This window comes from Sphingobium sp. WR1 (assembly GCF_059693745.1).
Genome location: NZ_JCATID010000024.1, coordinates 1 through 82,653, shown reverse-complemented (window position 1 = coordinate 82,653; position 82,653 = coordinate 1). Strand labels below are relative to the sequence as shown.

Sequence of the window (82,653 nt, the reverse complement as noted above, 5' to 3'; positions counted from 1 at the left end):
GATCACGGGCACTCGCGCCACCGACATGAGCCCGGTTCTCGTGTCGCACGCGCAGATGCTCAGGCTCGGCGTCGATTCCTATCTCTATGTCATGGAGGGCGGCCAGCATGGCGCCTATAATATCGGCGAGAATATGACACCTGAGGGGCGTGAAACCGTCGCCTATATCGCGCGCTGGTTCCAGCAGCATCTGGCCCAGTAGCCCGGAACCAAACGATCGAAGAATAGAATGTCCTGCACATCGCATCGGCGGGCGCCGGCTTGGTTTAGCAGCCAAGGCGCCCGCCGGTGAACGGCGCCTTCCTGATCGAGCGCATAGCCAATATATGACAGCAATCGCCAACTCGTCGGAACCGGCGAAGAGGGCATTCATCCCGGGCGGCGGATTGATCGCTCTACGGCATTGGTGTCGAGCTTGATCATACCTCAACATCTCGCGCTATGTCAGCACTGCGGAGGCTGAGAAGGAAATCGACCTGATCGAAATGAACGCCTCTCTCGTCGACAGCGAGTGAAGGCGGCAACCGCTTAGCATAATGAATTTTTGAGGGCGCTTGATATGCCGCTCTTGCCGTGAAGGCGGAGCGGCTGGCGGAAGAGGTGGGATTCGAACCCACGGACGGGTTGCCCCGTCGCTGGTTTTCAAGACCAGTTCCTTAAACCACTCGGACACTCTTCCATACCGTTTCGGGATTGGCAACTTACGACAGGCTTATGGGTGAAACTACCCGGCGAATCGGATTGGAACTAACCCCTTGTAACCACACTCCATTTCTCGCAGACAGGTCGCTATCGCTGCAATCGACCACTCTGCCACCCTTCCGTCGCCTGCGTTCAGAACCATTGTCCCGAAACCGCTCCGCCGTCGCTGCCTGCTTCCTAGCGTGCGCCGCTGGCTTGCCAAGCGTAAAATCGCGCCAGACACGGTTCGTCGCCTAATCGAGCGCCGTTTTTCAATAAGGGGTTCCCCGCCTTGCGCGGCCTGTGCAACAAAAGGGCCATGGGAGATTCTTTGCGCTCATCCTTTATGTCATTGCTGCTGGGTCTGGCTGCCGTTTCGGCTGGAAGTCTGGCGGTAGGCCCAGCGCAGGCGCAGGATGACGCCGGTTTCCAGGCCTATCTGGAGGGGCTGCGCCCCAGGGCGCGGGCCATGGGCATCCGCGACGCCACGCTGAACGCGGTGTTTCCGACGCTCACGCCGAACCCGCGCGTCATTCAGCTCGACCAGAGCCAGCCGGGCGGCGGCGCCTATTCGCCCATTCCCAATTTCGAACCCTATCGTCGCCAGCATGTCGACGCGGCACGGATCAGCCGCGGCCGCGCCGCTTATGTGGCGAACCGCGGGCGCCTCGCGCGGATCGAGGCGGAAACCGGCGTGCCCGAAGAAATCATGGTGGCCATCTACGGCCATGAAACCAATTATGGCTCCTATACCGGCGATTTCGACCTGATCCGATCGCTTGCGACCCTGTCCTGGGAAGGGCGGCGGCGCAGCCTGTTCGAACCGGAATTGCTGGCGACGCTCAAGATGCTCGACAATGGCGTCCCGCGCGGCCGGCTGGTCGGAAGCTGGGCCGGCGCGACCGGCTATCCGCAATTCCTGCCCAGCGTCTATCTGCGCCTGGCCAAGGATGGGGATGGCGATGGCAGGGCGGACATCTGGACCAGCGAGGCGGACGCGCTGGCGTCCATCGCCAACTATTTCGTCCATTCGGGCTGGCGACGCGGCCAGCCATGGGGCGTCGCCGTTTCCGTGCCGGTCGGCCTGAACCGCGCCGCCATCGCCGCGCGCACGACACCGGCCCGCTGCCCGCGTGTGTTCAACCGGCATAGCCGCTGGCTCAGCATGGCCGAATGGCGCAAGCTGGGACTGATCCCGGCCGGTGGCAGATGGCCGGCCGACACCATGTTGGCGACCCTGCTGGAACCGGACGGGCCGGGGAAGACGGCCTATCTGCTGACCAGCAATTATCGGGCGATCCTCGATTATAATTGCTCCAACTTTTATGCCTTGTCGGTGGGATTGCTGGCGGATGCGGTCAAACAATAAGGGACTGGCCGTTGCCGTCCTGATCCTGTCGATGGCCGGCGGAGCGGCGCTCTACGCCCAGCCGGAAAAGACCGTCGCTGCCAGGACCGGCAATATGGTCGCCGATACGCCGATCCTGCTCGGGGCGCCCTATGCGATCGGGGGCGTCACCTACACGCCGACCGATCCGGCCTATTATGACGAGTTGGGCTATGCCGGCCGGTCGGAGACGGGCAGCCGCGACGGCGCGACCGCCAATGGTGAGGCCTTCGTCGCGTCAGCGATCACCGCCGCCCACAAGACGCTGCCGCTGCCCAGCTATGTCGAGGTGACGGCCCTCGACAGCGGCAGGACCATCCTGGTGCGCGTCAACGATCGCGGCCCGATGCGCAACGACCTGATCATTGGATTGTCGCCGGGCGCGCTCGCGCAACTGGGCGTCAGTGGCGAGGCTGTGCTTCCGGTACGGGTGCGGCGGGTCAATCCGCCCGAGCAGGAACGCGCGGCGCTGCGAGCGCAGGGCCGGGCGGCGGAGCGGCTGGAAACGCCCGCGCCCCTGCTCAAGGTGCTGAGAACGAAGCTGCCCCAGGCCGGAATGGCGGCCGCAGCGCCAAAGATGAACGCCGTCGCGCCGACCCGGCCCGCCGCATCAAGCCGGCCGGGCGCCGATTTCGACAAGTCCGCCACGCCGGCAAAGCCCGTCGCATCCGCTCCAGCGGCCAAACCCGTCGCCGCCAAACCGGCACCGCCGCCCACAAGGACGACCACGACCAAAGGCGGCTATATCGTGCAGGTCGGCGCTTTTTCGACCCAGGTTCGTGCGGAGGCGCTGGCCAAGCGCATCGGTGCGCATGTCGAGCCGGGCGGGACCATGTGGCGCGTGCGCTTCGGCCCCTATGCAACGCAGCAGGCCGCCCAGGCCGGCGTGCGCGCGGCAGCCGCCAAGGGCTTTGAGAATGCGCGCATCATGGCTAATGACGCGCGATAAAGATCGTGGTTCGAGAGCGATTCCATCCTAGTCGAAGGCAGTTTCCGATGAAGAAAAGCGTTGCAGTCCTCCTCGCCGCCGGGCTGCTGGCCCAGCCGTTGATCGCGGCCGCGCCGCCCTATACCAGCGAAGCGCCGATCGCCTATATGAAGGATCTGTCGTCGGGAGCGGTGCTTTACGACAAGGGTGGCGAAACCCGGATGCCGCCGGCGTCCATGGCCAAGATGATGACGGCGCATGTCGCCTTCCGCATGATCCAGAAGGGCGATCTGAAGCTCGACACCAAGTTCACCGTGCGCCCGGAAACCTGGAAGCAGTGGCACGGTCCGCAGGCGGGATCGACCATGTTCCTGTCCGCCGGCGAGCAGGTGTCGGTCGAAAATCTGCTGCACGGCATCGTCACTCTGTCGGGCAATGACGCCTGTGTCGTGCTGGCCGAGGGCATCGCCGGCACCGAGCAGGCCTTCGTCGCGCTGATGAACGAGGAAGGCAAGCGCCTCGGCCTTAAGAACAGCCATTTCGGCACCAGCAACGGCTGGCCGGACGAAGGCGTAACCTATGTGACCGCCGAGGATCTCGCCAGGCTGGCCCAGGCGACGGTCGAGGAGACGCCCGACCTCTACAAGCGCTTCTACGCCACCCGGTCCTTTACCTGGGGCAAGACCATGGGCGGGTCGGACATCAACCAGGCGAACCGCAACCCGATCCTGGGCAAGATCGCCGGCGCCGATGGCCTGAAGACCGGACATACGGAAGAGGCAGGATTCGGCTTCACCGGATCGGCCGAACAGGATGGTCGCCGGCTGGTGATGGTCGTCGCCGGCCTGACCAGCTTCAACGGCCGGATCGCCGAATCCGTGCGCTTCATGGACTGGGGCTTCAAGGCGTGGAAGGCGCAGCCGCTGTTCAAGAAGGGCCAGACGGTCGAAACCGCCGAGGTGCAATTGGGCAGCGCCACGAGCATCCCGTTGGTCGCGCCGCAGAATTTGGCCGTCACCCTGCCACGCACGGCGTCGGCTAAGGTCCAGGTCAAGGTCGTCTATACCGGCCCGATCAAGGCGCCGATCGCCAAGGGGCAGCAGATCGCCCAGCTCATCATCCAGACCCCCGATACGCCGCCGCAGGTCATGCCGCTGGTGGCGGGTGAGGATGTCGCCGAGGCAGGCATTTTCGGCCGTCTGTGGAACGGCATGAAATCGCTGTTCGGGTGACTATAGGTCGTTTCATCACGCTGGAGGGCGGCGAGGGCGTCGGCAAGTCGACCCAGCTTCGGGCGCTCGCCGCCGCCTTGCGCGCGCGCGCCATCGACGTGATCGAAACGCGCGAGCCGGGCGGCAGCGAAGGAGCGGAGGCGATCCGCGCCCTGTTGCTGACGGGCGGCGCGGATCGCTGGAGTCCACGCGCCGAAGCGCTGCTGTTCGCGGCGGCGCGCGCGGATCATATCGAAAAGACGATCCGCCCGGCGCTGGACCGGGGGGCCTGGATATTGTCCGACCGCTTCCTCGATTCCAGCCGCGCCTATCAGGGGCAGGGCGAACTGACCGACGCCGATATATTGACGCTGCACCGGATCGGCAGCGCAGGCTTCCTGCCCGACCGGACCTTGCTGCTGACCCTTCCCGAAGACGAAGCCTCCGGCCGGGCGAAAGCGCGCGATGGCGACGCGGCCGACCGCATCGGCGGGCGAGCGAGCGATTTCCACCGGGCCGTGGCCGACGCCTTCACCCGCTTCGCCCGTGAGGAAGCCGGTCGCGTGCGCGCCGTCGACGCCTCCGGCCCGGCCGAGGTCGTGACGGTGAGGCTGCTAGAAGCGATCGAAGACCTGCTGCCATGACGTCGCTCCTGGGCCATGACGCGCAGGCCCGCACCTTGATGGCGGCCGCGCACAGCGGCCGGATGCATCATGGCTGGATTCTCGCCGGGCCGAAGGGCATCGGCAAGGGCAGTTTTGCGCGCTCGCTCGCGATGCGGTTGCTGGCCGACGCGGCCGGGCCGCCGATCGAGGCCGGGGGGCTGTCCGTCCCCGAAAGCCATCCGATCCGTCGCCTGATCGAGGCCGCCGCCCATCCCGACTACGCCGAACTGGCGCCGCTGGAAAAGGACGGCGTCACCGCGCGCAACATCAGCGTCGATCAGGTGCGCGGGCTGCAACGGCTGATCCAGTCCGCGCCCTCGCTTTCGTTCCGCCGCATGGTGGTGATCGACAGCGCCGATGACCTGGAGCGCGGTGCGGCCAATGCGCTGCTCAAGACGCTGGAGGAGCCGCCCGCCGACATGCTGTTCCTGCTGGTCAGCCATGCGCCCGGCCGGTTGCTGCCCACCATCCGCTCGCGCTGTCGCACGCTGCGCTTCGATCCGCTGGATGATGCGGCAATGCGCGCGGCCCTGCGCGCGGCCGACGACACATTGGCGCCGCAGGAAATGGACGCGCTGGTGCGGGCGGGGGATGGCTCGCCGGGGCAGGCGCTGCGCTATGCCGGTCTGAACCTGTCGGATATCGAGCAGACGCTGACCGCCCTTGCGACGCAGGGCGACCCCGGCAACCGCCAGCGCCTTACCCTTGCAAAGGCGCTGGCGCTCAAATCCGCCAAACCACGCTACGAGGCGTTTCTGGAGCGCGCGCCCGCCTTCATCGCCCAGACGGCGCGGACGCGGCAGGGCGCGGCGCTGGGGCAGGCGCTGGATCATTGGGAAAAGGCACGGCATCTGGCGGGCGGCGCGATCATCCTGTCGCTCGATCCGGCGGCGGTGGTGTTCGAACTAGCCGGGCATGTGGCGGCGCTTGCGACGCCACATCATCGATAGGCGCGCGGCGCTTGCGCCGCCACATCATCGATAAGCGCGGGGCGCTGGCCCCGTTCGCCTGAAAAGCGGCTTTGCGGCAGGAACGACTCCCGCTAGGGAAGGCCCATGTCCAAGCCCTTCACCATTACCACCGCCATTTCCTATCCCAATGGCCGCCCGCATATCGGCCATGCCTATGAAGTGATCGCCACCGACGCGATCGCGCGGTTCCAGCGGATGATGGGTCGCGATGTCTTTTTCCAGACCGGCACCGACGAACATGGGCTGAAAATGGCCCAGACGGCACGCGGACGAGGCATCGAACCGCGGGCTTTGGCTGATGAGATGTCGTCCTATTTCAAGGATATGAACGACAATCTGAATATCAGCTATGATCGCTTCATCCGCACGAGCGAGCCGGATCATCACTATGCCAGCCAGGCTATCTGGCAAGCAATGGAGGCCAGTGGCGACCTTTATCTCGGTCGCTACGAAGGCTGGTATTCGGTCCGCGACGAAGCCTTTTACGACGAAAAGGAAATCACCGATGGGGAAGGGGGCGTCAAGCTGTCTCCCCAGGGAACGCCCGTCGAATGGACCGTAGAGGAAAGCTGGTTCTTCCGCCTGTCCGCCTATCAGGACCGGCTGCTGGAGCTTTACAACAGCCAGCCCGACTTCATCCGGCCCGACAGCCGCCGCAACGAGATACTGCGCTTCGTCGAGGGCGGCCTGTCCGACCTCAGCGTCTCGCGCACCAGCTTCGACTGGGGCGTGAAGGTGCCGGGCACGGAAGGCCATGTCATGTATGTGTGGGTCGACGCGCTCACCAATTATCTGACCGGCTGCGGCTATCCCGACGATGCCGAGCGGATGGCGCGCTATTGGGCCGATGGCGGCGACATCACGCACATCATCGGCAAGGATATCGTGCGTTTTCATGCCGTTTACTGGCCAGCTTTCCTGATGAGCGCGAAGCTGCCGCTGCCCAAACAGGTGTTCGGTCACGGCTTCCTGCTCAATCGCGGCGAGAAAATGTCCAAGTCGCTGGGCAATGTCGCCGATCCGATGGAACTGGCGGAGAAGTTTGGCGTCGACCAGCTCCGCTATTTCCTGCTGTCCGAAGTCACCTTCGGGAATGACGGCAGCTACAGCGCGGAGGCGATCGTCGCCCGGTCCAACAGTGATCTGGCCAACAGCTTCGGCAATCTGGCGCAGCGCACCCTGAGCTTCATCGCCAAGAATCTGGACGGCCGCCTGCCCGAGCCGGCGCCGCAGGATGTGGACAGCGAATTACTGAGGATGGTCGCGGACGCGGCGCGGACCTTCCAGACCGCCATGGCCGACCTCGCCCCATCGGTCGCGATCGAGGCGTGGATGCGCGCCGTCTTCGCCTGCAACGCCTATATCGACGCGCAAGCGCCCTGGGCGTTGCGCAAGAGCGATCCGGCGCGGATGGAGGCGGTTCTCGCCAGCCTTTATGAAGCGATCGCAAGCCTAGCCATCATAATCCAGCCGGTCATTCCGGGCAGCGCCGCCGCCTTGCTTGATCAGATGGGCATTGACGCGGGGATGCGGGACTATGGCGTCATCGGCGGCGATTTCTACGCCGACCTGCGCGCCTCGGGCTTCACGCTCGGCCCGCCCAAGCCGCTCTTCCCACGCCTGGAACTGCCGGAAGCCGAGTCCTGACGCCATGCTGATCGACAGCCATTGCCACCTCAATTACAAGGGGCTGATCGAGGATCAGGCCAATGTGCTGGAACGTGCGCGCGTCGCCGGCGTCGGCCTGATGCTCAACATCGCCACTCGCGAAAGCGAGTGGGATGTGGTGCTGGATACGGCCGTCCGCGAAGCCGATGTGTGGGCGACGGTCGGCATCCATCCGCACGAAGCCGACGAGCATCCCCATGTCGACACCGCCAAGCTGGTCGAGCGCGCCGCGCATCCGCGCGTCGTCGGCATCGGCGAGACGGGCCTCGATTATTATTACGACCATAGCGACCGCGAGCGGCAGCAGAAAAGCTTCCGCGCCCACATCGCCGCCTGTCGCCAGACCGGCCTGCCGCTGATCGTCCATACCCGCGACGCGGAGGAGGATACGCTGGCGATCATGCGCGACGAGATGGGGAAGGGGGCCTATAGCGGCGTCATCCATTGCTTCACCGCCAGCGGCGCCTTTGCCGACGCAGCAATGGAGCTTGGCTTCTATATCAGCATTTCGGGCATCGTGACCTTCAAGAGCGCCAGGGATTTGCAGGAGACGGCGGCGCGCCTGCCGCTCGACCGGCTGCTGGTGGAGACGGACTCGCCCTTCCTCGCGCCAGTGCCGCATCGGGGCAAGCCGTGCGAGCCGGCCTATGTCGCCGACACCGCCAGATTCCTCGCCAAATTGCGCGGGGAAAGCGTCGAGCAACTGGCCGCTGCGACCTCGACCAACTTTCGCACCCTTTTCTCGAAAGTCGCATGAGCCTGAAGCTTACGATCCTGGGCAGCGGCACCTCGTCGGGGGTGCCGCGGATCGGCAATGACTGGGGCGACTGCGACCCGACCGAAGCGAAGAACCGGCGCACCCGCGTTTCCATCCTGGTCGAGACGCCGACCACCCGCATCCTGGTCGACACGTCGCCCGATCTGCGCGCCCAGTTGCTGGCGGCCGATGTCGTCCAGATCGACGCGATTTTGTGGACGCACGACCATGCCGATCACAGCCACGGCCTGGACGATGTGCGACAGCTCTATCATCACCGCCGCAGCCCCGTGCCCGGCTATGCCCGCGCGCAGACACTCAAGCTGCTCCAGCGCCGTTTCTCCTACGCCTTCGAGGGCGCCAGCGGCTATCATCCGACCATCGACGCCCATGTGCTGCCCGATGGGCTGCGGATCGGCGACATCGACATCGCCTGCGTCGACCAGCCCCATGGCGACATCTGGTCCACCGGGTTCCGCTTCAGCCATGACGGCCATAGCATTGGCTATGCCACTGATTTCCATGCTATGACGCCCGATATGCTGGCGCTTTACGATGGTCTGGACATCTGGGTGGTCGACGCCTTGCGGAAAAAGCCGCACCCAACCCATCCACATCTCGCGCTGACGCTGGACGGCATCGCCGCCACCCGTCCGACGCGCGCCATCCTGACCCATATGGACCAGAGCATGGATTATGCGACATTGCGCCGCACGCTCCCGCCGGGCGTGGAGCCGGGCTATGACGGGATGGTGATCGAATTGGATGAACATGGTCAGGGGCAGGGGGTTTGATGGACGGCACGGATCAGACGGCATCCACCATCTGGTATGTGCTGGCGATCATGCTGGTCGCCTCCTCGCTGATCGGCCGGCGTCTTGCCTGGGGCAGCGTGCTGCGCATGGCGTTGCTGTGGGTGGCGATCTTCGCCGCATTGCTGGGCATTTTCAAATTCGCCCAGAACCAGGGCTATCTGACCGGCCGCTGGGCGGAGCAGGGGGGCGTCGCCGCGCCGGATGAAGCCCCATCCTCGCTGCCCGCGGCACGGACCGAGGGGCAGGCCCTGCGCATTCCCATCGCGCCCGACGGCCATTATTGGGTCGAAGGCACGATCAACGGCACGCCGGCTCGCTTCCTGATCGACAGCGGCGCGACCTTCACCGCCCTGTCCGAAACCACGGCGCGCGCCGCCGGACTCAACTATGATGTCGGCGCGCCGGGCGTCATCATGTCCACCGCCAATGGCAAGGTGGAGGCGCGGCGCGCCAGTATCGGCACGTTGGCGATCGGGCCGGTCCGGGCCAGCGACCTGCCGGTCGTCGTGTCCCCCGCCTTCGGCGAGGTCAATGTGATCGGCATGAACATGCTCTCCCGCCTCAAAAGCTGGGGCGTACAGAATGCGGAGATGGTGCTGACCCCATGACGTCACTGGCAGAACAGGGCGCCCCGACACAGGGTCAGCGGCTCAAGGCGATCATCGGCGGCTCCACCGGCAATCTGGTGGAATGGTATGACTGGTATGCCTATGCCGCCTTCACCCTCTATTTCGCGCCGCATTTCTTCCCGAGCGAGGACCGCACCGCGCAACTGCTGAGCGCGGCCGGCATCTTCGCCGTCGGCTTCCTGATGCGGCCGATCGGCGCCTGGCTGATGGGTGTCTATGCCGATCGTCATGGGCGCAAGAGCGGGCTGACCCTGTCCGTGGCGTTGATGTGCGCGGGGTCTTTGCTGATCGGCATCACGCCGGGATATGAGACGATCGGCGTCGCCGCGCCAATATTGCTAGTGCTGGCGCGCCTGATGCAGGGTCTGTCGATCGGCGGCGAATATGGCGCCAGCGCGACCTACCTCTCCGAAATGGCGGGGAAAAGTCGGCGCGGCTTCTTTTCGAGCTTCCAATATGTGACGCTGATCGCCGGGCAGCTTGTCGCCATCTGCGTCCTGCTGCTGCTTCAGGCGACGCTCAGCGAGGCGCAACTCGACGCCTGGGGCTGGCGCATTCCCTTCTTCATCGGCGGGGCGCTGGCGATCATCGTCTTCTGGCTGCGGCGTGGCCTGGCCGAAACGCAGAGCTTCGCCGTGGCGCGGGCCGAGAATGCGCCCAAGTCCGGTTTCATCGAACTCCTCACCAATCATCCGCGCGAGACGCTGACGGTGATGCTGCTGACGGCGGGCGGCACAATCGCCTTTTACGCCTACAGCATCTACATGCAGAAATTCCTGGTCAATACGAGCGGCCTCAGCCGGGAAACCGCATCGCAGATCAACGCGGCGACCCTGTTCCTGTTCATGCTGTTGCAGCCCGTTGCGGGCGCGCTGTCGGACCGGATCGGGCGCAAGCCGTTGATGATCGGCTTTGGTGTTCTTGGAATGTTCTGCACCTATCCGATTTTCGCGACATTGGCGACCACGAAAGATCCGCTGGTTGCGGGGCTGCTGGTGATGGTCGGGCTGGTGATCGTGACCGGCTATACGTCGATCAACGCCGTGGTGAAGGCCGAGCTGTTTCCGGCGCATATCCGAGCGCTGGGCGTGGCGCTGCCTTATGCGCTGGCGAATACCTTGTTCGGCGGGACCGCCGAGTTCGTCGCGCTGTGGTTCAAGCAAGCCGGGATCGAGCAGGCTTTCTATATCTATGTGACGGTGATGATCGGCATATCGCTGATCGTCTATGTGAAGATGCGCGACACGGCGAAACACAGTCTGATCCGCGAGGATTGAAGGTGGTGGCGGCTCGAAGCCGACAACGACATGGACAATCTCAAAGGGAGTGACAAAGAACGTGCCCGGATGAGATTAAATTTAACATAATATATATTATCGAATAATTTCCTGTTGCTATTCAGACTGGTCATGCCCCCGCCCAGGGCCTATCGGCTTTCTGTCCATCGTCGATCCGAAAGCTCCCATGTCCAAAGCCAGCCCAGCCGACATCATGCCGCTTGCCAATGTGATGGCGCGGTTGCGCGATCCCGACACGGGCTGCCCATGGGATATCGAACAGGATTTCGCCTCCATCGCGCCCTATACGATCGAGGAAGCCTATGAGGTCGCCGATGCGATCGAGCGGGCTGATATGGCGGCGCTGCGCGACGAACTGGGCGACCTGCTGCTCCAGGTCGCGTTTCACAGCCGCATGGCCGAGCAAGCCGGTCATTTCGCGTTGCAGGACGTGATCGATGGCATCACCGAAAAGATGATCCGTCGCCACCCCCATGTCTTCGGCGAAAGCGCCCGGCGGGAGGACGGCCATGCTCAGTGGGAAGTCATCAAGGCGGCCGAGCGGGCCGAAAAAGAGCCGGACCCGAGCGCGCTGGCGGGCGTGGCCAATGCCCTGCCCGCGCTGCTTCGCGCCGAAAAATTGCAGAAGCGCGCGGCGCGCACCGGCTTCGACTGGCCCGATACGGTCGGCGTCATCGACAAGATCGCGGAGGAACTGGACGAAGTGCGCGAAGCCGAAAGCCATGAGGCGCGCGAGGAGGAAGTGGGCGACCTGCTCTTTGCCGTGGTCAACCTGTCACGTCATCTGAAGATCGATCCGGAAACGGCTCTCAGAAAAGCCAATGGAAAATTTGATCGACGCTTTCGGGCGATGGAGGAGATTGCGGGCGCGGACTTCCCGTCCCTGCCGCTCGACCAGAAGGAAGCCCTGTGGCAGCAGGCGAAGCGTCTCGAAAAAGCCGGATGATCCGGCCCCGCGCCCGATGGTGCGAACCTTATGATCCCTGCCCTGGCACCGACACCGGATAGAGCGGCGCGCCGGTCGCTTCGAAGGCCGAGATATTGTCGATCGTCGTTTCGGCGATCGCCGTCAGTGCCTCACGCGTGAAAAAGGCCTGATGCCCGGTGATGAGCACATTGGGAAAGGTCAGCAGCCGGGCGAAGACATCATCCTGGATCGGCTGGTCCGACAGGTCGGCGAAAAACAGCCCCTCCTCCTCTTCATAAACATCCAGCCCGACATAGCCGATCCGGCCGCTTTTCAGCCCCTCGATCAGTGCGCGCGTGTCGACCACGGCGCCGCGGCTGGTGTTGATGAGCATCACATCAGGCTTCATCCGCGCGATGGCGGCCGCATCGATCAGATGGCGGGTGTCGGGCGTCAGTGGGCAATGGAGCGAAATGATGTCGGACTGGTCCAGCAGTTCGGGCCAGGACATATAGCGGCCTCCGACCGCGGCCAACCCGTCCACATCGGGAAAGGGATCATGCGCGATCACGGTGCAGTCGAAGCCCCGCATGATGCGCGCGACGTTGAGGCCGATCTTGCCGGTCCCCACGATTCCCACCGTTCGCCCGCGCAGGTCAAAGCCAAGCAGCCCGTCCAGCGCGAAATTGCCTTCGCGCACACGGGCATAGGCCTTGTGAATCTTGCGGTTGAGCGTGAGGATCATCGCCACCGTATGTTCGGCGATGGCGTCGGGCGAATAGGCCGGCACGCGCCCGACGCTGATGCCCAGATCGGCGGCGGCGGCCAGATCGACATGATTGAACCCGGCGCTGCGCAGCGCCGCCAGGCGAACGCCCTGCCCGGCCAGCAATTCCAGCGTCGCGCGATCCAGACGGTCGTTGACGAAGGCGCAGATTACCTGATGCCCCGCCGCCAGCGGCGCGGACCGGGCGTCGAGATGCGTTTCCAGATNCTGCGCAGCCCCGCCAGGCGAACGCCCTGCCCGGCCAGCAATTCCAGCGTCGCGCGATCCAGACGGTCGTTGACGAAGGCGCAGATTACCTGATGCCCCGCCGCCAGCGGCGCGGACCGGGCGTCGAGATGCGTTTCCAGATAGGTCAGTTCATGCCCCCTGCCCGCTGCTTCATTGGCGGCATCAAAGAAGCGGCGGTCGAAGGGATGCGTACTGAAAACAGCAACTTTCATGACAAGGCTCCCACGGATCGACGGCAAAGCTAGCCTTTGCGCCGACCGATTTGAAGCCGGTCCTTCGCGATCAGGCCCGACCTCGCTTGGCGAAGCGCGCAAAGGCGGCGTCGGAAAGGCGCACTTCTACGCGTGTCTCCTCATCCTCCACTGTCGTCGCCAGAACCTCGCCATGCTCATGCAGCCAGGCGATCGCCGCGCCATCCGCCACCGGCACCCGCAGGCCATAGACTTTGGCGCCACGGGTCATCCGATCGCTGATCGCGCGCTGGAGCGTCTCCACCCCCTCACCCGTCAAGGCCGACAGGATCACCACATCGTCCCGGCGCGCAGCCTGCTCCCGGATGAGGGCGGCATCTTCTTCACCCAGCAGGTCGAGCTTGTTCCACGCCTCGATGATCGGCGGAGGTTCGCTATCGCCCGCCCCGCGATCGAGCGCAGCCTCACCGGCGACGCCGAGTTCACCCAGCACGTCGAGCACGTCGTCGCGCTGCGCCTCCGTATCGGGATGGGCGATGTCGCGGACATGGACGATGAGGTCGGCCGACAGCACCTCTTCCAGCGTCGCGCGGAAGGCAGCGATCAACTGGGTCGGCAGATCGGACACGAAACCGACCGTGTCGGACAGGATCGCCTTGTCCAGTCCCGGCAGCGCAATCTGGCGCATGGTCGGGTCGAGCGTCGCGAAAAGCAGGTCCTCCGCCATGACGTCGGCGCCGGTCAGGCGGTTGAACAGCGTCGATTTGCCGGCATTGGTATAGCCGACCAGCGCGATCACCGGCCAGGGCGCGCGCTGGCGCCGGGCGCGGTGCAGGCCGCGGGTGCGCGTCACCTGATCCAGTTCGCGCCTTATCTTCGCCATGCGATCGCGGATCATGCGGCGGTCCGCCTCGATCTGGGTTTCACCGGGACCGCCGAGGAAGCCGAAGCCGCCGCGCTGCCGCTCAAGGTGGGTCCAGCTGCGCACCAGTCGCCCGGCCTGATAGTCGAGATGGGCCAATTCGACCTGAAGACGCCCTTCATTGGTCGCCGCCCGTTCGCCGAAGATTTCGAGGATCAGGCCGGTCCGGTCGATGACCTTCGCCTCGCACGCCTTTTCCAGATTGCTCTGCTGGACCGGCGACAGGCTGTTGTCGACGATGACCAGTTCGGCCTCTTCCTGTTTGACGAGGGTGGCGATCTGGTCAACCTGCCCGCTGCCGAACAAGGTGGCGGGCTTGCGGTCGCGCACGCGAAAGGCCTGCGCCGCGCGCACATCGATGCCGATGGCGAGCGCCAGCCCGCGCGCCTCCTCCAGCCGCGCGTCGCTGTCGCGCCTGTCACCAGCATTGGCCGCACCATGGGTTTCGGCATGGACGACGACGGCGCGCGCGCCGCGCGCCACCTCGTCATCGGAATCGCGGTTGAATATGGCCATGTCGGCTTAAAGCATCTCGCCGCGCGCCGGTCCACTGGATCAGCGGACCGGCCGGGCGGACGATCAATCGTCCTGTTCGTTTTCGCCGGTCAGATCGAGCGCATGAAGCGGCTGGACCGTCGAAATGGCGTGTTTGTAGACGAGCTGAACCATGCCGTCGCGTTCGAGCAACATGCAGAACAGGTCGAAGGCGGCGATTTCGCCCTGCAACATGACGCCGTTCACCAGGAACATCGTCACCGGGCTGCCCGACTTGCGGACCGCCGACAGGAAGATTTCCTGGAGCAGCTTGGGCTTGCCGTTGCCGTCGCTCGACTTGCGCAGGTCGGTGAGGTCCATCGACTGGGCCGGCATCACCGTCGAAATGGCGTGCTTATAGACCAGCTGCGACTGGCCATCGCGGCGCAGCAGCACGGAGAAATTGTCGAACCAGGTGATGATGCCCTGCAACTTGACGCCCTTGACCAGGAACATCGTCACCGGGGTCTTGCTCTTGCGCAGGCTGTTCAGGAAAATGTCCTGAAGATTGTTCACTTTGTCGGCCATGGTCGTCGCCAGTCCTTTTCTTGGCGGGACGTTACCCGCTCTCGCACCCTAAGCAGAGTGTCTTGCCCGCCCCCGCGGACCGGGAGCAGGGGCAGTTCTACCGCAATTGCGAAGAGGCGTCCATGGGCGAGATGCGCCTTGGCGTGATTTCGAAGCGGATGAAATCATCCGCTGGCTCGGAAATCACGGAAAACGAATAATAATCTGGAGTCATCCCGGTTCAGCTTGAACCGGGATGACTCGAGCCAAATTCTGCAACGGAACGGCAAAAGGCGCCCTATTCCTTGCCCTCGGTAATACCCAGCAGCTTCAATTTGCGGTGCAGCGCCGACCGCTCCATGCCGATGAAGGTGGCGGTGCGCGAGATATTGCCCGAGAAGCGCCGGATCTGGATGCGCAGATATTCGCGCTCGAAACTCTCCCGCGCCTCGCGGAGCGGCGCGCCCATGATGGCGGACTGGCCGATCCCCTCCCCGCCGCCGCCGCTGGTCAGTTCGGACGGCAGCATGTCCAGCTCGATCCGGCCGATCCGGTCGCCGGGTGCGAGGATCATCGTCCGCTCGATGACGTTGCGCAGCTGGCGGACATTGCCCGGCCATTCATTGGCCTGAAGCGCTGCCATGGCATCGCTGGCGATTTCCGGCGGCGGGACGCGACGATCGGCGGCGAAGCGGGCGAGATAATGTTCGACCAGTGGCGGAATATCATCGCGTCGCTCCGACAGCGGCGGGATGGCGAGCGGCACGACATTGAGGCGATAGAAGAGATCCTCGCGGAAGCGGCGGTCCTCGATCTCGTTCGCCAGCTCGCGCGCAGTCGAGGAGATGACGCGCACGTCCACCTTCACCTGCCGCTGGCCGCCGACGCGGGTGAAGCTCTGGTCGGTCAGGACGCGCAGGATTTTCCCCTGCGTCGTCAGCGGCATGTCGGCGATCTCGTCCAGATAGAGCGTTCCGCCATGCGCCTGTTCCAGGAATCCGGGTCGGACGAGGCCGCTCGCATCCTCTATGCCGAACAATTCCTCCTCGACGCGATCGGGGTCCATCCGCGCGGCCGCGACGATGATGAAAGGCGAGTCGGCCCGTCCGCTCCAGCTATGGAGCATCCGCGCGGCGACTTCCTTGCCGACGCCGGCAGGGCCAGAAATCAGCACGCGACTCCCCGTGCCCGCGACTTTCTTGATCGTGGCGCGCACGCTGTTGATCGCGGCCGACGTGCCGGTCAGTTCGTCATCCTGACCGAAGCGGGCGCGCAACACCTGATTTTCGCGCCGCAGCCGCTCCGTCTCCGTCGCGCGGGAGACGAGATGGAGCAGGCGATCCGCCTCGAACGGCTTTTCGATGAAATCCGCGGCGCCCTTGCGGATCGCGGCGACGGCGGTGTCGATATTGCCATGGCCGGAAATCATCAGCACGGGAATGCTGGGATCGCGGCGCTTGATCTCATCGAGCAGTTCGAGGCCATCCATGCGCGATCCCTGCAACCAGACGTCGAGCAGCACCAGCGAGGGACGGCGCGAATCGAGCGCGTCGATCGCGCTGTCGCTGTGGGCGGCGGTGCGGGTGGTGAAGCCTTCATCTTCCAGGACGCCCGCGACCAGATCGCGAATATCCTCTTCATCGTCCACAATCAGAATATCAAGCGCCATTGGCCGTCACTTTTCCTTTGGGCAGGGCTATGATCTGCCCTTCTTCCAGTTTCTCCAGCGCGCCCGCGGCGAACCGCAGGGTCACACATGCGCCGCCCCCCTCGGCATCGTCGAAGCGAATCTCCCCCAAATGCTCCTCGACAATCTTCTTGACGATGGCGAGGCCAAGACCCGTCCCCTTGGACCGCGTCGTCATATAGGGCTCCAATATCCGGTCGCGTTCCGGCGGAAGGCCGATGCCGTCGTCGCGCACGCGGATCAGTAGATCGTCATCCTCCCGCGCCAGCCGCATATGGATATGGCCGCGCGGACCTCCTTCGTCTGGAATGGGTTTAGGTTCAATGGCTTCGACAGCATTTTTAACAATATTCGTCAAAGCCTGGCCCAATTGCCGCCGGTCGCAGACCAATTCCATATCGTCGGTGTCGGCGACATATTTGAACCGGATGTCGGGATGCGCCACCTCATGCAGGAACAGTGCATGACGCGCAATGTCGCCGATCGCCTCGCGCCGGAAGACGGGCTTGGGCATACGCGCGAAGGAGGAGAATTCATCGACGATGCGGCGCAGGTCGCCCACCTGCCGCACGATGGTGCCGGTCAGACGGGTGAAGGTCGCCTTGTCGCTGGTGACTTCGTCGGCATAGCGGCGCTGGAGCCGTTCGGCAGCAAGCTGGATCGGCGTCAGCGGGTTCTTGATCTCATGCGCGATCCGTCGCGCCACGTCGGACCAGGCGGCGCGGCGCTGGTCGGACAGTTGCTGGGTGATATCGTCGAAGGTCAGGATATGGCGCGACGCATCCTGCGTCACCTTCACCGCCAGCGTGCGCAGATCGCCATGGGCGCGCACCTGCACGATCCCGGCATCCTCGTCCGATTCGACGAGTTCGGCGAGTTCGGGAGACACCTCCTCCAGCGGACGGCCGACCGGATCATCGCCTTCCTCGACCAGGATCGCGGCGGCCGAACTGTTGAGCAGCAATATCTCGCCCTCCAGGTCGACCGACAGCACGCCCGCGCTGACGCCCGACAGGATCGCTTCGATAAAGGCGCGCCGTTCGTCCAACTGGCTGTTCGCCGCCACCAGCGCGCCGGTCTGCGCCTCCAGCCGCTGCGTCATACGGTTGAAGGCGGCGGCGAGCGTGCCGATCTCGTCCCGGCTCTGCGGACTGGTGACGCGCGCCGACAGGTCGCCCGCGGTGATCCTTCGCGCCGCCGTCACCAGTTCGTTGACGGGCCGCACCATCCAGTCGGCCACGGCCAGCGCGATATAGACGGCGATGCCGACCAGCAGCAGCGACCCCACGAACAGCGCGATGTTGAACCGCAACTGGAGCGCGCGCGATTGGGCGGAGAAGAGATCATAATCCGCCAGCACTTTCTGCGCCTGCGTCACATTGCTGAACGAGGAGGTGCCGGCATTGCGCGTGGCGTAGAGATAGACCTTGGAATTGGGGTAGAGCAACGTCACCGCCTCGACCTGGTTGGGCCGGGCCTGCACCACGATATCCTCGCCGGCGGCCAGCCGCTTGACCGCCTGGGCCGACAGCATCGAGGAAGCCGGACGGTTTTCGGGATCGACGGTCGCGGCGGTGCGGGCGATCCCGTCCTTGCCCACCTCGATGATCGCCGACCGGTTCAGCTTCCGGGTGACGACCTGGTAGATATAGCCTTCGGCGAAGCGCGGGCTGGAGACTTCCGACTGGCTCAGATAGTCGCGCAGGTCGCCCGCCATGGTCAGCGTCTCGTCCCGCACCTCGCGCAGATTCTGCTCATAATAGCCGCGCGCCAGGTCGCTGGCGTTCTGGAGCATACCGCGCGCGCTGTCCGAGAACCAGAATTGCACGCCATATTGGAACAGCAGCGAGGCGAAGATCACGACCAGCAGCATCGGCACGCTCGCGACGATCGAGAAGATCGCCACCAGCCGGACGTGCAACTGGCCGTCGCTGCCGATCGCCGACTTGGCGGCGCGGCGCTTCGCCACCCGCCGCCCGAGCAACATCAACAGGGCGATGGCCGGAACCAGATTCGCCACCAGCAGCAGCGCCACGATCGGCGGTGTCAGCAGCGTGTAGGAATCGCGGCTGCCCGACAGAAGCTGATAGGTCAGGCCCGCCATGCCCAGGAAAAGGGCGAGCGTGACGCCTTCCACCAGCGGGGCGAGACGTCCTTTCCGCAGGAAGGGCGGCAGGTACCTCCGCCATGCAGAGGCTCGCCTGCGAAAGGGGATCGCACCGTTCATAGTGGCTTTGTTACAACAAGCCCGTGCCCGTTCAAACACAGTATTTGGGACAATATATGGTGCTGGTCGACACAGACCGTCGTTTCGTCCTGATATGCCACTGAAATTCCGTCAATCACTCAGCCGCAACTGGAGCGGGTCCAGACCATAATCGGTCAGCTTCTTGCGCAGCGTGTTCCGGTTGATGCCGAGCAGCGCCGCGGCGCGAATCTGGTTGCCGTCGACGCTGGACAGAACCTCCTCCAGCAGCACCGGTTCGATCGCCGCCAGCAGATCCTCATGCAGGCTGCGCTGCGGCTGGCCGATGCCCACGCCCAGCTGCCGCTTGGCCCAGTCGCGCACGGCGTGGACCAGCTGGTCGGCCGGCGCGGCATAGTCCGGCGGCACGGCGTCGATCGGCAGCATGTTCCGCAGCATGTCGGCCGTGATGACATTCTCGCGGCTGAGGACGGACAGGCGCTGCATCATATTCTGCAATTCGCGCACATTGCCCGGCCAGTGCCACGCCATCAGCAATTGTGCGGCGTCATCGGACAGGGTCTTGCGCGGCAAGCCCTCCAGCGCCGCGCGTTCCAGAAAATGGCGGGCGAGCAGAATCACGTCCTCGCGCCGTTCGCGCAGCGCCGGCAGGGCGATCGGCACGACATTGAGGCGGTAATAGAGGTCCTGGCGGAAGCGCCCTTCCTCGATCAGCTGGGGTAGATCCTTGTTGGTCGCCGCGATGATGCGGACATTGACCCGCACCGGCTTGGACCCGCCGACGGTCGTGACCTCGCCCGACTGGAGAACCCGCAGCAGCCGCGTCTGCGCCTCCATCGGCATGTCGCCGATCTCGTCGAGGAACAGCGTGCCGCCCTGCGCCTGCTCGAACTTGCCGGCGGTCCGCGCATGGGCGCCGGTGAAGGCGCCTTTTTCATAACCGAATAGTTCTGCCTCGATCAATTCGCGCGGAATGGCGGCCATGTTGATCGGGACGAAAGGCCTGGTGCGGCGCTGGCCCAGGCTGTGGATCGCTTCGGCCACCAGTTCCTTGCCCGTGCCCGATTCCCCCAGCACCAGGATGGAGAGGTCGTTGGAAAGGACGCGGGCGATGGTGCGATAGACTTCCTGCATCGCCGGCGACCGGCCGACCAGGGGCAGTCCGTCATGGGGCAGCCCGGCCTCCCCCTCGGGTTCCTCCCCGCTTTGCCGGGTGCCGAGCGCATCGGCGACCGCGCGGGTCAGTTCGTTGAGATCGAAGGGCTTGGGCAGATATTCGAACGCGCCCTTTTCGGTCGCACGGATCGCGGTGTTGAGCGTGTTCTGCGCCGACAGGATGATGATGTTCAGGCCCGGCCGGGTGGCCAATATGTCCGCCACGCCGTCAAGGCCGTCGCCGTCGGGCAGCATGACGTCGGTGATCAGGACATCGGGCGCGAAACTTTCCATCAGCGCCGCGCGCTCGCGGATCGAGGCGGCGGTCTTGACCTTATGCCCCTGCCGCCGCAGCGCCTCGCCCACCACCACGCAGATGGCGGGATCGTCGTCGACCACCAGCACGGTTCCGGTCGCCGCCATCACCCCATCCCCATCGGCAGCAGGATGCGGAAGGTGGATTCACCCGCCTCCGCATCGCGGGCATATTGGACGAAACCGCTCATGTCGCGGACCAGCTTGTCCACCAGCGCCAGCCCCAGCCCCTGCCCGTCGCGCTTGCCGGTGATGAAGGGGTTGAAGAGATGGTCGAGAATATGTTCGGGCACGCCGGGTCCATTATCGATGACAAGGATTTCGATCGGCAGCACGGCGCTGCCCTTGCCGTCGCCGACCATGACCGAAACACCATGACGGAAAGCCGTTTCGACCCGGATGCGGGGATTGGGGACATGCTCCAGCGCCTCCGCCGCATTCTTGAGCAGGTTGATCATGACCTGCACCAGCGCATCGTCATTGATGTTGGCGAATGGCAAGGATGGATCATAATGTTTTATGATCTTTATATTTTTTGCAAAACCTGCTGCCGCAATCCCGGCCGCCCGGTCGATCAGCGGATAGATGTTGCCGGGATGGCATTCCAGCGTCCGGTCGGTCGTGAAATCCTGCATCCGGTCGATCAGCGCCGCGATCCGGTCCACCTCGTTGCAGATGAGCTGGGTCAGGGCCGCGTCCCGCCCGCCATGGCTGGATTCCAGCAGTTGCGCCGCGCCCCGGATGCCGGACAGCGGATTCTTGATCTCATGCGCCAGGATCGCGGCCGCGCCCATGGCGGAGCGCGCGCCGCCCGCAGAGCCGCGATGACCGATCTTGCGCGCCTGGCTCTGGGCGTGGAGCGACACGACGCGCCAGCCGTCATGATCGACGATCGGCGCGATCATCAGATCGACCTCCATTTCGGCGGTGCGACCGGCATGAACCTTGATATCATAGGCGGCGATCGGCTTGTTACTGTGCCAGATATCGAAGCGCGCGCCGGCTTCGGCGATGCGGATGGTGCGCGCTATATCGCTGCCGATGATCGCCGATCGCGCCATATTGAGCAGCGTTTCGGCGCGGACATTGGCCTCGGCAATGCTGTTGTCCGGCTTCACGACCAGGGTCGCGACCGGCAGCGCGGTCATCTGTTCGCCCAGCGATGGTCCGTCCTGGGCCAAGCGAAGCGGCGGCATCGACGTCAGCGCCCCGTTCATGCAGCCTTTCGCAATTCCGCCGGATCGACGCCGCTGGCGATCAGCGGCTCGTAGAAGCGGGCGAGCATGTCGAGCACCACCTCCGCATCCGGCTGCTGGTTCACGGCGTTGCGGAACTCGGCCGATCCGGTCAGCCCCTTGGTATACCAGCCGATATGCTTGCGCGCCATGTTGACGCCGGTATGCCTGTCATAATGATCGAGCATCGCGTGATAATGCTCTATGATCACGCGATATTGCTCTTCCAGCGAAGGATCGGCAATGCGCGTGCCATCGGTCAGCCAGGCCATCACCTGGCCGATCAGCCAGGGCCGGCCATAGGCGCCGCGGCCGATCATCACGCCGTCCGCGCCGCTTTGCTCCAGCGCCGTGTCGGCATCCTCGATCGAGCAGATATCGCCATTAACGATGACCGGCAGCTTCACCGCCTCCTTGACCGAGCGGACGAACGCCCAGTCGGCGCTGCCCTTATACATCTGGCAACGGGTGCGGCCGTGCACGGTGATGAGCTTTGCGCCCAGATCCTCGGCAATATGCGCCAATTCCGGCGCATTGAGGCTGGCATGATCCCAGCCCATGCGCATCTTCACGGTGACGGGCACGTCCACCGCCTCGACCGTCGCCTTGATGAGCGAGGCGGCCAGAGGCAGGTCGCGCATCAGCGCGCTGCCCGCGTCGCCATTGACGACCTTCTTCACCGGGCAGCCCATATTGATGTCGATGATCGCCGCGCCGCGATCGGCATTGAGCTTGGCCGCTTCGGCCATTTCGGTCGGCGAGCAGCCGGCAAGCTGCATCGACACCGGTTCTTCAAGCGGATGCCATGCGGCCTTCTGCAAGGACTGGCGAGTCTCGCGGATCATCGCCGCCGACGCGATCATCTCCGTCACGTTGAGGCCCGATCCGTAACGGCGGACCAAAGTGCGGAAGGGCATGTCGGTGACGCCCGTCATCGGCGCCAGCACGACCGGCATGTCGATGGTCACGGGACCGATGGAGATAGGAGAAAGCCTGCGCATGATCTTGTTTCGAAATACTGCCTAAAAAACAGGCAGCCCTTAAAGGAAAATGGCGGAAACGGCAAGCGGAGCGCTGCACCCTTCCAGTCCGGGCCTTCAACCGCTATGCGCCGGCCCATGACATCGAACAGCAAGATCGTCGCCCTGCTCGTCGCCGCGGGCCAAGGGAGCCGGGCGGGCGGGGACAGTCCCAAACAGTTCAGATTGCTGGCGGGCAAGGCCGTGCTGGCCCATGCCTGTGACGCGCTTGTCGCCCATGGCGCGATCGATGCGATCCATATCGTGCTGGGCGAAGGGCAGGAAGAAACGGCCCGTGCCCTGCTCGGCGATCGCGCCGTGGCGTCCTTCATCACCGGCGCGGGCAGCCGGCGCGGCTCGGTCCGTGCGGGGCTGGAGGCGATCGCCGCCAATGGTGGCGCAGATGTCGTGCTGATCCATGACGCCGCCCGCCCCTTCCTGCCCGGCGCGGTGATCGATCGGCTGCTGGCAGCGCTTGAACAGTCGGAGGGTGCCATTCCCACCCTGCCCGTCGCCGATACGCTGGTGCGCGGCGCGGACGGCAGGATGGCGGACGGCGTGGAACGGGCGAGCCTGCACCGCGTCCAGACCCCGCAGGCTTTTCGTTTCGACTCCATCCTTGCGGCGCATCGCGCCTGGGATGAGGCACGCGACGCCACGGACGATGCGCAGATCCTCCAGGCTCGAGGCCATGACGTCATATTGGTCGAGGGCGATGAAAGGCTTGAGAAATTGACCTATCCGCAGGATTTCGCCCGCGCCGAAGCGCTATTGGCCACGCCGCGTAGCACGCGCGTCGGCATGGGCTATGACGTTCATCGCCTCGCGCCCGACGAAGAACTTTGGCTGGGCGGCGTGCTGGTTCCGCATGATCGCGGGCTTGCGGGGCACAGCGACGCCGACGTGGCGCTCCATGCGATCGTCGATGCGCTGCTGGGGGCGCTTGCGGAAGGCGACATAGGCAGCCATTTCCCGCCATCCGACCCGCAATGGCGCGGCGCCTCTTCGGATCGCTTCGTCGCCTATGCGCGCGATCGGGTGGCGGCGCGCGACGGCAGGATCGAGCATGTCGACCTGACCATCATCTGCGAAGCGCCCAAAATCGGCCCGCATCGCGACGCCATGCGCGCGCGGATCGCCGACATTCTCGCCGTCCCGATCGATCGGATCAGCGTCAAGGCGACCACGACCGAGAAGCTGGGTTTCGCCGGGCGTCGTGAAGGCATCGCCGCACAGGCGGTTGCAACCCTCTCCCTCCCCGCGCTATCCTGATCCCATGCCCGATACCGTCCTCCCGGCCCAGTTGGTCGAACTCGCCGAAAAGGTCATCGTCGCCAATCGTCGCGCCGGGCGCACGGTCGCGGTCGCGGAAAGCTGCACCGGCGGCCTCGTGTCCGCCGCGCTCACCGAAATCGCCGGCTCATCCGAGGTGTTCGAGGCAGGATTCATTACTTATTCCAATGACATGAAGACGGAACTTCTGAAAGTTTCGCATGACGTGCTGGACACATTTGGCGCCGTCTCCATCGCCACCGCATGGGCGATGGCGCAGGGGGCGCTCAACAAGAGCCATGCCCATGTCGCGGTCGCCATCACCGGCATCGCCGGGCCGGGCGGCGGCAGCGAACAGAAGCCCGTCGGCACCGTCGTCTTCGCGCGCGCCGAACGCGGCGCCAGCCCCGACAAGGTCGTGGCCGACATGCACCATTTTGCGGATAATGGCCGGGGCGGCGTCCGCCTTCAGGCGGCGCTGTGCGCGCTCGAACTGCTGTTGCCCGAAGGCGCGTAAAGCGCCGCCGCGCGCGTTTCGAACGCGCCGATCATCTTGCGCAGCGCCTTGTCGAAAAACTGGCCGGCGAGCATTTCGAACAGCCGGTTCCTGAACTCGAACTCGACCTCGAAATCGACCAGCACCCCGCCCCGCCCGTCGTCGCGAAAATTCCATTCATTGTGGAGATGCTTGAGCGGCCCGTCGAGATAGTCGACGCGGACATGGTCGGGCCGATGCTTGTGCACGCGCGAGGTAAAGCTTTCCTTGATCCCCTTGAAGCCGACAATCATGTCCGCGACCATTTCCGCATCGCTGTCGGATCGGACGCGGATCGCGCTCACCCAGGGCAGGAATTCGGGATAGGCCGCGACATTCGACACCAGGTCGAACATCTGGGTCGGGGTGTAGGGAAGCTGGCGCGTCTCATTATGCTTGGGCATCGGAAATTCAGGCCTTCGCGAGCGCCGCCTTGGCCAGCTTCGCTTCGCGCGCGGCCTTCATCTCGGCGAAATCCTTGCCGGCATGATAGCTGGAGCGCGTCAGCGGGCTGGACGCCACCTGAAGGAAGCCCTTGGCCCGTGCGATCGCGGCATAGGCGTTGAACGCCGCTGGCGTGACGAATTCCATCACCTTGGCGTGCTTGGGCGTCGGTTGGAGATATTGGCCCATGGTCAGGAAGTCGATGTCGGCCGACCGCATGTCGTCCATCACCTGATGGACCTCCAGACGCTCCTCGCCCAGACCCAGCATGATGCCGGACTTGGTGAAGATCGACGGATCGAGCTTCTTCACCGACTCGAGCAGGCGCAGCGACGCATAATAGCGCGCGCCGGGGCGGATGGTCGGATAGAGACGCGGGACGGTTTCCAGATTATGGTTGTAGACGTCCGGCCGGGCGGCGACGATCATCTCGACCGCGCGTTCATGCTTGTTGCGGAAATCGGGCGTCAGGATTTCGATTGTCGTGTTCGGTGTCGTGCGGCGCAGCGCCTCGATCACCTTCACGAACTGCGAAGCGCCGCCATCGGGCAGGTCGTCGCGGTCGACCGAGGTGATGACGATATGCTCCAGCCCCATTTCGGCGCAGGCGTCGGCCAGATTCTGCGGCTCTTTGGGATCGACCTTGCGCGGCATCCCGGTCTTGACATTGCAGAAGGCGCAGGCGCGGGTGCAGACATCGCCCAGGATCATCACCGTGGCGTGCTTCTTGGTCCAGCATTCGCCGATATTCGGACAGGCCGCTTCCTCGCACACGGTCGCCAGCCCCTTGGCGCGCATCAACTGGCGCGTCTCGTTATAGCCCTTGCTGGTCGGGGCCTTGACACGGATCCAGTCGGGCTTGCGGGCGCGTTCCGGGCTATTGGCAGGCTTTTCGGGCGCGGGGATCGGGCTGATGTCGTTCATGCGCCCCCAGATAGCGATGCTTGGGAAGACTTGCCAGTCCCCTCTTTGTGCGGCACACCCCCTGCCCATGACCGACTTTGCCGACATGCTCCAGGGCTATCGCCGCTTCCGCACCACCGGATGGAGCCAGCAGCGCGAGCGATGGGACGAGCTGAACGAAGGCCAAAGCCCCAAGGTGATGGTGATCGCCTGCTCGGACAGCCGGGTCGATCCGGCCCAGATTTTCGACACCGGTCCCGGCGAGGTTTTCGTGGTGCGCAACGTCGCCGCGCTCGTCCCCCCGTTCGAGACGAATCCCGGTCATCACGGTGTGTCGGCCGCGCTGGAATTCGCCGTGCAGGTGCTCAAGGTCGGCGAGATCGTCGTCATGGGCCACGGCAAATGCGGCGGTTGCAAGGCGGCGCTCAGTCATGATCTGAAGGATGCGCCTCCGGGCGAGGGCGGCTTCGTCCACAATTGGATCAGCCTGCTCGATGGCGCGCGCCAAGTGGTGATCGATCGCTATGGCGACCAACGCGACCGCGATGTCGAGCGCGCCATGGAGCAGGAAGGCGTCAAGGTCAGCCTCGCCAACCTGCGCAGCTTCTCCTGCGTCCGGTCCAAGGAAAGGCGCGGCGAATTGAAACTGATCGGCAGCTTCTTCGCCATCGCGGACGGACAGCTCCATCTTCTGGACGAGGAAACGGGCGTCTTCTCGCCCGCCTGATAGGGAGAAGGGCGGATGACGACATCGCAGGACGGGCACGGCAATATCGCACTGCTGATCGATGCGGACAATGCGTCGGCGGCGCATTTCGATTCGGTCATGACCGTGCTGGCGGAGCTGGGCACGGTCAATATCCGCCGCGCCTATGGCAATTGGAGCAAGGCGACGCTCAAGGCGTGGGCGGCCCTTTCCATCACCCAGGCGATCGAGCCGCAGCAGCAGTTCGACCTGACCAAGGGCAAGAACGCCACCGACATGAAGATGACCATCGACGCGATGGACCTGCTGGCGAGCGGGCGCGTCGACGGTTTTGGCCTCATGTCGAGCGACAGCGACTTCACCCCGCTGGTCACGCGCATCCGGCAGGACGGCATCCCGGTCTATGGTTTCGGCACCGCGAACACGCCCGAAGGCTTCCGCCACGCCTGCACCCGCTTCATCGACGTCGCCGCGCTGGAACGGACGGAAGTGCCGGTGGCCAAGCCCGCCGCGAAGAAAACCGCGAAATCCGCACCCGCCAAGGCATCTCCAGAGGATGGTGAGGACGGCAAGGCGAAGCCGGTCGAACCCGAAGTCGTGAAGCTGCTGATCGACGCCTATGACGCGGTGAAGCGTGACGAAAAAGGCTTTGCCGCGCTGGGCAGCGTGGGGCAGCTGGCTGGCAACCGATCCAGCTTCGACACGCGCAATTACGGCTATAAGCGGCTGTCGGATCTGGTCCGCGCCATCCCCAACTTCGTCACCGAGGTGCGCGAAGGTGGGCAGACCTGGATCAAGCGGGTCAAATAATGTCCGCGGTCGCCCGCCACCTCATGATCCACGGCCGAGTCCAGGGCGTCTGGTACCGCGCCTGGACGGTCGAGACGGCGCGCGAACTGGGATTGGTCGGCTGGGTACGCAACCGGATGGATGGCAGCGTCGAGGCACTGGTGCAGGGCGAAGCGGCGCTGGTGGAGCGCTTCGTCACGCTGGCGCATGAAGGGCCGCCCGCTGCGCAGGTCATGCGGATCGAGGCGACGGAAGCCACTGTGGAGTCGCTAGGCGGGTTTGAGAAGCGTGCGACGGCTTGACGTGAAGCTCGGCGAGCGCGCGGGCCGTCTTTTCTCGAATGTTGAGGCAGGAAGCGACCACTTGTTGCCGTAGGACAGATAAATCAGCTTCCTCGAAACCGGACGTTGCGATTTAGCCAATTTCGTCGCTAAATGTGGTCGCCAGCGTGACGGAATTGGTAGACGTATCGCTACAGCATCCTCGCCGTTAGGCGAAGGTGCGGGTTCGATCCCCTGCCGCTGGCATCAAACGACCATTCACCGACATTCCATCGTTCCTCGGCGCGATCTGTCACCAGACATTCAGCCTACTTGCCGTGGTTTCTTTCGGATGCGCCCAAGGCTATCTAAAACCTTAAGACGCTTCAACGGAACACCCCTATATTCGGTTGTTGAGCTACGGCCGCTTTGGTCTGTCACTGAAAGGAGCACCTGCCTTCCAAGTGCGGTTGTGTTGAAGGTTGCCGACAGTGCCGTGAAGTCCGTAACCTTGGCGTCGTTACTTTCACAAAATTCGGGCAAAACTTCCGCAAAAAGGGCGACGGCAGCTTCAAGTTCATCCGACGGGGTTCCACGCACGACGCGACCGTTAAGAAAATCGACCTCAATCAATGCTTCGGGCGATGATGCTGCCTCGCCAAATACATCCATGGGATAGTAGCCAATCACGAATCCCAAGCCGCTGGCCATCGAGTCTGCGAGGTTGTGCCCTATGGCGCAAAGGCGATCATGATTCATCCACAAACTTTGCCAGAATTTGAGTCCGCTTTCTACATCGGCTCTCCCCGAAGCCGCCATTCCGCAACCCACCCTTTTTCGTCATTGCGAGCGCAGCGAAGCAATCCAATGTCACCCCCTATGGATTGCTTCGCTGCGCTCGCAATGACGATGGGTGATTTGAGCAAGGGCCGCCTGTCCGCTTCCCACCCCTTCCCGCCATTGCCGCACCCCCAAATCGCCGCGACACGCTAAGCCGCGCATGGCTCATCACCGCCCTCCCCACTTCCCCCCGCGTCGATCCCGCGCTAAAGCCCTGATCCCATGATCCTCGTCATCGACAATTATGACAGCTTCACCTGGAACCTGGTCCATTATCTCATGGAATTGGGCGCGCAGGTGGAGGTCGTCCGCAACGACGCCATCTCCGCCGGGCAGGCGCTGTCCAGCGGGGCGAACGCCTTCCTGCTCTCGCCCGGCCCCTGCACGCCCAACGAGGCGGGGGTCAGCCTGGACCTGGTCGCCGCCTGCGCCGATGCGGGCGCGCCGATGCTGGGCGTGTGCCTGGGCCATCAGGCGATCGGCCAGCATTTCGGCGGCAAGGTGGTGCGTGGCGGCCTGATGCATGGCAAGACCTCGCCGGTCCGCCATGACGGCACCGGCCTGTTCGCGGGTCTGCCCTCCCCCTTTACGGCGACTCGCTATCACTCGCTGATCGTCGAGGATATTCCCGACAGCCTGATCGTGAACGCCACCAGCGAGGACGGATCGGTCATGGGCTTCCGCCACGCGACCCTGCCGATCCATTCGGTCCAGTTCCACCCGGAAAGCATCGCCACCGAATATGGGCATGAGATGCTGGCGAACTTCCTGCGCATCGCCGGCCTGCCGGTGCGGGAACGGGAAGCGGCCTGACGCTGTCCTATCGGGAAGGATCGAGCCGGACGGCCCGTTTTCTTTCCGAATATGGCGGCAACGGGAAGCATAATTTCAAAATCTGCGGAAAAAGGGCGAAGTTGGGCGCGATCGCCCCCTCGACTCTGCCGCCCCCGGCCGACTAAGGCAGGCCCGATGACCAGCCTGCCCGATCCTTCCGCGCCGCTATCGGCCGATGCCGCCGCCCAGGCGTTCGACCTGCTGTTCGACGGCGACCTTGGCGATGAAGAGATCGCCGCCTTCCTCGTCACCATGGCCCGGCGCGGCGAAAGCGCGACCGAGATCGCCGCCGCAGCTCGTGCCATGAGGGCGCGCATGATATCGGTGAGCGCCCCCGCCGGCGCGATCGACGTGTGCGGCACCGGGGGCGACGGCCATCACACGCTCAACGTCTCGACCGCCGTGTCGCTGGTGGTCGCCGCGACCGGCGTGCCCGTCGCCAAGCATGGCAACCGCGCTGCCTCCTCCAAGGCCGGCGCCGCCGACACGCTCGAAGCGCTGGGCCTCGACCTCGACAGGGCCGCCCGCACCGCCGAAGCGACCCTGGCCGACCTCGGCATCTGCTTCCTCTTCGCGCAAAACTATCATCCCGCGCTCAAGCGGCTCGGCCCGATCCGCAAGGCGATCGGCGAGCGCACCATCTTCAATCTGATGGGACCGCTCGCCAATCCGGCGAACGTCCGCCGCCAGCTCGTCGGCATCGCCCGCCCGGCCTATGTCCCCATCTATGCCGAAGCGCTCGCCGAACTGGGCGCGGACCGGGCGATGATCGTCTCCGGCGACGAAGGCCTCGACGAACTTTCGCTCGCGGGCGGCAACGACATGGCGGAAGTGAAGGGCCATGAACTGGTCGCCATGCATCGCCTGACCGCCGCCGAACTCGGCTTGTCCACCCATCCGGTCGAGGCGATCCGTGGGGGCGACGCGGCGCATAATGCCGCGGCTCTCCGCGCCCTGCTTCAGGGCGAGCCGGGGCCGTATCGCGACGCGGTGCTGCTCAACGCGGCCGCCGCCCTTGTCGTCGCCGATGCCGTTCCCGATCTGCGCGAAGGCGTGGATGAAGCCGCCGAAACCATCGATCGCGGCCTTGCCAACGCGCTCCTCAATTGCTGGATTGCCCATTCATGACCAACAAGCTGATCGAAATCTGCGATTTCAAGCGCGAGGATGTCGCCCGCCGCAAGGCCGCGACCAGCGTCGCATCGCTGCACGCCCGCGCCAGCGAGCAGACGCCGCCGCGCGGTTTCCGCAAGGCGCTGGACGATGCCGCCCGTTCTGGCTTCGGCCTGATCGCGGAGGTGAAGAAGGCCAGCCCCTCCAAAGGCCTGATCCGCGCCGACTTCGATCCGCCCGCCCACGCCGTCGCCTATGCCGCCGGCGGCGCGGCCTGCCTGTCGGTGCTGACCGACGAACCCTATTTCCAGGGCCATGACGATTATCTGATGGCCGCTCGATCGGCCTGCGCCCTGCCGGTGCTGCGCAAGGATTTCCTGGTCGATCCCTGGCAGGTGCTGGAAAGCCGTTCGCTGGGGGCCGACGCCATCCTCATCATCGTCGCCGCGCTGGACGATGGGCAGATGCGGGAAATCGAGGACGCCGCCCTTGGCCTTGGCATGGACGCCCTGATCGAGGTGCATGACGAAAGCGAGCTTGAGCGCGCCCTTGCCCTCCGATCGCGCCTGATCGGCGTCAATAATCGCGACCTGCGCGATTTCTCGGTCGATTTCGCCCGCACCTACGAACTGGTGGGCAAGGCGCCCGAGGGCTGCACGTTCGTCGCCGAAAGCGGCCTTGGCAGCCATGCCGACCTTGTCGCCATGTCGGACCATGGCGTGCGCTGTTTCCTGGTCGGCGAAACCCTGATGCGGCAGGCGGATGTCGAGGCGGCGACCCGCAACCTGCTGACCGGCGCATGAGCGGCCTCACCCATCTGAACGAGGATGGCGCGGCGCGCATGGTCGACGTCTCCGCCAAGGCGGTGACGGCGCGCGAAGCTGTCGCCTCCGGCCGGATCGGGATGCGCGCGGAGGCTGCAAAGGCGATAGCCGACGGGCTGGTGAAGAAGGGCGACGTGCTCGCCGTGGCGCGGGTTGCCGGCATCATGGCCGCCAAGCGCACCGCCGACCTCATTCCCCTCTGCCATCCGATCGCGCTCAGCGCCGTGACGGTCGATTTCGATCTGGACGAGGATGGCGTGACCGTCACCGCCACCGCCCGCACCGCCGGCCAGACGGGGGTGGAGATGGAGGCCCTGACCGCCGCCTCGGTCGCCTTGCTCACCATCTATGACATGGCCAAGGCGCTCGATAAGGGGATGATCGTCAGCGATATCCGCCTAGAAGCCAAGACCGGCGGCAAGTCGGGCGACTGGCGGCGGGGCCCATGAGCCTGCTGCCGGTTGCCGAAGCGCAGGCGCGGCTTTTTGCCCTCGCCCGGCGCCTTCCGGTTGAAACCGTGCCGGTCGGCCAGGCCGTCGGCCGCTGGCTGGCGCAGGATATCGTCGCGCTGCGCGACCAGCCCTGGGCCGATCTTTCCGCCATGGACGGCTATGCCGTGCGTGCGGCCGAATATCCCGGCCCATGGCGCGTGACGGGAGAAAGCGCAGCGGGCGCGTCGACCCTCACGCCGCTCGCGCCCGGCGAAGCCGTCCGCATCTTCACCGGCGCGCCCTTGCCGCCCGGCGCCGACGCCATATTGATCCAGGAAAATGCGACCCGCGACGGCGACATGCTGACCGCCAACGCCGATCCGCTGCCCGCCGGCCGCCACATCCGCGCCGCCGCGTCGGATTTCGCGCGCGACGCACGGTTGCTGAAGGCCGGGGCGCGGCTCGGCCCGGCGCAAATCGCCCTTGCCGTGCTGGCGGGTCATGGCGAGATGCCGGTCCGCACGAAACCGAAGGTTGCGCTCCTTTCCACCGGGAACGAACTTGTCGCGCCCGGCTTGCCGACGCCGCCGGGTTTCCTTCCGTCTTCCAACGCGCCGATGCTGGCGGCGATGCTGGCCCCCTTCCCTTGCGACGTCATTGATCTCGGCATCGTCCCCGACGATCTGGACGTCATGGTCGCTGCGCTGGAACGCGCCGCACAGGCGGACATCATCGTTTCGACCGGCGGGGCGTCGGTCGGCGATCATGACCTTGTCCGCCCCGCCTTCGCCAAAGCCGGCGGATCGCTCGATTTCTGGAAGATCAGGATGCGCCCCGGCAAGCCGCTGATGGCCGGACGCCTGCGCGACTCGCTTTTCCTGGGCCTACCGGGCAATCCGGTGTCGGCCTTCGTCACCGGCACGCTCTTCCTGCTACCCCTGATACGGCATCTGGGCGGCGCGGCCGATCCGTTGCCGCCAACGGATGAGGCGTCGCTCGCCTCCGCCCTGCCCGCCACCGCCGAACGCGACGATTATCTACGCGCCTGGCGCAGTCCCGACGGCGTGGTGTCCGTCACGTCGCAGGACAGCGCCGCCACCGCCGCCATGGCGCAGGCGGATTGTCTGATCTTGCGCCCGGCCGGATCGCCCGCGGCCGCACCAGGCGACCCCGTCACCGTCATCCCGTTTCCCTGACCGCCATGCCCATGAAAAAGGGGCCGTCGCGCGGCCCCATTTTCATGTCGATCCAGTTCGGACGGTCAGCGTTGCTGCTTGTTGCCCGGCGCCTTGTCCTGGCGACGTTCATCACCCATCTGGCCCTGCTTGTTTTCCTGCTGCTGCTGACGATCGCGCTGGCCCGCGCCGCCTTGCTGATCGCGGCGCCGGTTCTTGTCCTGATCATTCTGGTTGGGCATTGTCTCTCTCCTGTCGCCCTTTCGATGGGCGACAGCAACAGAACCCGCTCCGGCCCTGTCCGTTCCATTGATTGCGGCAAGCCGTTCAGCGCTTGACTAATCCCGATGTGTTTCCTATGCGTTCCTCATACGTTCCATGGAGGACCGCAGCGATGTTGACGCCCAAGCAGCAGGAATTGCTGAGCTTCATTCAGACCCGGTTGGAGGAGGGCGGCGTGTCGCCTTCGTTCGAGGAGATGAAGGATGCGCTCGACCTGCGTTCGAAGTCCGGCATCCATCGGCTGATCAATGCGCTGGAAGAACGCGGCTTCATCCGCCGCCTGCCCAATCGCGCGCGCGCGCTGGAGGTGCTCAAGCTCCCCGACGCCATGCATCGCGCCCCCGCGCCGGTCGTCGCGCCCCCGACGAAGGTCGCGCCGCCCGATTTGCCGATCGCGGCCAATGACGTGATCGAAATCCCGCTCCACGGCCGCATTGCCGCCGGTGTTCCGATCGAGGCGATGGAGGGGCATAATATGCTTTCCGTCCCCGCCGCCCTGCTGGGCGCAGGCGATCATTATGCGCTGGAAGTCTCCGGCGACTCGATGATGGAAGCGGGCATATTGGACGGCGACTTCGCCCTGATCCAGCGCACCGACGTTGCGCGCGAGGGGCAGATCGTCGTCGCCCTGATCGACGAGGCTGAGGCCACGCTCAAATATTTCCGTCGCGAAGGCAGCAAGGTCCGGCTCGACCCGGCCAACGCCGCTTATGAGCCGCAGGTCTACGACCCGCGCCAGGTCCGCATCCAGGGCAAGCTGGCTGGCTTGTTGCGCCGTTATAACTGAGTTTTTCTCGGCCGGGGACGCGCGATCCAGGGGTGCGCGTCACCGGGCCTAAGGACAGTGTGAACTTCGCCCTTTTCCAGGGTGATCGACAGGCCGCCGGTGCGCGCCAGCAAGCGGCGGTCGATCTTCATCCAGCGCGGACGGCACCAGCGCGGCAGCCCGCGATCGCTGACGACGATATCCGCGGCGGCGCAATCGCGCATGAAGTCGCGCCGCGCAATCAGCACGTCGCTGCGGGTGAAAAGCAGCCGCCAGTTGCGGCCATTTCTGTCCCTCAGCCGGACGGCGCACAGGTCGGGCGAGCATCGCGCCTCCGGCAGAGCGGCCATCGCTTCCAGTTCGCCGTCATAGCCCGCACTTTCGGACAGAACATCGCGCACATAGTCGCCGGCCCGGTCCCGCAAGATCGCCATGCCCTTTCCAGTCCGCACCGCCACATGCCGCCCGTCGCCGGTCACGAGGATATCGGGCGGCGACGCGGTAAAAGTGACAAGCACGCCGATCAACGCCGGCGCCAGTCCCAGCCACCGCGCAGGCGTCCGCCACAGGAGGCACCAGAGCAGGCCCATGATGGTGACGCCGAACAGTCCGGCGCCCATGGTCGGTGCGAGCAGCGTCGCCATCGGACTGGCCGCGACGCCATGGGCGATCAGCAACAGCAGATTGAGCGCCTGCTCGGTCAGCCACCAGGCGGGCCAGCCCAGTCCGACGAGATCGAGCAACAAGGCCAGCGCCTCCAGCGGCATGACGACGAAGGTGGTGAGCGGAATCGCGATCAGATTGGCGAAGGCCCCCAGCAGACCCGCCTTGTGGAAATGGAACAGCGCGATCGGCATGAGCGCCAGTTCGACGGCAATGCCGGTCGCCAGCATCACCGCCAGCGCCCGGCCGAACCGGCGCATCGCCCCTTCGTCCCGCGCCGCGGCAAAGGCCCGAAAACGCGGATGCTCGGCCAGCGCCACCAGCGCCGTCACCGCCGCAAAGCTCATCTGGAAGCTCGGCCCCGTCAGCGCCTCGGGCCACAGCAGCAGCACCACCAGCGCGCCGGCGGCGACCAGCCGCAGCGTGATCGCCTCCCGCCCCATCGCCAGCCCGCCCAGCACCAGCAGGGCGGCGACGCAGGACCGCACCGTCGGCACTTCCGCGCCGGTCAGCAGCGTATAGCCGATCCCCGCCAGCGCCCCGCCCGTCGCCGCGATCAGCATCAGCGGCAAGCCGAGCGCCGCCCGCCGGCTCAGCGCCATGACACGCATCAACAGGAAGATGACCGCCCCGATCAGCGCCGTCACATGCAGTCCGCTGATCGACAGAAGATGCGCCAGCCCGCTCCGCCGCATCGCCTCCGCATCCGCTTCAGGAATGGCGCCCTGGTCCCCCGTCGCGAGCGCGGCGGCGATCCCCTCCGCCGATCCATCCACGCTTGCCAATATATGGCCGAACAGCCGCGCCCGAAGCGGCGGCGGCACGACGGACGGCTTCAGCACCTCGACCGGCTTCAGCGCTTTTCCGGTGGCACCGATCCCCTGGAAATAGGCCCGCGCGGCGAAATCATAGCCGCCCGGCACGCTCGGCGGCGCCGGAGGCATCAGCCGAACGCGGAAACGGATACGCGCGCCCTCGCCCAGCCCCGCCGGAACATCCGCATCAGCAATATTCACCCGCACCATCGCAGGCAGGCCGGGCGCATCGATCGGCCGAAGCATGACCCGCACCATCGCCTGCGCCGGAACCGGCCGCTGCGACATCACATCTGCGGTGAGTTGGACGAAGATCGCCCGCGACAGCGGCTTTTGTCCTACCATCTCGGCCTTGCCCCAGATCAGCAGGCAACCGGCGCACGCCAATATTGCGCCCGCGATAATCATCCGTCGCAATCGCCCACCGGCCGGCAGCATCGCGCCGACACAGGCGAGGGCCAGCGCCCCGCAGCAGAAAGCCAGCCATGCCATCGCATTGGGCAAGATGAACCAGGCCGCGATGCCCGCGCCCAGCCCCGCCGGCGCCCAAAGTCCAAGCTGTTCACGCTCGCGTTCCAGCCAGCTTTCAACGGCTTCCAGCCCCGCCCGCGCCAACAGCAGCGGCCTCGCACCAAGGGAGGTTTGTCGTGGCTCAAAAGCCATGCTAGGGGGCGTCGGATTCATGGGTCAGCTAGGGCGAATGTCAAAGAATATGACGGCGAGTGCAACGGGAATGAACAAACAGGTGGTGACCCGTTTCGCGCCGTCGCCCACGGGCTTTCTGCATATTGGCGGCGCCCGCACCGCGCTCTTCAACTGGCTGTTCGCGCGTCATCATGGCGGCAAGTTTCTGCTCCGGGTCGAGGACACCGACCGCGCCCGCTCCACCGAGGAAGCCGTGGCCGCGATTTTCGACGGCCTGGAATGGCTGGGCCTGGGCGGCGACGAGCCGGCCGTCTTCCAGTTCGAACGCACCCCGCGCCATGCCGAGGTCGCCAACCGGCTGCTCGAAGCGGGCCATGCCTATCGCTGCTATGCGACGCCCGATGAACTGGCGACCTTGCGCGAACAGCAGCGCGCCGCCAAGCAGCCGATGCGCTATGACGGCCGCTGGCGCGATCGTTCGCCCGAGGAAGCGCCCGAAGGCGCGCCTTTCGTGATCCGCATCAAGGCGCCGCAGACAGGCGAAACGGTGATCGAGGATGCCGTGCAGGGCCGCGTCGTTGTGCAGAATGCGGAGCTGGACGATATGATCCTGCTGCGTTCGGACGGCACGCCCACCTATATGCTGGCCGTGGTGGTCGACGATCATGACATGGGCGTGACCCATGTCATTCGCGGCGACGACCATCTCAATAACGCCTTCCGCCAGTTGGCGATCATCAAGGCCATGGCCCAGATCGAGGGGGGCTGGGAAGAACCAATCTACGCTCATATCCCGCTGATCCACGGATCGGATGGCGCGAAACTGTCCAAGCGCCACGGCGCGCTGGGGGTCGACGCCTATCGCGACGAGATGGGGATGCTGCCCGAAGCGGTGCTCAACTATCTGCTGCGTCTGGGCTGGGGGCATGGAGACGAGGAAATCATCTCGATCGCCCGCGCCATCGAACTGTTCGACATTGGCGGCGTTGGCCGCTCGCCCTCGCGCTTCGACATCAAGAAGCTGGAGAATCTGAACGGCCATTATCTGCGCGAAGCGGACGACTCGCGGCTCGCGCAACTGGTCGCACCGCGCGTCGCCGATCGGCTGGGAAAGCTTTTGCCTGAAAACGGGTTGGACATTTTGACCCAGGCCATGGCTTCGCTGAAGCCCAGGGCCAAGACGCTTAACGAAATTGCGGAGGGGGCCGAATTTCTGTTCAAGAATTGCCCGCTCGATTTTGACGAAAAGGCCTCCGCTCTGCTAGACGACTCCGCGCGCGCTCTGCTGACAAAGACAGCCGACGCTCTCCAGCCCGTCCAGTCCTGGACGGTCGAAGCGATCGAAGACGTGATACGCCGCGTGGCAGAGGATGCCGGCCTGGGATTGGGCAAGGTAGCGCAACCGCTACGTGCGGCGCTCACCGGTCGCACGACCTCGCCAGGCATTTTTGATGTCCTCTTCCTGATCGGGAAAGAGGAGAGCTTGGAACGGCTGGCCGCTGCTGGGCACGCAACGGCCGGTTGATGACAGTCAAGGAGAACAATATGTCGGATAATAAAGCCAATTTGACCATCGGGGGAGCGAGGAACGACTATGCCATCATGGACGGCACGGTCGGTCCCCAGGTCATCGACGTTCGCAAGCTCTACGCCCAGACCGGCATGTTCACCTACGATCCGGGTTTCACCTCCACCGCCAGCTGCGATTCCGGCCTGACCTATATCGACGGCGATGCGGGCGTGCTGCTGCACCGCGGCTATCCGATCGGCCAGCTGGCCGAACAGTCCAGCTTCATGGAAGTCTGCTACCTGCTGCTGAACGGCGAACTGCCTTCGAAAAGCGAACTGGCCGACTTCACCACCACGATCACGCGCCATACGATGGTGCATGAGCAGTTGACCGCCTTCTTCCGCGGTTTCCGCCGCGATGCCCATCCGATGGCGATCATGTGCGGCGTGGTCGGCGCCCTTTCGGCCTTCTACCATGACTCGACAGACATCAATGACCCGGAACAGCGCCGCATCGCCAGCCACCGCCTGATCGCCAAGATGCCGACGATCGCCGCGATGGCGTATAAATATTCGGTCGGCCAGCCCTTCGTCTATCCGCGCAACGACCTCAGCTACACGGCCAATTTCCTGCGCATGACCTTCTCCGTCCCGGCCGAGGACTATATCCCCGATCCGGTGGTCGTGGACGCGATGGACAAGATCTTCATCCTCCATGCCGACCATGAGCAGAACGCTTCGACCTCGACCGTGCGTCTGGCCGGTTCTTCGGGCGCCAACCCCTTCGCCTGCATCGCAGCCGGCATCGCCTGCCTCTGGGGTCCGGCGCATGGCGGCGCCAACGAAGCCGCGCTCAACATGCTGCGCGAGATCGGCACCGTCGACAAGATCCCGGAATATATCGCCCGCGCCAAGAACAAGGACGATCCGTTCCGCCTGATGGGCTTCGGCCACCGCGTCTACAAGAATTACGATCCGCGCGCGACGGTCATGCAGAAGACCGCGAAGGACGTGCTGGAGAAGCTGGGCGTCAACGACCCGATCTTCGACGTGGCGAAGGAACTGGAGCAGATCGCGCTCAACGATCCTTATTTCATCGAGAAGAAGCTCTACCCGAATGTCGACTTCTATTCGGGCGTGATCCTTTCGGCCATCGGTTTCCCGACCGAGATGTTCACCGTGCTGTTCGCCCTTGCCCGCACCGTCGGCTGGGTCGCGCAGTGGAACGAAATGATCTCCGATCCAGCGCAGAAGATCGGCCGTCCGCGTCAGCTCTACACCGGCCCTACCGAGCGAGACTATATCCCGGTCGACAAGCGCTGATCGGCGCTGACTTTGCCGGAACGAAAAACGGCGCCTCTTGCCAGGGGCGCCGTTTTTGTTGGTGCTCCAGGGGCCTGAAATTATCCCGGGACCGGCAATGACAGGATGAAGCGCGCGCCCTCGCCCGCTTCCCCGCCGATCCGAATGTCGCCCCCCATCGCTCGCGCGAGGCGACGGGAAATATACAGGCCAAGGCCGCTGCCACCGGCATCGTCACGACCCAGCCGCTCGAACTTGTCGAAGATGCGCTCCCGGTCGGCCGGCTCTATGCCCGGCCCCTGATCGATGACCATGATCCGCGCCTCGCCATGGCCCTGCTCCGTCACGATGCGCACCATGCTGCCCTCCGGCGCATAGCGCACGGCATTGCCGACCAGATTGACCAAAATCTGAAGCACGCGGCGAAATTCGCCGATGGCGTTTACGGCGCAATCGGTTTCCGGCGCGACGATGCCGATCTGGCGGTCGAGCGCCCTCACGCCCAGCAATCCGGCAGCACGGCGACCCAGGTCCGCCAGGTCGACCTCCTCGGCCACGACCGAAAAATCCGGCCGATCAATCGCCTGCAAATCCGCCAGATCATCGACCAGCGCCATCAGGTGACGGCCGGCAGATGCGATATCCTGCGCATAATCCGCATAGTCCGGGCGTAACGGCCCATCCAATTGGGCGCTGATAGTATCGGCATTGGCGATGATTCGTCCCAGCGGCTGCCGCAGCGACCGGTCGAGCCGTCGACTGAAATCGGCAGGGTAAAGCGTAACCCCGCTATCCGACCGGAACGGCGCGACCACGGCCTGTTCCATCGGCAGCGCGGCGCCCCGATAGCCGATAAGTTGACCGGCCATGTCGAACAGTGGGAAGGCGGACAGGCGGAACAGGCGCGTTTCGTCTCCAACCAGCGCCGCGGCCTGATCGCGAAAGGCATGACGCTGGGCAAGGCCGCGCAGCATCGCCATATCCCCTTCCTCGTCCGGCTTCAGGTCGAAAAAGGCGGAAAAGCGGGTGCCGGGCACCGGCGCGTCGGCCGGCAACGCCCCCTGGGCATCGTCCCCCGCCAGCACCATCTGAAAGCGAAGCTGGGTATCGATCTGCCAGATCCACCCTTCCGCCAGGGCAGCGATGTCGGATTCGCGCGCGGTGGGATCCGTGGGCACCGTCGCCCTGGACCGCTCGCGCCAGTCGATGACCGATAGCGCCAAGCCGCCCCCTTCCGGCCGCGCGCGGACCCACATGTCGATGTCGCCACGCTCGGCCGCGGCCACCACGGGGCGCGATACGGTGACGCCCAATCGCTGGGACAGCCGAACGATCGCCGCGATCTGAGGAACGGCGATCGGCGTGCCGATGTCGCCCCCCGCTTCCCGCTGCAACGCCAGAAGCAGGGCATCCGCGCTCGCCAGACTGCCGTCGGGGAAGAGCGAAGCCCGCAAGACGGCAGGATGAGCCGGACTGTTCATGCGGCCATGACGCACATAAGATGGTCGAGCTTCGCGCGGAACGCGGCGGGCGTGCGCAGCCCGCTGATGATGCCGTCCGCCTCATCCTCGCTCACGCCCTGATAGCGTTCGGCCTCCGCAATCACGAAACTGTCGGTCAACCAGGGACGGACGGGCCGCAAGGCCAACAGCAGTTGGCGATAATCCGTATCGGTCCCGCCCAAGGCCCGGCACAGCCCCGCGAGTTGGGTCAGCGGCGCCATGACCAATATGTCGATGACCTGCACGATCCCAAGCCGTTGCCGGCGGGCGGCCAGGGCAGCGAACAACAGGAACCGCCGCCCGCTCAGCGCCGCGCCAAGCGAAGCGGACGCATCTGCCTGCGCGCCCATCTGCCGGACCAGTTCCTCGGCCGCGACCAATGGACTGACGCCCTCATCATGATCGGCCAGCAAGGCTTGACCTGTTCGTTCGAATGCGGCCAGCATCCTGTCTGCGCGATCCGGCGCGGACCGCCGCGCCGCCGCTGCCAGGCAGGCCGATGTCGTCCAGACCATTTCGGCGAAAAATTCGGCAGGGACATCGGGCCGCATCGCCTGATCCTCCCCGCCACGCGCCATCCAGCGTCCTTCCGCCAGGGCAAGAATGGCGAAGGCTTCTGCAAAGACGGCATCTTGGGAATGCGGTCCATCCTCGGCCGCCTCCCCCAATTCGGTATCCGTCCGCCCGAACTGGCGCAGCATCAGGCTGACACCCGCGCGCAATTGCATATGGGCCAACAAGGCAGGGCTGAGCAGCGTCGGCTGGGCACAGATTATCGGCCAGCAGAGCGGACCGGACGTCGACGCCAGGGCATCGGCGATGTCCGGCGCCTGATCGAGTGCGACGCGCAGAGCGGTTTCGATCGCCGTGAAGCATCCGCCCAGATGCCGGCGCGTTTCAGCCGTCAGCGAATCATGGCGCGCGCCTGCGGTCGGAAAAAGGAACGCCAGATCGATGGCATGGCCGACAGGCATGGCGGACATGCCCGCCATGACCCGCGCCATCGGCCAGCTGCCCGCCACGGTCGATCCGGCAAGGGACGAAAAGGCGCTCATGCGATGCAGCATAGCCGCACGTCGTTAAAATGCACTAAACCTTGGGCGCGGATTCTGGCTCGCGCTGCATCGAAATCGGACAATCGTCGCGCGCATTATCTTTTGTTTTCGCATCGCTTTACCTCATCGAACGGTCAGTTGCGCTGACGCAGGATGATCGCGCCGACGGACCCGATGACGGCGAGCATGGCGACGCGGAACGCCTCGTTCAGCAACCCGATCGGCCCCGCGAGGAGAAGCAGCAGCAATATGGTGCCCGGCGTGACGATCATCCAGGGCCTGGCATGACCCGTCAGCCGCCACCGGTCGGCCACCATGATGACCGCCAGCAGCAGCGCAAGGTCCATCGCCTGGGTGGTCCCGCCAGCGATTGCCAACGCAGCCAGGGTCGTCGATGGCGTGACGAAGGCCAGCCATCCCAGCGGCGGCGCACGCAGCGCCAGCTCGTCGAGCCGGTCGGCCGTTTCCGCCAGCAACAGGGCCAGGAGAAGCAGCGCGAAGCCTGTCAGCGTCCACAGCAGTTCGATCGGCACCAGCGCAATCGCACCCAGCGCCATGCCGGCGATCCGCACCTGCATGGCCGGCACCTGCATACGCATGAGCGCCGGACCGATGATCCGCGCCACCGGCGCGAGAAGAAGATGTTCGATGCCGCCCCGCGACCGGCCCTTGGCCGCGCCCGCCGCCGTCACCGCCTGCGCAACCAGATCCGCCTGTTCCTGGCTCTCGACCATGGCGACCCGGCCTTCGAGCAGATCATCCTGTGGAACCGTGATCCGCCGCGCGCCTTTCTGCACCGCGGCGCGCACCAGCGTCAGCGCCAGATCCCAGTCGCCGATCATGTCGAGCGTGCCGAACAGCAGAGCCGGGCTAAGCCGGGCGATCCCAGCCCAGCGCTGCCCGGCGTCGATTCGTTCGAAAGGGGCGCTGGCCCGGCTGTCGTCCGTGACCAGCAGCGCGTCCCCCTCCGCCTGGCCCAGGCCGTCGATATGCCCCTGCGCGATGATGGCGCCGTCCGCCACGAGCAGCACGTCCGCGTCCCTCGGTGCGTCGCGCACCATCGTCACCATGTCGCGAATCAGCGCCACGGCGATACCGTCCGCGCTTAATCTGTCCACCGCCTGCGACAGGGCCGGCGTGATCACGCTGACCATGATCAGAATACGGTCGGCACCGGCGCGAACCGCCTGCCGCGCTTGATATTCGACAAGCGTCTGGCCGGCAAAATGCAGGCTCGCGCGCAGACCGGCCGACGAATCGACCGTCGTCCTGCTGGCGCTCAGAATAGCGGCAAAGCTCATATTGTTACGCGATCGACCCGTTCATAGTGCGGGCGACCTTTTCGCAAGGCCGACAGCCCGACGCAAGCAGCCCGTACGCGGATAAGTCAGTCCTGCTCCAGCGCCGCGAGCGCTGCGTGAAGACGCCGCAATATCCGCGGATCGCCCGGTGCGCCCTCCACCGCCTCATCCGCCAGCGCGATAAGCGATATCAGACCGAAGCTGGCGGCCAATCCTTTGAGTCGCCAGGCGGCGAGATGCCAGTTCGCGTCGCAGCGTGCTCGGCCAAGCAGGTCGATCTGACGCGCAGCGCTTTCCAGAAAAGCCACGCGCAGATCGGCGATCAACGCATGATCGTCGCCGACGGCGGCGGCAAGGGCAGCATCAAGGGCGCCAGGATCATAGGACATGGCGACCAACGCTATCGGGTTTGCGTTAAGTTTTGGTAACAGGGCATTTGCCTCTGCGGAAAAGCTGCTAGGATGGCGCCATGACAGGGGGCAGCACAATCGTCGAGTTCTGGCGCGACGACCACACCGCGAAGAGCGATCATGCGCAGGCGGACGATATATTGCTTTTGAAACAAGCCGTTCTCGACATCGAGGAGGATGATTCGAGCGAAGGCGCCGGCGACGCCTGGGTGAAGCGGCTGCGCATCACCCTGGGGTTGGTGGCGCTTGGATGGCTTGGGTTCGCGCTCTGGGCGATGATCGGTTCGGGGATCGGTTCAGGCGAGCTGCGCGCCGGACCTTCGGCTTGGGCCGGCGCCGTTGCGACCGTCGCAGTTCCGCTCATTTTGCTGGGCCTTGTCTACCTTCTGCTGGTGCGTAACAGCCGCACTGAATCGCGGCGCTATCTCGACACGGCCAGGGCGTTGCGGACGGAGGCGGACCTGCTCGAAATCCGGCTGGGGCGCATCACCGCCCAGCTCGAAGCCGCGCGCCAGACCATGCAGGATCAAGCCGAACTGCTCGACAGCTATGGAGCGGCCGCCAGCAGCAATATGGAGGCGTCGGCCGAATTGATCGCGGCGCGCGCGCAAACGACGGCGGAGCGCGCCGAGGCTGCCGAACAGGCGGGGACCGCGCTGGTCGCGCGCATGGACGCCCTGATCCGGGTAATCCCTGAGCTGGAGGATCGCGCCGGGCGGATGGCGGCGCAGATCATGGACAATGGCCATGCGCTGGCCGAGCGGATCGACACACTGGAAGCGCGGTTGCACGCCCTGACCGAAATGTCGGACGAGGCCCGCGCCCGCACCCTGGCCGCGACCAAGAGCCTGACCAGCCAGCTTGGGCAGTTGCAGGACGCGACCCGGACGGCATCCGAGGAAGTGACCGGCCTCGCCGAGATCGCCTCCGGGCGGATCGAGACCACTTCGCTTGGCGCGCGGCAGATGATGGAGCGCAGCCGTCAGGATCTGGAGGCGCACGCCTCCGCCCTCACCGCCTTGATCGAAGCGGCGCAGACCGGCCTGTCGAGCACCAGCGACAGCGTCCGCATCGCCTTGTCCCGCGACCTGGACGGCGCGCAGGCGGAAATGGATAGCCGTCTGGAACGGCTGCTCGCGACCGTGCGCGAAACCATGGCCAGCACCGACGAAGGCCTGTCGCGCCGGGCCGACACGCTTCAGGCGCTGGTCGCGGCCGCGCAGGCCGGCATTGGCCGCACCAGCGACGAAGCGACCGCGCGCCTCGCGCAGGACATGGACGCGATCGAGGCCGATCTGCGCCAGCGGCTCGACGCCGCGCTGGATCGAGCGGAGGAAGCGCTGGCCCTGACCGATGGCGGCCTCACCAGCCAATCCGAGGCGCTGGAGGCATTGATCGCCCGATCGCGCGCCCATCTGCACGCGATCGGGACCGACACCGTCTCCGGCCTGTCGGAGATCATCGGCGATGTCGAAGGCCGGCTCCACCAGATCAACGATCTGATCGAAGGCCAGCGCACGCTGATGTCGGGCCTGCACAGCGGCCTGCATGAAACCGTCGCCTCGACCGAGAACCGTTTCGCCGCTTTGGAAGACAATGCGCTGGCGCGCAGCGAGCGGTTGACCACGGCGCTCGCTCATCTGACGGCGGAAACGCAACGGATCGACAATGCGCTGGCGGCTGGCGGCATGACCGCCGAAAAGCTGATTGGCAGCGCCGAAACGCTCCTCGTCGCGCTCGATTCCAGCGTGCGCGAACTGGACGAAACCTACCCCGCCGCACTCCAGCGGTTCGATGGCCGGCTGGAACAGAGCCGCGCCCTGCTCGGCAGCGCCACGCCGGAAATGGAGCATCTGGAGGCGATTTCGCAGGCGCTTGTCGGCCGGGCGGAAGAAGCCGAATCGATGCTTCGCGGCCAGGGCAGCCGCCTGACCGAATGGCTTGAAAGCACGCAGGGCGGGCTGGAGGCCAATCGCGAACTGGTCGACCGGCTGCGCGCCGCGCTCGACGCCGCGCATCAGGATGCCGCGCGCATTACCGAAGGGGCCGGGCCGCTTCTGGTCACTGCGCTGCTTCGCGTCAAGGATACGGCCGATCAGGCTGCAGAGCGGGCGCGTCAGGCGCTGGGTCGCGCAATTCCCGACGCCGCCAAGCAGTTGGCAGATGCCAGCGAACAGGCGTTGCAGGCCGCGATAGGCGACAAGGTCGAGGCGCAGATCGCGCATATCGCGCAGGTTGCGGAGGAAGCGGTCAAGGCGGCGCATCAGGCGTCCGAGCGGTTGACCCGCCAGCTGCTGACAATTGCCGACACCAGCGCCAGCGTCGAACAGCGGATCGAGGCAGGGCAGCGCGCCGCGGAGGATCGCGACCGCGACCATTTCGCGCGGCGGTCGGCCCTGCTGATCGAATCGCTCAACAGCACCGCGATCGACGTCGCCAAAATCCTGTCCAACGATGTGACCGATTCGGCCTGGTCCGCCTATCTCAAGGGCGACCGGGGTGTGTTCACCCGTCGCGCGGTCAAGCTGCTCGATGCCGGCGAGTCCCGCGAAATCGCGCTCCATTATGACAATGACGCCGAGTTTCGCGATCATGTGAACCGCTACATCCATGATTTCGAAGCGATGCTGCGGATCATCCTGTCGGCGCGCGATGGCAACGCGCTGGGCGTCGCCATCCTCTCGTCCGACATGGGCAAACTCTATGTCGCGCTCGCCCAGGCGATCGAGCGGTTGCGGCAATAGGCCACAGGGCGTTTCAGCCTATAGGCTTGCGGAAATAGACGACCCGCTCGGTTTCGGCGAAACCGAGCGCCGCATGGAAAGCGTGGCTTTCGCCATTGGCGATATCCGCGTCGGACGCCATTTCGGTGCAGCCATGCGCCCGGCCCCAGTCCCTGACCGCATCGGCCAGGGCGCGCGCCGTGCCGCCACGCCGCGCCGCCGGCTCCACGAAAATGCCCTCCAGAAACACGACCGGGCTGGTGTCGCATCCATTGACATAATCATGCCGCAACGCCGCTTCGGCGAAACCGATCGCTTCGTCCGCGTCGTCTAAAGCGAGAAAGGCGATTACTTCGCCATTTTCCTTCAATTGCACGAGAATATCGTCGCGATGTTCGGCCAGCGACGCTTCGGGCCAGAGTTCCGCGCGCATATAGGCCCAGCGCTCGACATGGGACGCCCCCGCCGGGATGATGCGGGGCGCCCTGGCCATCATGACCCGGCCCGATAACCCGGCAGCATGTCGATCGTTACCCAGCCCTGGACATAATTGGCATAATAAAGCCCGAAGATCAGCAGCGACAGGAGGGTCGCGCGGAGGGCGACCCGGCCCGGCCGGAAATTGCTGGGCGCGCTGTCCGCCTGCCCCTTCAGCAGCACTTCGCCCGTTTCATCGGGCGTGCGGATACCGAAGGGCAGCATGATGAAGGCGCTGACCACCCACATCAGGAAATAAATGGCGAAGATCGCGTACCAGTTCATGGCACGAACCTAGGCGCGGATCAGCAACACGTCCACTACGGGTTTCTTGCCGGTCCAACGGGTCGCGGTGCGACGCACCGCCAGACGCACGCGCTCGCGCAGCGCCTCCTCCTCCGGCGATCCCTTGGGGACCACAGCCGCCGCTTCCTCGGCCGCCTCGACCAGAAACGCCGCCTTGTCCTCCTCAACGGGAACGCCCTGCGTCCGTAGCGCAGGCTCGCCGATCAGCTTGCCCTTGCGGTCGAGCGCCACGGCGACGCTGATCTGGCCGTGAAGACCCAGCTTGCGCCGTTCGTTCATCGTCGATCCGTCGGCGGGAAGGATGACATCGCCGTCCAGCACCAGTCGGCCAGTGTCCTCCCGCCCGATGATCTCGGGCGCGCCGGGCGCCAGCCGCAGCAGATCGCCATTGGACTGAACGGGGGCATGGCGGATACCGGTCGCCAGACCGAGCCGCGCCTGCTCCGCCATGTGACGGCGTTCTCCATGGACCGGAAGCAATATGTCCGGCCGAATCCAGCGATACATCGCCTCCAGTTCAGGGCGGCCGGGATGACCCGACACATGCACTTCCGCCTGGCGATCCGTCACCATCAGCACGCCGGCGGCCGCCAGCGCATTCTGGATGCGGCCGATCGCGATTTCGTTACCGGGGATCTGCTTGGAGGAAAAGACGACCAGATCGCCCTCCGCCAGCTTGATCGGATGGCTGTCGAACGCGATGCGCGACAATGCCGCCCGCGCTTCGCCCTGGCCGCCGGTGGCGATGATCATGACATCGCTGCGGGGCAGCGCCATGGCGTCGTCCCAGTCGATCGTCGGCGGGAAATCCTTGAGATAGCCCGCGGCCTTGGCCGTGGCGATGATGCGGTCGAGCGACCGTCCCGCCACGCACAGCTTGCGCCCGGTGGCGATCGCCACCTCGCCCAGCGTCTGCACGCGCGCGGCATTTGACGCGAAGGTCGTGACGAGAACGCGACCCTTGGCGCCCGCGATGGTCTGCATCAACCCTTCGCGCACATCGCCTTCCGAACCACTCGCCTGCGGGTTGAAGACATTGGTGCTGTCGCACACCAGCGCCAGCACGCCCTCGTCGCCGATCTCGGTCAGTTCCTCGGGCGTCGAGGGCTGGCCGAGCAGCGGCCGCTCGTCCAGCTTCCAGTCGCCGGTATGGAAGATGCGGCCATGGGGCGTGTCGATCAGGACGGCATTGCCCTCCGGGATCGAATGGGCCAGCGGCACATAGCGGAAGCCGAACGGGCCAAGGTTGAAGCTGCCCTCATTCTCGATGACGTTCAGTTCGACATCCTTGGTCAGCCCCTCCTCTTCCAGCTTCAGCCGGATCAGCCCGGCCGTGAAGGGCGTCGCATAAAGCGGCACGCCAAGGTCGGCCGCCAGATAGGGGATGGCGCCGATATGGTCTTCATGCCCATGGGTCAGCACGATACCGAGCAGGTCGTCGCGCCTGTCCTCGATAAAGCTCAGGTCCGGCAGGATCAGCTCTACGCCGGGATAGGCCGGGTCAGCGAAGGTCAGGCCGAGGTCGACCATCACCCACTTGCCCTGGCATCCGTAGAGATTCACGTTCATGCCGATCTCGCCCGACCCGCCGAGGGCCAGGAAGAGCAGCTCGTCCTTGGGTGTCATTCTGTTTTCAAACTCCGTTCGTACAACAGCGCCAGCCCCTGGATTGTCAGGTCCGGCGCGATCGCATCGAAAATATCACTATTGTCATTGAAGAGGACCGCGAGGCCCCCCGTCGAAATTACCTTGGCGGGGCGGCCGATCTCCGCGCGGATGCGCGCGACCAGCCCTTCCATCATCGCCACATAGCCCCAGAAGACGCCGATCTGCATCGCGTCGACCGTTGTTCGCCCGATCACCGACCGATTTTCCGGCGGCTCGATCGCGATCTTGGGCAGCTTCGCCGCCGCCGCGACCAGCGCGTCCAGCGACAGGTTGATCCCCGGCGCGATGATCCCGCCCTTATAGGCGCCGCTATAATCGACCACGTCGAAAGTCGTCGCCGTCCCGAAATCGATGACGATCAGGTCGTCCTGATAGAGATGGTGGGCGGCGATGGCGTTTACAACCCGGTCAGCGCCGACCGATGCCGGTTCGGCCACATCCAGCTCGATGCCCCAGCCCACCGGCGCATGGCCTGCAATCAACGCCTCTGTCTTGAAATATTTATCCGACAACACCTGCAAATTATGCAGCGCCCGTGGCACGACGGTCGCAATGATGACAGCGTCGACGTCGCTCATCGCATAGCCTTCCAGTTGCAGCAACTGGTGGAGCCACACCGCATATTCGTCGGCGGTGCGGCGCGGATCGGTCGCGATGCGCCAGCGCGTGCGGATTTCCCGCCCGTCGAGCAGGGCGAAGACGACATTGGTGTTGCCCGCGTCGATCGCGAGAAGCATGGGCTCCTCCCCTCAGGTCAAAATGATGTCGCCGGCGTGAATGGCACGGCTGTCACCATTCGCCAAGCGCAGGATCAGCATTCCCTGTCGATCGAGCGTGTCAAATGCCCCTTCCACCACCTCGCCATCGGGCTGGACAACGCGCATCGGCGTCCCGGCGGCATGAGCGTTGAGCAGCCAGTGCGCGCGCACGGGGTCCAGCCCCTGCGCGCGCCAAATGGCCAGCCAATGGGCGAAAAGCTGCGCCAGTCGTTCGAGCAGCGCGCCAGCCTCCGCGTCGGTGGCGCCTTGCGCCATCAGGCTCGTGACAGGGCGATCCAGGTCGGTCGGATAATGGGTGACGTTGATGCCGATGCCGATGACGATCGCATCGCCGACCCGCTCAAGCAGGATGCCGGCTATCTTGGCACCGTCGACCAGCACGTCATTAGGCCATTTGATCCGCGCCTGCCCGGCGCAAAGCGGCGCGACCAAAGCGTGAACGGCATTGGCCGCGACCAGCGCCAGCGTGTGTGGAAGCGGATCGTCCGGCGCGATCCGCACCAGCGTGGAGCAGTAGAGATTGCCGGCCGGGCTGTCCCAGGCGCGGCCCATGCGCCCCCTGCCCCCGGTCTGGCGGCCGGCGCGGAGCCAGCTACCCTCGGGCGTGCCCTGCTCCGCCAACGCCAGCATGTCGACGTTGGTGGAGCCGGTTTCCTCGACGAAGCGAAGGAGAGTCAGAAGAGCGACGCCGCAGCGGCGGCGCTCGCCTGATCCAGCACGGGGTTGAGCAGATAACCCAGCACGATCACCGCGGCGCAGGCCGTCAGGATGATATTTTCGACCGGGCCGCCCTTCACCTCATAGGCAACGGTTGGCTCGTCGAAATACATCGTCTTGATGATCTTCAAATAATAGAAGGCGCCGATCACCGACATGGCGATACCGAAGGCCGCCAACAGCGTCAGATTCGCGGCGACCGCGGCGTCGAACACCAGGAACTTCGCCCAGAAGCCGAAGAGCGGCGGAATGCCGGCCATCGAGAACATGAAGATGGCGAGCGCTGCGGCCAGCCCCTTGCGCGATTGCGACAGGCCCGAAAGGCTGGCGATCGTCTCGATAGGATTGCCATCCGCATCGCGCATCTGGAGGATGCAGGCGAAGGTGCCGACCGTCATCAGGACATAGATCGCCATATAGCTCATCGTACCCGCGACACCGGCAGGCGTGCCGGCGGCGAGGCCGATCAGCGCGAAGCCGACATTGTTGATCGACGAATAGGCCATCAGCCGCTTGATGTTGCTCTGGCCGATGGCGGCGACGGCGCCGAACAGGATCGAGGCGAGCGCCACGAAGATCACGATCTGCTGCCAGTCCAGACCCGCCGGACCCAGCGCTTCGATCGCGACGCGCACCGTGAGCGCGATGGCGGCGACCTTGGGTGCGCTGCCGAAGAAGGCCGTCACCGGCGTCGGCGCGCCTTCATACACGTCGGGCGTCCACATATGGAACGGCACCGCGCTGATCTTGAACGCCAGGCCGCAAAGCAGGAAGACCATGCCGAACAATTCGCCGTTCGACACGCCATCGCCCATGGCGACAGCGATACCGTCGAACGCCGTGGTGCCGGTGAAGCCGTAGAGCAGCGCCGAACCATAGAGCAGGATGCCGCTCGCCAGCGAACCCAGCACGAAATATTTGAGGCCGGCTTCCGACGACCGTTCGTCCTGGCGCATGAAGCTCGCCAGCACATAGGAGGCAAGGCTGTTCATCTCCAGGCCGACATAGAGCGTCAACAGGTCTCCTGCCGACACCATCATGCCCATGCCGACGGCGGCGAACAGGATCAGCACCGCATATTCGGGGCGCGGCTTGCCGCCTACCGAGAAGAAGCGCGGGGCAAGCAGGATCGCCGCTGCCGCCGCGCCATAGATGAGCGCCTTGGCGAAGGCGGAAAAGGCGTCGGCGCGGTACAGGCCATCGAACGCGTCGGGGCCATGGGCGAGCGAGCAGGACAGCGCCACGCCGGCGATAGCCAGCGTCACCACCGACAGCCAGTTGACGACGCGGGCCGAGCCGTCGCCAGCATAGGCCGCGACGAGCATCAGGATCAGCCCGCCCACCGTCAGGATGAGTTCCGGCAGGACTGCCAAAAGGGAAGCGGTTTCAATCATCAGTGCGCCTCCCCGTGCGCCGGTGCTTCTTCATGATGGCCCTCGCTTGGCTTGGGCGCACCCATCTTGATCTTGGAGTCTCCCGCCGGAGCGGCAGGGGCGATGCGCGCTTCAAGCGCGCGGATGTCGGCCCGCATCGGGGCGAGGAAGCTCTCCGGATAGACGCCCATCCAGAGCACCGCCGCCGCGATCGGCGCCAGCAGCGCCACTTCGCGCGCAGACAGGTCAGGCATGGCGGCCGCGTCTGCATTCACCTGATCACCGTAGCAGATGCGACGATAGAGGTAGAGCATATAGGCCGCGCCCAGGATGATGCCCGTGGTGCAAACCAGCGCCACCCAGCTCGACGCCTGGTAGATGCCCATCAGCGACAGGAATTCGCCGACGAAGTTGCTGGTGCCCGGAAGGCCGACCGACGCCATGGTGAACAGCATGAACAAAGTCGCATATTTGGGCATGTTGATGCTGAGGCCGCCATAGCGGCTGATCTCGCGGGTGTGCAGCCGGTCGTAGATGACGCCGACGCACAGGAAAAGCGCGCCCGAGACGAGGCCGTGACCGAGCATGACCATCATCGCGCCTTCGATGCCCACCTGGTTGAAGGCGAACAGGCCGACGGTCACGATCGCCATATGCGCGACCGACGAATAGGCGATCAGCTTCTTCATGTCCGACTGAACGAGGGCGACGAGGCTGGTATAGACCACCGCGACCATCGACAGGCCCCAGACCAGCGGCGCAAGCTGCGCCGAGGCTTCGGGGAACATCGGCAGCGAGAAGCGGATGAAGCCGTAGCCGCCCATCTTCAGCAATACGCCGGCCAGGATGACCGAGCCAGCCGTCGGCGCCTGAACGTGCGCGTCGGGAAGCCAGGTATGGACCGGCCACATCGGCATCTTGACGGCGAAGCTGGCGAAGAAGGCCAGCCACAGCCAGGTCTGGACATGCGGATCGAAATTATAGGCCATCAGCGCCGGAATTTCGGTCGTTCCCGCCTCATGCACCATCCACATCATCGCGATCAGCATCAGGACCGAGCCGAGCAGCGTGTAGAGGAAGAATTTGTAGCTGGCGTAGATACGGTCCGCGCCACCCCAGATACCGATGATCAGATACATCGGGATCAGGCCGGCTTCGAACATGATGTAGAACAGATAGAGATCCTGTGCCGTGAAGACGCCGATCATCAGCACCTCCATGAACAGGAACGCCGCCATATATTCGCCGACGCGCTTCTGGATCGCCTGCCAGCTAGCGCCGATGCAGATCGGCATCAGGAAGACGGTGAGCGCGATCAGCATCAGGGCGATGCCGTCGATGCCCAGCGCCCAGGCGAAACGCCCGAAGATCGGGTGATATTCCTGGAACTGCCACTGTAGCCCGCCCTGGTCGAAATTCGCCCAGAGCGCGATGCCCAGCACCAGATCCGCCAAGGTTGCGATCAGTGCGATCCAGCGCGCGCTGTTGGCGCCCGCGAAGAGACAGGCGATGGCCCCCGCCATCGGCACTGCCATCATCAGGGAAAGGATGGGGAAGCCGTCCATTATCGTGTCATCGCCCAGGTTGCAGCCGCGGCGAGCCCGATGAGCATCACCAGCGCGTAGGTGTAGAGGTAGCCGGACTGAAGCCGACGGGTGATCTTGTTGCCCTGCACGACCAGAGCAGCCAGGCCGTTCGGCCCGAAGCGGTCGATGAAGCCCACGTCACCGAACTTCCAGAAGAAGCGGCCGATGGCGAAGGCGGGCTTGACGAACAGGACGTGATACAGCTCGTCGAAATACCATTTGTTCAGCAGGAACTGGTAGAGCGCGCCGAAGGTGGCGACGAAGCGCTTCGGCCAGTCGGTGAACTTGATATAGCTCAGCCAGGCAATGACTAGGCCAGTCAACATCACCGTGAAGGGACCGAACTTGACCCAGGTCGGCACTTCATGCGCGGCGTGCATCAGGTGGCTGTCGAACGCTATCGCGCTCTTCCAGAATTCGATGCCGCCTTCCGAACCGATGAACTGGTCGTGGAAGAGGAAGCCGGCGAAGACCGCGCCCAGGCTCAGCACTACCAGCGGAACGAGCATGGCCCACGGGCTTTCATGCGGATGATAGCCCGCCGTGCCCGTCAGTTCCTGGCCGTGATCGTCATGCGCGTGGGCATGGGAGTCATGACCATGGCCGTCTTCTTCGCCCACGCTTTCATGATGGCCATGAACCGCATGTTGGATATGCTCCGAAGCGGCCCAGCGCGGCTTGCCGAAGAAGGTCAGGAAGACCAGGCGCCAGCTGTAGAAGCTGGTCAGCAGCGCCGCAAACACGCCAACGAAATAAGCGCCGATACCCGTGCCGCCCGAAGCAAAGGCCGCTTCGAGAATGCCGTCCTTCGAATAGAAGCCCGCGAAGCCGACGCCGACGAGCGGCAGGCCGACGCCGGTGATCGCCAGCGTCCCCAGGGTCATCGTCCAGAAGGTGATCGGGATCTCCTTCCGCAACGCCCCATAGTAACGCATGTCCTGCTCATGGTGCATCGCATGGATGACCGAGCCGGCGCCCAGGAACAGCAGCGCCTTGAAGAAGGCGTGCGTGAAGAGGTGGAACATCGCCGCGCCATAGGCGCCGACGCCCGCCGCGAAGAACATATAGCCCAGCTGCGAACAGGTAGAGTAAGCGATGACGCGCTTGATGTCATTCTGCACCGTGCCGACGGTCGCGGCGAACAGACAGGTCGCGGCGCCGACATAGGTGACGACGGTCAAAGCCGTTTCCGACGTCTCGAACATCGGCGACAGGCGGCACACCATGAACACGCCCGCCGTCACCATGGTCGCCGCGTGGATCAGCGCCGACACCGGGGTCGGGCCTTCCATCGCGTCGGGCAGCCAGGTGTGGAGGCCGAGCTGCGCCGACTTGCCCATCGCGCCGATGAACAGCAGCAGGCAGAGGACGGTCATGGTGTCGAAACGGTGGCCGAGGAAACCGATGGTCGAACCGGCCATGGAGGGCGCGGCGGCCAGGATTTCCGGGATCGAGATGGTGTTGAACACCAGATAGGTGCCAAAAATGCCCATCATGAAGCCAAGATCGCCGACGCGGTTGACAACGAACGCCTTGATCGCGGCCGCATTTGCGCTCGGTTTACGGAACCAGAAGCCGATGAGCAGATACGACGCCAGACCGACGCCTTCCCAGCCGAAGAACATCTGGAGCAGGTTGTTCGCCGTCACGAGCATCAGCATCGCGAAGGTGAAGAGCGACAGATAGGCGAAGAAGCGCGGCTGATCCGGGTCTTCCTCCATATAGCCCCAGCTATAGAGGTGGACCAGGCTCGACACGCTGGTGACGACCACCAGCATGACCGCGGTCATGGTGTCGACGCGCAGCGCCCATTGGGCATCGAAGCTGCCCGACTGGATCCAGGTGAACATGGGCGCGACATAGGGTTCGGCGTGCCCGGTCAGGAAGGAGATGAAGATCGGCCAGCTCATTGCGCAGGAGGCAAAGAGCGCGCCGGTGGTGACGATCTTCGCGGGCAGCTTGCCGATGGCCTTGTTTCCAAGACCGGCGATGGCAGCAGCCAGCAGCGGGAGAAGGACGATAAGCTGGATCATGGGGTCGGTCTCAGCCCTTCATCCGGTTGACATCGTCGACGGCGATGGTGCCGCGACCACGGAAGTAAATGACGAGGATGGCAAGGCCGATGGCCGCCTCACCCGCCGCGACGGTCAGCACGAACATCGAGAAGACCTGGCCCACCAGATCGCCCAGGAAGGCACTGAAGGCGACGAGGTTGATGTTCACGCTGAGCAGGATCAGTTCGATCGCCATCAGGATGATGATGACATTCTTGCGGTTGATGAAGATGCCCAGCACCCCCATCACGAAGAGGATGGCGCTGACCACCATATAATGCTGAAGGCCGATCACAGCTCCACCCCCTGCCCCACGGGCTGATTGACGTTGCGCACGGCGTCCTGCGGACGACGACGGTTCTGCCTGGCGACATTCTGGCCGCGCACCCCGCCACGGGCGCGATGGGTCAGCACGATTGCGCCGATCATCGCGACCAGCAGGACGATGCCCGCCGCCTCGAAGAGGAAGATATAGCGCGTATAGAGCAAGCCGCCGACCGCCTGGATGTTCGTGAGTTCCGGGTTCACCGGGCCGGCGCGCTGCGCCAGTTCGATGGGGCCGGCGCTCCACAGGCCGATGCCCAGGATGATTTCCGCCAGCAGCACCGCCGCGATCAGCAGGCCGAAGGGCAGATAGCTGACGAAGCCCGCCCGCAGTTCGGCGAAGTCGATGTCGAGCATCATGACGACGAACAGGAACAACACCGCGACCGCGCCGACATAGACGATGACGAGCAGCATCGCGATGAACTCAGCACCGAGCAAGACCATCAGGCCCGCCGCGTTGAAGAAGGCCAGGATCAGCCAGAGGACCGAATGGACCGGGTTGCGCGACAGGATCGTCAGCGCGCCGCTGCTCACCACCAATATGGCGAACAGATAGAAGGCTAAGACGTGGATCATCTCAGAAAACCAACCTCTGTGCGTGTCTCACGAACCTGTCCCGTTCGTTTCGAGCGCAGTCGAGAAACGCTGCGCCTAGTTCCTGTTTCTCGACTACGCTCGAAACGAACGGAGCCGGGCTTGATGTCGATTGCGCGCCCATTAACGGTACGGTGCGTCGGCGGCAAGGTTCGCGGCGATAGCCCGCTCCCACTTGTCACCATTTTCCAGGAGCTTGGCCTTGTCGTAGATCAGCTCCTCGCGGGTTTCGGTCGCGAATTCGAAATTCGGTCCCTCGACGATCGCATCGACCGGGCAGGCTTCCTGACAGAAGCCGCAATAGATGCACTTGGTCATGTCGATGTCGTAGCGCGTGGTGCGGCGGCTGCCATCGTCGCGCGGCTGCGCCTCGATGGTGATCGCCTGCGCCGGACAGATGGCCTCGCACAGCTTGCACGCGATGCAGCGTTCTTCCCCGTTGGGATAGCGGCGCAGCGCATGTTCGCCCCGGAACCGCGGCGAAATCGGGTTCTTCTCATAGGGATAGTTGATGGTCGCCTTGGGCTTGAAAAAATATTTCAAGGTCAGCCAGTGCGCCTTCACGAACTCCCAGAGGGTGAAGCTTTTGACGTAGTAACCGAGGCTCATTGTGCGCCTCCATAGCGCGTCAGCATGAGGAAGCCCGACACCAGGAAGACGAAGAAGAGCGAGGTCGGCAGGAAGATTTTCCAGCCCAGCCGCATCAGTTGGTCGTAACGGTAACGGGGCACCGTCGCCTTCACCCAGGAGAAGACGAAGAAGAAGAACAGGATCTTGGCGAACAGCCAGAGGATGCCCGGCACATAATAGAGCGGCGCCCAATCCAGCGGCGGCAGATAGCCGCCCCAGAAGAGGATCGCGTTCAATGCGCACATCAGGATGACGTTCGCATATTCGCCGAGCCAGAAGAGCGCGAAGGCCATGGACGAATATTCGGTCTGGTAGCCCGCGACCAGTTCCGATTCCGCTTCGGTCAGGTCGAACGGCGCGCGCGCCGTTTCCGCCATGGCGGAGATCAGGAACATGATCGCCATCGGGAAGAGCAGCGGGTTGAAGCCGTTGCCGTTCAGCAGGCCATAATAGCCCTTCTGGCTTTCGATGATCTGGGTCAGGTTGAAGCTGCCCGCCCACAGGACGACGCAGATCAGGATGAAGCCGATCGAGACTTCATAGCTGATCATCTGCGCCGAAGCGCGGATCGCCGAGTAGAAAGGATATTTGGAGTTGGACGCCCAACCCGACAGCACCACGCCATAGACGCCCAGCGAACTGATGGCGAGGATATAGAGCAGGCCGACATTGATGTTGGCCAACACCACGCCCACCTGGAACGGCACCACCGCCCAGGCCATCAGCGCCACCGTGAAGGTGATGATCGGCGCGATCAAGAACAGCGTGCGGTTGGCCGCCGACGGAACGATGGTTTCCTGCAGGAAGACCTTCAGGCCGTCCGCAAAGGACTGAAGCAGGCCGAAGGGGCCGACGACGTTGGGACCACGGCGTAGCGCCATCGCGGCCCAAATCTTGCGGTCGGCATAGATGATCATCGCCACCGCCAGCATGACGGGCAGACAGATCACCAATATGCCGATGACGGTGGAAAGCAGCCAGGCGCCTTCGAACGGCAGGCCGAGGTCTTGGAAAAAGGCGGTCATATCAGAACGATCCCCCCTTCCCGTTCGCTTCGAGCAGCTTCGAGCGAAGTCGAGAAGCGTCTGTCGAAAAGTTGGCGCGCAGTTCTCGACAAGCTCGAACCGAACGGTTGTGGGTGTGTGCGGCGGGCTGCATCACTCTGCGGCCTCCGCGAAGCTTTCACCATGGATCAGCTCGGCCGAGCATATCTGCATCGTCGGGCTGGCGCGGCAGATCGCGTTGGTGAGGTAGAAATCCTTGATCGGCGAACCGAACTCGCCGGTCGCACCGGTCGGCAGCTTGGGAATGGACCAGCCATAGTCGGCCAGACCCTCGACGCCCAGCGCCGGAACCGCCTTGACCATTTCGGCGCGCAGCGCGTCGAAGCTGTCGAACGACAGCTTGGCGCCCAGCGCTTCCGACAGGGCGCGCAGGATCGACCAGTCCTCGCGGGCATCGCCCGGCGCGAACACGGCCTTTTCGCCGCGCTGCACCCGGCCTTCCAGATTGACATAGGTGCCAGCCTTTTCGGCATAGCTTGCGCCCGGCAGGATCACGTCCGCCGCATGAGCGCCCTTGTCGCCATGATGGCCGATATAGAGTTTGAAGCTGTTACCGAAGGCCGAATAGTCGACCTCGTCCGCACCCAGCGAGATGAGCAGCTTGGGCTTGGCGTCCGCCACCGCCTTGATACCGCCCTTGGTCGCATAGCCCAGCATCAGGCCGCCCATGCGGGCCGCCGCGAAATGCAGGACGTTATAGCCGTTCCAGCCCTCTTTCACGAGGCCCAGCGTTTCTACCAGCGCCAGCGTGTCGCCATGCGCGCCATCCTTGGCCAACACGCCGCCACCGACGATCATCGCCGGACGGGCAGCGCCCTTGAAGGCTTCGACCACGGCTTCGGGCAATTTGGCCAGCAGCGACGCATCATTGCCCAGCCACTCAACCTTGTAGGTCAGATCGACTTCCGCGCCGATACCGAAAACCTTCGCGCCCTTCTTGATCGCCTTGCGGATACGGGTGTTCACCAGCGGCGCTTCCCAGCGCAGGTTGGTGCCGACCAGCAGGATGATGTCCGCGGTTTCCAGATCGGCGAGCGGCGTGTTGAACACCACCGACGACAGGCTCGACACGTCGTAGGACAGGCCGGTCTGACGCCCTTCCAGCATCGTGCCGCCCAGCTTTTCGACCAGTGCCTTGCCAGCGAACATGGTTTCGCAGTCGAGCAGGTCGCCGGCGATCGCGGCGACGCTGCCGCCATGCTGGACCGCGGCGACGGCGGCGAAGGCTTCCGCCCAGGTCGCCGGAACCAGCTTGCCATCCTTGCGAATGAACGGCTTGTCCAGGCGCTTGCGCACCAGACCGTCGACATTGTGCCGGGTCTTGTCCGACGCCCATTCCTCGTTCACATCGTCATTGATGCGCGGCACGGCGCGCAGCACCTGACGGCCACGGCTGTCGAGGCGGATGTTGGTGCCGACCGCATCCATCACGTCGATCGCATGGGTCTTCTTGAGTTCCCACGGACGCGCTTCGAAAGCGTAAGGCTTGGCGGTCAGCGCGCCGACCGGGCAGAGATCGACCACATTGCCCGACAGCTCGCTCTTGGCGGCATGTTCGAGATAGGTGGTGATCTGCATATTCTCGCCGCGATAGATGGCGCCGATTTCCGGCACGCCCGCGACTTCCTCCGCAAAGCGCACGCACCGGGTGCACTGGATGCAGCGGGTCATGACCGTCTTGACGATCGGACCCATATATTTTTCGGTGACGGCGCGCTTATTCTCCTCGAAGCGGCTGCCGCCACGGCCATAGGCCATGGACTGGTCCTGCAGGTCGCACTCGCCGCCCTGGTCGCAGATCGGGCAATCGAGCGGATGGTTGATGAGGAGGAACTCCATCACCCCTTCGCGGGCCTTCTTGACCATTTCGCTGTCGGTGCGGATTTCCTGGCCTTCCGTCGCCGGAAGCGCGCAGGAAGCCTGCGGCTTGGGCGGTCCGGGCTTCACCTCGACCAGGCACATGCGGCAATTGCCGGCGATGGAAAGGCGCTCATGATAGCAGAAACGGGGGATTTCCTTCCCCGCCTGCTCGCAAGCCTGGAGGACAGTCGCGCCCGCCGGGACTTCGAGTTCTACGCCGTCTACTTTGACCTTGGGCATGGTTACTCCGCTGCCTCCATGACGGGGGCGCTACCCTTGTTCTCATTGATCCGGCGCTCGATTTCCGGCCGGAAGTGGCGGATCAGCCCCTGGATCGGCCAGGCCGCCGCGTCGCCGAGCGCGCAGATGGTGTGGCCTTCGACCTGCTTGGTCACCTGGAACAGCATGTCGATTTCGCTCTGGTCGGCGTCGCCGGTGCGCAGCCGTTCCATCACGCGCCACATCCAGCCGGTGCCTTCACGGCAAGGCGTGCACTGGCCGCAGCTCTCATGCTTGTAGAAGTAGGAGAGACGCGAAATGGCGCGGACGATGTCGGTCGACTTGTCCATGACGATGACGGCGGCGGTGCCAAGGCCCGAACCCAGCGCGCGCAGGCCATCGAAATCCATCGGCGCGTCCATGATCTCCTTCGCGGGGACCAGCGGCACAGAGGAACCGCCGGGGATAACCGCGAGCAGATTGTCCCAGCCGCCCCGAATGCCGCCGCAATGGCGGTCGATCAGTTCGCGGAACGGGATCGACATCGATTCCTCGACGACGCAGGGCTTGTTCACATGGCCGCTGATCTGGAACAGCTTGGTGCCGCGGTTATTCTCACGCCCGAAGCCGTTGAACCAGGCCGCACCGCGCCGCAGGATCGTCGGCGAAACCGCGATCGATTCCACATTGTTGACCGTGGTCGGGCAGCCATAGAGGCCCGCGCCCGCCGGGAAAGGCGGCTTCAGGCGAGGCTGGCCCTTTTTGCCTTCCAGGCTTTCGATCTGCGCGGTTTCCTCGCCGCAGATATAGGCGCCCGCGCCGCGATGGACGAAGACGTCGAAATCATAGCCAGACCCGCAAGCGTTCTTGCCGATGAAGCCCTTTTCATAAGCCTGCTCGACAGCGGCGAAGAGAACCTTCGCCTCATAGATGAACTCGCCGCGAATATAGATATAGGCAGCGCGCGCGCGCATTGCGAAACCGGCGATCAGCGCGCCTTCGATCAGCTTGTGCGGATCGTGGCGGATGATTTCGCGGTCCTTGCACGAACCCGGCTCGGATTCGTCGGCGTTGATGACCAGGAAGCTGGGACGGCCGTCCTTGCTTTCCTTGGGCATGAAGCTCCACTTCATGCCGGTCGGAAAGCCGGCGCCGCCACGGCCGCGCAGGTTCGACGCCTTGATGATGTCGATGATCGCGTCCTGGCCGATTTCCATCAGCTTCTTGGTATTGTCCCAATCGCCGCGCTTCATGGCGGCGTCGACGCCCCAATCCTGATAGCCGTGGACGTTGGTGAAGATGCGGTCCTTGTCGGCCAGCGGGCCGACGAAGGGCGGCGGAGCCGCCAGTGCGGGTGCGTCGGTCATGCCGCAGCTCCAATAGCAAATCCGTTCACTTCGAGCAGCGTCGAGCGAAGTCGAGACGCGACAGTCGAGAAGTCAGTGCGAGCCGTTCTCGACAAGCTCGAACCGAACGGAGATTGATGGAAAGTCGAGCGCGTCATGCCCATTCTCCCCGATAGTCGTGATTTTCCGTGACCATCTCCTTCAGAGTGGTCGGGCCGCCTTCCGGCGCGCTGGTCTGACGGTCGATCTGCGGGCCGATCTTCGGCTGACCACCGGCGGCCAGCGTCTCAAGCACGGCGCTCATGCTGTCATAGGTCAGATCTTCGAAATTATCGTCGTTGATCTGGACCATCGGCGCGTTGGCGCAGGCGCCAAGGCATTCGACCTCGGTCAGCGTGAACAGGCCGTCAGGCGTCGTGCCGCCCTTGACCAGACCCTTGTTCTTGCACGCCGCGAACACATCGTCCGACCCGCGCAACATGCACGGCGTCGTGCCGCACACCTGCACATGGTAACGGCCCACCGGCGCGAGATTATACATGGTGTAGAAGGTCGCGACCTCATAGACGCGCATGTAGGGCATATCGAGCTGACGCCCGATATATTCCATGACCGGCACGGGCAGCCAGCCCTGGGTCTGCGTTTCGGCACCGACCTGACGCTGGGCGAGGTCGAGCAGCGGCATCACCGCCGACTGCTGGCGGCCGGCGGGGTAGCGCGCGATGACCTTCTTCGCCTGTTCGGCATTTTCGGCGGTCCACTCGAACGCGCCCCAGCGCGCACGGGTTTCGGCCTCATCGGGGATATGAACTGCGTCAGCCATTATCGGTCACATTCTCCGAACACGATGTCCATCGCGCCCAATACAGCGGTGGTGTCGGCGAGCATGTGGCCCTTCATCATGAAGTCCATAGCTTGCAGGTGCGAGAAGGCGGTCGGGCGGATCTTGCAGCGATAGGGCTTGTTGCTGCCGTCGCTAACCAGATAGACGCCGAATTCGCCCTTGGGGCTTTCGGTCGCCACATAGACTTCGCCTGCCGGGACATGGAAGCCCTCGGTATAAAGCTTGAAGTGGTGGATCAGCGCTTCCATCGAACGCTTCATTTCGCCGCGCTTGGGCGGGGAAACTTTGCGGTCGAAGCTGGCGATCGGCCCTTCGGGCATCTCATTCAGGCACTGCTTCATGATGCGCGCGGACTGGCGCACTTCCTCGACGCGGACCATGAACCGGTCGTAGCAGTCATATTGCGTGCCGACCGGAACGTCGAACTCCATACGGTCATAGACGTCATAGGGCTGCGCCTTGCGGATGTCCCAGGCGATGCCGGAGCCGCGCAGCATCGGGCCGGAGAAGCCCCATTTCAGCGCGTCTTCCTTGCTCACCACCGAGATATCGACGTTGCGCTGCTTGAAGATGCGATTGTCGACCACCAGGCTCATCGCGTCCTCGAACAGGCGCGGCAGACGGGTGTCGAGCCATTCGGCGATGTCGGTCAGCAGCTTGAGCGGCACGTCCTGATGCACGCCGCCCGGCCGGAAATAGGCCGAGTGCATACGGGCACCCGACGCGCGCTCGAAGAAGTTGAGGCAATCCTCGCGGATTTCGAACAGCCACAGGTTCGGCGTCATCGCGCCGACGTCCATCACGTGCGAACCCAGGTTCAACATGTGATTGCAGATGCGGGTCAGTTCCGCGAAGAAAACGCGCAGATATTGCGCGCGCAGCGGCACTTCCAGGTTCAGCAGCTTTTCGACCGCGAGGACATAGCTATGCTCCATGCCGAGCGGCGAACAATAGTCCAGCCGGTCGAAATAGGGCAGCGCCTGCATATAGGTCTTATATTCGATCAGCTTCTCGGTGCCGCGATGCAACAGGCCGACATGCGGGTCGCAGCGCTCGACGATTTCGCCGTCCAGTTCCATGACCAGACGCAGAACCCCGTGCGCAGCGGGGTGCTGCGGACCGAAGTTGATCGTGTAATTCTGGATTTCCGTGTCACCATATGTCGGGTCCGCCGCATCGGTCACATGGTCCAGCTTTTCGAGATAGTCGGACATCAGGCCTTACCTTCGGGCTTGGCAGCCCCCTTGCCTTCATCGGTGTGCGCGGCGGGCTTGACCGGCGCGTCCGCCGACTTTTCCTTCGCCTTGCTGTCGGTCGGCTCGCCCGCGCCGCTCTCGCCCTTCTTCTCCGTCACCTTGGGCGTGGCAACGGCAGGCGCCGCCGGGGCCTCAGCCGCCTTTTCGTCGCCGGGCAGCACATATTGCGCGCCTTCCCACGGGCTCATGAAGTCGAAGCTGCGGAAGTCCTGGGCCAGCTTCACCGGCTCATAGACGACGCGCTTATCCTCTTCGGAATAGCGCAGCTCGACATAGCCGGTCAGCGGGAAGTCCTTGCGCTGCGGATGGCCCTTGAACCCATAGTCGGTCAGGATACGGCGCAGGTCGGTATTGCCGTCGAAGACGACGCCATACATGTCGAACACCTCGCGTTCCAGCCAGCCGGCGACCGGCCAGATATGCGTGACGGTGGGAACGGGCGTATCCTCGTCGGTCGACACCTTCACGCGGACGCGATGGTTCCGCGTGACGCTCAGCAGATGATAGCAGACCTCGAACCGCTCCGGGCGATCCGGATAGTCGACGCCGGCGATTTCCATCAGCTGCTGATACTGCCCCATGTCGCGCAGAGCGACCATGGCGTTGGCCAGATCCTCGCGCACGACGGTAAAGCTCAGTTCGTCGGCATGGTCGACGGTTTCGACCAGCATGGACCCCAGCAGCGCGCCGATTTCCTCGGCGATCCCTTCGGGGTTCACGACCTTGGGTGCAGAATGGCCCATATTAACGCTCAATCGTCCCGATCCGGCGGATCTTCCGCTGCAACTGCATGACGCCGTAAAGCAAAGCCTCGGCGGTCGGCGGGCAGCCCGGCACATAGATGTCGACCGGCACGATACGGTCGCAGCCACGGACGACCGAATAGCTATAGTGATAATAGCCGCCGCCATTCGCGCAGCTGCCCATCGAAATCACATATTTCGGGTTGGACATCTGGTCGTAGACCTTGCGGAGCGCCGGGGCCATCTTGTTGCACAGCGTGCCGGCGACGATCATCACGTCCGACTGGCGCGGGGACGCGCGCGGCGCGGCGCCGAAGCGCTCCATGTCATAACGGGGCATGTTGACGTGGATCATTTCCACGGCGCAGCAGGCGAGGCCAAAGGTCATCCACCACAGCGAGCCGGTGCGCGCCCACTGGAACAGTTCCTCGGTCGAGGTGACGAGGAAACCCTTGTCGCTGACTTCACCGTTCAGCGCGTTGAAGAAATCCTGGTCGGGCTGGGTTCCGACGGGCGGCAGGGTGCCGGGCGCCGGATTATAGAGTTCTACTCCCAATCGAGTGCTCCCTTCTTCCACGCATAGACGAGGCCGAGCACCAGCTCCGCTATGAAGATCATCATCGTCGCCCAGCCGGCCCAGCCGATCTGGTCGAGGCTCACAGCCCAGGGGAACAGGAACGCCGCTTCCAGATCGAAAATGATGAACAGGATGGCGACGAGGTAGAAACGCACGTCGAACTGGCTGCGCGGCTCTTCAAACGCGGGGAAGCCGCATTCATATTCGGAGAGCTTGGCAGGATCGGGCTGGTGCGCGCCGGTAAGGCGGCCGACCAGCATCGGCAGAAAGACGAAGGTGCCGGAAAGCAGCAAGGCGATCCCGAGAAAAATCAGGATCGGCAGATATTGGGCGAGATCGACCAATGGAATCCCCTGGGCGAAAATTGTATCTTGGGGCGCGCTTTAGGCCTGCTGCATATGCGAAGCAAGGGGCCAGGGCGATGAGAATGAATCGCAAAAAGGCCAAGCCCTTGAAGAGCTTGGCCTCATTGAACTTTAGCGCAATGCGCCAGCAACAAGCTTGTGCAATTTGCTGTGAATTGCGTCGTTTCCGGCAATGACTTCCTTGCGTTCGATCGCCTGGTCGCCGCCGCGGAAATCGCTAGCGAAACCGCCCGCTTCACGAACCAGCAGCAAGCCAGCAGCGACGTCCCAGGGCTGGAGGCCGCTCTCCCAGAAGCCGTCATAGCGGCCCGACGCGACATGGGCGAGGTCGAGCGAGGCGGCGCCGAAACGGCGGATGCCGGCGACCGAGGGGGCCACCGCGCCGAAGATGCGGGTCCATTCCGCCATATTGCCATGCCCCATGAACGGGATGCCGGTCGCGATGACGCAATCGGCAAGGTCGCGGCGCGCGGAGACTCGCAGCCGCTGGTCATGGCGCCAGGCGCCCCGGCTCTTCTCCGCCCAATAGCTTTCGTCGGTGACGGGCTGGTAGATGAGGCCGGTCGTCACTTCGCGCTTCGTTCCACCGAACAGTGGCTCCTCGACCGCAATAGAGATGGCGAAGTGCGGAATGCCGTGCAGGAAATTGGTGGTGCCGTCGAGCGGATCGATGATCCAGCGCGGCTTGGTGGGATCGCCGGCGATCTCGCCGCCTTCCTCCAGCAGAAAGCCCCAGTCGGGACGCGCCTTCTGCAATTCCTCCACAAGCGTCCTTTCCGCCTGCTGATCGGCCTTGGACACGAAGTCCGCCGGCCCCTTGCGGCTGACCTGGAGATGCTCGACCTCGCCGAAGTCGCGGCGCAGCTTCGAGCCGGCCTTGCGCGCGGCGCGTTCCATGACGGTGAGAAGGCCGGAGTGCGATACCATAGATTTTCTCCGCCGCTCCTCATGGAGCGGTCTGCTTGATTATTTCTTCGGGGCTGGCTTTGCCGCGGGCTTGGCGGCGGGACGATAGCCGCACACGCCGGCGATCACGGCCAGCATCTGCGACGGGTCCTTGCGATCGACCTTGCCGGCATTGGCGGCGATCACCTTGTCCGTCGCCTCGCTGACCTTGGCCACCGAATTGGCGTAGAGGCATTCGAACAGCGCATTCTTGACGGGCTGTTCGACCTGTTCCGACTGGAGCGCGCTCGTGATGATGCCCAGAACGACCGCAGCATTGTCGATCTGCGCCTTGGTCGGCGCGCCTTTCGGGGCCGCCTGCGCATGGAGCGCAGCCGGCTGGGCGCCGATCGCGAGGCCAGTCGCGAAAAGAGCGGCCAGTGTCGCGCTGCGCCCGATCCGCATCAGTCGGCCCGCTTCACATATTCGCGCTCATACACGTCGACGACGATGCGCGTGCCGGTGACGATGTGCGGCGGCACCATGACGCGCACGCCATTGTCGAGGATCGCGGGCTTGTAGCTGGCCGAGGCGGTCTGCCCCTTCACCACGGCGTCGGCCTCCACGACCGTCGCTTCGATGGTTTCGGGGAGCTGCACGCTGATAGGGCGCTCTTCATACATTTCGAGAACGACCATCATGCCGTCCTGCAGGAAGGCGGCAGCGTCACCGATCAGGTCCTGCGGCAGGTTGATCTGCTCATAGGTTTCGGTGTCCATGAACACCAGCATGTCGCCTTCGGCGTAGAGATACTGGAAATCCTTGGTGTCGAGGCGGATGCGCTCGACGGTTTCGGCTGACCGGAAACGGACATTGTTCTTGCGGCCGTCGATCAGGTTCTTCAGTTCCACCTGCATATAGGCGCCGCCCTTGCCGGGCTGAGTGTGCTGGATCTTCACGGCGCGCCACAGGCTGCCGTCATATTCGATGTTGTTGCCGGGACGAATCTCGACGCCGCTGATCTTCATGGGAAGAGCCTGCCTATATGTCTGAATGTGGAAAAGAGCCGGCCTCTTGGAGGCTGGGCGCGCCTTTACAGCGGGACGGCGCGAAGGGCAAGGGGGGAGCAGATCAGCGCTTCGCCAGCAACGGATAGGGATTGATCGCCCGTCCGCCATACCATGGCTCGCCGGGCCGCGCGACATGCACCGCGAAATGGAGGTGGGGCGCCGAGGGATCGGCATTGCCGGTGCTGCCGACGGACGCGATGCGCTGGCCCCGGCGCACTCTCTGCCCCTCGCGCAGACCCGGCACATAGCCATCGAGATGCGCGTAGTAATAGAGGAAACGGCCATCGGTCGAACGCTGGTAGAGAGTGCGTCCGCCCTCCGCGCTCCAGAGCAGCTTTTCCACCCGGCCGTCAGCGGCGGCCAGCACCGCCCTGCCCCGCGCCGCCATGATGTCGATCGCGTCATGCGGGCGCGCTCCACCCGCGCGGGCTTGCGTGAAGCTATCGGTCAGGGCCGACGCCGGCACTCCCTCTACCGGGATCAGCAATGCGCCATTGTCGACCGGCACGGGCGTTGGTGACGGCGCATCGGGGGGCACGATCCGCACGCAAAAATGGACGAAGGCGATGCAGAGCAGCAGAGCTATCGCGATACCGCCCCACCACCGCATCCTCATGCCTGGAACGTCGCCCGGATCCCGCTCTTCACCATCTGCGCCAGGCGCGCGGCGTCCCAATTGGTCAGCCGGATGCAGCCATGGCTTTCGGTGCGCCCGATCGTCTGCGGCTCGGGCGTGCCGTGGATGCCGTAATGATCCTTCGACAGGTCGATCCACACGACACCGACCGGGCCATTGGGGCCGGGTTTCAGCACCGCCTTTTCATCCTTGGAGGAGGCGTCCCAGAAGAGATTGGGATTATAGTGGAAATCGGGATTGCGACTGACGCCCCTGATCGTCCAATCGCCGATCGGCAGCGGATCATGCTGAGACCCTGTCGTCACCGGAAACTGGGCGATCAGGCGGTTCTCGCCATCATAAACCTTGAGCAGCCCTTCGGACTTGTCGACCACGATATGATCGGCCTGCGGCTGATCCTTGGCAACGCCCAGACCGGCGAGCGTCTCGCCCCAGCCGCGCGCGTCGCCTTCGATCGTCGCGACCGGCTGATTGTCGATCGCGGGCACGCGAACGGTCATGCCGGCGCCGATCTTCGTGTTCGGCGGATTGAGCGCCATCAGTGCTTCGGGCGTAGTGTGGAAGCGTTCGGCCAGCTTTTCGAGCAGGTTGCGATAGGTCAGTGCGGGCAGGCTGGCCTGCTCGTTCAGTCCTTTGGGTATATTGAAGAAGGGGCCGCGCGCAAAACCCTCGGGAATCTTCAACAGCCAGGTGGTTGGCCGAGCCTCCCCCTCCAGCAGCATTGCGCCGGTCTTCTCGTCATATTCGCCCGTCACCGGCAGCTTGTGCGCTTCCTGGAAGCCGCGTAGCGCCGCCTTGTAACTCATCCCGTCCTTGCCGTCGATCACACCGGGCGAAAAGCCCCAGCGGTCGAGCGCCACCTGCGCCTGCAATATGCGGCTGGCCTGCCAGCCATTCTGCTCCTGCACGATCTCGAACCTATAGTCGGCATTGCGGTCCGGCCGTGCGGCGGTACTGTTATGCGACGGGGTGGCGCGATCGGCCGGCTGGCTCTCATTGGCGTCGGTTACGGTCCCATTGCAGGCGCTGCACAAAAGCAGGGCGAGAAGCAGATGATTTCGCAAGGCAATCCTCTCCATATTGATGGGAGGACAACGCGCGGGCGAGGAGAAAGCTTCCAGAGGATCAGCGCAATTCCGCCAACCCGGAACGGAGCGCACCCGCATCGGCCAGCCCTGCGCCGATCTCGCCATGCACGGCGATCCAGATCGGCATCGCGCCCGCCAGCCGTTCCCGCCCTTCTCCGGTGAGGACAAGCCGACGCACCCGCCGATCTTCCGTATCGGCCGCGGTTTGCACCAGCCCTTCCCGCTCCAGCGGCTTGAGATTGGCGGTCAGCGTGGTGCGATCCATCGCCAGCAACTGCGCGACCGACCCGACCGAAGGCGGCTGCGGCCGATTAAGCGCATTTAGCAGCGAAAACTGGCCGCTGGTCAGCCCCAACGGCCGAAATGCTTCGTCAAAGCGGCGCGACAGGGCGCGCGCGGCGCGCTGCGCCGCCAGGCACAGGCAATGATCGCGGACAAAGAGCGTCTGGTCGTTCGATACGGTCGCATGTTTTGACATGCTCTATTTATGTTGATATCAACCTATCAAGTCAAGAGTCGTGAGAAGAGCCTGACCATGCCCATCGATCCCCAATCCGATATCGAGATTACCGGCTTTGCCTGGGTGCCCGATTTTGCACGCGGCTTCGTGCGTGACCTGCGGCCGCGCTGGGCCTGCGAGGAAGCGGGCCTGACTTATCGCGAACGGCTGATCGATTTCGACACGGCCAAGGGCGCGGCGTACCGCCGCGAACAGCCCTTCGGCCAGGTGCCGGCCTATCGCGATACGGAAGTCCAGATGTTCGAAAGTGGCGCGATGGTGCTGCGCATCGCCGAGCGATCGGAGGCGCTGATGCCGCGCGACCCGGCGGGCCGTTGCCGCGTGCTGACCTGGGTGACGGCGGCGCTCAACAGCGTCGAGCCGTTCGTGTTTGATCTGGTCGATATCGACACGTTCAACAAGGACGCCGAATGGGGGCGCCTGCGCCGCCCACAGGTGATCGAGACGCTGCGCGGTCGTCTGAGCAACCTGTCCGGCTGGCTGGACGAGAAACCCTATCTGGAAGGCGAGTTCTCCGCCGCCGACATCATCATGGCGACAGTGCTGCGCGAAGTGTCGGATGATGAACTCATGGCGGAGTTTCCCAACCTGCTCGCCTATCGCACCCGTTGTATCGAGCGGCCCGCCTTCCAGCGGGCGCTGGACGCGCAACTGGCGTCCTTCGCGCCAGACCCCATCCCGGCCTAAACGCCCAGAAGTGTCGCGAAGGCGGCGACGCCCGCCTTCGGTCCCTCCGGGTGGTTCCACACGGCGCCGCTCACCGCCAGGAAATCGGCGCCCGCCGCCACCAGCGGCGCGGCGTTGTCGGCGGTGATGCCGCCGATCGCGACGCAAGGCAATTCGAACAGGGTCGTCCACCAGCCCAGGATCGACGGATCGGGCCGGTGCGTCGTCTCCTTCGTCGTCGTCGGGTAGAAGGCGCCGAAAGCGACATAGTCGGCCCCCGCCTCCCCCGCCTCCATCGCCAGATGACGGCTGTCATGGCAGGTGACGCCGATCTGCACCTTCGGTCCCAGCCGCTTGCGCGCCGCCTTGGGATCGCCATCGCCCTGCCCCAGATGCACACCGTCCGCGCCCAGCCGATGGGCGAGTTCCACGCTGTCGTTGATGATGAAGGCGACCTCGCGATCGGCGCACAGCGTCTGGAGCGGCGCGGCGGCGCGGGCGATAGCATCCTCATTCAGACCCTTTAGCCGCAATTGAAAGGCTGCGACCTTGCCCCCGTCGAAGGCGGCGGCAAGCTGGTCGACGAACCCGTCGTCGATCGTCGGCGGGGAAATCAGGTAAAGCTGGCAGGCCGGGCGAAAGCCCTGCTCGAACTGGTCGGCGAAATGCGGGTCGAGCGCCAGCTCTTCTTCGGTGAAATCGGTCATGCGCGCCTTATAACCGCTCCGTCGCCCACGCCAAGGCCGGCCATGGCAGGATGCGCGCGCTGGCGGCGGCGGGCAGGCCCGACGGTCGACATCCCAGCGTAAAAGCCAGGCCAGCGTAAAAGCCAGGCGGATCGCTCCGCCCGGCCTTTTGCAGATCAGGCCGCGACCGGCTGCTTGGCGACCGAGGCGCCGTGGATCTCGTCGATAGCCTGGCCGAGCGACGCATTGAATTCCGCGTCGCTCATCTGGTGGCGCAGGTCGTTCAGCAACGCACGGCTGAAGCTGGCAATGATGCCGCGGTTCTTCGCCAGTTCGGCGCAGGCTTCGGTGCGGCTGAATCCACCCGAAAGGGCGACGACGCGCAGCACCTTGGGATGATCGACCAGCGGATCGAACAGGCCGGCCCTGGCGGGCAGCGAGAGTTTCAGCATCACCTGCTCGCCGTCGGGCAGCGCGTCCAGATTCTTGAGGATTTCCTCCAGCAGGATCGCGTCGGCTTCGGCGCGCTCGGGCGACTTAATGTTCACTTCCGGCTCGATGATCGGCATCAGGCCGGCGGCCAGAACCTGCCTGCCCACCTCGAATTGCTGCGCGACGACGGCAGCGATGCCCTCACGGTTGGCGAGGTTGATGAGCGAACGCTCCTTGGTGCCGAATACGCCCAGCCCCTTGGCGCGGGCGAGCAGCGCGTCGAGGCCCGGATTGGGCTTCATCAGTTGGACGCCATTGACTTCGTCCTCAAGTCCCTTGTCGATCTTGATGAAGGGCACGATGCCGCGTTCGATCAGGGCCGTCGGGGTCGGCTTGCCGTCGACGGCGCCGTCCATGGTGCGCTCAAACAGGATCGCGCCCAACACCTTGTCGCCGGTGAAGACGGGCGCGGTGATGATGCGGCTGCGCATTGCGTGGATCAGGCCGAACATTTCCTCTTCGGTGGACCAGGCGCTTTCCTCGACGCCATAGCCCTTGAGCGCCTTGGGCGTCGATCCGCCGCTCTGGTCGAGCGCGGCAATGAAGCCGTTCCCCTCGGCGATCTTCTGCTTCATGGTCTGATCCAGCATCTGCACATACCTTCCCTTGGGCGCGCCGCCCCTCCGGCAGCGCGAATAAGACTGATGGCGGGCGCTCCATCGCCCGCCCGCCGGGTGCGGCGTCGGCGTCATGATCGCCGATCTTCGGGCTGTTAGCCAGTCCCATGCCGCACTGCAAGAAGTGCAGCCCCCTCCCCCCGACAGAATCAGGCCATTATCGCTGGCCTGTCGGCGAGTTGCTGCTATCCCGCGACGGGGGGAATGAAGGGGATGGTTTCACGACGATCTTGAAGCCATATTTTTGGCATTGCAGCAATCATGTTGCTTGCGCCCGCGTCCGCCCGGGCAGCGGAAAAGCCGATCGTCGGCAATGCCGCGCCCGCTTTCGGACTGACGCTGATCGATGGCGGAATTGCCGGCGCTCGACGCCGACCGCCTCGGCGCAAAACCGCCTCGGCGCAAAGTTGCATCAACTGGGAAGGGGGCGGTTACTTACGTCCCCTTTTCTTGTTATTGACTTGTCCAAGCTGGAGATTGGTCATGATCAGCAAGGCTTTCACCGTTGCGATGGCACTGAGCCTGAGCGTGCTGGCGATGGTTGCGGCTCCCGACGCGACCGCACAGGACGTCTATGATACCGAAATGCTCTCGAAGCACGCCGATCTCGAACGCCAGCGCAACCTGCGCCGCACGACGGTCGGGCGGAACCAGCCCTGGGGCTGGAACGGCAGCCGCCAGGCTGCGTCGCGCAGCAATTCGCAGGCGATCTGCGCGAACAACCGCGCGATGATCCAGAAAGGCGCGAGCGGCGCCAAGGTGCGCAAGCTCAGCGCGCTGTGCGCCCAAGCCGGTTATTGACACGACCTTCATTATGCGGCGCGGCAGCTGCATGGGCTGAAGGTCTTCGCCATCACGACGCAGGATTGGATGCTGATCGGGCGGTTCAAGAGGCCCCGCGCCGCCATGCAGTTTGCTGGTGTCCCTGCTCAGGGAAAAACCGCCCCGACAGACCGCGAAAATTGACCCATCGCACAAAAAGATCGACCGAAGGCGGTTGAAAGGTTCGACTCCGCAACCCATAAGGCACGGCATGACCGCTGCCGCCCTTGCCCCCGATCGCACCGACCTGTCCCATGGCGCCATCCTGCTGATGGCCGTGGCCTGTGGGGTGATGGTCGCCAATCTCTACTATGCCCAGACGCTGATCGACGTGATCGGGCCGGAGATAGGCATGTCCGCCGGCGTCGCGGGGCTCATCACCACGCTGACGCAACTTGGCTATGGCGTCGGTCTCTTCCTCGTCGTCCCGATCGCCGACCTGTTCGAAAACCGTCGGATCGTGCTGACCTCGATCGTCGCGACCATCATCGGCTGCATCGCCATCGCCCTATCCAACGGCCCGACCAGCTTCCTCGTCGCGTCGATCCTGACCGGCATCGGCGCGACCGGCGCGCAGGTGCTGGTGCCCCTCGCCTCGCACCTCGCCGCCCCGGAAAAACAGGGCCGCGTCGTCGGCACCGTGATGAGCGGTCTGTTGTTCGGCATCATGCTATCCCGCCCGGTCGCCAATTTTCTTGCAGGATCAGTCGGATGGCGGGCGACCTTCATTCTCTCCGCCATCGTCATGGCGATCGTCGCCGTCGCGCTGCTCATAGCCTGCCCGCAACGCCGGCCCAAGGGCGGGATGGATTATGGCGAGGTGCTGGCCTCCACCTTTGCGCAACTGGTGAAGCATCGTGTGGTGCGGATGCGCGCTTTCTATCAGGCGTTGATGTTCGCGGCCTTCAACCTTTTCTGGACCGCCGCGCCGCTGGCGCTGATCCATGAATTTCATCTGGGCCATGCCGGCATCGGCGCCTTCGCGCTGGCGGGCGCGGGCGGCGCCCTCGTCGCGCCGATCGCCGGCTGGCTCGCCGACCGCCGCATGACGCGCCCCGCCTCGCTGATCGGACTAACCGGCCTCACGCTGGGTTTCTTGCTCGCCGACTGGACGGTGGCGGCGGGCAGCCTGATCGGCTTCACCATCATGGCGGTGCTGATCGACGGCGCGGTGCAGATGAGCCAGATCACCGGGCAGAAGCTGATCTTCTCGCTCGATCCCCATGCGCGCGGCCGCATCAACGCCGCCTATGTGACGGTGATGTTCATCGTCGGCGCCGTGGGGTCGGTGATCGGATCGGCCACCTACGAAGCCGGCGGCTGGACTGCGAGCGCGCTGGCCGGCGCGGCGATCGGCGGCGTCGCCACCCTCGTCTTCCTGTTGTTCGACCGGGGCGCCAGCGCGCCGCGCTGACGCCCCTTCCCTTGCGCGGCGCAGCCTTATTGTTTGCCGTGAATTCCGAACCGCCCGATGTTTCCATCTGGCTCGAAATCACTTTATGGTCGCGCCGATGCGAGAGGACATATCCACGCCCGACCGACTCGACCGGCTGGAGCAAAGGCTGAACGCCATCGAGGCGAAGGGCGACGCCAATCTGCCGATCGGGCGGATAATGAAGTTCGTGCCCTTGCTGTTCCTGTCCCATCTGTTCGTGGGCCTGCCGACGCTGCTCATTTCGCTGGTCGTCGCCTACGGCACATTCGTGCAGGCGGACGCGACCAAGAAAATGCAGCAGGCCGAAGCCTGGCCCTTCATTTCCTATGGCACCAGCAATGTGGGCGACGATGGCGGCAAGGAAATCACGCTGCTGTTACAGAATAACGGCGTGGGACCGGCGCGGCTCGGGCCGATCGAGATACGCTATCAGGGCAAGCCCGTGAGCGACCCGGCGGACCTGCTCCAGCGCTGCTGCGGCCTGAAACCCGGCCAGAAATTTCAGATGTCGACCTCACCCGCCGCCAGCATCGTCATCCCGGCTGGTGAAAACACCCGTTTCCTGGGCATCCGCCAGACCCCGGACAACGCCGCCGTATGGGACCGCTTCAATGTTGAACGGTGGAAGCTCGGCGTTCGCTCCTGCTATTGCTCGGTCTTCGACGAATGCTGGGTGATCGAGGGCGCACAGGCCAGGCCGCGCCCCGTCGATGCCTGTCCCACCAACTGGGCGCCCTATGCGGAGCGCCGGAACGAGAGCGGACCAGCGCGTTAGAGTGATTTCGAGTGAAATGGAACATTTCACGGCTCGGAAATCACGGGAAACAAAAGAAAAAGGGAGTTTATCCTGATTCAATTACAGGATAAACTCTAGCCGAGGGCATAGCGTGAATGGTACGCCAAACAACGATAAGAGCGAACAATCAGCGAACACTTGGGCGGCGCAGCTATTTGGCTGCGGTTGGCGGCGACGGCGTGCAGGACTCGATTATCATGTCGAGATCGAGCGCCATTATTACTCAGTCCCGTACCGCTTCGCGCGCGAGCCGATCGAGGCGAGGAACCGCTCGACGCCCATGCCCGTCACGACCTCCTCGAAATCCTCGAAGAACGTTATGGCCGCCGATCGACGATCGTCACCAGCCAGCTGCCGATCGCGGCGTGGCACGAGGTGATCGGCGATCCGACCTATGCCGACGCCATCCTCGACCGGCTCGTCCACAACGCCCACCGTCTCGACCTCGATGGCGACAGCATGCGCCGCGCCAAATCCCCTCCAGAGGCTTGACGAAAGGCCCGCACGAAACAATAACAGGTATAGCCAGCACGGCCCTATCTCCGGGGGGCGACATCATTTCGGAACAAAGGGGCGCAATCATCTCGGAAAAGAGGGGCAGCTTCATCGGAATCGGCACGGGCGCCGCGTTCAGCATGGGAGCGCCAATGTCGAACGGCAAAAAGGTCGGCCCAACCGGCATCGGCAGCAATCCTCGCTTCTTGAACTGACGGCGCCAATTATAAATCTGGCTTCGCGACACATCGTAGCGCCGCGCAACGCGCGCCAACGTCTCACCGTTCAACCCCACCGCGGCGAGGATCTCCAGCTTCTCCGCGTCCGCCCATCGACGACGCCGTTCCCGGCCCAATATCTCCACCGCCGTCCCTCGCTCTCGATAAGGACGTCCTTATCGACGTCCTTATCGACGTCTCTTACCCGCTCAACTCACCTCCTGGCAGGCGGCCTCAGCCGTTCGGTTACCATCGATCCATTGCCAGTCGATCTTCTGGCCGAGCCGGACCAGCTCGTGCTTCATGTTGATGATCTGGTCGAGCCTGGAGCGGAACAGGTCGTTCGAACCGCTGTGCTGCGTCTGCCTGGGTCGCATCGGCACCTCCACGATACGGCCAGTGAACCACAAAATCAGGCGCTTGGGACTCCCCAAAATGCACGCGCAAATCGCAAGCTTTGCAGGCCCACAAAGCCGCTTCCCTGCAAAATCGATTACTCCACTCGCCTGGAAAACCACGCCTCATCAAGGCGATGTTCTTCACGGCCGACTACTTCACTCGCCTGGAAAACCACGCCTCATCAAAGCGATGCAGGTTCTTCACGGCCGACTGATGACGACGTACCTGCAAACTGCTTGGGCACTCCGCCCAAGCTCAGACCAGAAATCTCCTAATCACTGCGTGGCTTACGCGTGACGGAAAGGCTGGCCAACGCAAAGGCCAGATTTCGGGAGTCTTCGCTTTTCGACAGAACATCGCGCGGGCGAAGACCCCTGTCATGATGAAGCTCAATCGTAAGTGGCGCATTCAACGCGATGTCGAAGGGCAACGATAAATGCGTGGGGCCGGACAAGGATGCTGCCAGGATCGGTGTGCCGTTGATCGCGATCGACAGGGGCTGGGTCTTTACGATATCGGTTACGAATGGCCTGAGTGCGAGATTGAGCCACCATGTCCCGGCCTCATGGCTTGGCCACAGGAGCGTCATTCTCGATTGTTCGCCATCGGTCCATACATGGCGCTGCTCCGGCAAGCCCCAGCCCGTTTGCAATATGACGGGCAAGGAGACGCCCGATGAGAAACGGACGACATCTTCTGTCACATAGGTCGGGACATCCTTGAGCATCACCGCGCAGGAGAAAGCGGAATCCGGTGCGGATGGACCATCGGCGAGAGCGATTTTGAGCGTCATCTCGCCCGACAAGGGGGGGCCAAAGGGAACAGTAACCGGCGTATCAACGGGCATGTCATGACACAACTGGTCACTGACCAGAAGATGGTTTTCCTGCGCCAGCACATTCCCGTTGCGTATCAACATCTTGGTTAGTTCAAGAGTGCCGTTAGGCTGTGCTGGCCAAGGGTCTAGTCCATCGTTGACGATCCGGAAAACAACTGTCTGCGATTGCCCCGACTGGAACTTGTTAGGCACTGCGACCAAGGGGCTGATCTGTATCTTCGTACCTCTGAGTTCCCGCTCATTATGGGAGCGCGCAGCCCTGCCCAGATCGATCAGCTTGCGCGCCACTTCCCGCGTATCGAAATCCGGGGTCGCTTCAGGCAAAGCACACCAGAAATAATCAACGAGATAGAGCCTGTGGCCGGGTCGGCTTGCAGCCCACTCCGCAGCCGCGCGCACGTCGGCAAAGCGCGGGCGGTAATCGTCGCCGCAGGCGATGCCGTTGGGCGACAGTCTGGATGTCCAGAATTTGACGTTCCGATCAAGGATCGGGTTGGTGTGAACTGCATCTTCATAATAGACGTCGACCGGGATATCCCAGTCCCCTACCCCGTCGGGGCTATAAGCCTGGATCGCACGAACGTTAGGGCAGTCCCTGGTATATTCCCTGAATTGCCCGACCCCGTATCGAATGCCATGCGCCTGCTCCAGGCCACGTACACCCTCGTTGCCCTCCCATGGGTCGATGCAATAGACGGTGGCGTCTTGGGGAACACTCTTGGCCCAAGCCCAGCTCGATCGCCCGAATAACGATCCCACCTCGACCACGCAGCCTCCTTTGGGCACCAGAGAGGCGACGACTTCGATGGCCTTAAGCTGAAATTCGCTAACTTGGCCTGGGATTTCAAGATTATAGGGCAATGACATTCCCTCGTTACGACAGCGCCGTGCCTTGGCTCATCATGACTGAACGTTTTTGCTGGCCAAAAGACGCCTGCATATTATCCCTGCTCTCCGACCTACGCGGCGGAGGTTTAGGAGAGCGTCGTTTCTGCAACCAGCTCCTCCTCTCTCTCCTCTGGATCGGCAGGAACGCCAATATCCCATATGCGCAAGCTAAGCTGACGAGGATCGTCGTTGATGCCGAGGTCCCTCGGTGAGACGACATGCCGCGCCTTGATCGTGACGGTCCTGACGGTCACGTCGTCGGCTGCGGGAAATTCGAATATGCAATTTTGAACGTCCAGCGACGGCAGTCGGCATGTGCCGACCAAAACACCGTCGACAGCGACCTCCAGTTCCTGGTCTTCGCCCGGCGGAGCAAGGGTATCCATGCATATGCGCAACCGGGACACGCCCGGTGCCAGCATCACCTTCATTTCCATCCGGTGCGCCATGCCCCAGCGGCCGCCATCCAGTTCTGCGGTCGTATTCCAGCCTTCCCCCCACAAAGCCCACTCAGCGGTTCGCTCCGCCTTGGGGGCATCCTGATCCGGACGCAGCATTTCAAGCTTTAGAAGTCGCAATCCGGTAATGCAGATCGCACGCCAGTCGCCTCCTATGCGATCTTCGCCCGCATCCGGATCGCGACCTGCGAAGTTGAACCGCATCATCCCGTCATCGTCAGCGACGATAGGCCCGGTCAGCCGGTATGGCGCACTGACCGAACCGCGCTGTCCCGTCGGAAAATCCAGGATATGCCGATGGGCGCCGAAGGATACGGTCAAGCCGTCCCCTTCACTTCCGGACAGCAAACGGCAGACGTCCATCTCGAAAAAACCGCAGCCATGGGGATGAATCTTCAACTGCGTTTCGAAGGCGGAAGACCATATTTCCCCGCCACCCTGAAAAATCCAGTCCTGACCGATGCGCCGCGAGCGGGAAATCCCGGCCATCTTGACACCATAGTCCATACTGTTCTGGCCCGCATCAAGTATCAAATACGCGGGATGAGATCGACTTTGATCAAGACAGATAGCCTTTACCGTAACAGGAGGCCTGCGCCCGCCCGCGGCAGGCCTGACCACCAAGTCAAGTTGTAGCGGATCCGCTATCCCCAGAATGGCTTTGTCGATCGTCACGGCATGGATCGTGCCATTTGCAGGTATGTCGATCGTTTCCAGGAACGTACCGTTGGCAAATAGGGCAGCCTGCGCCGGTCTCCCGTTTTCCGCATCGATCCCTAGCGCCAATTGCAGACCCAGCGCTTGTCCGAGCGCAAAACGAGCAAGGCCGAGATTGAGACGGATCATGCCTTGCGCGGCGAGGATCGCATTTCCGGCCATTTCACCTATCTGTGCATAACCGACCGGTGCCAGCCAATTGTCGAGCAATGGCGAGGGACGATAGGGATTGTCGCTGAGCGTGGTGCCCAGATTGACCGAGGCGGGATGGTTAAGTGCCTGATGGATCGGAGGTATAGCGCGCAGCATGTTCGGCGCGTCTACCGAAAGATGGGCTTCCTCCACCCAGAAAGCGACCAGACCGATACCGAGCCTGCGCGTGTCCGCCGACGCAGGAGCGATATCCGTGACGGCGCACAGGCTGTCGGTTTCCAACACGATACGGATCTGCGTTCCGTCTCCCAGCGCATCGCGCGGTATCCGCACCCGGCTGACATAGACTTCCGACCCTGTCCTGTCTGGCCGTTGCGCGCCGAACGACCATTTGCCGACAACCCTGTCGTTGACCTTGACGATATAGCTTCTTTCGTCGCTGGCGCGTTTCATCACCTTCGCCAGGATAGAGAAGACAAGGTCGTCGTTTACAGGCTGCGCCAGACGCAGCGACAGGCTCGGCGAAACGCTGCGCGACCAGCATCCCCACCCTTCCGGCGCCGCCCATCCGCCACCCAGATAGCGGCGACCGTTCGACTTGGAGGTGACCAGCACCACCGAACCCAGCGTATAGGGCTCGGCCTGACGCGCGGGACAGGGCATCTCCAGAAGAGACACCACACCGTCTGTCGTATCTTTCCAAGATAAAGGAACATAGCCGGATGCGATCTGCTGTTCGCGATCGCTGCGCGAACTCTTCGAACTGGCATAATGTTGTATCAAGGCAGCCCAGGCCGTTCGGTCCAGAGGATCGAGCAGATCGGTATAATCCGGCGCGATTTCCTTCATCGACGATGCGTTGGACGCCAGACATATCTTGCCGTGCGCCAGGCTTTCGCCAACGGGCAATCCCCAGCCTTCGTAGAGCGAGGGATAAACGGTGAACAGGCAAAGGTCGTATAGTTCCGCCAGCGACGAGTCATCGATGTCGGTCAGGATGTGGACGCGCTCCTTCAGCCGGCGATCCTCGCTGATCGCCCTGGCCAGTTCGCCGCCGTTCCACGCCACGCCGCCCACAATGACGAGGTGCGGCGTGGCGTCCCCCATATTGTCGTGCAGGATAGCCCATACGTCCGCCAGCAACCCGTAATTCTTGCGGATATGGATACCGCCGACAGCAAGAATGAAAGGCAATCGTGAGAATTTCGCGGTAGCCGCCATTCCCTTGTCGCTCCGCTCACCCCCAAGGTCGCCGATGTCATCGGCCAACTTGATCCGCGCCGCCGGTGGCAGGGCAACCCCAAATTCCTCGCAGAATTTCGCCAGGTCGCTGAGGGTGCTTTGGGAATAGACGATCATGCGAGAACATTGCCCCATAAGGGCACGGCAATTTTCGTTCCACACCTGCGCATAGCCGACGGGGTACCAATGCGGGAACAGATAGGGCGTCATGTCATGCATGAGGACCGACAGCCTCAGGTCATGGCGTCGTGCAAATTCGCCCAGATCCGACACATATTCCGGGTTCTGCATCCAGCTGCTGCCTACCGACACAATATCAGCAAAGCGTTCCGGATCGTCACCCTGAAACGCGGGCAGCGCCTTTTCGCTGCGCAAGGTCACCAGATAAGAAGCGACGAGATTATGCGCGACGATGTCGCGCGGAACATTGATGAAGCTGGCGGAAGCGGAATGATAGCAAACGAATTTGACATCCAGATCCTGCTGCTGAAGCAACTGCGAAGCCAATGCGCATTCGACCCGCACAATGCCCGAAAGCGTCAATGCGTTGTTGACCCATGTCGTAATGTCGAACACCAGCCCGCCTGTTCTGTGCGGTTCGAGCTCGACGGGATCGACCGCCTGCGTCACGGGCAATCGTGCTTTGGCACGGGCGGCGACCTGCCGGTACACGTCCACCGTGCTGTGGGCGTAATTCTGCCAGGAATAGGTCTGGCGCACATGAGCCTTTTGCGCCTCCGTCCTGTCAAGGTCGGGCTCCGCGCTCCATGCATCCATGATCGCGGAGCGGATCGAACCGGCATCGGCAGGATCACAGTAGCGCGCAAAATCGCCAAAATACTCGCTTTCCCCCGATCGATCGCTCAGGACCAGGCGCGCGCCTGCCGCAGCCGCTTCCAGAGCGGCCAGCGGTGCGCCCTCCGCCCAGCTGGGCAACGCGAACACCCGCGCGCCCGCCAGCGCGGAGCGCAGCATTTCCGATCCGGGTTCAAGACGCGGGACATGCAGGACATTGTCGTCACCGAACCGTTCGATAAGTTCCAGATATTCGTCGTCGACATTGTGTCCGGCCAATACCAGCTGTATTCCGGTGCCTGCCAGCGCGGTTGCCAGCATTAACTGGTTCTTGCGATGCTCCAGTCGGGCAAGGCACAGCACATAATCCTGTACCCCGTACGTCTCACGGAAAAGCGAGGGATCGCCCTCGGCAAAATGCTCCCCGTCAACCGGGTTGTGGACCAGAAACGCCTTGTCGGTCGGCGTGCCGGTCAGCCGTTCGAACAATCGCATTTCATGCTGGCTGAGGAAGATGAGGCCATCGGCCAGCTGTCCGATTTCCTTGAGAGCGTCGATATATCCAGGCTCCGGTTCGACCAGCCTGTCGCTGTCGCCTTTTGCCAGTTGGGAAGCCAGGCGCATCATCCTGCCCGCGTCCGCCGCATCGTCCGCGTTGCGAAACACATGCAGCAAATCGACCTGCCACACTGATGCTTCGGACAAATCCAGAATGATGGGGGAAAAGATCAGCGTCCTGCCTGCCGACTTCACCCTTCGCGCGATCTCAACGGCCTGCAGCGGCGCCCAGATATTAAACAGATGGACGATATCGCTCGCCAGCGCCTGCTTATCGAGATTGTGGCTGTAATGAACGTTGACGCCCAGATTCTGTATTTCCTTCTGGGTCCGGGGCACGCGAACGCTCGGTCCGCCCAACGTCGTATCTTCCGCTCCATGAGTCAGCAGAGCAACGCGGCCGAGCCGGAGCAATCCGGCATGAGCGTCCCCTATTGCCGCGCCGTTCCCGGCCAGCGTCGCGAACAGCCTTTGGAACAATGCGTCATGCTGCGCCGCCCAAGTGTCCCAAGTCATATGTCCAATGGCACCGGCCAGGGACAGCTTGCGTTCGACCAGTTCTGTCAGAACGGCGCGCAAAGACTGCACATTTCCTTTTTCGAACGGAATATGAGGGAAATCACGAACCCATCCGACATCCGACGCAATGACAGGCGTCCCGCACGCCAGGCTTTCCAATACCGACATCGGGCCGCCTTCATTGACAGCAGGGACGAGGACATAGTCCATTGATCGGTAGAAATCCGGCAGTTTGTCCTGATCGATATTGCGCGCCGGACCGGGCCAGCCCTCACCGGTGAAATGCCATTCGATACCTGGAACATCCATCACCGCGCGGACCAGTGCTTCTCCCTTGCGGCCGGTATGATAGGTTCGTCCCACGACGCCGACGCGGATCAATGGCTTGAACAGGTCCAGGTCGACGCCCGGTGATATGCAGATACTGTCCGCCACACCCAGGCCCTGCACGATATCGTGCGTCGTCCCAGACATCGAAATGGCGACATCGACGTCACGCGCCGCTCGATCGAATCGCTCCGCCGCTGCGGAGTCGCTTTCCCTGTGCGTGAAAAGCGCCACTTCTATGGGCGATACTCTTCGGTTCCGGCATCCATATGTAATGTAATACTGGACCTGCGCGGTTTCGTCAGGCTCCGTTGAGTAGGTAACGTAATCAAGTTTCTTGAAGATTTCCGCAGCCAGTCTTTCAAGAATCCATCCGGAATCCGATGTCACGATATGAACCTTGAACTGCTGCATCAAAAAATCTCACCGCTACGACATTTCACACCAAGATTGTCCAAATCCTCCTGCCGGCGACCTATTCTGCCCATTTTTATGAGAAGACGGCGCAGAGCCGGGATATTATGACTGCGACAAAATGCAACGCGGCCAGCCCTGGCAAGGCGAAATTTGGAAAATCCAGAGAGCATAAAGGGATAATGGCCAGTGGGATGTCAAGGATGGAATGCTCTACCCCACGATACCACTGATTATCATGCTACTGTCGCTAGCAGAGGGCATAGCGTGAATGGTACGCCAAACAACGATAAGAGCGAACAATCAGCGAACACTTGGGCGGCGCAGCTAT

General features: G+C 63.9%; 75 protein-coding genes, 1 tRNA gene and 6 pseudogenes. 33 read left to right on the top strand and 49 right to left on the bottom strand.

Translation table 11 applies throughout. The features are described from left to right. Window positions 1-202: pseudogene (locus AC58EF_RS22645) on the top strand (alpha/beta hydrolase); the annotation flags it as partial. A 387-nt stretch (window positions 203-589) separates the two neighbouring features. Here AC58EF_RS22645 and AC58EF_RS22640 read toward each other — a convergent pair. After that, a tRNA-Ser gene (locus tag AC58EF_RS22640) sits at window positions 590-679 on the bottom strand. 348 nt (window positions 680-1,027) lie between these two features. Here AC58EF_RS22640 and AC58EF_RS22635 point away from each other — a divergent pair. The 11 genes from AC58EF_RS22635 to mazG all read left to right on the top strand — a co-directional run bounded on the left by AC58EF_RS22635 (window position 1,028) and on the right by mazG (window position 11,956). Continuing rightward, window positions 1,028-2,050 (top strand): lytic murein transglycosylase, encoded by a 1,023-nt coding sequence (locus AC58EF_RS22635; RefSeq protein WP_497278791.1) that lies wholly within the window; start codon window positions 1,028-1,030, stop codon window positions 2,048-2,050. Further along, complete coding sequence (locus AC58EF_RS22630; protein WP_497278789.1) at window positions 2,034-3,017, top strand: septal ring lytic transglycosylase RlpA family protein; 984 nt, start codon at window positions 2,034-2,036, stop codon at window positions 3,015-3,017. Before AC58EF_RS22635 ends, AC58EF_RS22630 begins: the two co-directional genes overlap by 17 nt. Before the next feature lie 47 nt (window positions 3,018-3,064). Beyond that, window positions 3,065-4,228, top strand: a complete 1,164-nt coding sequence (locus AC58EF_RS22625; RefSeq protein ID WP_497278788.1) for a D-alanyl-D-alanine carboxypeptidase family protein — start codon at window positions 3,065-3,067, stop codon at window positions 4,226-4,228. After that, complete coding sequence (tmk, locus tag AC58EF_RS22620) at window positions 4,225-4,851, top strand: dTMP kinase (protein ID WP_497278787.1); 627 nt, start codon at window positions 4,225-4,227, stop codon at window positions 4,849-4,851. Before AC58EF_RS22625 ends, tmk begins: the two co-directional genes overlap by 4 nt. Further along, entirely contained in the window at window positions 4,848-5,822 is a 975-nt protein-coding gene (locus AC58EF_RS22615) for a DNA polymerase III delta subunit-related protein (RefSeq protein WP_497278786.1), read from the top strand. Before tmk ends, AC58EF_RS22615 begins: the two co-directional genes overlap by 4 nt. A gap of 105 nt (window positions 5,823-5,927) precedes the next feature. Then, the gene (gene metG, locus AC58EF_RS22610; RefSeq protein ID WP_497278785.1) at window positions 5,928-7,490 is read left to right on the top strand and encodes a methionine--tRNA ligase; all 1,563 of its coding nucleotides are present in this window, start codon (window positions 5,928-5,930) and stop codon (window positions 7,488-7,490) included. A 4-nt stretch (window positions 7,491-7,494) separates the two neighbouring features. Further along, entirely contained in the window at window positions 7,495-8,268 is a 774-nt protein-coding gene (locus AC58EF_RS22605) for a TatD family hydrolase (protein ID WP_497278784.1), read from the top strand. Then, window positions 8,265-9,062 carry an MBL fold metallo-hydrolase gene (locus AC58EF_RS22600; protein ID WP_497278783.1) on the top strand — a complete coding sequence of 266 codons (798 nt, stop codon included), beginning with the start codon at window positions 8,265-8,267 and terminating at the stop codon, window positions 9,060-9,062. The genes AC58EF_RS22605 and AC58EF_RS22600 overlap by 4 nt, the downstream gene beginning before the upstream one ends. Continuing rightward, entirely contained in the window at window positions 9,062-9,691 is a 630-nt protein-coding gene (locus AC58EF_RS22595; protein WP_497278781.1) for a retropepsin-like aspartic protease family protein, read from the top strand. Before AC58EF_RS22600 ends, AC58EF_RS22595 begins: the two co-directional genes overlap by 1 nt. Next, window positions 9,688-10,989, top strand: a complete 1,302-nt coding sequence (locus AC58EF_RS22590; protein ID WP_497278780.1) for an MFS transporter — start codon at window positions 9,688-9,690, stop codon at window positions 10,987-10,989. Before AC58EF_RS22595 ends, AC58EF_RS22590 begins: the two co-directional genes overlap by 4 nt. A 187-nt stretch (window positions 10,990-11,176) precedes the next feature. Beyond that, on the top strand, window positions 11,177-11,956 hold the full coding sequence (mazG, locus tag AC58EF_RS22585; RefSeq protein ID WP_497278779.1) for a nucleoside triphosphate pyrophosphohydrolase: 780 nt from the start codon (window positions 11,177-11,179) through the stop codon (window positions 11,954-11,956). 28 nt (window positions 11,957-11,984) lie between these two features. On the opposite strand, the gene AC58EF_RS22580 is transcribed toward mazG, so the two are convergent. The 8 genes from AC58EF_RS22580 to dusB form a co-directional block, all read right to left on the bottom strand. Further along, the gene (locus AC58EF_RS22580) at window positions 11,985-12,953 is read right to left on the bottom strand and encodes a 2-hydroxyacid dehydrogenase (RefSeq protein WP_497278798.1); all 969 of its coding nucleotides are present in this window, start codon (window positions 12,951-12,953) and stop codon (window positions 11,985-11,987) included. Window positions 12,954-13,214: 261 nt separating this feature from the next. Continuing rightward, a complete protein-coding gene (gene hflX / locus AC58EF_RS22575) occupies window positions 13,215-14,561 on the bottom strand; it encodes a GTPase HflX (protein ID WP_497278777.1) in 1,347 nt (448 codons plus the stop codon). A gap of 63 nt (window positions 14,562-14,624) precedes the next feature. Next, entirely contained in the window at window positions 14,625-15,119 is a 495-nt protein-coding gene (hfq, locus tag AC58EF_RS22570; RefSeq protein ID WP_497278796.1) for an RNA chaperone Hfq, read from the bottom strand. 265 nt (window positions 15,120-15,384) lie between these two features. Then, window positions 15,385-16,755, bottom strand: coding sequence for a nitrogen assimilation response regulator NtrX (ntrX, locus tag AC58EF_RS22565; RefSeq protein WP_497278776.1), 1,371 nt, complete (start codon window positions 16,753-16,755; stop codon window positions 15,385-15,387). Then, window positions 16,745-19,000 (bottom strand): sensor histidine kinase, encoded by a 2,256-nt coding sequence (locus AC58EF_RS22560; protein ID WP_497278775.1) that lies wholly within the window; start codon window positions 18,998-19,000, stop codon window positions 16,745-16,747. Before AC58EF_RS22560 ends, ntrX begins: the two co-directional genes overlap by 11 nt. A 111-nt stretch (window positions 19,001-19,111) precedes the next feature. Then, on the bottom strand, window positions 19,112-20,557 hold the full coding sequence (gene ntrC, locus AC58EF_RS22555; protein WP_497278773.1) for a nitrogen regulation protein NR(I): 1,446 nt from the start codon (window positions 20,555-20,557) through the stop codon (window positions 19,112-19,114). Continuing rightward, complete coding sequence (locus tag AC58EF_RS22550) at window positions 20,557-21,666, bottom strand: two-component system sensor histidine kinase NtrB (RefSeq protein WP_497278772.1); 1,110 nt, start codon at window positions 21,664-21,666, stop codon at window positions 20,557-20,559. Before AC58EF_RS22550 ends, ntrC begins: the two co-directional genes overlap by 1 nt. After that, the gene (gene dusB / locus AC58EF_RS22545; RefSeq protein WP_497278770.1) at window positions 21,663-22,685 is read right to left on the bottom strand and encodes a tRNA dihydrouridine synthase DusB; all 1,023 of its coding nucleotides are present in this window, start codon (window positions 22,683-22,685) and stop codon (window positions 21,663-21,665) included. Before dusB ends, AC58EF_RS22550 begins: the two co-directional genes overlap by 4 nt. A gap of 105 nt (window positions 22,686-22,790) precedes the next feature. Here dusB and AC58EF_RS22540 point away from each other — a divergent pair, with 105 nt between their 5' ends. Both AC58EF_RS22540 and AC58EF_RS22535 read left to right on the top strand, forming a co-directional pair. Beyond that, entirely contained in the window at window positions 22,791-23,975 is a 1,185-nt protein-coding gene (locus tag AC58EF_RS22540) for a bifunctional 2-C-methyl-D-erythritol 4-phosphate cytidylyltransferase/2-C-methyl-D-erythritol 2,4-cyclodiphosphate synthase (RefSeq protein ID WP_497278769.1), read from the top strand. Between the two features lie 4 nt (window positions 23,976-23,979). Next, complete coding sequence (locus AC58EF_RS22535) at window positions 23,980-24,492, top strand: CinA family protein (protein ID WP_497278767.1); 513 nt, start codon at window positions 23,980-23,982, stop codon at window positions 24,490-24,492. On the opposite strand, the gene AC58EF_RS22530 is transcribed toward AC58EF_RS22535, so the two are convergent. Together AC58EF_RS22530 and lipA are read right to left on the bottom strand one after the other, a co-directional pair. Next, window positions 24,444-24,914, bottom strand: a complete 471-nt coding sequence (locus AC58EF_RS22530; protein ID WP_497278765.1) for a type II toxin-antitoxin system RatA family toxin — start codon at window positions 24,912-24,914, stop codon at window positions 24,444-24,446. The genes AC58EF_RS22535 and AC58EF_RS22530 overlap by 49 nt on opposite strands. A gap of 7 nt (window positions 24,915-24,921) precedes the next feature. Next, window positions 24,922-25,936, bottom strand: a pseudogene (gene lipA, locus AC58EF_RS22525) (lipoyl synthase). A gap of 9 nt (window positions 25,937-25,945) precedes the next feature. Between lipA and AC58EF_RS22520 the strand changes: the two are divergent. From AC58EF_RS22520 to AC58EF_RS22505, 4 genes and pseudogenes are all read left to right on the top strand, one after another. Next, entirely contained in the window at window positions 25,946-26,584 is a 639-nt protein-coding gene (locus tag AC58EF_RS22520) for a carbonic anhydrase (protein ID WP_497278763.1), read from the top strand. Between the two features lie 15 nt (window positions 26,585-26,599). Next, on the top strand, window positions 26,600-27,373 hold the full coding sequence (locus AC58EF_RS22515; RefSeq protein ID WP_497278762.1) for an NYN domain-containing protein: 774 nt from the start codon (window positions 26,600-26,602) through the stop codon (window positions 27,371-27,373). Then, on the top strand, window positions 27,373-27,654 hold the full coding sequence (locus tag AC58EF_RS22510; protein WP_497278760.1) for an acylphosphatase: 282 nt from the start codon (window positions 27,373-27,375) through the stop codon (window positions 27,652-27,654). Before AC58EF_RS22515 ends, AC58EF_RS22510 begins: the two co-directional genes overlap by 1 nt. Window positions 27,655-27,794: 140 nt before the next feature. Further along, a pseudogene (locus tag AC58EF_RS22505) lies at window positions 27,795-27,879 on the top strand. Window positions 27,880-27,936: 57 nt separating this feature from the next. Here the strand turns inward: AC58EF_RS22505 and AC58EF_RS22500 are convergent. Next, entirely contained in the window at window positions 27,937-28,371 is a 435-nt protein-coding gene (locus tag AC58EF_RS22500) for a hypothetical protein (RefSeq protein WP_497278758.1), read from the bottom strand. Between the two features lie 303 nt (window positions 28,372-28,674). Here AC58EF_RS22500 and AC58EF_RS22495 point away from each other — a divergent pair, with 303 nt between their 5' ends. From AC58EF_RS22495 to AC58EF_RS22475, 5 genes are all read left to right on the top strand, one after another. Further along, on the top strand, window positions 28,675-29,265 hold the full coding sequence (locus AC58EF_RS22495) for an anthranilate synthase component II (RefSeq protein WP_497278757.1): 591 nt from the start codon (window positions 28,675-28,677) through the stop codon (window positions 29,263-29,265). 156 nt (window positions 29,266-29,421) lie between these two features. Next, window positions 29,422-30,414: an anthranilate phosphoribosyltransferase gene (trpD, locus tag AC58EF_RS22490; RefSeq protein WP_497278755.1), complete on the top strand. Its 993-nt coding sequence runs from the start codon at window positions 29,422-29,424 to the stop codon at window positions 30,412-30,414. Further along, complete coding sequence (gene trpC / locus AC58EF_RS22485) at window positions 30,411-31,202, top strand: indole-3-glycerol phosphate synthase TrpC (protein ID WP_497278754.1); 792 nt, start codon at window positions 30,411-30,413, stop codon at window positions 31,200-31,202. Before trpD ends, trpC begins: the two co-directional genes overlap by 4 nt. Beyond that, complete coding sequence (gene moaC, locus AC58EF_RS22480) at window positions 31,199-31,672, top strand: cyclic pyranopterin monophosphate synthase MoaC (protein ID WP_497278753.1); 474 nt, start codon at window positions 31,199-31,201, stop codon at window positions 31,670-31,672. The genes trpC and moaC overlap by 4 nt, the downstream gene beginning before the upstream one ends. Beyond that, on the top strand, window positions 31,669-32,850 hold the full coding sequence (locus AC58EF_RS22475) for a molybdopterin molybdotransferase MoeA (protein WP_497278751.1): 1,182 nt from the start codon (window positions 31,669-31,671) through the stop codon (window positions 32,848-32,850). Before moaC ends, AC58EF_RS22475 begins: the two co-directional genes overlap by 4 nt. 65 nt (window positions 32,851-32,915) lie before the next feature. Here AC58EF_RS22475 and AC58EF_RS22470 read toward each other — a convergent pair whose 3' ends face one another. After that, window positions 32,916-33,071 (bottom strand): hypothetical protein, encoded by a 156-nt coding sequence (locus AC58EF_RS22470; RefSeq protein WP_497278750.1) that lies wholly within the window; start codon window positions 33,069-33,071, stop codon window positions 32,916-32,918. Window positions 33,072-33,223: 152 nt separating this feature from the next. Here AC58EF_RS22470 and lexA point away from each other — a divergent pair, with 152 nt between their 5' ends. Continuing rightward, window positions 33,224-33,898, top strand: coding sequence for a transcriptional repressor LexA (gene lexA, locus AC58EF_RS22465; protein ID WP_497278749.1), 675 nt, complete (start codon window positions 33,224-33,226; stop codon window positions 33,896-33,898). Here the strand turns inward: lexA and AC58EF_RS22460 are convergent. After that, complete coding sequence (locus tag AC58EF_RS22460; RefSeq protein ID WP_497278747.1) at window positions 33,889-36,018, bottom strand: ComEC/Rec2 family competence protein; 2,130 nt, start codon at window positions 36,016-36,018, stop codon at window positions 33,889-33,891. The two genes, lexA and AC58EF_RS22460, sit on opposite strands and share 10 nt — an antisense overlap. A 70-nt stretch (window positions 36,019-36,088) precedes the next feature. Between AC58EF_RS22460 and gltX the strand changes: the two genes are divergently transcribed. Both gltX and AC58EF_RS22450 read left to right on the top strand, forming a co-directional pair. Continuing rightward, the gene (gltX, locus tag AC58EF_RS22455; RefSeq protein ID WP_497278746.1) at window positions 36,089-37,525 is read left to right on the top strand and encodes a glutamate--tRNA ligase; all 1,437 of its coding nucleotides are present in this window, start codon (window positions 36,089-36,091) and stop codon (window positions 37,523-37,525) included. 20 nt (window positions 37,526-37,545) lie between these two features. Continuing rightward, window positions 37,546-38,832 (top strand): citrate synthase, encoded by a 1,287-nt coding sequence (locus tag AC58EF_RS22450; protein WP_497278745.1) that lies wholly within the window; start codon window positions 37,546-37,548, stop codon window positions 38,830-38,832. An 80-nt stretch (window positions 38,833-38,912) separates the two neighbouring features. Here AC58EF_RS22450 and AC58EF_RS22445 read toward each other — a convergent pair whose 3' ends face one another. The 4 genes from AC58EF_RS22445 to AC58EF_RS22430 all read right to left on the bottom strand — a co-directional run bounded on the left by AC58EF_RS22445 (window position 38,913) and on the right by AC58EF_RS22430 (window position 43,058). Next, complete coding sequence (locus tag AC58EF_RS22445) at window positions 38,913-40,292, bottom strand: sensor histidine kinase (RefSeq protein ID WP_497278744.1); 1,380 nt, start codon at window positions 40,290-40,292, stop codon at window positions 38,913-38,915. Beyond that, window positions 40,289-41,368 (bottom strand): DUF2336 domain-containing protein, encoded by a 1,080-nt coding sequence (locus AC58EF_RS22440; RefSeq protein WP_497278743.1) that lies wholly within the window; start codon window positions 41,366-41,368, stop codon window positions 40,289-40,291. Before AC58EF_RS22440 ends, AC58EF_RS22445 begins: the two co-directional genes overlap by 4 nt. 134 nt (window positions 41,369-41,502) lie before the next feature. After that, window positions 41,503-42,669 (bottom strand): hypothetical protein, encoded by a 1,167-nt coding sequence (locus AC58EF_RS22435; protein ID WP_497278741.1) that lies wholly within the window; start codon window positions 42,667-42,669, stop codon window positions 41,503-41,505. A gap of 86 nt (window positions 42,670-42,755) precedes the next feature. Continuing rightward, window positions 42,756-43,058, bottom strand: coding sequence for an Hpt domain-containing protein (locus AC58EF_RS22430; RefSeq protein ID WP_497278740.1), 303 nt, complete (start codon window positions 43,056-43,058; stop codon window positions 42,756-42,758). 80 nt (window positions 43,059-43,138) lie between these two features. Between AC58EF_RS22430 and AC58EF_RS22425 the strand changes: the two genes are divergently transcribed. Beyond that, window positions 43,139-45,823 (top strand): coiled-coil domain-containing protein, encoded by a 2,685-nt coding sequence (locus AC58EF_RS22425; protein ID WP_497278739.1) that lies wholly within the window; start codon window positions 43,139-43,141, stop codon window positions 45,821-45,823. Between the two features lie 13 nt (window positions 45,824-45,836). On the opposite strand, the gene aac(6') is transcribed toward AC58EF_RS22425, so the two are convergent. The 25 genes from aac(6') to AC58EF_RS22300 all read right to left on the bottom strand — a co-directional run bounded on the left by aac(6') (window position 45,837) and on the right by AC58EF_RS22300 (window position 68,745). Further along, complete coding sequence (aac(6'), locus tag AC58EF_RS22420) at window positions 45,837-46,295, bottom strand: aminoglycoside 6'-N-acetyltransferase (RefSeq protein ID WP_497278738.1); 459 nt, start codon at window positions 46,293-46,295, stop codon at window positions 45,837-45,839. Further along, window positions 46,295-46,564 (bottom strand): DUF1467 family protein, encoded by a 270-nt coding sequence (locus tag AC58EF_RS22415; protein WP_497278737.1) that lies wholly within the window; start codon window positions 46,562-46,564, stop codon window positions 46,295-46,297. The genes aac(6') and AC58EF_RS22415 overlap by 1 nt, the downstream gene beginning before the upstream one ends. Before the next feature lie 9 nt (window positions 46,565-46,573). After that, a complete protein-coding gene (locus AC58EF_RS22410) occupies window positions 46,574-48,211 on the bottom strand; it encodes a ribonuclease J (protein WP_497278736.1) in 1,638 nt (545 codons plus the stop codon). Beyond that, the gene (locus AC58EF_RS22405) at window positions 48,208-48,990 is read right to left on the bottom strand and encodes a type III pantothenate kinase (protein WP_497278735.1); all 783 of its coding nucleotides are present in this window, start codon (window positions 48,988-48,990) and stop codon (window positions 48,208-48,210) included. Before AC58EF_RS22405 ends, AC58EF_RS22410 begins: the two co-directional genes overlap by 4 nt. A gap of 12 nt (window positions 48,991-49,002) precedes the next feature. After that, window positions 49,003-49,710 carry a biotin--[acetyl-CoA-carboxylase] ligase gene (locus tag AC58EF_RS22400; protein ID WP_497278795.1) on the bottom strand — a complete coding sequence of 236 codons (708 nt, stop codon included), beginning with the start codon at window positions 49,708-49,710 and terminating at the stop codon, window positions 49,003-49,005. Further along, window positions 49,707-51,143, bottom strand: coding sequence for an NADH-quinone oxidoreductase subunit NuoN (nuoN, locus tag AC58EF_RS22395; protein ID WP_497278734.1), 1,437 nt, complete (start codon window positions 51,141-51,143; stop codon window positions 49,707-49,709). The genes AC58EF_RS22400 and nuoN overlap by 4 nt, the downstream gene beginning before the upstream one ends. Beyond that, the gene (locus AC58EF_RS22390; protein ID WP_497278733.1) at window positions 51,143-52,687 is read right to left on the bottom strand and encodes an NADH-quinone oxidoreductase subunit M; all 1,545 of its coding nucleotides are present in this window, start codon (window positions 52,685-52,687) and stop codon (window positions 51,143-51,145) included. The genes nuoN and AC58EF_RS22390 overlap by 1 nt, the downstream gene beginning before the upstream one ends. Then, window positions 52,687-54,741 carry an NADH-quinone oxidoreductase subunit L gene (gene nuoL, locus AC58EF_RS22385; RefSeq protein ID WP_497278731.1) on the bottom strand — a complete coding sequence of 685 codons (2,055 nt, stop codon included), beginning with the start codon at window positions 54,739-54,741 and terminating at the stop codon, window positions 52,687-52,689. The genes AC58EF_RS22390 and nuoL overlap by 1 nt, the downstream gene beginning before the upstream one ends. 10 nt (window positions 54,742-54,751) lie before the next feature. Beyond that, window positions 54,752-55,057, bottom strand: coding sequence for an NADH-quinone oxidoreductase subunit NuoK (nuoK, locus tag AC58EF_RS22380; RefSeq protein WP_004211745.1), 306 nt, complete (start codon window positions 55,055-55,057; stop codon window positions 54,752-54,754). Then, complete coding sequence (locus tag AC58EF_RS22375) at window positions 55,054-55,665, bottom strand: NADH-quinone oxidoreductase subunit J (protein ID WP_497278729.1); 612 nt, start codon at window positions 55,663-55,665, stop codon at window positions 55,054-55,056. The genes nuoK and AC58EF_RS22375 overlap by 4 nt, the downstream gene beginning before the upstream one ends. A gap of 141 nt (window positions 55,666-55,806) precedes the next feature. Continuing rightward, window positions 55,807-56,292, bottom strand: coding sequence for an NADH-quinone oxidoreductase subunit NuoI (gene nuoI, locus AC58EF_RS22370; protein WP_004211738.1), 486 nt, complete (start codon window positions 56,290-56,292; stop codon window positions 55,807-55,809). Further along, window positions 56,289-57,338: an NADH-quinone oxidoreductase subunit NuoH gene (gene nuoH, locus AC58EF_RS22365; protein WP_497278727.1), complete on the bottom strand. Its 1,050-nt coding sequence runs from the start codon at window positions 57,336-57,338 to the stop codon at window positions 56,289-56,291. Before nuoH ends, nuoI begins: the two co-directional genes overlap by 4 nt. A 132-nt stretch (window positions 57,339-57,470) precedes the next feature. After that, window positions 57,471-59,477, bottom strand: coding sequence for an NADH-quinone oxidoreductase subunit NuoG (gene nuoG, locus AC58EF_RS22360; protein WP_497278725.1), 2,007 nt, complete (start codon window positions 59,475-59,477; stop codon window positions 57,471-57,473). Window positions 59,478-59,479: 2 nt separating this feature from the next. Then, window positions 59,480-60,823 carry an NADH-quinone oxidoreductase subunit NuoF gene (gene nuoF, locus AC58EF_RS22355; RefSeq protein ID WP_497278724.1) on the bottom strand — a complete coding sequence of 448 codons (1,344 nt, stop codon included), beginning with the start codon at window positions 60,821-60,823 and terminating at the stop codon, window positions 59,480-59,482. 133 nt (window positions 60,824-60,956) lie between these two features. Continuing rightward, window positions 60,957-61,625: a complex I 24 kDa subunit family protein gene (locus AC58EF_RS22350; RefSeq protein WP_497278722.1), complete on the bottom strand. Its 669-nt coding sequence runs from the start codon at window positions 61,623-61,625 to the stop codon at window positions 60,957-60,959. Beyond that, the gene (locus AC58EF_RS22345; protein ID WP_497278721.1) at window positions 61,625-62,860 is read right to left on the bottom strand and encodes an NADH-quinone oxidoreductase subunit D; all 1,236 of its coding nucleotides are present in this window, start codon (window positions 62,858-62,860) and stop codon (window positions 61,625-61,627) included. Before AC58EF_RS22345 ends, AC58EF_RS22350 begins: the two co-directional genes overlap by 1 nt. Further along, window positions 62,860-63,645, bottom strand: a complete 786-nt coding sequence (locus AC58EF_RS22340; RefSeq protein WP_497278719.1) for an NADH-quinone oxidoreductase subunit C — start codon at window positions 63,643-63,645, stop codon at window positions 62,860-62,862. Before AC58EF_RS22340 ends, AC58EF_RS22345 begins: the two co-directional genes overlap by 1 nt. Window position 63,646: 1 nt before the next feature. Then, window positions 63,647-64,201: a NuoB/complex I 20 kDa subunit family protein gene (locus AC58EF_RS22335; protein ID WP_497278718.1), complete on the bottom strand. Its 555-nt coding sequence runs from the start codon at window positions 64,199-64,201 to the stop codon at window positions 63,647-63,649. After that, window positions 64,192-64,566, bottom strand: coding sequence for an NADH-quinone oxidoreductase subunit A (locus AC58EF_RS22330; protein ID WP_031297954.1), 375 nt, complete (start codon window positions 64,564-64,566; stop codon window positions 64,192-64,194). The genes AC58EF_RS22335 and AC58EF_RS22330 overlap by 10 nt, the downstream gene beginning before the upstream one ends. Before the next feature lie 132 nt (window positions 64,567-64,698). Continuing rightward, on the bottom strand, window positions 64,699-65,514 hold the full coding sequence (locus AC58EF_RS22325) for an inositol monophosphatase family protein (RefSeq protein ID WP_497278717.1): 816 nt from the start codon (window positions 65,512-65,514) through the stop codon (window positions 64,699-64,701). A gap of 39 nt (window positions 65,515-65,553) precedes the next feature. Next, window positions 65,554-65,937, bottom strand: coding sequence for a hypothetical protein (locus tag AC58EF_RS22320; RefSeq protein ID WP_497278716.1), 384 nt, complete (start codon window positions 65,935-65,937; stop codon window positions 65,554-65,556). Beyond that, window positions 65,937-66,500 (bottom strand): elongation factor P, encoded by a 564-nt coding sequence (efp, locus tag AC58EF_RS22315; protein ID WP_497278714.1) that lies wholly within the window; start codon window positions 66,498-66,500, stop codon window positions 65,937-65,939. The genes AC58EF_RS22320 and efp overlap by 1 nt, the downstream gene beginning before the upstream one ends. A gap of 103 nt (window positions 66,501-66,603) precedes the next feature. Beyond that, window positions 66,604-67,158 (bottom strand): M23 family metallopeptidase, encoded by a 555-nt coding sequence (locus AC58EF_RS22310; protein ID WP_497278713.1) that lies wholly within the window; start codon window positions 67,156-67,158, stop codon window positions 66,604-66,606. Then, a complete protein-coding gene (locus AC58EF_RS22305) occupies window positions 67,155-68,258 on the bottom strand; it encodes a L,D-transpeptidase family protein (protein ID WP_497278712.1) in 1,104 nt (367 codons plus the stop codon). Before AC58EF_RS22305 ends, AC58EF_RS22310 begins: the two co-directional genes overlap by 4 nt. A gap of 46 nt (window positions 68,259-68,304) precedes the next feature. Next, entirely contained in the window at window positions 68,305-68,745 is a 441-nt protein-coding gene (locus AC58EF_RS22300; protein WP_497278710.1) for a MarR family winged helix-turn-helix transcriptional regulator, read from the bottom strand. A gap of 57 nt (window positions 68,746-68,802) precedes the next feature. Here AC58EF_RS22300 and AC58EF_RS22295 point away from each other — a divergent pair, with 57 nt between their 5' ends. Continuing rightward, window positions 68,803-69,474, top strand: coding sequence for a glutathione S-transferase family protein (locus AC58EF_RS22295; RefSeq protein ID WP_497278708.1), 672 nt, complete (start codon window positions 68,803-68,805; stop codon window positions 69,472-69,474). Here the strand turns inward: AC58EF_RS22295 and thiE are convergent. Next, window positions 69,471-70,160 (bottom strand): thiamine phosphate synthase, encoded by a 690-nt coding sequence (gene thiE, locus AC58EF_RS22290; protein ID WP_497278707.1) that lies wholly within the window; start codon window positions 70,158-70,160, stop codon window positions 69,471-69,473. The genes AC58EF_RS22295 and thiE overlap by 4 nt on opposite strands. Before the next feature lie 155 nt (window positions 70,161-70,315). Further along, window positions 70,316-71,221, bottom strand: a complete 906-nt coding sequence (locus AC58EF_RS22285) for a fructose bisphosphate aldolase (RefSeq protein WP_497278793.1) — start codon at window positions 71,219-71,221, stop codon at window positions 70,316-70,318. 510 nt (window positions 71,222-71,731) lie between these two features. On the opposite strand from AC58EF_RS22285, the gene AC58EF_RS22280 reads away from it, so the two are divergent. From AC58EF_RS22280 to AC58EF_RS22260, 5 genes and pseudogenes are all read left to right on the top strand, one after another. After that, a complete protein-coding gene (locus AC58EF_RS22280; protein ID WP_497278705.1) occupies window positions 71,732-72,049 on the top strand; it encodes a hypothetical protein in 318 nt (105 codons plus the stop codon). Window positions 72,050-72,281: 232 nt separating this feature from the next. Further along, the gene (locus AC58EF_RS22275) at window positions 72,282-73,484 is read left to right on the top strand and encodes an MFS transporter (protein ID WP_497278704.1); all 1,203 of its coding nucleotides are present in this window, start codon (window positions 72,282-72,284) and stop codon (window positions 73,482-73,484) included. 97 nt (window positions 73,485-73,581) lie between these two features. Then, the gene (locus tag AC58EF_RS22270) at window positions 73,582-74,280 is read left to right on the top strand and encodes a hypothetical protein (RefSeq protein ID WP_497278703.1); all 699 of its coding nucleotides are present in this window, start codon (window positions 73,582-73,584) and stop codon (window positions 74,278-74,280) included. Between the two features lie 112 nt (window positions 74,281-74,392). After that, window positions 74,393-74,524 (top strand): annotated as a pseudogene (locus AC58EF_RS22265) (hypothetical protein); the annotation flags it as partial. 29 nt (window positions 74,525-74,553) lie between these two features. After that, window positions 74,554-74,793: pseudogene (locus tag AC58EF_RS22260) on the top strand (ATP-binding protein); the annotation flags it as partial. 208 nt (window positions 74,794-75,001) lie between these two features. Here AC58EF_RS22260 and AC58EF_RS22255 read toward each other — a convergent pair. The 4 genes and pseudogenes from AC58EF_RS22255 to AC58EF_RS22240 form a co-directional block, all read right to left on the bottom strand. Next, window positions 75,002-75,160 (bottom strand): annotated as a pseudogene (locus tag AC58EF_RS22255) (transposase); the annotation flags it as partial. Window positions 75,161-75,223: 63 nt separating this feature from the next. Further along, entirely contained in the window at window positions 75,224-75,391 is a 168-nt protein-coding gene (locus AC58EF_RS22250; protein WP_497278799.1) for a hypothetical protein, read from the bottom strand. Window positions 75,392-75,684: 293 nt separating this feature from the next. Beyond that, window positions 75,685-77,112: a class I SAM-dependent methyltransferase gene (locus AC58EF_RS22245; protein WP_497278701.1), complete on the bottom strand. Its 1,428-nt coding sequence runs from the start codon at window positions 77,110-77,112 to the stop codon at window positions 75,685-75,687. A gap of 113 nt (window positions 77,113-77,225) precedes the next feature. After that, window positions 77,226-82,055, bottom strand: a complete 4,830-nt coding sequence (locus tag AC58EF_RS22240) for a glycosyltransferase (protein WP_497278700.1) — start codon at window positions 82,053-82,055, stop codon at window positions 77,226-77,228. Window positions 82,056-82,653 lie beyond the last annotated feature (598 nt).

Bases quoted from the DNA above. Each gene is read 5' to 3' on its own strand.
- AC58EF_RS22635 (WP_497278791.1), top strand. From the start codon at position 1,028: ATGTCATTGCTGCTGGGTCTGGCTGCCGTTTCGGCTGGAAGTCTGGCG.
- AC58EF_RS22630 (WP_497278789.1), top strand. From the start codon at position 2,034: ATGCGGTCAAACAATAAGGGACTGGCCGTTGCCGTCCTGATCCTGTCG.
- AC58EF_RS22625 (WP_497278788.1), top strand. From the start codon at position 3,065: ATGAAGAAAAGCGTTGCAGTCCTCCTCGCCGCCGGGCTGCTGGCCCAG.
- AC58EF_RS22615 (WP_497278786.1), top strand. From the start codon at position 4,848: ATGACGTCGCTCCTGGGCCATGACGCGCAGGCCCGCACCTTGATGGCG.
- metG (WP_497278785.1), top strand. From the start codon at position 5,928: ATGTCCAAGCCCTTCACCATTACCACCGCCATTTCCTATCCCAATGGC.
- AC58EF_RS22605 (WP_497278784.1), top strand. From the start codon at position 7,495: ATGCTGATCGACAGCCATTGCCACCTCAATTACAAGGGGCTGATCGAG.
- AC58EF_RS22600 (WP_497278783.1), top strand. From the start codon at position 8,265: ATGAGCCTGAAGCTTACGATCCTGGGCAGCGGCACCTCGTCGGGGGTG.
- AC58EF_RS22595 (WP_497278781.1), top strand. From the start codon at position 9,062: ATGGACGGCACGGATCAGACGGCATCCACCATCTGGTATGTGCTGGCG.
- AC58EF_RS22590 (WP_497278780.1), top strand. From the start codon at position 9,688: ATGACGTCACTGGCAGAACAGGGCGCCCCGACACAGGGTCAGCGGCTC.
- mazG (WP_497278779.1), top strand. From the start codon at position 11,177: ATGTCCAAAGCCAGCCCAGCCGACATCATGCCGCTTGCCAATGTGATG.
- hflX (WP_497278777.1), bottom strand. From the start codon at position 14,561: ATGGCCATATTCAACCGCGATTCCGATGACGAGGTGGCGCGCGGCGCG.
- ntrX (WP_497278776.1), bottom strand. From the start codon at position 16,755: ATGGCGCTTGATATTCTGATTGTGGACGATGAAGAGGATATTCGCGAT.
- AC58EF_RS22560 (WP_497278775.1), bottom strand. From the start codon at position 19,000: ATGAACGGTGCGATCCCCTTTCGCAGGCGAGCCTCTGCATGGCGGAGG.
- ntrC (WP_497278773.1), bottom strand. From the start codon at position 20,557: ATGGCGGCGACCGGAACCGTGCTGGTGGTCGACGACGATCCCGCCATC.
- AC58EF_RS22550 (WP_497278772.1), bottom strand. From the start codon at position 21,666: ATGAACGGGGCGCTGACGTCGATGCCGCCGCTTCGCTTGGCCCAGGAC.
- dusB (WP_497278770.1), bottom strand. From the start codon at position 22,685: ATGCGCAGGCTTTCTCCTATCTCCATCGGTCCCGTGACCATCGACATG.
- AC58EF_RS22540 (WP_497278769.1), top strand. From the start codon at position 22,791: ATGCGCCGGCCCATGACATCGAACAGCAAGATCGTCGCCCTGCTCGTC.
- AC58EF_RS22535 (WP_497278767.1), top strand. From the start codon at position 23,980: ATGCCCGATACCGTCCTCCCGGCCCAGTTGGTCGAACTCGCCGAAAAG.
- AC58EF_RS22530 (WP_497278765.1), bottom strand. From the start codon at position 24,914: ATGCCCAAGCATAATGAGACGCGCCAGCTTCCCTACACCCCGACCCAG.
- AC58EF_RS22520 (WP_497278763.1), top strand. From the start codon at position 25,946: ATGACCGACTTTGCCGACATGCTCCAGGGCTATCGCCGCTTCCGCACC.
- AC58EF_RS22515 (WP_497278762.1), top strand. From the start codon at position 26,600: ATGACGACATCGCAGGACGGGCACGGCAATATCGCACTGCTGATCGAT.
- AC58EF_RS22510 (WP_497278760.1), top strand. From the start codon at position 27,373: ATGTCCGCGGTCGCCCGCCACCTCATGATCCACGGCCGAGTCCAGGGC.
- AC58EF_RS22500 (WP_497278758.1), bottom strand. From the start codon at position 28,371: ATGAATCATGATCGCCTTTGCGCCATAGGGCACAACCTCGCAGACTCG.
- AC58EF_RS22495 (WP_497278757.1), top strand. From the start codon at position 28,675: ATGATCCTCGTCATCGACAATTATGACAGCTTCACCTGGAACCTGGTC.
- trpD (WP_497278755.1), top strand. From the start codon at position 29,422: ATGACCAGCCTGCCCGATCCTTCCGCGCCGCTATCGGCCGATGCCGCC.
- trpC (WP_497278754.1), top strand. From the start codon at position 30,411: ATGACCAACAAGCTGATCGAAATCTGCGATTTCAAGCGCGAGGATGTC.
- moaC (WP_497278753.1), top strand. From the start codon at position 31,199: ATGAGCGGCCTCACCCATCTGAACGAGGATGGCGCGGCGCGCATGGTC.
- AC58EF_RS22475 (WP_497278751.1), top strand. From the start codon at position 31,669: ATGAGCCTGCTGCCGGTTGCCGAAGCGCAGGCGCGGCTTTTTGCCCTC.
- AC58EF_RS22470 (WP_497278750.1), bottom strand. From the start codon at position 33,071: ATGCCCAACCAGAATGATCAGGACAAGAACCGGCGCCGCGATCAGCAA.
- lexA (WP_497278749.1), top strand. From the start codon at position 33,224: ATGTTGACGCCCAAGCAGCAGGAATTGCTGAGCTTCATTCAGACCCGG.
- AC58EF_RS22460 (WP_497278747.1), bottom strand. From the start codon at position 36,018: ATGGCTTTTGAGCCACGACAAACCTCCCTTGGTGCGAGGCCGCTGCTG.
- gltX (WP_497278746.1), top strand. From the start codon at position 36,089: ATGAACAAACAGGTGGTGACCCGTTTCGCGCCGTCGCCCACGGGCTTT.
- AC58EF_RS22450 (WP_497278745.1), top strand. From the start codon at position 37,546: ATGTCGGATAATAAAGCCAATTTGACCATCGGGGGAGCGAGGAACGAC.
- AC58EF_RS22445 (WP_497278744.1), bottom strand. From the start codon at position 40,292: ATGAACAGTCCGGCTCATCCTGCCGTCTTGCGGGCTTCGCTCTTCCCC.
- AC58EF_RS22440 (WP_497278743.1), bottom strand. From the start codon at position 41,368: ATGAGCGCCTTTTCGTCCCTTGCCGGATCGACCGTGGCGGGCAGCTGG.
- AC58EF_RS22435 (WP_497278741.1), bottom strand. From the start codon at position 42,669: ATGAGCTTTGCCGCTATTCTGAGCGCCAGCAGGACGACGGTCGATTCG.
- AC58EF_RS22430 (WP_497278740.1), bottom strand. From the start codon at position 43,058: ATGTCCTATGATCCTGGCGCCCTTGATGCTGCCCTTGCCGCCGCCGTC.
- AC58EF_RS22425 (WP_497278739.1), top strand. From the start codon at position 43,139: ATGACAGGGGGCAGCACAATCGTCGAGTTCTGGCGCGACGACCACACC.
- AC58EF_RS22415 (WP_497278737.1), bottom strand. From the start codon at position 46,564: ATGAACTGGTACGCGATCTTCGCCATTTATTTCCTGATGTGGGTGGTC.
- AC58EF_RS22410 (WP_497278736.1), bottom strand. From the start codon at position 48,211: ATGACACCCAAGGACGAGCTGCTCTTCCTGGCCCTCGGCGGGTCGGGC.
- AC58EF_RS22405 (WP_497278735.1), bottom strand. From the start codon at position 48,990: ATGCTTCTCGCGATCGACGCGGGCAACACCAATGTCGTCTTCGCCCTG.
- nuoN (WP_497278734.1), bottom strand. From the start codon at position 51,143: ATGATTGAAACCGCTTCCCTTTTGGCAGTCCTGCCGGAACTCATCCTG.
- AC58EF_RS22390 (WP_497278733.1), bottom strand. From the start codon at position 52,687: ATGGACGGCTTCCCCATCCTTTCCCTGATGATGGCAGTGCCGATGGCG.
- nuoL (WP_497278731.1), bottom strand. From the start codon at position 54,741: ATGATCCAGCTTATCGTCCTTCTCCCGCTGCTGGCTGCTGCCATCGCC.
- AC58EF_RS22375 (WP_497278729.1), bottom strand. From the start codon at position 55,665: ATGATCCACGTCTTAGCCTTCTATCTGTTCGCCATATTGGTGGTGAGC.
- nuoI (WP_004211738.1), bottom strand. From the start codon at position 56,292: ATGAGCCTCGGTTACTACGTCAAAAGCTTCACCCTCTGGGAGTTCGTG.
- nuoH (WP_497278727.1), bottom strand. From the start codon at position 57,338: ATGACCGCCTTTTTCCAAGACCTCGGCCTGCCGTTCGAAGGCGCCTGG.
- nuoG (WP_497278725.1), bottom strand. From the start codon at position 59,477: ATGCCCAAGGTCAAAGTAGACGGCGTAGAACTCGAAGTCCCGGCGGGC.
- nuoF (WP_497278724.1), bottom strand. From the start codon at position 60,823: ATGACCGACGCACCCGCACTGGCGGCTCCGCCGCCCTTCGTCGGCCCG.
- AC58EF_RS22350 (WP_497278722.1), bottom strand. From the start codon at position 61,625: ATGGCTGACGCAGTTCATATCCCCGATGAGGCCGAAACCCGTGCGCGC.
- AC58EF_RS22345 (WP_497278721.1), bottom strand. From the start codon at position 62,860: ATGTCCGACTATCTCGAAAAGCTGGACCATGTGACCGATGCGGCGGAC.
- AC58EF_RS22340 (WP_497278719.1), bottom strand. From the start codon at position 63,645: ATGGGCCATTCTGCACCCAAGGTCGTGAACCCCGAAGGGATCGCCGAG.
- AC58EF_RS22325 (WP_497278717.1), bottom strand. From the start codon at position 65,514: ATGGTATCGCACTCCGGCCTTCTCACCGTCATGGAACGCGCCGCGCGC.
- AC58EF_RS22320 (WP_497278716.1), bottom strand. From the start codon at position 65,937: ATGCGGATCGGGCGCAGCGCGACACTGGCCGCTCTTTTCGCGACTGGC.
- efp (WP_497278714.1), bottom strand. From the start codon at position 66,500: ATGAAGATCAGCGGCGTCGAGATTCGTCCCGGCAACAACATCGAATAT.
- AC58EF_RS22310 (WP_497278713.1), bottom strand. From the start codon at position 67,158: ATGAGGATGCGGTGGTGGGGCGGTATCGCGATAGCTCTGCTGCTCTGC.
- AC58EF_RS22305 (WP_497278712.1), bottom strand. From the start codon at position 68,258: ATGGAGAGGATTGCCTTGCGAAATCATCTGCTTCTCGCCCTGCTTTTG.
- AC58EF_RS22300 (WP_497278710.1), bottom strand. From the start codon at position 68,745: ATGTCAAAACATGCGACCGTATCGAACGACCAGACGCTCTTTGTCCGC.
- AC58EF_RS22295 (WP_497278708.1), top strand. From the start codon at position 68,803: ATGCCCATCGATCCCCAATCCGATATCGAGATTACCGGCTTTGCCTGG.
- thiE (WP_497278707.1), bottom strand. From the start codon at position 70,160: ATGACCGATTTCACCGAAGAAGAGCTGGCGCTCGACCCGCATTTCGCC.
- AC58EF_RS22285 (WP_497278793.1), bottom strand. From the start codon at position 71,221: ATGCTGGATCAGACCATGAAGCAGAAGATCGCCGAGGGGAACGGCTTC.
- AC58EF_RS22280 (WP_497278705.1), top strand. From the start codon at position 71,732: ATGATCAGCAAGGCTTTCACCGTTGCGATGGCACTGAGCCTGAGCGTG.
- AC58EF_RS22275 (WP_497278704.1), top strand. From the start codon at position 72,282: ATGACCGCTGCCGCCCTTGCCCCCGATCGCACCGACCTGTCCCATGGC.
- AC58EF_RS22270 (WP_497278703.1), top strand. From the start codon at position 73,582: ATGCGAGAGGACATATCCACGCCCGACCGACTCGACCGGCTGGAGCAA.
- AC58EF_RS22250 (WP_497278799.1), bottom strand. From the start codon at position 75,391: ATGCGACCCAGGCAGACGCAGCACAGCGGTTCGAACGACCTGTTCCGC.
- AC58EF_RS22240 (WP_497278700.1), bottom strand. From the start codon at position 82,055: ATGTCTGGGACGACGCACGATATCGTGCAGGGCCTGGGTGTGGCGGAC.